This window comes from Pseudomonas sp. WOUb67, from assembly GCF_050058005.1.
Lineage (GTDB): Bacteria > Pseudomonadota > Gammaproteobacteria > Pseudomonadales > Pseudomonadaceae > Aquipseudomonas > Aquipseudomonas putida_R.
In genome coordinates this window covers 5,939,590-6,050,768 of the sequence record NZ_CP170112.1, presented here as the reverse complement: position 1 = coordinate 6,050,768, position 111,179 = coordinate 5,939,590, and the positions used below count along the sequence as shown (strand labels likewise).

The window sequence follows — 111,179 nt, the reverse complement described above, 5'->3', positions numbered from 1 at the left end:
GAAGCGGGCCACGTAGAGTTTGCCCTGGTCCAGGTACTTGGCGCCGGTGGCCAGGCGGTCGGCCGGGTTGGCATCGGCGGCATCCCACACGGCGGTGGACACCCACTTGTACAGGTACTCGTTGTTCGAATCGTCACCCATGTACCACACCAGCGGCTTGCCGGCGACCGGCAGGCCTGGGGCGCAGCCCTCGTGGCGGAAGCGGCCCAGCGCGGTGCGCTTGGTGGCCAGGGTGCTGCTGTTGTACGGGTCGATCTCGACGATGTAGCCGTAGGTGCTGGCTTCGTTGCGGTAGTCGTCGGTGGCGCTGGCGCCCTTGATGGTCACGTCGAAACGGGCGAATTCGTCGGCCACTTCGGTGCTGTCACCGGCAGCGGTTTCCCACTTGTACTGGCCGCTGGAGGTGCCCACGCCAATGCGGCGCTGGTCTTCGGGGCGGGTGCCCTTGTTGACGAAAATGCCCGGCCAGTTCTCTTCACAGGTCAGGTAGGTGCCCCATGGGGTGTAACCGTTACCGCAGTTGTTGTTGGTGCCGCGGCAGTGGGTACCGGTGCTGGAGTACTTGGTCTTGACGTGGTCGGTGCCGCGCAGCGGGCCGGTGATTTCCATGCGCGAGGCAGTGGTGAAGCGGCGGTTCAGCGGGTCGTTGTCGACCACCTGCCAGCGGCCGCTGACCTTCTTCAGGCGCACCACGCCAGCCCCGTGGGCGTTGATTTCCTTGCGCACTTCCTCGACCGGGCGCTTGCCGTTGACATCGGTGGTCGGGCCGGCCGGGTGCAGGGCGGCGGTGTCGATGTATTCGAAGTTGATCGCCAGCAGGCCGTCTTCCGAGCTGCCGTTGATAGGGAAGAAGTGCATGCCGTCATGGTGCATGCCCATGGCGTTGGCCTGGTCGGTCGAGGTGTTGCTGCCGTCGGACTTCCACGGGTTGCCGTTGCTGTTCAGCGGCGTGCCCCACGGCGCCAGCACGTAGGCGCTGTAACCGGCGGCCACCACACAGGCGTCGGTGCGCGAGCCCGGGATGGACTGGAAGCCCAGTGCCAGTTTCGGCACCTCCGGCTCGGTCACAGGCGGCTCGGTCACCGGTGGCTCGGTGACCGGATCATCGTGATCGGAACCACCACCGTCGAAGCAGCCTGTCAGGCCGGTACCGGCAATCATGGCGATGGCGGCGCCCAGGCTGCCGCGCATCACGCTGCGGCGGCTCAGGTAGGCGTCCATGACGTTGGCCATCGGCATGTTGGCGCTGTGGTTCCGGTCCAGGTTGTCGCCGGTATCTCGACTCATCAGGGTGTCCTTGTAGTGGCTGAGTTAGAGGAACCCGCGACTTTAGTGGGGAAATATGATGATTGATTGGCAGAAATGTTAAGGGGTTTTTAAAACGACTCGCTCTTAGAAGGCTTTCTGACAGATCAATTTGGAATGTCTGTCGGATTTCTGCCATCAAACTGTAATGCCAACGCCGCAACATCCGGGGCCCTGAATGAATGCATAAAAGGACGACGGGTGCGATGGCGAGCAGTGTGCACAGGCGCGAAGTGATCGGCTGGATGGGTGTCGGGGCGTTGGCACCGCTGCTCGGCGCCTGTTCCGCCTTCCCTGGGCAGCAGGGCGGTAACGCCCGGCTCGACCTGCTGTACGTGGCCGATACCCTCGATGCCCGCCAACCCGGCCAGGCCGTGGTGCCAGCCACCCGTCTGGGGCCGGTCAGCCACCTGGGCCGTGCGCCGTGGATGACCGGCAGCAGCGCCAGCCTTGCCTACCCGCAACTGGCACCGCTGCTCGATGCCAGCCAGGCAGCCGCCGCGCAGCTGGGCGGCTATGCGGTGCTGGCGGCGCTGCTGGAGCAACTGCGCGGCGAGGCCGGCGCAGGCAACAGCCTGACCCTGGAGAATGGCCAGGGCTGGAATGGCAGTGGCCTGGCTTACCTGACCCAGGGCGAAAGCGGGGTGCAGGGCAGCCACCTGCTGGGCACTGAAGCGCGAGTCAGCAGTGACGAGCGTGTGCTGTGGCCACAACGCAGCACAGGGCTTTATCGCCAGGCTGGCGCAGTTACCCTCGGCGCTGGATTGGCGGACGGGCAGCGCCAAGCCCTGGGCCTTGAAGCCTTGCACGTCTTCGAGCGCGGTGGCGCACGGATTGCCGTGGTCGGCGTCACCGACCCCTACGCCCAGGACCAGAAGGCCTCGCTCAAACAGTGGTACCAGTCGCTGCAGCCCGTGTTCGAGCAGGCCCGGCGCGAGGCCGACCTGGTGGTGGCCATGGCCGATGTCGGCACCGGCCCCGGCCTGTGGCTGGCCGAGCGGGTGCCGCAAATCGATGTGCTGTTGTGCGCCCGTGGCCAGGACCTGTGGCCGGCGCCCGTCGAGGTAACCCAGGCCAGTGGTCGGCGTGTACCGGTGCTGTTCGCCGGTTGCCGGGGCAGCGGTGCCTTCCGCCTGCGCTGCCAGCGTGTGGCCGGGCTGTGGCAGTTCGACGGGCGTTTCTTCCCGGCCTTTGAACAACAACTGGCGCCTGCCGCGCAGCTGCGTGTCGGGCCCTTGCAGGCACAGCTGCGCCAGCAACGTGCCGGCCATGCGGCGTGGCTTGACCAACCGCTGGCCCGCGCGCCACAGGCCTTGTGGCGCCGCGATACCCGTGGCGGCAGCTGGGACCGCTTGCTGCATCAAGCCTTGGCCGATGACAGCGGCATGCCCGTGCTGTTGCCCGGCCTGCGTTACGACTACCCGCTGCCCGCAGGTGCGTCGATCACACGTGAACACCTGATCAGCCTCACCGGCGGCTACCCGGCGCCGGTGGTGGAAGCGCCTGCCCGGCAGGTGGAGCAAGTGCTGGAAAACGCTGCCGAGCAGCTGTTCGGCGACCCGCTGCTGCTGGACAACAGCCAGGACCTGCCGCGCTGGCAGGGCCAGGCCTGGGGGGTCAGCTACAGCCCGCAAGGCAAGCGCATCACTGGGCTGGAGCCGGTGCAGGGCCTGTGCCGCACCTTCGGCCTGCAGTTTGAAAGCCAGGCGGGCGAACCGCTGTGGCAACGGGTCGAGGCCTGGCTCGCCCGCCAGCGTGTCGACTGGCAACTGGCGCCGCTGCAACTGCCCGAAGTGCGTTACGTGCAGGGGCACCCGGGCTGGCACCCACGGCAGTTGGCCTCGTGACACTCGCCTCGCGCTTTTTCACCGGCGCTGGCCTGACCCTGGCCGGCTGGATGGCCGCCCAGTGCGTGCTGCAACTGAGCCGCCAGCCGCAACCGGCCATGGCGCCGACGGCAGCCGTAAGCCCGCTGCCCGGGCTGATGGTCGGTCACTGGCAAGCGCCCATCGACGACGGCGCCATCGCCATTACCCGCCTGCCATTGCACTACCTCGGCGGCCTCAGGGCGCAGCCGCTGTCTTCCAGTGTGGTGGTGCTGCGCTACGGCGAGCAGGTGCGCACCCTGGCCCGCGGCCAGCGCCTGGCGCCGGGGATTGTGCTGCAGGACATCGACACCGATGGCCTGATTTTCAACAACCAGGGGCGGCGTGAACGCCTGCCCTGGCCGCCACGCCCCGTCGTGACCGGCTTCAAGCGGCAAGGATGAACGATGCCTGTTAGATACTGCGTGGCCGCCGTGCTGAGCCTGGCCCTGGCCGCAGGCCTACCTGAGGCCCGCGCCGAAGAGCCGGTGTTCGATGAAAATGGTACGCCGATGTACGAGGTGAACTTCGTCGACACCGAACTGGGCGAGTTCATCGACAGCGTGTCGCGCATCACCGGCACCACCTTCATCGTCGACCCCCGGGTCAAGGGCAAGGTCACCGTGCGCACCGTCGACCTGCACGACGCCGATGCCATCTACGACATCTTCCTGGCGCAGTTGCGCGCCCAAGGCTACGCCACCGTCGACCTGCCCAATGGCAGCGTGAAAATCGTCCCCGACCAGGCCGCGCGGCTGGAGCCGGTGCCGGTGGAGGCGGGTGGGCAGCAGGGCGAAGGCAGTGACAGCGTGGCGACCCGGGTATTCAACGTGCGCAACGCCGCCAGTGAGCAGGTGCTGGGCATCCTCAAACCGCTGATCGACCCACGGGTCGGGGTGATCACACCGTACCCGGCGGCGCACCAGTTGGTGGTGACCGACTGGCGCAGCAACCTGGACCGTATCGCCAGCCTGCTGCGCCAGCTCGACCGCCCCCAGGAAGCACCCGGCAACGGCAGTACCCAAGTCATCTACCTGCGGCACGCCAATGCAGGTGAAGTGGTCAAGGTGCTGCGCGGGTTGAGCCAGGAAGGCATGGCGCCTGCTGAAGGCGCGGGCGAAGGCGAGGGCAAGGACAGGCCGGTGATGGCCGCCGCCGGTGGCCCGGGCATTCGCCTGGAGTACGAAGAAGGCACCAACGCCGTGGTCATGGTCGGCCCCGACAGCGAGCTGGCCGCCTACCGCAGCATCGTCGAACAGCTGGACATTCGCCGTGCCCAGGTAGTGGTGGAGGCCATCATCGCCGAGGTGTCCGACAGCAGCGCCCAGGAGCTGGGCGTGCAATGGCTGTTTGCCGACGAAAAATTCGGCGCCGGCATCGTCAACTTCGGCAGCAACGGGGTGAACATCGCCAACATCGCTGGGGCTGCTGCCAGTGGTGACAACGAGGCGCTCGGCGACCTGTTGTCCGCGACCACCGGCGCCACGGCGGGCATCGGCCATTTCGGCGGCGGGTTCAACTTTGCCATGCTGGTCAATGCACTTAAGGGCAAGAGCGGCTTCAACCTGCTGTCCACGCCCACCCTGTTGACCCTGGACAACGCCGAAGCGTCGATCCTGGTCGGCCAGGAAGTGCCCTTCGTGACCGGCTCGGTCACGCAAAACAACGCCAACCCGTACCAGACCATCGAGCGCAAAGAGGTCGGGGTGAAGCTGCGCATCAAGCCGCAGATCAATATCGACAACAGCGTGCGCCTGGACATTGTCCAGGAGGTGTCGTCGATCGCCGAGTCCAGCGCGGCCAGCGACGTGATCACCAACAAGCGCGAGATCAAGACCAAGGTCATGGTCGAAGACAATGGCCTGGTCATTCTCGGCGGCCTGATCAGCGACGAGTTGAGCACCAGCAACCAGCGCGTGCCGCTGCTGGGTGATATCCCTTACCTGGGCCGGCTGTTCCGCTCCGATGCCACCAAGAACACCAAGCAGAACCTGATGGTGTTCATCCGCCCGCGCATCTTGCGGGACGGGCCGAGCCTGGCCGGGCTCAGCGAAGACAAATACCGCACTTTGCAGCAGACCACACCGCTGCAACTGCCGGACCTTGCAGAGGGCACGCCGCTGTTGCAGGTATTCCCCTCCAGCCGCGCGCGCCTCGAAGGCGGTGCCTGGTGATGCTGCCGTACCGCCAGGCACGGCAGAGCGGGGTGGCCATGACCACGACGGAACAGGGCTGGCAGCTGTGGCTGCGGCCCGATGCCGACAGCGCCCAATTGCAGGAACTGCTGCGGGTACATGGCCAGCCCTGCACGCTCGAATACCTGGAACCTGCCGTGTTCGACGAGCGCCTCGGCCAGCTGTACCAGGCTGGCGATGGCGCCAATCAAGCGCTGATCGAAGGCATCGGCGACCAGGTCGACCTGGACAGCCTGATGAGCGAGATGCCGCAGATCGAAGACCTGCTGGAAAGCGATGACGAAGCCCCGGTAATCCGCCTGATCAACGGTCTGTTCGGCCAGGCCTTGCGCCTGCGCGCTTCGGACATCCATATCGAAACCTTCGAGCAAAGCCTGGTGGTGCGCCTGCGGGTCGATGGCCACCTGCGCGAAGTGCTGCGCCCGCCGCGTGCGCTGTCGGCCATGCTGGTGTCACGGATCAAGGTCATGGCACGGTTGGATATTGCCGAGAAGCGCCAGCCCCAGGACGGCCGTATTACCCTGCGCGCGGCAGGGCGTGAGGTGGATGTGCGGGTCTCGACCTTGCCCGGCATCCATGGCGAACGCGTGGTCATGCGTGTGCTCGACAAGCAGGCCAGCCTGCTGGCGCTGGGCAACCTGGGCATGCCGCCTGCGGTGTTGCAGGGCCTGCGCAGTTGCCTGGCGCGGCCCAACGGTATCGTGCTGTCCACCGGCCCGACCGGTTCGGGCAAAACCACTACCCTGTACGCCAGCCTCAACAGCCTCAACGATGGCAGCCGCAACATTCTCACCGTCGAGGACCCGGTGGAGTACGCCATCGCCGGCATCGGCCAGACCGCCATCAACCCGCGAGCGGGGCTGACCTTCGCCAGTGGCCTGCGCGCCATCCTGCGCCAGGACCCGGACGTGATCATGCTCGGCGAAATCCGTGACCAGGAAACCGCGCAGATCGCCGTGCAGGCCAGCCTGACCGGCCACCTGGTGCTGTCCACCTTGCACACCAACAGCGCCGTGGGTGCGGTGACCCGCCTGCGCGACATGGGCATCGAGCCGTTCCTGATCGCCTCATGCCTGCGCGGTGTGCTGGCCCAGCGCCTGGTGCGGCGCTTGTGCAGTTGCGCCGTGGCGCACCCGCTGCAAGCTGCCGAGCGTGACCTGTGGCCAGAACTGGCGGCCCTCGGCAGCAGCTACCACGCGGTGGGCTGCGAGCAGTGCCAGGGCAGCGGCTATGTCGGGCGTCTGGGCCTGTACGAATTCATCGAACTGGATGCCGGGCTGATCGGCCTGCTGTATGACGGCGCCAGTGAACTGGCCATGCAGGATTACCTGGCCGGGCGCCGGCAGAGCCTGGTCGCGATGGCCAGCGACTGCCTGGCCCGTGGCGAGACCAGCCTGGCCGAAGTGCTGCGTGTGGTGCAGGGCTAAACCATGCCGACCTATCGCTACGTGGCCGTCGACCTCGCCGGCAAGACCCGCAAGGCCAGCCTGCAGGCTGACAGCGAACGCCATGCGCGCCAGTTGCTGCGCGATCAGGGCTTGTTTGCCCGCCAGCTGCAGCGCCAGGACTGCGGTAACCGGCAACCCCGGCGCCAGCGCTTGAACCGTGCCCAGCTGTGTGAACTGACCCGTCAGCTGGCCACATTGACCGGTGCCGGCATCCCCTTGGTCGATGCCTTGGGCACCCTTGAACGCCAGTTGCGTCAACCTGCCCTGCACAGTGTGCTGGTGGCCCTGCGCGGCTCCCTCGCCGAAGGCCTGGGCCTGGCCCGCAGCCTGGCGCGCCAGGGGGCGCCGTTCACTGGCTTGTACTGCGCGCTGGTCGAGGCCGGCGAACGCTCCGGGCGCCTGGCCCAGGTGCTGACCCGGCTGGCCGACCACCTCGAACAGGTGCAACGGCAACAGCACAAGGCGCGTACTGCGCTGATCTATCCCACCGTATTGATGGGCGTATCGCTCGCTGTGGTCGTCGGCCTGATGACCTTTGTCGTGCCCAAGCTCACCGAGCAGTTTGCCCACGCCGGGCAAAGCCTGCCGCTGATCACCGCGTTGCTGATCGGCCTGAGCCAGGGGCTGGTGCAGGCCGGGCCCTGGTTGCTGGGGCTGGCGCTACTGATGGGCGGGCTCGGCGCCTTGCTGCTGCGCAAGCCGCACTGGTGCCTGCGCCGCGACCAGATGCTGCTGCGCCTGCCACGTATCGGCAGCCTGTTGCAGGTGCTGGAAAGCGCACGCCTCGCGCGCAGCCTGGCGATTCTCAGCGGCAGTGGCGTGGCGCTGCTCGAAGCCTTGCAAGTGGCTACCGAAACCGTCGGTAACCGGCGCATCCGTTTGGCCATGGAGCAGGTGCGCCAGCAAGTGCAGGGCGGCACCAGCCTGCACCGTGCGCTGGATGCCAGCCAGCAATTCCCGCCGCTGCTGGTGAACATGGTCGGCAGCGGCGAGGCCAGCGGCACCCTGGCCGACATGCTCGAGCGCGTGGCCGACGACCAGGAACGCGGCTTTGCCCGCCAGGTGGATACCGCCATGGCGCTGTTCGAACCCCTGATGATCCTGGTGATGGGCGCCGTGGTGCTGTTCATCGTGCTGGCGGTGCTGCTGCCGATCATGCAACTCAACCAGGGCCTGCAACTGTGAATACAAGGAGTACTGCCATGCAGCATCAACGTCGCCACCAGCGCGGTTTCACCCTCATGGAAATCATGGTGGTGATCTTCATCATCGGCCTGCTCATCGCCGTGGTCGCGCCCAGCGTGCTGGGCAACCAGGACAAGGCCATGAAGCAGAAGGTGATGGCCGACCTGGCCACCCTGGAGCAGGCGCTGGACATGTACCGCCTGGACAATCTGCGCTTTCCCAGCACTGAACAGGGCCTGGCCGCGCTGGTGAAAAAGCCGAGCCAGGAACCGCTGCCACGGGCCTGGCGCAGTGACGGCTATGTGCGCCGCCTGCCGGAAGACCCGTGGGGCACCCCGTACCAGTACCGCATGCCCGGTGAGCATGGCCGCGTCGATGTCTACTCGCTGGGTGCCGATGGCCAGCCGGGCGGCGAAGGCCAGGATGCCGACCTGGGTAACTGGGCGCTGTAAGGGTGCGCCGTCAGCGGGGCTTCAGCCTGATCGAGTTGCTGGTGGTGCTGGCCATCGCCGGCTTGATGACGGGGCTGGCAGTGGCCGGGCTCGGCAGCGGCCAGGCCCGTGTCGACCAGGCCCTGCAACGCCTGGCCAGCGAAACCCGGGCACAGGCGGCGCTTGCCCGGCATGCCGGGCAACTGCGTGGGCTGCGCTGGAATGGCCAACGCCCGGAGTTCGTCCGGCGTGAGGGGAATGGCTGGGTGGTTGAAGCGGTCGCGCTCGGCGAATGGCCCAAGGGCCTGCACCCGGACTGGCGCGCCAGCCCGCAGCCCCATTTGCTGTTCACCCCGCATGGCTGGGCACAGCCGGGCAGCGTACGCTGGCGCTGGACCGATGGCAGCCAGCAATGGGCCTGGGGCCGCGATGGCCGCTTGCAGGTGGCGGTTGCGCCATGAAGCGACGTCAGCGTGGCTTCACCTTGCTGGAGGTCACGGTGGCCTTGGCGATTGCCGCCGTGCTGGCGGTGATCACCAGCCAGGTCCTGCGCCAGCGCCTGGCCGTGCAGCACAACCTGCAACAACACCGCCTTGGCTTGCTGTGCGCGCGCGAACTGCAAACCCGCTTCGCCGTCGAGCAGTTCTGGCCTTCTGCCAATCAGGTCAAGGGTGAATTGAGCCAGGGTGGCCAGCCGTGTCATTGGCAACTGCAACTGCGCCGCACCGGCGTGCGCGACCTGCGCCGTGGCGAACTGCAACTGTACGCCGACCGCGACCAGCGTTTGCCGCTGGGCCAGTACACCGTGTTTCTGGAGCGCCCATGAAAAGCTCGCCACTCCGCGCACCCTGTAGGAGCAGCCTTGTGCTGCGAAGAGGCCAGTGTGGCCACAGCAAATCTGCCAGTCATTCCGGCCTCTTCGCAGCACAAGGCTGCTCCTACAAAGGTTCTGTGCAGGCATTGAGCCCGAGCATCAATCCATGAAGCGCCGCCAGGCAGGCCTGACCTTGATCGAACTGATGGTGGCTCTGGCCCTGACCGTGTTGCTCGGCATCATGCTCGCCGCCTTGGTCAATGGCTGGCTGAAGGTCCGTGAACGCCTGCAAGTGACCACCCAGGAAACCTCGGTGCTGGAGTTCTGCCTGGCCCTTGAGCGGCGTTTCGACAGCCCGGTGCTGCGCCGTGTCTACGACCAGCGCCTGCCCCTGGCCAGCCGCTGGCTGGACTGGCAACCGGCAAGCAACCAATTGCTGTGGGTTGCCACCACCGGCCTGCCGGAGGCCGAAGGCGGCTCGCGCCTGCAACGCCAGCGCCTGCGTTTCGAGGCCGGTGAACAGCGCCTGCTGCTGGAAAGCTCGGCCGACCTGTACGCCGCCGCTGCGCCGCGCTGGGTCCAGCGTGAGCGGCTCGACCGGGTAGGCGCCATGAACGTCCTTTATTACCAGGGCGGCCAGTGGCTGGCCTGGCCTTCTGACCAACCTGCGCACCCCGGCCGTGGCGTGCGCCTGGAACTGCAGCGTGATGGAGCACCCTATGTCTGCACCTTCGCCCTCCCGTGGGGGCGCTCATGAAATTTGAATGGCGACAGCGTGCACCTGCCCAACCGTGGTTGTTGCTGCGCCCGGGTGTTGTCTGGCACTGGGCGCTGGCCGAGGGCGGCATCGTGCAACGCCAGGGGCAGGGTGAGCCACCGGCAAACCTGCAAGCCCGGGTTGCCCTTGTTCTGCCTGCCGGGGCCTGTAGCGTCTTCCACGTGCCTGCCCCACCCGGGCTCAAGCGGGAGGAGTGGCCGTTGCTGCTCGAAGACCGCTTGCTGCAACCGCCGGACGAGGTGATCTGCGCCTGCCTGGCCCGTCATTCCGGGCATCTTCGCTTGCTGGTGGTGGCGCGTCAGCAACTGGACGACTGGCGTGGGCAATGTGCCGCATGGGGCTGGCAGGTAGAGCGTTGCTGGGCGGAGTTGCAGTTGCTGCCGAAGCCTGAGGCAGGCACTGCCTGGCATTGGCAGCGCACCCCCGGCGTGTCCTTGTACAAAGGGCTGGCCGAGGACGAGCAGGAGCATTGGCTGGCATGGCCGCAAGCACTGGGTGAGGCGCCACAGCACCCCTGGGCACACCTGCAAAGCCTGCCGCTGAGTGGCGACTGGCCAAGCACGCTGGCGCCGCTCGACGCGCTGCCCGGCCTGTTCGAGCGCGCACGCAAGGCACCTTCGTTGCCCGTCGTTTCACGCCCGCAGCAACGCCTGTTGGCAGCCTGCCTGGTACTGGCGGCAGTCTGGGGTGGGCTGTGGTTGAGCCAGCAATGGCGCCAGGCACAACTCTGGCGCGCCCAGGTGTTTGCCGTGACGGGCGAGCAGGCCAGCCCACGGCACGCCGCGCAGGCCCTCAAACGCCTGCGCGAAAGCGAGCTTCAACAGCAAGTCCGCACCCGCCAGCTCGAAGACCTGCAGGCAGCCTTGCAGGCCTGGTTGCGTGACCACCCCGGCTGGCGTTTGCAAGTGGTGCGCTTCGATGGCCAGCGCTGGCACTTGCGGCTGGAGGGCGACGGCGCCACACCCCCCTGGCAAGACATGGCCAACGCTGCCGGTGCTGCCGTACAGGTACAAGGTGGCGAAGTGGTGTTCGATTTGGGAGTAGCCGCATGAACCGGGACTGGATGCAGCGTCATCGGCTGAAGTTCGCCTGGTTGCTGATTGCGTTGTTGCTGACCGTTCTGGCCCTGCGCGAGGGCTTGGCGCAATGGCGCGAGCTCAGCCAGTGGCGCGGGCTGGCAGAACAAGCCGCAAGCCTGCATGGCCGCCCGGGCTTGAGCCTGGAGCGCCTGAAGCAGTCGGCCGAGGCGCGGCGGGTGGTATTGGCCGAGGTCGATGTGCAAGGCAAGGCCTGGCAACTGCGTGGCCAGGTGGCCGATGAGCGGGTGCTGCAAGGCTGGCTGCAGTCCCTGCATGAAGAGGGCGCAACGCCGCTGCAATGGGGGCTGGAGCAGGATGGCAAGGCGTTGCGCTTCGACCTGGTGGTGCAGCCATGAGCCGTAAAGGTGTGGCATGGGTGCTGCTGGTGTTCGGCCTGACCTTGCTCGTTGAGTTCCCCGCCGCCTGGGTGGCGCGCGGGGCAGGTCTGCCGGTGCGGGATGCCACTGGCAGCCTGTGGCAAGGCCAGGCGCAACAGTTGGGGCCGGTGGGGCCTCTGCGCTGGTCGGTACAGCCTTGGCGCTTGCAGGCGAGTGCGCAGCTGGGGTTTCAGGGGCAGGGCTGGCAGTTGCGCGCCGAAGGCTGGCCGTGGCGTTGGCGGCTGGAGGCAACGGCGATGGGCGCCCAGGCGACGGTGGCCACGGATTACCGCCTGGCCGGGCTGTGGCAGGGCGCAGTCCGCCTGCAGGGGGCAGGGCGCCAATGCCTGGGCAGCGAAGGCCGTGTAACGGTGAGCGACCTGGCGCTCAGCGAACCGTGGTCGCTGGGCCTGGGGCAGGGCTGGCTGGAAATGGACTGCCGCAGTGGCTGGCGCCTGCGTGGTCAGCTGGCGCAGCAGGGGCAGCACCAGTTGGCCGTGGAGGCTGACCTGCCTGGGCGGCGGGCCCAGGTGGTGTTCGAGCTGCAACCGGAGGCGGCGTTGGTGCCCTTGTTACGAGGCGCACAGTGGCTGGGGCCACAGGCGCTGTCAGGGCAACGCGACCTGCGTTGGTAAGCTGTGGGAGCAACGGTCTTTCACCATCACTCAGGCTGCCGCCTCACCTTGTAGGAGCAGCCTTGTGCTGCGAAGAGGCCGGTAAGGCTAAAGATTATCTTAGGCTGCAATGGCCTCTTCGCAGCACAAGGCTGCTCCTACAAGAGACCATGTTTCTTTTCAGGGCCGGATTTCGATCAGCGTGCCATCGCGCACCAGTTCCCACACTTCCTGCATGTCACGGTTGCGCATGGCAATGCAGCCATCGGTCCAGTCCAGGGTATGGAAGTACCACTCCGGGTACTCGTCGTTGATCGGTGTGCCATGGATCATGATCATGCTGCCAGCACTCACCCCTTCACGGGTGGCGCGGGCGGCGTCGCTGATGTTCGGGTAGTTGATGTGCATGGCCAGGTTGAAGCGGTCGCTTTGCTTGCGCCAGTCCAGCCAGTACAAACCCTCAGGGGTTTTCTTGTCGCCTTCGCGTTCCTTGGCGCCCTTTGGTTGCTTGCCCAGGGAAATGCGGTAGGTTTTCAGCGGCTCGCCGCGGCTGATCAGCTGCAGGCGACGCTCGGACTTGATCACCAGCACCTTGTCGATCAGCGGCTGCATCGCCTGCTGCGAAGGCGATGGCGTTTGCGCTGCCGGCACGGGCTTGCGGATGATGGTCTCGGTGAAAGCCGCCTGGGACACCGAGGTAACGCAAAGGCAGAAAAGGGCGAGCAACCAGCGCATGTAACGGTATCCCTGAAGGCTTCTTCTAAGTAGAGGTCGAGGTCGAGACGGTCATCGGCGGCAGGTACTCATGGCCTATGGGGTAGTGCTGCCCGATGCGGTCGCGATAGTAGCATTCTAGTGTGCGTGTGACGGTGCGGAAAGCCAGCTCGCCCCACGGTATCTCATGTTGTTCGAACAACCGCACTTCCAGGCTTTCGACACCCACATCAAACGCCAGGTCCGCCAGCTCTGCGCGGAAGAACACATGCACCTGGTCGATGTGCGGCAAATCGAACAGCTGGTACAGGCTCATCGTCCCGACCCGGGCGCAGGCTTCCTCGACGGTTTCGCGACGGGCGGCCTGGTCGAGGGTTTCGCCGTTCTCCATGAAGCCGGCGGGCAGGGTCCAGAAGCCGCGGCGTGGCTCGATGGCACGCCGGCACAGCAGCACCTGGCTGCCCCAGGTCGGTAGCACGCCGGCGACGATGTTGGGGTTCTGGTAATGGATGGTCTGGCAAGACTCGCAGACATACCGCAGGCGGCTATCGCCCTCGGGAATCCGCTGAGTGACCGGCTGGCCGCACGCGCTGCAGAATTTCATGTGGGGTTCGTTCCTTTTGTTCAAGGCTATCTTGGCGCGCCGGCAGGGCCGCCGCAAGCGCAGGGGCTTGGGTGCTTCGCGGCTTTGGTGCATCATGCAAGGCAGGCCTTGGATACGAGCGTGCGCAATGCTGGACGAGCTACTTCGCCGAATGAGCAATCACCAACCCGCATCACTGGAAACCGACCGGCGGTTCCCCGAAGCGGCGGTCCTTTTGCCCATTACCCGCAGCGAAGCGCCCGAACTGGTCCTGACCCTGCGCGCCAAGGGCCTGTCCACCCACGGTGGCGAAGTGGCCTTTCCCGGTGGCCGACGCGACCCGGAAGACCCGGACCTGGTGTTTACCGCCCTGCGTGAAGCCGAAGAAGAAATCGGCCTGCCCCCTGGGCTGGTGGAAGTGATAGGCCCGCTCAGCCCGCTGATTTCGCTGCACGGCCTTAAAGTGACGCCATTCGTCGGGCTTATTCCCGACTTCGTCGAATACCGCGCCAACGATGCCGAAATCGCGGCAGTATTCACCGTGCCGCTGGAATTCTTCCGCCAGGACCCGCGTGATCATACCCACCGTATCGATTATCAGGGGCGCAGCTGGTACGTGCCCAGCTACCGCTATGGCGAATACAAGATCTGGGGGTTGTCGGCGATCATGATCGTCGAACTGGTCAACGTGCTGTTCGATGCCGGCATCAGCCTGCACCAGCCCCCTGAGCGTTACATCGAAAACTGAGCGGGGCCTACCCCGCCGTCTGCGTTCCAGCCTGAGGAGCATGCATGAAATACCGCCTGGGCGACCTGCGGGTCGAAAGCCACCCCACCAGTTGGGCCGCACCCAACGCCACGCTGATCGGCAACGTGCGCCTGCAGGCCAATGCCAGTGTGTGGTTTGGCGCGGTGCTGCGCGGCGATAACGAGCTGATCGATATCGGCGAGGGCAGCAACGTGCAGGATGGCACGGTGATGCACACCGACATGGGCTCGCCGCTTACCCTGGGCAAGGGCGTCACCGTTGGCCACAACGCCATGCTGCATGGCTGCACGGTGGGGGACTACAGCCTGGTCGGTATCAATGCCGTGATCCTCAACGGCGCGCGCATTGGCAAGCACTGCATCATCGGCGCCAATGCACTGATCGCCGAGGGCAAGGAAATCCCCGACGGTTCGCTGGTGGTCGGCTCGCCCGGCAAGGTCGTACGTGAATTGACCGAGCAGCAGAAACGCATGCTTGAAGCCAGTGCCGCGCATTACGTGCACAATGCCCGGCGTTATGCCCAGGAGCTGGTGGTTGATGATGAGTAATGTGGTAGAGCGGCCGGTGGCCTCGCCGTGCGTGAGCATCTGCGCGCTGGACGAGCAGGATATCTGCACCGGCTGCCAGCGTACCGTGGCGGAAATTGGCCGCTGGGGGCGGATGGACAACGATGAGCGCCGGGCGGTGCTCAAGCTTTGCCATGAAAGGGCAGTAGAGGCCGGCCTCATGCTTTGATGCAACGCGGTGAATGGCACCGGCTTTGCCGGTGTTCGCGGGTAAACCCGCTCCCACAGGTACAGCATCAGTTTTAAAGGCAACGCTATCCCTGTGGGAGCGGGTTTACCCGCGAAGAAGCCGGCGGTAATCTGTACGGCTTGCCCACAGACGACCCGCCATGTTCTATCTGATTGCCTACATCAGCAGCGTAGTGCTGATCAACTACGCCTTTTCCAGCGCCCCGCACCTGGACATCATCTGGTCCGCCTGGGGCGGCCTGGTGTTCATCCTGCGCGACATGGTGCAGACCCGCTTCGGCCATGGCGCCCTGGTTGCCATGCTGGTGGCCCTTGTGCTGTCCTATGTCACCTCGGAACCGGCCATCGCCCTGGCCAGCGCTACCGCGTTCTTCATTTCCGAGCTGATCGACTGGCTGGTGTTCAGCATCACCCGCCGGCCGCTGCGCGACCGCCTGTGGCTGAGCTCGGCGCTGAGCATCCCGGTGGATACCTTCATCTTTTTCGGCATGATCGGCGCCCTGACCCCGGCGGTGATCGGTACCGCCATGGCGTCGAAGTTCGCCGGTGTCACGGCCGTGTGGCTGGCCATGGCATTTCGCGCCCGACGGGCTGCCGTGGCCGGTTGATGGTGTAGAATAGCGGTCCTTTTTCAGCGGGCGGCGCACAGCCTGGCGCGGCCCCGGACGCCTTCGAGGACCTGAAATGACCCGTATCGGAACCCCTTTGTCGCCCACCGCGACCCGTGTATTGCTGTGCGGCTGTGGCGAGCTGGGCAAGGAAGTGGTGATCGAGCTGCAGCGCCTGGGCGTCGAAGTGATCGCCGTCGACCGCTACGCCAATGCCCCGGCCATGCAGGTGGCGCACCGCAGCCACGTGGTCAACATGCTCGATGGCGTTGCCCTGCGCGCGGTGATCGAGGCCGAGAAGCCGCACTATATCGTCCCTGAAATCGAAGCCATCGCCACCGCCACCCTGGTCGAGCTGGAAAACGAAGGTTTCAACGTGGTGCCGACTGCGCGCGCCACCCAGCTGACCATGAACCGCGAAGGCATCCGCCGTCTGGCCGCCGAAGAGCTGGACCTGCCGACCTCGCCATACCACTTCGCTGACACCTACGAAGACTACGCCAAGGCCGTGGCCGATGTCGGTTACCCGTGCGTGGTCAAGCCGGTGATGAGTTCGTCGGGCAAAGGCCAGAGCCTGCTGCGCAGCGATGCCGACCTGCAGAAGTCGTGGGACTACGCCCAGGAAGGCGGCCGCGCCGGCAAGGGCCGGGTGATTGTCGAAGGCTTCATCGATTTCGAATACGAAATCACCCTGCTGACCGTGCGCCACGTCGGCGGTACCACCTTCCTGGAGCCGGTTGGCCACCGCCAGGAGAAGGGCGACTATCAGGAGTCGTGGCAGCCGCAGGCCATGAGCCCGAAAGCGCTGGCCGAGTCGCAGCGCGTGGCCAAGGCCGTCACCGATGCCCTGGGCGGTCGCGGCCTGTTTGGCGTGGAACTGTTCGTGAAGGGCGACCAGGTGTGGTTCAGCGAAGTGTCGCCGCGCCCGCATGACACGGGCCTGGTTACCCTGATTTCCCAGGACCTGTCGCAGTTCGCCCTGCATGCCCGTGCCATTCTCGGCCTGCCGATTCCGGTGGTGCGTCAGTTTGGCCCGTCGGCGTCGGCGGTGATCCTGCCGGAAGGGCAGTCGCAGCAGACCAGCTTCGCCAACCTGGGCGCAGCGCTGAGCGAACCGGATACCGCCATTCGCCTGTTCGGCAAGCCGGAAATCAACGGCACCCGCCGCATGGGCGTGTGCCTGGCGCGTGACGAGTCGGTGGAGTTGGCACGTGCCAAGGCGACCCGCGCTTCGCAGGCGGTCAAGGTCGAGTTCTGATCTGAAACCGCAGGGGCCGCGTTGCGGCCCATTCGCAGCACAAGGCTGCTCCTACAAGGGCAACGCACGCCCCTGTAGGAGCAGCCTTGTGCTGCGAATGGGGCGCAACGCGCCCCCATTGCTTACAGCTCGGTATTACGGGTCTCTTTCAGGCACAGCACCGCAATCAGGCTGATCACCGCCGCCACCGACACATAGCCCCCCACCCAGCTCAACCCGCCCATGCTCACCAGCTTCTGGGCAAAGAACGGTGCCGCCGAGGCCCCGACAATCCCGCCCAGGTTATACGCCGCCGAAGCCCCGGTATAACGCACGTGAGTCGGGAACAGCTCGGGCAGCAGTGCCCCCATCGGCGCAAATGTCACGCCCATCAGGAACAGCTCGATGGCCAGGAACAGCGCCACACCCGCCGTCGATCCCGAGGTCAGCAGCGGCTCCATGGCAAAGCCCGACGCTACCGCCAGCAGGCCGCCGACGATCAGCACCGGCTTGCGCCCGTAACGGTCGCTGAGCCAGGCCGACAGCGGCGTGGCCAGGGCCATGAACACCACCGCGAAGCACAGCAGGCCCAGGAATGTTTCGCGGCTGTAGCCCAGCGTGGTCACGCCGTAGCTCAGCGAGAACACCGTGGAGATATAGAACAGCGCGTAGCACACCACCATGGCCGCAGCGCCCAGCAGGGTGGGCACCCAGTAGTTGGAAAACAGCTCGACCACTGGCATTTTCACCCGCTCGTGGCGGGCGACAGCCTTGGCGAACACCGGGCTTTCTTCGAGCTTCAGGCGCACATACAGGCCCACCAGCACCAGCGCGGCACTGAGCAGGAACGGAATACGCCAGCCCCATTCACGGAACTGCTCGTCGCTGAGCGTCAGGGCCAGGGTCAGGAACAAGCCGTTGGCGGCCAAAAAGCCGATCGAAGGGCCCAACTGGGGGAACATGCCGAACCAGGCGCGCTTGCCCTCCGGGGCGTTCTCCGTGGCCAGCAGCGCCGCGCCACCCCATTCACCGCCCAGGCCCAAGCCTTGGCCAAAGCGCAGCAGGCACAGGATGATCGGCGCCCACACGCCAATGCTGTCATAGCCCGGCAACACGCCGATGGCCGTGGTGGAGACACCCATCAGCAGCAGCGAGGCAACCAGGGTCGACTTGCGGCCGATGCGGTCGCCAAAGTGGCCGAACAACGCCGAACCCAGCGGGCGGGCGAGAAAGGCGATGCCGAAGGTGAGAAAGGCTGCCAGCATTTGCGCGGTGCCCGACCCGGACGGGAAGAACACCGGGCCGATCACCAAGGCAGCAGCAGTGGCGTACACGTAGAAGTCGTAGAACTCGATGGCGGTGCCGATGAAGCTGGCAGTGGCTACCCGCGCGGGCGAGTTGACCGGTGCGGCAGGCGCTTCGGCGTAGGTGCTGCTTGTCATTAAGTAGGTCCCTAACAGTCTGGTCCGGCTCCATGGGCATGGCCCGCGCGGTGTGCTGAGCAAAAGGGCAGGCACGGTTGCGCGGGCGCCGGAGCGTTTTGTTGTTGTGTGCGCCCGACTGACGATAGCCCAAGGGGGGTAGGGGCGGGGCGGGCACTGTTCGGGGTGTTGAAGCAGGACCGCGGGGCGTGTCAGTGGAGCGGACTGGCCGTGGAACGCCGGGTGCGGGTAGCAGGCGTGACGGCGGGGCTGGGTAAGCGTGACCCGAGTATAGCTATCGGGTCACGGTCCACACCAGTACCTTGCTGGCACAATTGTCCTCTGTTTCGAGGATTTCCAGGCGATAGCGGCCGATCTTCAGGCAAACGGCGCTTTCCGGGATGCTTTCCAGCGCTTCGGTCACCAGCCCGTTGAGGGTTTTCGGCCCGCCGTCGCAGGGCAGGTGCCAGCCCAGGGTGCGGTTGATTTCGCGCAGCGAGGCGTTGCCGTCGATGACGAAGGTGCCATCGGGCTGTGGGTGTACGTGGGGGTTTTCCAGGCTCTGTTCGTCCTCGAACTCACCAACGATCTCTTCGAGGATGTCTTCCAGGGTGACGATACCCTGCACCTCGCCGTACTCGTCCACCACCACACCCAGCCGGCGCTGTTGCTTGTGGAAATTCAGCAACTGCATTTGCAGGGGCGTGCTTTCTGGCACGAAATAAGGTTCGTAGCAGGCGCTGTGCAGCGCCTCCAGGGTCAGGTCGGCCTTGGGCAGCAGGTGGCTGATCAGCTTGGTGTTGAGGATGGCTTCAACCTGGTTGATGTCGTTGTGGTAGACCGGCAGGCGGGTGTGGCGGCTGATGATCAACTGCTCGATGATGCGCCCGATCGGCTCGTCGAGGTTGATGCCGTCCACTTCGTTGCGCGGTACCAGGATGTCGTTGACGGTGACCTTGTCCAGCGACTGCAGGCCGTCGAGCAGGCCGTGGCGGGGTGTTTCGTGCTCCTCGTCTTCGTCAAAGTCGTCGGCTTCCTGCGGGTGCAGGGCCACGGCCGTGGGTTGCGCGCGGAACGGGCGCAGCAGCAGCTTGGCGAAACCGTCCAGCAGGCAGGCCAGCGGCTGCAGCAGGGCGAGGGGTACTTTCAGCAGGCTGGTGCCAAGGCTGACGCAGGCCTGCGGGTTACGCCGGGCCAGGCGCCGTGGCACGTATTCGGCAAACACCAGCAAGGTGACGGTGGCAGCCAGCCCTGCCAGCCAGAAGCCGTGCTCGCCGCTATGGCGCTGGCCTACCAGGCAGGCCAGGCCCAGCACCAGCAGTTTGCCCAGGCTGGCGCACAGCACCAGGGCCTGGGCCGGCAGCACGGGCTGGCCGTCATCAGCGGTGCGCAGCGAGCCATTGAGCAGCAGGCGGGCGGCATCCACCGTGGTGAACAACGCCGACCACAGCAGCGCCAGTGCCAGGGTGCCGAGTAGCGGTGCGTACGGCAGTGTGTCCATGAGCGGCCGTCAGATATGCAGGATGAATTCGCGAACCAGCTTGCTGCCGAAATAGGCCAGCATCAGCAGGCAGAAACCGGCCAGCGTCCAGCGGATGGCCTTGTGACCACGCCAGCCCAGGCGGGTGCGGCCCCACAGCAGTACGCTGAACACCACCCAGGCGACACAGGCCAGCAAGGTCTTGTGCACCAGGTGCTGGGCGAACAGGTTGTCGAGGAACAGCCAGCCGGAGATCAGCGACAGCGACAGCAGGCACCAGCCGGCCCAGAGGAAGCCGAACAGCAGGCTTTCCATGGTTTGCAGGGGCGGGAAGTTGCGGATCAGCCCGGAGGGGTGCTTGTTCTTCAGCTGGCGGTCCTGCAGCAGCAACAGCAGCGACTGGAACACCGCAATGGTGAACAGCCCGTACGCCAGGATCGACAGCAGGATATGCGCGAGGATGCCTGGCTCTTCGTTGATCAGCGGTACGGTGCCAGGCGGCGCGAACTGCGCCAGCAGCGCCGTCACCGCGCCCAGCGGGAACAGCAGCACCAGCAGGTTTTCGACCGGTATGCGCAGGCAGGCCAGCAGGGTCAGGCCGATGACGGCCACGGCGATCAGGCTGGCGGCGCTGAAGAAGTCCAGGCTCAGGCCCAGCGGGGTGATCAGCTGGAAGTACAGGGCACCGGCCTGGGCGAGCACCGCGAAGGTACCCAGCAGGGCAAGCAGGCGCTTGTCGGACTTGCGGCCCTGGGCCAGGTGCGAGCCCTGGTAGATGGCCGCCGCTATATAAAGGCCGGCAGCGATCAGGTTGGGGATGAGGCTGGGAGAGGAGACCATAAGTCCTGGTTGACGAGCCTTAAAGAGACGGAGTTTGGCATAGATTCCGCTGATCAAGGAAGACTGGTAGACCGCGTTACGGCATTCGCGGGTAAACCCGCTCCCACAGGTACGGCGCAAGCCTTGAGGGCAGTGGGAAACTCTGTGGGAGCGGGTTCACCCGCGAAGAGGCCAGCACAGCCACCGAATATCTCCCAAGCTGCCACCAAGGTGTGCGCCGCCGCCGCACTTCGCTATAATCGCCGCCTTGCTGTGCCCGGCGGGTGTGTATTTCCCCCAGGGTGCCTGACAAACCTCGGCTTTTACTGGGCCTGAAAGGATCACCATGTTCGAAAACCTGACCGACCGCCTGTCACAGACGCTGCGCCATGTCACCGGCAAGGCCAAGCTGACCGAAGACAACATCAAGGACACGCTGCGCGAAGTGCGCATGGCCCTGCTCGAGGCCGACGTTGCCCTGCCGGTGGTCAAGGATTTCGTCAATAGCGTCAAGGAACGTGCGGTCGGCACCGAAGTGTCGCGCAGCCTGACCCCGGGCCAGGCGTTCGTGAAGATCGTCCAGGCCGAGCTGGAAAGCCTGATGGGCGCGGCCAACGAAGACCTCGCGCTGAATGCCGCCCCGCCTGCCGTGGTACTGATGGCCGGCCTGCAGGGCGCGGGTAAGACCACCACCGCCGGCAAGCTGGCGCGCTTCCTTAAAGAGCGCAAGAAAAAGACCGTGATGGTGGTATCCGCCGACGTCTATCGCCCGGCGGCGATCAAACAGCTGGAAACCCTGGCCAACGACATCGGCGTCACCTTCTTCCCGTCCGACATCAGCCAGAAGCCGGTGGCCATTGCCGAAGCGGCCATCCGCGAAGCCAAGCTGAAGTTCATCGATGTGGTCATCGTCGACACCGCCGGCCGTCTGCACATCGACGCTGACATGATGGACGAGATCAAGGCGCTGCACGCTGCGGTCAAGCCGATCGAGACCCTGTTCGTGGTCGACGCCATGACCGGCCAGGACGCCGCCAACACGGCCAAGGCCTTTGGCGAGGCCCTGCCGCTGACCGGCGTGGTGCTGACCAAGGTTGACGGTGACGCCCGTGGCGGTGCTGCGCTGTCGGTGCGTGCCATCACCGGCAAGCCGATCAAGTTCATCGGTATGGGTGAGAAGACCGAGGCCCTCGAGCCGTTCCACCCCGACCGCGTCGCCTCGCGCATCCTCGGCATGGGTGACGTGCTCAGCCTGATCGAGCAGGCCGAGCAGACCATCGACAAGGCCAAGGCCGACAAGCTGGCCAAGAAGCTGAAGAAGGGCAAGGGCTTCGACCTCGAAGACTTCCGCGACCAGTTGCAACAGATGAAGAACATGGGCGGCCTGGGCGGCCTGATGGACAAGCTGCCGAGCATCGGCGGGGTCAACCTGTCACAGATGGGCAATGCCCAGGGCGCGGCCGAGAAGCAGTTCAAGCAGATGGAGGCGATCATCAACTCCATGACCCCGGCCGAGCGCCGCGACCCTGACCTGATCAGCGGTTCGCGCAAGCGCCGTATCGCCCTTGGCTCCGGCACCCAGGTGCAGGACATCGGCCGGTTGATCAAGCAGCACAAGCAGATGCAGAAGATGATGAAGAAATTTTCTGCCAAAGGCGGCATGGCCAAGATGATGCGCGGCCTGGGCGGCATGATGCCCGGCGGCGGCATGCCCAAGCTGTAAACAGATTCAGGCCAGTGGCGGCAACCCCGCCGCTGGCCGGAACCCGCTTCGGCGGGAACACCGCCGCCTCTATGGAGGCGGCTTAATAGCAGATCAGCAGGCTGGCCTTTTTATTTGAAGTAAAAAGGCATTTGCAAATGTCCGTATATTCCTTGAGAATGTGCGGCCTTTCGGGCACCCGTGTGCCCGCTGTGCATCATGATTTGCAGCACCGACTACAGGAACGATGTTCAATGCTTACCATTCGTCTTGCCCGTGGCGGCTCCAAAAAGCGCCCGTTTTACCAACTGACCGTAACCGACTCGCGTAACCCGCGTGACGGCTCCCACATCGAACAGGTTGGCTTCTTCAACCCGATCGCTCGTGGTCAGGAAGTTCGTCTGTCCGTTAAACAAGACCGCGTTGCTCACTGGCTGAGCATCGGCGCACAGCCGTCTGAGCGCGTTGCTCAGCTGCTGAAGGAAGCGGCCAAGGCTGCAGCCTGAACTGTATGAACGCGACGCCAGAAAAGGCTGACGACCTCATCGTCGTTGGCAAGATTTTTTCGGTTCACGGCGTTCGCGGCGAGGTGAAGGTGTATTCCTTTACCGATCCGATTGAAAACCTGTTGGATTACCGTAACTGGACGCTTCGGCGCGAAGGGTCGGTCAAGCAGGTCGAGCTGGTCAGTGGCCGTTCCAATAAAAAGGAGCTGGTCGCCAAGCTCAAAGGGCTCGACGATCGTGACGAAGCGCGTCTTCTGAGCGGTTACGAGATTTGCATCTCGCGCAGCCTTTTGCCCAACCTGACGGACGACGAGTACTACTGGTACCAGTTGGTCGGTCTGAAAGTCATCAACCAGGACGAACAGCTGTTCGGCACGGTTGATCACCTGTTGGAGACCGGCGCGAACGATGTAATGGTGGTCAAGCCTTGCGCAGGCAGCCTGGATGACCGTGAGCGCTTGTTGCCCTATACGGCGCAATGTGTGCTGGCAGTCGACCTTGAAGCTGGTGTGATGCGGGTCGAATGGGACGCGGATTTCTAACTGATGGGTAACCTTCGTGTAGAAGTCATCACGCTGTTCCCCGAGATGTTCTCGGCCATTACGGAGTACGGCATTACCAGCCGCGCGGTGAAGCAGGGCTTGTTGCAAGTCACTTGCTGGAATCCGCGGGACTACACCAGTGATCGCCACCACACGGTGGATGATCGGCCTTTTGGCGGTGGTCCGGGGATGGTGATGAAGATCAAGCCTCTGGAAGATGCACTGGCCAGTGCCAGGCAAGCGACCGGAGCAACGGCAAAGGTAATCTACCTTTCGCCACAAGGCCGCAAGCTGGATCAGCAAGCGGTCAAAGGCTTGGCCGAACAGGAATCTTTGATCCTGATCGCCGGCCGTTATGAAGGCATTGACGAGCGTTTTATTGATGCTCATGTCGATGAAGAGTGGTCGATTGGTGACTATGTGCTTTCCGGTGGTGAGCTACCGGCCATGGTACTGATCGATGCGGTTACGCGGCTGCTGCCCGGAGCTTTAGGGCATGTAGGCTCGGCGGAGGAAGATTCCTTCACCGATGGCTTGCTGGATTGCCCGCACTACACCCGACCTGAGGTGTATGCGGATCAGCGTGTTCCCGACGTGTTGCTAAGTGGCAACCATGCACATATCCGGCGATGGCGGATGAAGCAGTCCCTTGGTAGGACCTTCGAACGACGCGCCGATCTTCTGGAAAGTCGCTCACTTTCTGGAGAAGAGAAAAAGCTGCTCGAGGAATACCTCCGCGAGCGGAACGATAGTTAACGTATCGATGGTGGATCACGTTTGTCCACCTTAGGAGCACAGCATGACTAACAAAATCATCCAGCAGCTCGAAGCAGAGCAGATGAGCAAGGAAATCCCTACCTTCGCACCAGGCGACACCGTTGTCGTTCAGGTTAAAGTGAAGGAAGGTGAGCGTTCCCGTCTGCAGGCGTTCGAAGGCGTTGTTATCGCCAAGCGTAACCGTGGTCTGAACAGCGCCTTCACCGTGCGCAAGATCTCGAGCGGCGTTGGTGTTGAGCGTACCTTCCAGACCTACAGCCCGCAAATCGACAGCCTGGCCGTGAAACGTCGTGGTGACGTGCGTAAAGCCAAGCTGTACTACCTGCGCGACCTGTCCGGCAAAGCCGCTCGCATCAAGGAAAAACTGTCCTGAGGACAGTTTGCCCGGTGGCCAAGGCCGCCTAGCGAGAAAAAAGCAGCCTTCGGGCTGCTTTTTTGCGTTTTGAACCCCCGAAGATGTGATTGCCATGACTACCCGAGACCAGGAAATCCAGCGCCGCACCGAGTTGTCGGTGACCCGCGTGACCAAGGCGGTGTTCCCCAACACCACCAACCACCACAACACCCTGTTCGGCGGCACCGCCCTGGCCTGGATGGACGAAGTGTCGTTCATTGCCGCCACGCGCTTCTGCCGCCTGCCGCTGGTGACCGTGTCCACCGACCGCATCGACTTCAAGCACCCGATCCCGGCGGGCTCGATCGTCGAATTGGTGGGCTCGGTGATCAAGGTCGGCAATACCAGCCTGCAGGTGCAGGTGGACGTGTTTGTCGAGAACATGTACCTGGACGGCCGCGAGCGGGCGATTCACGGTGTCTTCAGCTTCGTCGCCATTGATGAAGACAAACGCCCGGTGCCGGTGCTGCCAGGCGCCTGAGTATCATGCTTGCGGCGCTGGTTCGATCAGTGCCACCAAGGTCCACCCCGGTTGCGGCTGCAACGGGTTGTCGGGGCTGGCTACATGCACCCAGCCATGCCCATCGCGAGCGAACAGCAAGTGTGCGCGCTCGCCATGCAGGGCCTGGTAGGCGTCCCAGTCAAAGCCTTCGGTCAGGTTGGTGCTGTACAGCTCGGCGCCCTGATGCAAGCGGTTGGCCAGTTGCAGATACGTCATCGAGTTGGCCCCCAGCAAGTGCCCGCGGTGCTCCTCGGCTGCCCGGTGCTTGTCGCTGCGTTGTTTCTCCAGGCCGCTGGCCAGCACGAACAGCCGGCCGTGGCCGAAATCATGGCGGAACCTGGCGCAGGCCAAAGCATTGATTTCGCCGGCGGGCGACAGGCCAAGCAAGTGCCCGAGCCCGACCAGGTCCAGGTGGGCGTCGGCATGCTGCGAGGCGGGGTTGCCAAAGTAAGTCGGCAGCCCGTCCATGCGCGCGGCGCGAATGTTTTCCCAGCTGGAATCTGTCAGTAAAACCCGGCAGCCCAATTGTTGCAGGGCTTTGGCGATGGCCCGGGCAGGCCCGTTGGCACCGACGATGAGAAACCCGCTGGGTGCCGGTTCGGCGACCTTCAGCAGGCGCGCCAGCGGCCTGGCCGTGGCGCTTTGCAGTACCACCGTGCCGATGATTACGGCGAAGGTCAGCGGTACCAGCAGCAAGGCGTCCTGGTGGCCGGCCTGGTGCAGGCGGATGGCGAATATCGCCGAAACGGCCGCGGCAACGATACCGCGTGGCGCGATCCAGGCCAGCAGCGCGCGCTCGCGCCAGCTGAGTGTCGAACCCAGTGTGGCCAGCCATACGTTGAGCGGGCGTGCCAGCAACTGGATTACCAGCAGCAATGCCAGTACAGCCGGGCCGAGCCCCAGCAGGGCATGCAGGTCAAGGCGCGCAGCCAGCAGGATGAACAGGCCGGAAATCAGCAGCACGCTGAGGTTTTCCTTGAAGTGCAGGATTTGCCGCACATCGACCCCGCGCATGTTGGCCAGCCACATCCCCATCACGGTCACCGCCAGCAGCCCGGATTCGTGCATGATCTGGTTGGCGGCGATGAAGATGCCCAGCACAGCCGCCAGTGAGGCCAGGTTGTGCAGATACTCCGGTAGCCACTGCTCGCGCATGATCTGCCCCAGCAGCCAGCCACCGGCTGCCCCCAGGGCAGTCCCGCAAAAAATCACCCCGGCAAAGGTGGTCAGGCTCTGGCTCAGGCCGTTGCCGTCGGCACTGGCGATGATGAAGCTGTACACCACCACGGCGAGCAGCGCGCCGATGGGGTCGATCATGATCCCTTCCCAGCGCAGGATATTGGCGATGGTCGACTTTGGCCGCACCACGCGCAGCATGGGCACGATTACCGTGGGGCCGGTCACCAGGGTCAAGGTGCCGAACAGGATCGACAGCGGCCAGTCGAACCCGAGCAGCCAGTGGGTCGCCAGGGCGATCACCAGCCAGGTGACCAATGCGCCCACGGTGACCAGGCGATGCACCACGCTGCCGATCTCGCGCCACTGCGACAGGTGCAGGGTCAGGCTGCCCTCGAACAGGATCAGCGCCACGGCCAGCGACACCAGCGGCATCAGCAACGGGCCGAACAGCGCCTCGGGGTCGAGCCAGCCCAGTGCCGGTCCCGCGATGATCCCGGCCAGCAGCAGAAACAGGATCGCCGGTAGTTTCAGGCGCCAGGCCAGCCATTGGCAGGCAAGCGCAGCGGCACCGATACCACCGACGCTGAGAAGAATCTGCTGTTCGTTCATACGGGCTCCCTATGCCTGCAGTGTTATGAAAGACTAAGCGCCAATTTGCCGTTTGCCACCGAGTCTTCATGCCCGCCCTCGACCACCCCCTGATCGACCAGTTTCTCGATGCCCTGTGGCTTGAAAAAGGCCTGTCCGACAACACCCGCGTGTCCTACCGCAGCGATCTGGCACTGTTCAACGGCTGGCTGCAGGAGCATTCGGTTTCCCTGCCCGACGCCGGCCGTGACCTGATCCTCGACCACCTGGCCTGGCGCCTCGACCAGGGCTACAAGCCACGTTCCACGGCGCGTTTCCTGTCGGGCCTGCGCGGTTTCTTCCGCTATCTGTTGCGGGAAAAGCTTGTGGCAATCGACCCGACCCTGCAGGTCGATATGCCGCAACTGGGCAAGCCGCTGCCCAAGTCGTTGTCCGAAGCCGACGTTGAAGCTTTGCTGCAGGCCCCGGACCTGGGCGAAGCCATCGGCCAGCGCGACCGCGCCATGCTCGAAGTGCTTTATGCCTGCGGCCTGCGCGTCACCGAGCTGGTCAGCCTGACCCTTGACCAGGTCAACCTGCGCCAGGGTGTGCTGCGGGTGATGGGCAAGGGCAGCAAGGAGCGCCTGGTGCCCATGGGCGAGGAGGCAGTGGTGTGGCTGGAACGCTACCAGCGCGATGGCCGTGCCGAGTTGCTCAATGGCCGCCCCAGCGATGTGCTGTTCCCCAGCCAGCGCGGCGAACAGATGACCCGCCAGACCTTCTGGCACCGCATCAAGCACCATGCCCGGGTGGCGGGTATCGACAAATCGCTGTCGCCGCACACGCTGCGCCACGCGTTCGCCACGCACCTGCTCAACCATGGCGCCGACCTGCGCGTGGTGCAGATGCTGCTTGGCCACAGCGACCTGTCGACCACCCAGATCTACACCCACGTTGCCAAGGCCCGCCTGCAGCAGTTGCACGCGCAGCACCACCCACGTGGATGAATGTTTTTCATGTTCCGCCGACTGGTCCTCGCAAGCCCCTTCACCGGGGGTGTGATGTGGTAGGCTTGGGCGGTTTGCACCAAGGGCCGCACGGCCACCGCGTCTTTTCCGCAGGTGGCGCCCTCCGGTCCCTGTCCGCCTTCAGGAGTTCCCATGCGCGTGACCCAGTTTTTCGCCGCCGCCGTGTTGGCGCTGGCCAGTACCTTTGCCGTTGCTGCGGCAACCGATAGCAATGCCGTAGCCGAGCAGGCCATCCGCAAATCGCTGCAGAACCTCGAGCTGGAAGTGCCCGTCGAAAGCGTGGCCAGCAGCCCGCTGAACGGCCTGTATGAAGTCAAGCTGCAGGGCGGGCGCGTGCTGTACGCCAGCGCCGACGGCCAGTTCGTGATGCAGGGCTACCTGTTCCAGATCCAGGACGGCAAGCCGGTCAACCTCACCGAGAAAACCGAGCGCTTGGGCGTTGCCAAGCTCATCAACGGCATTCCAGCGGCCGAGATGGTGGTTTATCCTGCCAAGGGCGAGACCAAGTCGCACATCACCGTGTTCACCGACACCACCTGCCCGTATTGCCACAAGCTGCACGCCGAAGTGCCCGAGCTGAACCGTCGCGGTATCGAAGTGCGCTATGTCGCCTTCCCGCGCCAGGGGCTGGGCTCGCCGGGTGACCAGCAGCTGCAGGCTGTGTGGTGCTCCAGCGATCGCCGTGGGGCGATGGACAAGATGGTCGAAGGTGAAGAGATCAAGGCCGCCAAGTGCGCCAACCCGGTCGGCAAGCAGTTCCAGCTGGGCCAGTCGATCGGCGTCAACGGTACGCCGGCCATCGTCCTTGAAAGCGGCCAGGTCATTCCGGGCTACCAGCCGGCACCGCAAGTCGCCAAGCTGGCACTTGCCAAGTAATCCAATTCAGTACGCCGTCGTCATGGGGTGACGGCATGTTTCACGGTCGGCGAAAGTGTCGGCCGTTCAATGGGGAGTTCACAGTGAAACCGGTCAAAGTAGGCATCTGTGGGTTGGGGACCGTCGGTGGCGGAACCTTCAATGTACTTCAGCGCAACGCCGAGGAGATTGCCCGCCGTGCCGGGCGCGGTATTGAAGTGGCACAGATCGCCATGCGCTCGCAGAACCCGAACTGCCAGATTACCGGTACCCCCATTACCGCTGACGTGTTCGAAGTTGCGAGCAACCCGGAGATCGACATTGTCATCGAGCTGATCGGTGGCTACACCATCGCCCGCGACCTGGTGCTCAAGGCCATTGAAAACGGCAAGCACGTGGTTACCGCCAACAAGGCGCTGATTGCCGTGCACGGTAACGAAATCTTTGCCAAGGCCCGCGAGAAGGGTGTAATCGTCGCCTTCGAAGCGGCCGTGGCGGGCGGCATCCCGGTGATCAAGGCCATCCGCGAAGGCCTGTCGGCCAACCGCATCAACTGGCTGGCCGGCATCATCAACGGCACCGGCAACTTCATCCTCACCGAAATGCGTGAGAAGGGCCGTGCCTTCCCGGACGTGCTGGCCGAAGCCCAGGCGCTGGGTTACGCCGAAGCCGACCCGACCTTCGACGTCGAGGGCATCGACGCTGCGCACAAACTGACCATCCTGGCGTCGATCGCTTTCGGCATTCCGCTGCAGTTCGACAAGGCCTACACCGAAGGCATCACCCAGCTGACCACTGCTGACGTGAACTATGCCGAGGCCCTGGGCTACCGCATCAAGCATCTGGGCGTGGCGCGTCGCACCGCCGAAGGCATCGAGCTGCGCGTGCACCCGACGCTGATCCCGGCCGACCGCCTGATCGCCAACGTCAACGGCGTGATGAACGCCGTGATGGTCAACGGTGACGCCGCCGGTTCCACCCTGTACTACGGTGCGGGCGCCGGCATGGAGCCTACTGCTTCGTCGGTGGTCGGCGACCTGGTCGATGTGGTCCGTGCCATGACCTCCGACCCGGAAAACCGCGTACCGCACCTGGCCTTCCAGCCAGACTCGCTGTCGGCCCACCCGATCCTGCCGATCGAAGCCTGCGAAAGCGCCTACTACCTGCGCATCCAGGCCAAGGATCACCCGGGCGTACTGGCCCAGGTGGCCAGCATCCTGTCGGAGCGTGGCATCAACATCGAGTCGATCATGCAGAAGGAAGCCGAGGAGCAGGACGGCCTGGTGCCGATGATCCTCCTGACCCACGGTGTGGTCGAACAGAGCATCAACGACGCCATCGTCGCCCTGGAAGCCCTGCAGGACGTGATCGGCAAGGTCGTGCGCATCCGCGTCGAACAGCTCAACTAACAAAATCAGTGCCGTCGGGCCGCCAGTGCGGCCCCGGCCCCAGCCTCGAAGGTTTGCACCCATGCGCTATATCAGTACCCGCGGCCAGGCACCGGCCCTGAATTTCGAAGACGTGCTGCTGGCTGGCCTGGCCAGCGACGGCGGCCTGTACGTGCCAGAAAACCTGCCACGCTTCACCCAGGAAGAAATCGCCTCCTGGGCTGGCCTGCCATACCACGAGCTGGCCTTCCGCGTGATGCGCCCGTTCGTTGAAGGCAGCATCGCCGATGCCGACTTCAAGAAGATCCTCGAAGAAACCTACGGCGAATTCGCCCACGCTGCGGTCGCCCCGCTGCGTCAGCTGAACAGCAACGAGTGGGTGCTGGAGCTGTTCCACGGCCCGACCCTGGCGTTCAAGGACTTCGCCCTGCAGCTGCTCGGCCGCCTGCTCGACCACGTGCTGGCCAAGCGCAACGAGCGCGTGGTGATCATCGGTGCCACCAGCGGTGACACCGGTTCCGCCGCCATCGAAGGCTGCCGCCGTTGCGACAACGTCGACATCTTCATCCTGCACCCGCACCAGCGCGTGTCGGAAGTGCAGCGCCGCCAGATGACCACCATCTTCGGCGACAACATCCACAACATCGCCATCGAAGGCAACTTCGACGACTGCCAGGAAATGGTCAAGGCCAGCTTCGCCGACCAGTCGTTCCTCAAGGGCACCCGCCTGGTGGCAGTCAACTCGATCAACTGGGCGCGCATCATGGCCCAGATCGTCTACTACTTCCACGCAGCCCTGCAGTTGGGCGGCCCGGCACGTTCGGTGGCGTTCTCGGTACCCACCGGCAACTTCGGCGACATCTTCGCCGGCTACCTGGCGCGCAACATGGGCCTGCCGATCAGCCAGCTGGTCGTCGCCACCAACCGCAACGACATCCTGCACCGCTTCATGAGCGGCAACCAGTACGTCAAGGACACCCTGCACGCGACCCTGTCGCCGTCGATGGACATCATGGTCTCGTCCAACTTCGAGCGCCTCCTGTTCGACCTGCACGGCCGCAACGGCGCCTCCATTGCCGAGCTGATGGCCAACTTCAAGCAAGGTGGCGGCTTCAGCGTCGAGCAAGGCCGCTGGACCGAAGCCCGCAAGCTGTTCGACTCGCTGGCCGTCAGCGACGAGCAGACCTGCGAGACCATTGCCGAAGTCTTCGCCGCCACCGGTGAAGTGCTCGACCCGCACACCGCGATCGGCGTCAAGGCTGCCCGCGAGTGCCGCCGTAGCCTGGACACACCGATGGTGGTGCTGGGTACTGCGCACCCGGTCAAGTTCCCGGAAGCGGTTGAGAAGGCGGGTGTAGGCAAGGCGCTGGAGCTGCCGGCGCACCTCAGCGACCTGTTCAGCCGTGAAGAGCGTTGCACGGTGCTGGCCAATGACCTGAAAGCTGTTCAGGGCTTTGTCAGCCAGCACGGTAACCGCGGCAAGCCCCTGTAACAGCCGGGGCCGCGTTGCGGCCCATCGCCGGCAAGCCAGCGCCCACCTCGATCGCGTAGATCCAAGGCCATGTGAAATACATGTGGGAGCTGGCTTGCCGGCGATGGGCTGCAAAGCAGCCCCAAAATCTCGGATTTTTCTTGGGCTGCGCAGGAAAAATCTCATTCTTCCACGCCAAGCGCAAAGCTAACTTAGCCGGTCCTCCCACCAGGAGCGGCATATGCACCAGCCCTACGTGTTGATCCACCAGGCTCGCCCATCCCACCAGATCCTCCTGCACCAGGCCCTCAACGCCCAAGGCATGTTCAACGTGCGCATCAGCGCAAACGCCACCGACCTGGACGCTTGCCTGGCCGCTGAACGTCGCCCCGACCTGCTGATTCTCGACCATGCCATGCCAACCCGGGCCGGCCTTTCCTTGCTCGCGCGGCAGCATCGGTCGCGTGCGTTGCTGTTCGTCGGCCAGGCTACCCCCAAGCACCAGAACCTTGCCCAGGAGGCAAGAAAGCGGGGCCTCTGGGTGCTCGCCGAACTCCCCTGGCCGCTTTCGACGACACGCCTGCAGCATGCCCTGCAAGCGCTGCAGGTGCGCCCGTGGCGGCGTATTCAAACTGTCATGTCTGCCCCGCATGCTCGATGAAACAGCCGCGGCAAGACGAACTTTGCGCTGCGTCTGTTGGTCAGTTCCTTTATATCCCACCACGCAGCGAGTGAACCGGATGGAAAGAATCTGCAAACTGCTCAATGAAGCCCTGACCCCCTATCAGGCCCAGCTTGGCATCGCCGATGCCAGCGGCAATCGCCAGTTGACCGTTCACGACCGCGTTGCCGGCATTACCCTGCGACGCATGGTCAGCGAGCGTCAGTTGCAGGAGCAACGCCTGTTGATCGATCTGGTAGATGGCCTGCACCGTGACTTGCAGATTGCCGAAGGGCGTTTGCAGCCTTGTGTGATCGCGGCGCTGCAGCAGCGTCAGCAACCCCAGGGAACCTTTGCCTGAGTGGTGTATCAGACAGTGTAAGGGTAGCCAGCCAGTGCTTTGCTCCGGTGCTGGCAAGGCTGCCTCGGGAAGTCCCCAAGGACTTTCGCTTGGCCCCGGGCGTCCTCCCCAGCGTCCGGGGTTTCTTTTTTCTGGCCATGCACAAATCCCTGTAGGAGCAGCCTTGTGCTGCGAAAGGGCCAGTGCAGCTTGAGAATGTCGTTTGTCATGCGGGCCTCTTCGCAGCACAAGGCTGCTCCTACAGGGGCTGTGTATGTCGGTTGGCTTATGGGCCTTCAAAGAAGCGCTTGCTGTCTTCCAGATAGTCTTCCTGCAACGCCGGATCCAGCCAGCGTGCATACATCGGCGGCAACACATCGCGGCGCAGCGCCGGCAACAGCTGATCGATATGCGCAATCGCTTCCCGCCCCAACGGGCTGTCCGAACAACCCACATGCAGAAACTGGTAGTGGTTCACCCCTTGCACAGGATGGAACTGGTAATCCGCCAGTGAGCCCCCTTGTTGCTGAATCAGGTAACGCACTTCCGGCCAGTAGCCGAGCACCATGCGCAGGCGCCCCAGCTGTTGCATCTGTAGCAGGTTGGCGGTGGCATCGTTGCCGTAGTGGCGGCTGAGCACGCTGTCGGGCAACTGGCGCAGGATGGCGTCGATCTGGGTGCCGTAGCTGCGTTCAGCCACAATCCCCAGCTTGAGCGAGTCGTTGCTCAGCAGGCCATGCAGGTCTATCTGCTGGCCGTCGAGGTACGGCCCCACCAGCGCCTGGTTTTCCTTGCGCAGCACCAGGCCACCGCTGAGCACGCCCAGCGATGGCATGGAAAAACGCACATACTCGGCGCGTTCCGGGGTCCATAGCAGGGTAGGGTCGCAGGTAAAGCTGTTGCGGTCTTGCAGCATCTGGATGCCGCGGGCGCGGTTGACCCGCACGATGCTGTGGTCGTACTCGGGCATCTGCCCGATCAGCAGCGGCAGCAACTGGTCGATCACCCCTTGGCCTTTTTCCGGGCCTTCAAAAATGGTGAACGGCGGCAAGTCGCGCACCAGCCAGAAGATGCGTTCCTTGGCACTGACAGGCTGTAGCAGCAATGCGGGCAGTAGCCCGCACAGCACGATCAGGTGGCGTAACCAGCGGGCAGCGCGCATGGGCGAGGGCGGCGCCAGGCGTCAGACCGCGCCGGCTTCGCGCAGGCCGGCAATGGCCGCTGCGTCGTAGCCCAGGCGGGTGAGCAGTGCTTCGGTGTGCTCGCCCAGCGCCGGGCCGACCCATTCGGTGGAGCCAGGCGTATCCGACAGCTTCGGCACGATGCCCGGCATGCGGAACGGCTTGCCGTCCGGCAGCTTTGCCTGCAGGAACATTTCCCGGGCCAGGTACTGCGGGTCATTGAACATGTCCTCGGCCGAATAGATACGGCTGGCCGGTACTTCGGCCGTGGTCAGTACCTGCATCAGCTGCTCCAGGGGCAGGCTGTTGGCCCAGCGGTCGATCACCCCGTACAGCTCGTCACGGCGCAGGTCGCGGCCATCGTTGCTGGCCAGGGTCGGGTCGTCTGCCAGGTCGACACGGCCGATGGCCTGCATGAAGCGCCTGAAGATCGCATCGCCGTTGGCGCCGATCTGCACGTGCTTGCCGTCGGCGCTGGTATGGATGGAGGAGGGGGTGATACCCGGCATGATGTTGCCGGTGCGCTCGCGGATAAAGCCGAACACATCGAACTCCGGGACCATGCTTTCCATCATGGCGAAGATCGCCTCGTACAGCGCAACGTCCACCACCTGGCCCTGGCCGCCATTGACTTCGAGGTGGCGCAGCGCCATCAACGCGCCGATCACCCCCCACAGCGCGGCAATCGAGTCACCGATGGAAATGCCCGTGCGCACCGGCGGGCGGTCGTCGAAGCCGGTGATGTAGCGCAAACCGCCCATCGACTCGCCCACAGCGCCAAAGCCCGGCTGGTCTTTCATCGGCCCGGTCTGGCCAAAGCCCGAGAGGCGCACCATCACCAGGCGCGGGTTGAGCGCATGCAGCACATCCCAGCCCAGGCCGAGTTTTTCCAGCACACCCGGACGGAAGTTCTCGATCAGGATGTCGGCGTCGGCCAGCAGGCGCTTGAGAATCTCGAGGCCCTCGGGGTGCTTGAGGTTGAGGGTGAGCGATTGCTTGTTGCGCGCCTGCACGAACCACCACAGCGAAGTGCCCTCGTACAGCTTGCGCCACTTGCGCAACGGGTCGCCGCCATCGGGGGATTCGACCTTGATCACCTCGGCGCCGAATTCGGCACAGATGCGCGACGCGAACGGCCCGGCAATCAGGGTGCCAAGTTCGACAACTTTGAGGCCGGCGAGGGGTTTGCTGGGCGTCGACATGGGGCATCCGTGGCAGCTGGGCAGAGCCGTGGTTTTATCACACGTCGGTTTCGCCGGGTACTGCTGCGGCGCATGGAAGGTGCGGATGGGTTAGACTGTGCCACTTTTCTTTTGCACGAAGCCCGTCGACCATGGCCCAGCCGTCCACCACCTACAAGTTCGAATTGAATCTGACCGACCTTGATCGCAATGTCTACGAAAGCGTCAAGCAGACCATTGCTCGCCACCCTTCGGAAACCGAAGAGCGTATGGCGGTTCGTCTGTTGGCGTATGCGCTCTGGTACAACGAGAACTTGTCGTTTGGCCGCGGTCTGTCGGATGTCGATGAGCCGGCGCTGTGGGAAAAGAGCCTGGACGATCGTGTGTTGCACTGGATCGAAGTGGGCCAGCCAGACGCCGACCGCCTGACCTGGTGCTCGCGCCGTACCGAACGCACCAGCCTGCTGGCCTATGGCAGCCTGCGTGTGTGGGAAGGCAAGGTGGTGGGTGCCGTGAAGAACCTGAAAAACCTGAACATCGCTGCCGTGCCTCAGGAGGTGCTGGAGACGCTGGCTACCGACATGCCGCGCAGCATCAAGTGGGACGTGATGATCAGTGAAGGCACGGTGTTCGTCACGGATGATCGAGGCCAGCACGAAGTGCAACTGCAGTGGCTGCTTGGTGAGCGTGGCTGAAGCGACCCATGCGCATCGAACCTCGCCCCCTGCCGCCGACCCTGCCATTTCTGGGTAACTTGCCACCCTTGCTGACCCGCCTGTACGCCGCGCGCGGCGTGCAGTCCGAGGCCGAACTGGACAAAAGCCTGGCGCGCCTGCTGCCGTACCAGCAGCTCAAGGGCATCGAGGCCGGTATCGACCTGCTGGTCGAGGCGCTGGACCAGCGCCAGCACATTCTTATCGTTGGCGACTTCGATGCCGATGGCGCCACCGCCAGCACGGTCGGGGTGCTGGGCCTGCGCCTGATGGGGGCAGCCCACGTCGATTACCTGGTACCCAACCGCTTCGAATACGGCTATGGCCTGACCCCGGAAATCGTCGAGGTGGCGCTGCAGCGTCAGCCGCAACTGCTGATCACCGTGGACAACGGCATTTCCAGCGTCGAGGGTGTGGCGGCAGCCAAGGCCGCCGGGCTCAAGGTGCTGGTCACCGACCACCACCTGCCGGGCCAGCAATTGCCCGATGCCGACGCCATCATCAACCCCAACCAGCCGGGCTGTACGTTCCCGAGCAAGGCGCTGGCCGGGGTAGGGGTGATCTTCTATGTGCTGATGGCCCTGCGCGCGCGCCTGCGCAGCCTGGGGCGCTACGAGACGCAGCCGCAGCCGAATATCGGTGAACTGCTCGACCTGGTCGCGCTAGGCAGCGTCGCCGACGTGGTGCCGCTGGATGCCAACAACCGCATCCTGGTGCACCAGGGCCTCGAGCGCATCCGCGCCGGTCGCGCCCGGCCAGGCCTGAAGGCGATTCTCGAAGTGGCCCGCCGCGATCACCGGCGCATCACCTCGACTGACCTGGGTTTCATCCTCGGCCCACGGCTGAACGCCGCCGGTCGCCTGGACGACATGAGCCTGGGCATCGAATGCCTGCTGTGCGAAGACGCGGCATTGGCCCAGGACATGGCCCAGCAGCTGGACGACCTGAACCAGGACCGCAAGTCCATCGAGCAGGGCATGCAGCGCGAGGCCCTGGCCCAGCTCAAGGACCTGCCGGTCGAGTCCATGCCCTATGGCCTTTGCCTGTTCGATGCCGACTGGCACCAGGGTGTGATCGGTATTCTGGCTTCGCGTCTTAAAGAGCGTTATCACCGGCCAACCATCGCGTTCGCTGATGCGGGTGAGGGCATGCTCAAAGGTTCGGCGCGCTCGGTACCAGGTTTTCACATTCGCGATGCACTGGATGCCGTGGCGGCGCGTCACCCGCAGCTGATCAGCAAGTTCGGCGGCCATGCCATGGCTGCGGGCTTGTCGTTGCCTGAGGGTAATTTCCCGGCCTTTGCCGAGGCGTTCGACGAAGAAGTCCGGCGCCAGCTGCGCGAGGAAGACCTGACAGGCCGGCTGTTGTCCGATGGCAGCCTGGCCGTGGAGGAATTCCACCTCGACCTGGCCAAGGCCCTGCGCCATGCCGGGCCTTGGGGCCAGCACTTCCCCGAGCCGCTGTTCCACGGCGTGTTCCAGCTGGTGGAGCAGCGCGTGGTGGGCGAGCGGCACCTGAAGGTGGTGCTCAAGAGCGAGTGTGGTTCGGTGCGACTGGATGGCATCGCCTTCGGCGTCGACCGCGAAGTGTGGCCGAACCCGACCGTGCGCTGGGTCGAACTGGCGTACAAGCTGGATGTGAACGAGTTTCGTGGCAATGAAAGTGTGCAGTTGATGATTGCCCACATGGAGCCGCGCTGAGGGGCTCGCGGGGTTCACCTTGATTTTTGTGGTGTGGCGGAAATCGTGCGCCGCCCGCGCGGCGCATCGCGAGCTGCGCTCGCTCCTACGTTTGTTTCGGGCCAATTATTCCTGTGAAAAACGCGCGCGAACGCTTTGGCGCATGGCTCGATATCGTGTCGTACCAACAAGGCGGTCGCGCGCGTTTTTCACAGGCATGACTGGCCCGAAACAAACGTAGGAGCGAGCGCAGCTCGCGATGCGCCGCGCGGGCGGCGCTCGATCTCACAGGCGACATCACTTTCGAGCCAACCACCCAGCATCCCACCCAAAATCCCATGGAACCTCCCCCCCACCCATTCTGGTCTAGTCTGAAGTTATGACCGGACCTGGGCCAGGGACGTGCAATTGAGTGTCCGGGCCGGATCACCATTGGAGTCCTTGGGAGGTGCCCTCATGAGCCTGCTGCTCGAGCCTTACACCCTGCGTCAGTTGACCCTGCCCAACCGCATCGCGGTTTCGCCGATGTGCCAGTATTCTGCCATCGATGGCCTGGCCAACGACTGGCACCTTGTCCATTTAGGCAGCCGCGCTGTGGGGGGCGCCGGCCTGGTAATCACAGAAGCCGTGGCGGTGACCGCCGATGGCCGTATCACCGCCGAAGACCTCGGCCTGTGGGACGACGCCCAGATTGTGCCGCTGCAACGCATCACCCGCTTCATCACCGCCCAAGGGGCCGTGCCGGGCATCCAGCTGGCACACGCCGGGCGCAAGGCCAGCACCTATCGCCCATGGCTGGGCAAGCAAGGCAGCGTCAAACTGGAAGAGGGCGGCTGGCAGCCAGTAGGCCCGTCGAAGATCGCGTTCGATCCGCAACACACACCGCCACATGAGCTGACCCAGGACGAGATCCAGGATGTGATCACAGCCTTCGTCGCCTCGACCGAGCGCGCCTTGAAGGCCGGTTTCAAGGTGGTGGAAATCCATGCTGCCCATGGCTATCTGTTGCACCAGTTCCTGTCACCGTTAAGCAACCAGCGCCGCGACGAGTACGGCAGTTGCTTCGAAAACCGCATCCGCCTGACCTTGCAGGTGGTCGAGGCGGTGCGCAAGGTATGGCCGAACGAATTGCCGCTGTTGGTTCGGGTATCGGCAACCGATTGGGTGGAGGACGGCTGGAACCCGGATGAAACCGTCGAACTGGCCCGCCGCCTGCGAGGGTTGGGTGTGGACCTGATCGACGTGTCCTCTGGCGGCACCTCGGTAAACGCCGAGATCCCCACCGGCCCCGGCTACCAGACCCGCTTCGCCGAACGCGTGCGCAAGGAGTCGGAAATTGCCACCGGCACCGTGGGCATGATTACCGAACCGGCCCAGGCCGAGCACATCCTGCGCACCGGCCAGGCCGACATCATCTTCCTCGCCCGCGAACTGCTGCGCGACCCGTACTGGCCACTGCACGCCGACGACGACCTGGGCGGCAACAAGGCGACCTGGCCTGCGCAGTACCAGCGCGCGACCAGCCGCGCCAACCCGATTCACGAGTCCGACCTGCGCGATTAGGTTCTACCTGTGCCGGCCTCTTCGCGGGCTCGCCCGCTCCCACAGGTACCTCACAGCCTTTGAGGATTGTGATGTACCTGTGGGAGCGGGCGAGCCCGCGAAGAGGCCAGTGGCTAGAGCCTCGGGCTAGTGCTTGATCATCACATGCCGCACGCAGGTGTAGTCCTCCAGCCCATACATCGACATATCCTTCCCATACCCCGAATGCTTCTGCCCGCCATGGGGCATTTCGCTGACCAGCATGAAGTGGGTATTCACCCAGGTGCAGCCATACTGCAAGCGCGCCGCCAGGCGGTGGGCGCGCCCGGTGTCGCGGGTCCACACCGATGAGGCCAGGCCGTAGTTGGAGTCGTTGGCCCATTCCAGCGCCTGTGCTTCGTCTTTGAAGCGGGTGACGGATACCACCGGGCCGAACACTTCGTTGCGCACGATCTCGTCGTCCTGCAGGGCATCGGCCAGCACGGTCGGTTCGAAGAAGAAACCCTCGCCATCAATCGCCTTGCCACCGGTTACCAGGCGAATGTGCGGTTGGGCGATGGCCCGCTGCACAAGGCCTGCGACCTTGTCGCGGTGCTGGGCACTGATCAACGGCCCCAGCTCGGTGTCCTCGGCTTCTTGCAGGCCAGGCTTGAGGCTGGCGACGGCTTCACCCAGGCGCTCGACGAAGCGCTCGTAGACCCCGTCCTGCACGTACAGGCGACAGGCTGCGGTGCAGTCCTGGCCGGCGTTGTAGAAGCCGAAGGTGCGGATGCCGTCGATGGCGGCGTCGATGTCGGCATCGTCGAACACCAGCACCGGGGCTTTGCCGCCCAGCTCCATGTGCATGCGTTTCACGCTGTCGGCGGTGGCGCTGATGATGTGCGCGCCCGTGGGGATCGAGCCGGTCAGCGACACCATGCGCACCTTGGGATGGTTGACCAGCGGGTTGCCGACGGTCTGGCCGCGGCCAAAAAGAATGTTCAGGACGCCCGGTGGCAGCAGGTCCTGGGCCAGCTCGCCCAGGCGCAAGGCGGTCAGCGGGGTCAGTTCGGAGGGTTTGATCACCACTGTATTGCCGGCTGCCAGGGCCGGGGCGATCTTCCAGGCCAGCATCATCAACGGGTAGTTCCACGGTGCAATGGAGGCAACCACACCCAACGGGTCGCGGCGGATCATCGAAGTGTGGCCCGGCAGGTATTCGCCGGCCGCCAAGCCGCCCAGGCAACGCGCCGCACCGGCGAAGTAGCGGAATACGTCGGCAATCGCCGGGATTTCGTCGTTCAGCGCGGCGCTCAGGGGCTTGCCGCAGTTCTGCGACTCCAGCCGGGCCAGCTCATCGCCATGGGCTTCGATGGCATCCGCCAGCGCCAGCAAGGTTTGCGAGCGGTCCTTGGGGCTGGTTTGCGACCAGCTGTCGAAGGCCTGGTCGGCGGCGCGCACGGCGCTGTCCACCTGGGCCTCGGTGGCTTCGTTGATCTGCGCCAGGGCGGTTCCCAGCGCCGGGTTGAGCACGGTCCAGGCTGGGCCTTGGCCGGCGACCAGTTGGCCATTGATCAGCATCTGCGTTTGCATCGGGGACTCCTCCAGGGTCATTTGCCACTGCCCGCGACGCTTTCGCCGCCACGGGTCAGGTAGTAGGCGCCAAGGATTGGCAGCATGGTCATCAGCATCACCAGCATGGCGACCACGTTGGTTACCGGCACGTCGCGCGGGCGGCTGAGCTGGTTGAGCAGCCAGATCGGCAGGGTGCGTTCGTGGCCGGCGGTGAAGGTGGTGACGATGATTTCATCGAACGACAGGGCAAACGCCAGCATGCCACCGGCCAGCAGTGCCGAGCCGAGGTTGGGCAGGATGATGTAGCGGAAGGTCTGCCAGCCATCGGCGCCCAGGTCCATCGACGCTTCGATCAGGCTTTGCGAGGTGCGCCGCAGGCGGGCGATCACGTTGTTGTAGACGATTACCACGCAGAAGGTGGCGTGGCCGACCACGATGGTGAACACCCCGGGCTCTATGCCCAAGGTCTTGAACGCCGAGAGCAGGGCGATGCCGGTGATGATGCCGGGCAGGGCGATGGGCAGGATCAGCATCAGCGAAATGCTCTCTTTGCCGAAGAAGCTGCGCCGATACAGCGCGACCGACGCCAGTGTGCCGAGCACCAGGGCAATCAGCGTGGCCAGGCAAGCCACCTGGAGCGACAGCTTGATCGCCTCCAGCACATCGGGCCGGGCGAAGGCCACGCCGATCCACTTCAGGGTAAAGCCCTTGGGTGGGAAGCTGAATGCCGCGTCTTCGGTGTTGAAGGCGTACAGGAAGATGATCAGGATCGGGAAGTGCAGGAACAGCAGCCCGCCCCAGGCCGCCAGGCGCAGCCCTGTTGACGCTTTTTCAGAGTGCATCGAAGGCCCCCAGGCGCTTGACGATGGACAGGTACACGGCAATCAGCACGATGGGCACCAGGGTGAACGCGGCGGCCATCGGCATGTTGCCGATCGCCCCTTGCTGGGCATAGACCATGCTGCCGATGAAGTAACCGGGCGGGCCGACCAGCTGCGGCACGATGAAGTCGCCCAGGGTAAGCGAGAAGGTGAAGATCGAGCCGGCAGCGATGCCCGGGATCGACAGCGGCAATATCACCTGCACGAAGGTTTGCCCAGGCCGGGCGCCAAGGTCTGCCGAGGCTTGCAGGAGCGAAGGCGGCAGGCGCTCCAGCGAGGCCTGGATCGGCAGGATCATGAACGGCAGCCAGATGTACACGAACACCATGAAGCGCCCCAGGTGGGAAGTCGACAGCGTGCTGCCGCCCACGCCCGGCACGGCCAGCACCGCTTGCAGCAGGCCATCCAGGTGCAACTGCTGGACGAACCACTGGGCTACCCCGCCCTTGGCCAGCAGCAGGGTCCAGGCGTAGGTCTTGACGATGTAGCTGGCCCACATCGGCATCATCACCGCGATGTAGAAAAACGCCTTGGTCTTGCCGCTGGTGAAGCGCGCCATGTAGTAGGCGATGGGGAAGGCCAGTACCGCGCTGGCCAGCGACACGGCCACCGCCATGCCCAGGGTGCGCAGGATGATGTCGAAATTCGACGGGTTGAACAGCGCGGCGAAGTTGCCCAGGGTCAGGTCCGGGGTCACCGCCATGGTGAAGTCGTCGAAGGTGTAGAAACCCTGCCACAGCAGGTTCAGCAACGAGCCCAGGTAGATGGCGCCGAACCAGGTCAGCGGGGGGACCAGCAGCAGTGCCAGGTACAGGTTGGGGCGCCGGTACAGCAGGTTGGACAGGCTGCGCAGTGTGCTCATGTCAGCGGGCCTCGGTTTCCTGCAGCACCGTCATGGCCTCGCGAGGCCAGTGTGCCAGCACCCGTTGCCCAGGCTGCCAGGCCTGGGCCTGCGCTTGCCATCGGTCGTTGGCCTGGCTTACCGCCAATAGCTGGCCGCTGTCCAGTTGCAGCTCGAAGCGGGTGGCGCTGCCCTGGTACTGGACATCGCGCAACAAGCCGCTGACCTGCACTTCATGGCTGGTCACCACGGGCTCGCCCAGGCGGATGTGCTCGGGGCGGATGGAGAAGGGCGCCGGGGTGCCGTTGAGCTGTATGGCCAGCTCGCCACGCACCACGTTGGAGGTGCCGACGAATTCGGCGACGAAGGTGGTAGCGGGCTTCATGTACAGGTTGCGCGGCGTGTCGACCTGTTCGATACGGCCGCGGTTGAACACCGCGACCCGGTCGGACATCGACAGGGCCTCGGTCTGGTCGTGGGTGACGAAGATGAAGGTGATGCCCAACTGGCGCTGCAGCTTTTTCAGCTCACCCTGCATCTGTTCGCGCAACTTCAGGTCCAGCGCCCCCAGGGGTTCATCCAGCAGCAATACCCGTGGCCGGTTGACCAAGGCACGGGCCAGGGCCACGCGCTGGCGCTGGCCGCCGGACAACTGCGCCGGCTTGCGCGCGCCGTAGCCGGCCAAGGCCACCATGGCCAGGGCCTCTTCGGCGCGGCTGTGGCGCTCGGCCTTGGCCACACCTTTCACTTTCAGGCCATAGGCGATGTTGTCCAGCACGTTCATGTGCGGGAACAGCGCGTAGTCCTGGAACACGGTGTTGACGTCGCGCTGGTAGGGCGGCACGCCAGCGGCCTCGACGCCGTGAATGCGGATCGAACCACTGGTGGGTTGTTCGAAGCCGGCGATCAGGCGCAGGCAGGTGGTCTTGCCCGAGCCGGAAGGGCCGAGCATGGAGAAGAACTCGCCATCGATGATGTCGATGCTGACCTGGTCGACAGCCTTGACCTCGCCGAAGGTGCGGGAAACCTGGGTGAACTGGACGGCTAGGGGCATGCGGGGGCTCCGGACATCAATGTTTCTCCTGTGCCGGCCTCTTCGCGGGTGAACCCGCTCCCACAGGTAGAGCGCAAACCTGTGGGAGCGGGTTCATCGAGACGTCGAACCGCCGCGAAGAGGCCGGCACAGGCATTCAGGCAACCTCAGCGCCCACCCATGATCGCAATGTAGTCCTGGGTCCAGCGGCTATACGGCACGAACTTGCCCCCCTGGGCCTGCGGGGTTTTCCAGAAGGCGATCTTGTCGAAGTTGTCGAACCCGTTGGTCTTGCAACCCTCGGCGCCCAGCAGCTCGCTGCCGGTGCACGCCGCCGGCACCGCTGGCAACGAGCCGAACCAGGCCGCCACGTCACCCTGCACCTTCGGCTGCAATGACCAGTCCATCCACTTGTAGGCGCAGTTGGGGTGCTTGGCCTCGCTGTGCAGCATGGTGGTGTCGGCCCAGCCGGTCGCGCCTTCCTTGGGAATGGTCGAGGCCACCGGCTGGTTCTCGGCCTTCAGGCCATTGACCATGTAGCCCCAGGAACTGGAGGCAACCACGCCTTCGTTCTTCACATCGCTCATCTGCACCGTGGCGTCATGCCAGTAACGGTGGATCAGCGGTTGCTGCTGGCGCAGCAGTTCCAGCACGGCCTTGTACTGTTCCTCGTTCAGCTCGTAGGGGTCCTTGATGCCCAGTTCAGGCTTGGCCGACTTCAGGTACAGCGCCGCGTCGGCGATGTAGATCGGCCCGTCGTAGGCCTGCACGCGGCCTTTGTTCGGCTTGCCGTCGGGCAGGTTCTGCGGCTCGAACACCACCCCCCAGCTGGTAGGGGCCTGCTTGAAAGTGTTGGTGTTGTACAGCAGCACGTTCGGCCCCCACTGGTACGGGGTGCCGTATACCTGCTTGTCGACCACGTACCAGCCACCGTTTTGCAGGCGCGGGTCGATGTTCTTCCAGTTGGGGATCAGGGCGGTGTTGATCGGCTGCACGCGTTTGCCCACGATCAGCCGCAGCGAGGCATCGCCCGAGGCGGTGACCAGGTCATAACCGCCCTTGGTCATCAGGCTGACCATCTCGTCCGAGGTGGCGGCTGTCTTCACACTGACCTTGCAGCCGGTTTCTTTCTCGAAGCCGGTCACCCAGTCGTAGGCCTTGTCGCTTTCACCGCGCTCGATGTAGCCGGGCCAGGCGACGATATCCAGGCGCCCCTCGCCAGGCCCCAGGGCCTTGGGCGGTTCGGCAGCCTGCAGGCTGGCGCTGGCCAGCACGGCGCCCGTCATGGCGCCGAGCAATGCGGTCTTGTGCACTGACATGGTGTTCCCTCTTTTTGGCGATCTTGTTCGGGGCAGTCATCAAGCAAGCCGTGAAGCGATTGTTATAAGCGTAGTGCGGTCGCGCGAGGTATTGGCGATATCGAGTCTAGTTGGCTTTTTGCCAGCCAATGCAACATCCGGAAGCAAATCCACGATGGCGTGCGTTCTGCCAAGCCTTACTCTGGCGGTTGAATTCTCTTGCGTGGAGACACACGAATGAACACCCGCGGCTTGCTTGACCAACTGCTCAAATCCGGCCAGCAGATGCTTGAAAAACAAGGCGGCGCCAAAAAGTCCGGCAGCGCTGCCGGTGGGCTTGGCGGGCTGTTGTCCGGTGCCGGTGGCGGCCTGTTGGGTGGCGGCGCGCTAGGCCTGCTGCTCGGTAGCAAGAAAGCCCGCAAGTACGGCGGCAAAGCCCTGACCTACGGCGGCCTGGCCGCGCTGGGTGTGCTGGCCTATAAAGCCTACGGCAACTGGCAGGCCAACCAGCAGGGGGCTGCAGCCGAACCACAAACCGTCGACCGCCTGCCGCCCGCCCAGGCTGAGCAGCACAGCCAGGCAGTGCTGCGGGCGCTGGTGGCGGCGGCCAAGTCCGATGGCCATATCGACGAGCGCGAGCGGGCGCTGATCGAGGGCGAGTTCACCCGCCAGGACAGCGACCGTGAACTGCAGCACTGGCTGCATGCCGAACTGAACAAACCGCTGGACCCGGCCGAAGTGGCCCGTGCCGCGCAAACGCCAGAAATGGCCGCCGAGATGTACCTGGCCAGCGTGATGATGGTCGACCAGGAAAACTTCATGGAGCGTGCCTACCTGGACGAACTGGCCCGCCAACTGCGCCTGGACCCGGGCTTGCGCCGGGAGCTGGAGGTACAGGTTGGAGAAGCGGTAGCGCGGTAGCAGCGTTCGCCACAACATTTTCTGTGCCTGCCAGACCGCGCGCCGCCCGCGCGGCGCATCGCGAGCTGCGCTCGCTCCTACGTTTGTTTCGGGCCAGTCAAGCCTGTGACAGGCGCGCGCGACCGCCTTGTTGGTACGACTCGATGTCGAGCGCTGCGCCAAAGCGTTCGCGCACAAATCCCACAGGAAAAATTGGCCCGAAACAAACGTAGGAGCGAGCGCAGCTCGCGATGCGCCGCGCGGGCGGCGCTCGGTCTGGCAGGCGCACAAGATGTCATGGCAAGCACATGAGTGCATTTCCCCCATCGCCGTATTTCGCCCGCAAATCTGTAAGGCCTCTGGGCTATACTTCAGCGATTTTTCCCGCTCGTTGTGAATTCCTGAGGGCTGAATGTGAAAAACTGGACCTTGCGCCAACGGATCCTGGCAAGTTTCGCCGTGATCATCGCCATCATGCTGCTGATGATCGTGGCCGCCTACTCGCGGTTGGTGACCATCGAAACCGCCGAAGAGGCGGTAGGGACAGACAGCATTCCCGGGGTCTACTACAGCTCGATGATCCGCAGCGCCTGGGTTGACAGCTATGTCACCAGCCAGCAACTGGTGGGCCTGTCCAACCGCCGCGAAATCACCTCGGCCGACATGGAGCTGTTCAAAAGCTTCGAAGACAGGCTGAGGCAGCACATGGCCAGTTACCAGGCCACCATCCAGGACAAAGACGACCAGACCCGCTTCGACAACTTCGTGCAGCAGGAACAGGCCTACATGAAGATCGTCGGCCAGGTGCTGGACACTTACCGTCAGCATGACTACGCCGAAGCCGAACGGCTGATCATCGAGGTACTGACCCCGGCATGGGTTGACGGGCGCAAGCACCTGAACGAAGTCATCGAGAATAATCGGGCGTCGGCCGAGGCGGCCACCAGCGAAATTGTCAGCGCCGTGAGCACGGCCAAGGGCAGCATGGTGGTTTCACTGCTGCTGGCCATCGTCGCCGCCGGCATTTGCGGCCTGTTGCTGATGCGTGCCATCACCGCCCCCATGCAGCGCATCGTGCATGCCCTCGACAGGCTACGCTCCGGCGACCTGAGCATGCGCCTGAGCCTGGACCGCAAGGACGAGTTCGGCGCCATCGAAAGCGGCTTCAACGAAATGGCCGAGGCGCTGGCCAACCTGGTGGCCCAGGCCCAGCGTTCGTCGGTGCAGGTCACCACGTCGGTGACCGAAATCGCCGCCACGTCCAAGCAGCAGCAGGCCACCGCCACCGAAACCGCCGCCACCACCACGGAAATCGGCGCCACTTCGCGGGAAATTGCCGCCACCTCGCGCGACCTGGTGCGCACCATGACCGAAGTCACTTCCGCCGCTGATCAGGCTTCCAGCCTCGCCGGCTCTGGCCAGCAGGGGCTGGCGCGCATGGAAGAGACCATGCACCAGGTGATGGGCGCTGCCGACCTGGTCAACGCCAAGCTCGGCATCCTCAACGAAAAGGCCAGCAACATCACCCAGATGGTGGTGACCATCGTCAAGGTTGCCGACCAGACCAACCTGCTGTCGCTCAACGCCGCCATCGAAGCGGAAAAGGCCGGCGAGTACGGGCGTGGCTTTGCCGTGGTGGCCACCGAAGTGCGTCGCCTGGCCGACCAGACCGCCGTGGCCACCTACGACATCGAGCAGATGGTGCGCGAGATCCAGTCGGCGGTGTCGGCCGGGGTCATGGGCATGGACAAGTTTTCCGAAGAAGTGCGCCGTGGCATGTTCGAGGTGCAGCAGGTGGGCGAGCAGCTCAGCCAGATCATTCACCAGGTGCAGGCCTTGGCGCCGCGTGTGCTGATGGTCAACGAAGGCATGCAGGCCCAGGCCACCGGCGCCGAGCAGATCAACCAGGCGCTGGCCCAGCTCAGCGATGCCAGTACCCAGACCGTCGAGTCGCTGCGCCAGGCCAGTTTTGCCATCGATGAACTGAGCCAGGTGGCCGCCGGCCTGCGTGGCGGCGTGTCGCGCTTCAAAGTCTGACCGCGATGAACGACTTGCCACCGCGCGCAGCACCCGCGCACAACACCAAGGGCGCGTTGTACCTGCAGTTTCGCCTCAGGGAGCAGCGCTTTGCCCTGAGCGTGCACGAGGTGATCGAGGTGCTGCCGCGCCAGCCGCTCAAGCCGATTGCCCAGGCACCTGCCTGGGTTGCGGGCATCCTCGCCCACCGTGGCCAGCTGGTTCCGGTGATCGACCTTGCCGCGCTGAGTTTTGGCCAGCCGGCGGCGCACCGCACCAGTACCCGCCTGGTACTGGTGCATTACCGTGGCGGCTTGCAGCTTGGCCTGATCCTGGAGCAGGCCACCGAGACCCTGCGTTGCCACCCGGACGAGTTCCAGCCTTATGGCGTGGACAGCGGCGAAGCCCCGTACCTGGGCCCGGTGCGCCAGGATGAGCAGGGCCTGCTGCAGCGCATCGAAGTCAACGATCTGCTGCCTGATGCCGTGCACCACCTGCTGTACACGGACGAGCCGACAGGGATGCCGACATGAACGAACAGCGTTTCTTCCGCTTCTTGCGCGAGCGCATCGGCCTGGACGTGGAGTCGGTAGGTACGCCCATGGTCGAACGCGCGCTGCGTCAGCGTTGTGGGGCCGTGGGCGCCACCGACCTGGACGATTACTGGCTGCGCCTGCAGCAGTCGGCGGATGAGCAACAGGCGTTGATCGAGGCGGTGATCGTCCCGGAAACCTGGTTCTTCCGTTACCCGGAGTCTTTTACCGCCTTGGCCAGCCTGGCCCACAAGCGCCTGGCCGAACTGGCCGGGGCACGCCCACTGCGCCTGCTCAGCCTGCCATGCTCGACCGGCGAGGAACCCTATTCGCTGGCCATGGCCTTGCTCGACGCGGGCATTGCGCCTGGGGCGTTTCTGATCGATGGCATGGACATCAGCCCCAGTTCGGTAACCAAGGCCGGGCAGGCCGTGTATGGGCGCAATGCGTTTCGCGGCAGCGACCTGGGCTTTCGCGAGCGCTACTTCGATGCCCTCGAGGAAGGCCACCGCCTGCACGGTCGGGTGCAGCAGCAAGTCAGCCTGCAGGTGGGCAACGTGCTCGACCCCGCGCTGGCCAGCCGCGACGGCCTGTACGACTTCGTGTTCTGTCGCAACCTGTTGATCTATTTTGACGTGCCGACCCAGCAGCGTGTATTCGAGGTGCTCAAGCGCCTGCTGCATCCGCAGGGTGTGCTGTTCATCGGCCCGGCCGAAGGCAGCTTGCTGGCGCGGCTGGGCATGCGCCCGCTGGGGATCGCCCAGTCGTTCGCCTATGTGCGCCAGGAGGGTGGCAATGCCCCGCTGGCAGTGGCCCCTGTGCAACCCGCACGGCGCACCGTGCCGCCTCTGGCAACGGCGGGTTATCCGCCCCCCGCCGCGCCGCTGCCGCGCCCGCTGCGTGTACTGCCGATGGCGCCCAAGCCAGCGCCGGCCCGCGAGCATGCGCGCGAGGGTGCGAGCGAGCTGCTGGCCAGCATCGCCCGGCTTGCCAATGCCGGCGCCAGCGAGCAGGCGCGTGGCGAATGCCAGCGCTACCTGGGCCAGTTCGCGCCGTCGGCGCAGGTGTACTACTGGCTGGGGCTGCTCAGTGATACCGAAGGCGATGCGCAGCAGGCGCTGACCCATTATCGCAAAGCCCTGTACCTGGAGCCGCAGCACCCCGAGGCGCTGGTACACCTGGCGGCCCTGCTGGCGTCCCAGGGTGACCTGGCCGGCGCCCGGCGCTTGCAGGACCGCGCTGCCCGGGTTGGCAGGGAGCCTGAACGATGAAGGGTGAAACGGCGATGCAACTGCTGGCCGAGAATGACGCGCACATCGACGACTGCTGGAACCGCATTGGCGTGCACGGCGACAAGCAGTGCCCGCTGCTGGAGCGGCATGTCCACTGCCGAAACTGCGACGTGTATGCGGCTGCGGCCACCCGGCTGCTTGACCGCTACGCGCTGATGCAGGACCACCAGGCTGCGCCGGCGCAGCCGGTGGAGGAAAACACCGGCCGTTCCATGCTGCTGTTCCGCCTGGGCGAAGAGTGGCTGGCGCTGGCCACCGCCAGCCTGGCCGAGATCGCCCCGTTGCAGGCGGTGCATTCGCTGCCGCATCAGCGCTCGCGGCTGCTGCAGGGGGTTGCCAATGTGCGCGGTGCGTTGGTGCCGTGCCTGTCACTGGCTGACTTGCTGGGTGTGCAGGCCGACACCGCCGAGCAACGCAGCGGTCGGGCCATGCCACGCATGCTGATTCTGGCGGCAGAAGGTGGTCCGGTAGTGATGGCCGTTGAGGAAATCGACGGTATCCACCGGCTAGACCCGGCGCTGCTGGGCAGCGGCCAGGACGCCACACGCTTCACCGCCGCAGTCCTGCAGTGGCGCGGACGCAGCGTGCGCGTGCTGGACGATCAACACTTACTGTCTGCCGTGCAGCGGAGCCTGTCATGACCCCAGAGCAAATGCGCGACGCATCGTTGCTCGAACTGTTCAGCCTGGAGGCCGAGGCGCAGACCCAGGTTCTCAGCGCCGGCCTGATGGCGCTGGAGCGCAACCCTACCCAGGCTGACCAGCTCGAGGCCTGCATGCGCGCCGCCCACTCGCTGAAGGGCGCGGCGCGCATCGTTGGGGTGGATGCCGGCGTCAGCGTCGCCCACGTCATGGAAGACTGCCTGGTAGCGGCACAGGAGGGCCGCTTGCGCCTGAGTGCCGAGCACATCGACGCGCTGTTGCAAGGCACCGACCTGCTGATGCGTATCGCCACACCCGGCGACGTCGAGGCGCAGGCGATCCTGCCGGTATTTTTGGCGCAGATGGCCAGCCTGCTCGACCCAGGGGCTGTGGCCATGCCAGCCGTGCCGCCGCCAGTGCCCGTGCTGCCAGACCTGCCGCTGGCAAACTTGCCAGCCGAGCCTACGGCGTTGCCACTGGAAGCCTTGGAACCCGACCCCGAGCCGACCCCGCGCCGCAAGGCGGGCAAACGCGGCGGCGAAGGTGCCGAGCGGGTACTGCGGGTCACCGCCGACCGCCTCAACAGCCTGCTCGACCTGTCCAGCAAGTCGCTGGTGGAAACCCAGCGGCTCAAACCTTACCTGGCCACCTTGCAGCGCCTCAAGCGCATGCATGGCCAGGGCATGCAGGCGCTCGACGGCCTGCGCATGCAGTTGGAGGACAGTGGCCAGGGCAGCGAGGTGCTCGAAGCCCTGGCACAAACCCAGCGCCTGCTGGCCGAAACCCAGCAGATCTTGCAGCAGCAGGCCGCCGATCTGGACGAATTCGGCTGGCAGGCCAGCCAGCGTGCACAGTTGTTGTACGACACCGCCCTGGCCTGCCGGATGCGGCCGTTCGCCGATGTGCTGACCGGCCAGAGCCGTATGGTCCGAGACCTTGGCCGCTCGCTGGGCAAACCGGTACAGCTGTCGGTAGACGGGGAAAAGACCCAGGTCGACCGCGATGTGCTGGAAAAGCTCGAAGCACCGCTGACCCACCTGCTGCGCAACGCGGTCGACCACGGCATCGAGTTGCCGGAGCGTCGCCTGCTGGCGGGCAAGCCAGAGGAGGGCGTGATTCGCCTGCGCGCCTCGCACCAGGCCGGCATGCTCAGCCTGGAGCTGATCGACGATGGTGCCGGCATCGACCTGGAGCGCTTGCGCAGCAGCATCGTCGAGCGCGCCCTGTCGCCTGCCGACACGGTGGCGCGAATGAGTGATGCGGAACTGCTGACGTTCCTGTTCCTGCCTGGTTTCAGCCTCCGCGACAAGGTCACCGAGGTGTCCGGGCGCGGCGTGGGGCTGGATGCGGTGCAACACATGATCCGCGAGCTGCGCGGCTCCATCGAGCTGACCCAGGTGGCGGGGCAGGGATGTCGCTTCCACTTGCAGGTGCCATTGACCCTGTCGGTGGTGCGCAGCCTGGTGATCGAGGTGGGTGGCGAGGCCTATGCCTTCCCGCTTGCCCACATCGAACGCACGCTGGAGGTGACCACCGAGCAGATCGTGCAGATCGAAGGGCGTCAGCATTTCTGGCACGAAGGCCGGCTTATCGGCCTGGTGGCGGCCAGCCAGTTGTTGAACCGGCCGGCCGGCCAGGCGCAGGACGGCAGCCTGCGGGTGGTGGTGATCCGTGAACGCGAGCAACTGTACGGCGTGGCCGTGGAGCGGCTGATAGGTGAGCGGGTGCTGGTGGTGATGCCGCTCGACCCACGGCTGGGCAAGGTGCAGGACATTTCTTCCGGCGCCTTGCTCGATGACGGCTCGGTGGTGCTGATCGTCGATGTCGAAGACCTGCTGCGCTCGGTGGAGAAACTGCTCAGCACCGGCAGCCTGGAGCGCGTCGAGCGCGGCAGCAGCGGCGCCCGTGGCGTGGTGCGCAAGCGCATCCTGGTGGTCGACGATTCGCTGACCGTGCGCGAACTGCAACGCAAGCTGCTGGGCAACCGTGGCTACGACGTGGCGGTGGCGGTAGATGGCATGGACGGCTGGAACGCCCTGCGCAGCGAGGACTTCGACCTGCTGATCACGGACATCGACATGCCACGCATGGACGGCATCGAACTGGTCACCCTGGTGCGTCGCGACCAGCGCCTGCAATCGCTGCCGGTGATGGTGGTGTCCTACAAGGACCGTGAGGAAGACCGACGGCGTGGCCTGGATGCTGGCGCCGACTACTATTTGGCGAAAGCCAGTTTCCATGACGATGCGTTGCTGGAGGCTGTAGTCGAGCTGATCGGAGGTGCTCAAGGATGAAGATCGCCATCGTCAATGACATGCCCATGGCCGTCGAGGCGCTGCGTCGGGCGGTTGCCTTCGAGCCTGCACACCAGGTGGTCTGGGTGGCCAGCAATGGCGCCGAGGCAGTGCAGCGTTGCGCCGAGCAACTGCCGGACCTGATCCTGATGGACCTGATCATGCCGGTGATGGACGGCGTGGAGGCCACCCGGCGGATCATGGCCGAAACCCCGTGCGCCATCGTCATCGTCACGGTCGACCGCAAACAGAACGTGCACCGGGTGTTCGAAGCCATGGGCCATGGCGCCCTCGACGTGGTCGATACCCCGGCGCTGGGCGCTGGCGATGCCCGCGAAGCGGCGGCGCCACTGCTGCGCAAGATCCTCAATATCGGCTGGCTGGTCGGCCAGCACCGCACGCCAGCCGCAAGGCCGGTGGCCGCACCGTTGCGTGAGGCCTCGCAGCGTCGCGGGCTGGTGGCGATCGGCTCGTCGGCGGGTGGCCCGGCAGCCCTCGAAGTGCTGCTCAAGGGTTTGCCGGCAGCGTTTCCGGCGGCCATCGTGCTGGTCCAGCATGTGGACCAGGTGTTTGCCGCAGGCATGGCCGAGTGGCTCAGCAGCGCAGCCGGCCTGCCGGTGCGCCTGGCCCGTGAAGGCGAGCCACCGCAGCCGGGCCAGGTATTGCTGGCCGGCACCAACCACCACATTCGGCTGCTACAGAATGGCCAACTGGCCTACACTGCCGAACCTGTCAATGAAATCTACCGGCCCTCGATCGATGTGTTCTTCGAGAGCGTGGCACGTTACTGGAATGGCGATGCGGTGGGCGTGCTGCTCACCGGCATGGGGCGCGACGGCGCCCAGGGCCTGAAGCTGATGCGTCAGCAGGGCTTTCTGACCATTGCCCAGGACCAGGCCAGCAGCGCAGTGTACGGCATGCCCAAGGCCGCCGCGGCAATCGATGCCGCAGTGGAAATTCGCCCGCTGGAACGCATCGCCGGGCGCTTGATGGACTTTTTCGCAAAATGACGAAATGTATTGAATCACGCCGCCAGACCGGCAGTGTTCGGGTGAACAGGTATGAATGATTTACCGATCGAAGGTTTTGCCACCACCAACGAAAACTCGGCGATGGTGCTGCTGGTCGACGACCAGGCCATGATCGGCGAGGCGGTGCGGCGTGGTCTGGCCAATGAAGACAACATCGACTTCCACTTCTGTGCCGACCCGCACCAGGCGGTGGTCCAGGCCATGCGCATCAAGCCCACGGTCATCCTCCAGGACCTGATCATGCCCGGCCTGGACGGCTTGACCCTGGTGCGCGAATACCGCAACAACCCGGCCACCCAGGACATCCCGATCATTGTCCTGTCGACCAAGGAAGACCCACTGGTGAAGAGCGCGGCGTTTGCCGCCGGGGCCAACGACTACCTGGTCAAGCTGCCGGACACCATCGAGCTGGTAGCGCGCATTCGCTACCATTCGCGCTCCTACCTTACCCTGCTGCAACGCGATGAGGCCTACCGTGCCCTGCGCGTCAGCCAACAGCAGTTGCTCGACTCCAACCTGATGCTGCAGCGGCTGATGAACTCCGATGGCCTGACCGGGCTGTCCAACCGCCGCCACTTCGACGAGTACCTGGAGCTGGAATGGCGCCGCGCCATGCGTGAACAGCAGCAGTTGTCGTTGCTGATGATCGATGTGGACTATTTCAAGGCCTACAACGACAGCTTCGGCCACCTGGCCGGCGACGAGGCCTTGCGCCAGGTGGCCGAGGCGATCCGTGGCTCGTGCTCGCGGCCGACCGACCTGCCGGCCCGCTATGGCGGCGAAGAATTTGCCCTGGTGCTGCCCAATACCTCGCCAGGCGGGGCACGCCTGGTGGCTGAAAAGCTGCGCCAGACCGTTTTCGGCCTTGGCATCCCGCACAGCGCCCCGGTGGCCGACTCGCACCTGACCGTGAGCATCGGCCTGGCCACTCAGACCCCGGCCGTCGGCAGCCACTGCCGGCAGTTGATCTCGGCGGCGGACAAGGGTTTGTACCAGGCCAAGAACAGCGGGCGTAACCAGGTCGGCATCGCCTGATTTAGCGAGAACAGCGCGCATTCCGTGTGGGAGCGGGTTTACCCGCGAAGAATGCGACGCGGTGGATGGCACCGGCTTTGCCGGTGTTCGCGGGTGAACCCGCTCCCACAGGGTGTGTGCAGCATTCTGAATAAGCTACCGCCCGGCGGGTCTGCCGCCTGGCTACGGACTCGGTTATACTCGCGGGCTTTTCACCGAATTCGCACGAGTAGCCAGCCCATGGAAATCCAACCGATCCTGAACACCATCAAGGACCTCACCGAGCGTTCCCAGTCCATTCGGGGGTATCTTTGACTACGATCACAAGCATGACCGCCTGATCGAAGTCAACCGCGAGCTGGAAGACCCCAACGTCTGGAACAAGCCCGAGTACGCCCAGGCCCTGGGCCGTGAGCGTGCCATGCTGGCACAGGTCGTCGAGACCCTGGACAAGCTGTCCAACGGCCTGTCCGACTGCAAGGACCTGCTCGACATGGCCGTCGAGGAAGATGACGAAAGCGCTGTCGGCGACGTCGAGACCGAGCTGCAGGGCCTGGAAGAATCCCTGGCCCAGCTTGAGTTCCGTCGCATGTTCAGCGGCGAGATGGACATGAACAACGCCTACCTGGACATCCAGGCCGGCTCCGGCGGTACCGAGGCGCAGGACTGGGCCAACATCCTGCTGCGCATGTACCTGCGCTGGGCCGACAAGCGCGGTTTCGACGCCACCATCATCGAGCTTTCCGAGGGTGAAGTCGCCGGCATCAAGGGCGCCACCGTGCACATCAAGGGCGAATACGCCTTTGGCTGGCTGCGGACCGAAATCGGTGTACACCGCCTGGTGCGCAAGAGCCCGTTCGACTCCGGTGCTCGTCGCCACACCTCGTTCTCGGCGGTATTCGTGTCGCCTGAAATCGACGACAAGGTCGAGATCGACATCAACCCGTCCGACCTGCGCATCGACACCTACCGCTCCTCCGGTGCCGGTGGTCAGCACGTGAACACCACCGACTCGGCCGTACGTATCACCCACGTACCGACCAACACTGTGGTGGCCTGCCAGAACGAACGCTCCCAGCACGCCAACAAAGACACCGCCATGAAAATGCTGCGGGCCAAGTTGTACGAGCTGGAAATGCAGAAGCGCAACGCTGCTTCGCAGGCGTTGGAAGACAGCAAGTCGGACATCGGCTGGGGCCATCAGATCCGTTCCTACGTACTGGATGACTCGCGCATCAAAGACCTGCGCACAGGCGTAGAGCGCAGCGACTGCCAGAAAGTGCTGGACGGCGACCTCGACCAGTACCTGGAAGCAAGCCTCAAGCAAGGGCTGTAAGCCGCACTCCACTGCCGCGATACCTGGCTACCCGCCGGTATCGCGTGCCCTGCCCGAAAAGGGCAACGAATACCTGATGGAAAGAATGACGACATGAGCGACCTCAAGACCGAATCGCAAGACCTGCAACAGGAAGAAAATGCCCTGATCGCCCTGCGCAAGGAAAAACTTGCCGCCGAGCGCGCCAAAGGCAACGCCTTCCCCAACGACTTCCGTCGCGACAGCTACTGCAACGACCTGCAGAAACAGTACGCGGACAAGACCAAGGAAGAGCTGGAAGCAGCCGCGATTCCGGTCAAGGTTGCCGGCCGTATCATGCTCAACCGTGGCTCGTTCATGGTTATCCAGGACATGACCGGTCGCATCCAGGTCTACGTCAACCGCAAGACCCTGTCGGAAGAAACCCTGGCCGCAGTCAAGACCTGGGACCTGGGCGACATCATCAGCGCCGAAGGCACTCTGGCCCGCTCGGGCAAGGGCGACCTGTACGTCGAAATGACCAACGTGCGCCTGCTGACCAAGTCGCTGCGCCCGCTGCCGGACAAGCACCACGGCCTGACCGACACCGAACAGCGCTACCGCCAGCGTTACGTCGACCTGATGGTCAACGAAGAAACCCGCCACACCTTCCGTGTGCGCTCGCAGGTGATTTCGCACATTCGCAAGTTCCTCATCGAGCGTGACTTCCTCGAAGTCGAGACGCCGATGCTGCAGACCATCCCGGGCGGCGCGGCGGCCAAGCCGTTCGAAACCCACCACAACGCCCTGGACATGGCCATGTTCCTGCGTATCGCGCCGGAGCTGTACCTCAAGCGCCTGGTTGTGGGTGGTTTTGAAAAGGTGTTCGAGATCAACCGCAACTTCCGTAACGAAGGTGTCTCGACCCGTCACAACCCTGAATTCACCATGCTCGAGTTCTACCAGGCCTACGCCGACTACAACGACAACATGGACCTCACCGAAGAGCTGTTCCGCGAGCTGGCGCAGCTGGTGCTGGGCAGCACCGACGTGCCGTACGGCGACAAGGTGTTCCACTTCGGCGAGCCGTTCGTGCGCCTGTCGGTGTTCGACTCGATCCTCAAGTACAACCCGGAATTGACCGCTGCCGACCTGCAGGACGTCGACCGCGCCCGCGACATCGCCAAGAAGGCCGGTGCCAAGGTGCTGGGCCACGAAGGCCTGGGCAAGCTGCAGGTGATGATTTTTGAAGAGCTGGTCGAGCACAAGCTGGAGCAGCCGCACTTCATCACCGAGTACCCGTTCGAAGTGTCGCCGCTGGCCCGTCGCAACGACGACAACCCGGCCGTTACCGACCGCTTCGAGCTGTTCATCGGTGGCCGCGAAATCGCCAACGCCTACTCCGAGCTCAACGATGCCGAAGACCAGGCCGAGCGCTTCCTGGCCCAGGTGGCCGAGAAGGACGCCGGTGACGACGAAGCCATGCACTACGACGCCGACTTCGTGCGTGCGCTGGAGTACGGCATGCCGCCGACCGCCGGTGAAGGCATCGGCATCGACCGCCTGGTGATGTTGCTGACCAACTCGCCGTCGATCCGCGACGTGATCCTGTTCCCGCACATGCGTCCACAGGCCTGAGTGAATTGAACAAGCCGCCTTTCGAGGCGGCTTTTTCTTGCCTGAAGCTTTATGTTGTCTGTACTGGCCTCTTCGCGGGCTCGCCCGCTCCCACAGGTCTTGCACAGGTCCTGAATGTTGTGGGGGCCCTGTGGGAGCGGGCGTGCCCGCGAAGAGGCCGGCACTGATGAAACACTGCCCATGAGGTATCCCCGTGACACCTGTCATGCCTGACCAAGGCGCCGCCGGCATCGCTACCGCCGTCGCCGAAAACGTGCAATACCAAGGCCGCAAGACTGCCCGCCAAGGCAGCGAACAGCGCCGCCAGTTGATCCTCGACGCCGCCATGCGCATCGTCGTGCGCGATGGCGTGCGCGGTGTGCGCCACCGGGCAGTGGCCGCCGAGGCCGCTGTGCCGCTGTCGGCCACCACCTACTACTTCAAGGACATCGAGGACCTGCTCACCGACACCTTCGCCCAGTATGTCGAGCGCAGTGCCGCCTACATGGCCAAGCTGTGGGCCAACACCGAAGTGGTACTGCGCCAGTTGCTGGCCCAGGGTGACGGCAGCCCGGCGGCACGGGCGCGGCTGGCTGACGAAGTGGCGCGCATGACTGCCGACTATGTTCAGCGGCAACTGCTGAACCGCCGTGACTTCCTGATGGCCGAACAGGCCTTCCGCCAGGAGGCGCTGCTGTGCCCACGCCTGGCTGAGCTGGTGCGTGCCCACGAGCAGATCCTGCTGCACGGCACCCGGCAATTGCTGCAGGTGGTGGGGTCGCGACAACCCGAACAGGACGCCCAGATGTTGACGGCGATTATCGAGCAGATGGAATATCAGGGCCTGCTCAAGGATGCGAACGCGCAAGCCGATGGGCAGATGCTCGCTATGCTTACCCGATACCTGCAGCTGGTGCTGGCATCGGCCTGAGCCGAGACCGATTTTTCAAGGAGAACCTGATGAAAGCCTGGCGTGTGGTGTTGTTGACTCTGTCATTCCTGCTGCTGGGCGGTTGTCTGGTGACCTTCCATGAGCCCTTGCCCAGCAACCAGGCGGCGCCCAAGGCGCTGCTCGGCAAGTGGAGCAGCAAGGACGCCTGGGGCGAACCGTTGAAGCTGACCATCAGCCGCAGCGGCGGCGGTGCCTACAAGGCGGTGGCCACGGCCAAGGGCAAGGCCCCGGAGGAATACGTGTTCACCGTGTCGCGCCACGGCAACCGCTGGTACCTGTCGGCCGGCGTGCCCAAGCGCCTGGGGGGCAACTTCCTGATTGGCGGTTTCGACATCGTCGATGGCAAGGAACTGGTGGTCTACAACCTGGACGTCGAACAGGTGCAGCAGGCGGTGGACAAGAAGGAACTGATGGGGCGCAGCACCGAGGTGCCGGAAGACAATGGTGAAGGCGTGCTGATCGACAGCCCGTCGGCGCGGGTGCTGGCGTACCTGGACGACCCGGCCAACTCCGACCTGTTCGTCGAGGTGGCGCGGTTCCAGCGTTCGGGCAAATGACCGTGTTGGCTTCTTCGCGGCTAAAGCCGCTCCCACAGGTACTGCATCAGGCTTGAGACCAGTGCGGTCCCTGTGGGAGCGGCTTTAGCCGCGAAGAGGCCGGCACAGGCAACACAAGGCTTGGCCCTTTGTTTCAATAAGGAGTCCCCGGTGGACGAATACCAGCAAACCATCCGCGCCCTGTCCGACCGCATCGTCGCGGCACAGACCCCGATCCGGGTGCTGGACGCGGTGAAATGGGACGACAACATCCGTCAGGGCTTCCTCAAGGCCAAGGGCAAGGAGCCGCCGGCCGTCGACCGTGCCTATTACCAGTCGCGCCCGCTGTCGTTCGACTCCGGCGCGGTGAAGGCCGAGTTCCAGGGCATCGAACGTGACATCATCCGCCAGCTGGGCCAGTTCAACCCGGTCGGGCAGATCATGAAGCGCATGTGCCGCGAATACCGCATGGTGGTGCGCATGCTCGAAGCGCGCGGTACCGAGGACTTCGGCCTGATTTCCCAGGAGCTGTATGGCGCTGCCTCCGATGCCTTCCATGCCGGTGACCCGACCCTGGCCGACCTCGGCCTGATGCTGTCGGATTACCTGAACAACATCGATGGCCGTGGCGACCTGAAGGACGAGCCGAAGAACCTCACCGCCAAGGAAGCCGTGGAGATCCTCCAGCGCCGGCTGAACAAGGTGTTTGGCGAAGCCGAGGAAACCATCCGCGTGTTCGAGTCCGACGGTATCGTCGCCGATGCCGCGGCCGGTGCCGACTACATCAAGGTGCGCGCCGATGCCATGTTCAACGCCCGCGACGTGCGCGCCCTGGAAGTGCACGAAGGGCTGGTGCACGTGGGCACCACGCTCAATGGCCTGAACCAGCCGATCTGTACCTTTCTGGCCAAGGGCCCGCCCTCGTCGACGGTGACCCAGGAAGGCCTGGCCATCCTCATGGAGGTGATTGCCTTCGCGTCCTACCCCAGCCGCCTGCGCAAGCTCACCAACCGCACCCGGGCCATCCACATGGTCGAGGAGGGCGCCGATTTCCTTCAGGTGTTCAACTTCTTCCGCGAGCAAGGCTTCGAGATGGCGCAGAGCTACAGCAACGCCAGCCGGGTGTTCCGCGGTTCGGTGCCCAATGGCCTGCCATTCACCAAGGACTTGTCCTACCTCAAGGGCTTCATCATGGTTTACAACTACATTCAGTTGGCCGTGAAGAAGGGCAAGCTCGAACAGATCCCGTTGCTGTTCTGTGGCAAGACCACCCTGGAAGACATGCGTACCTTGCGCCAGCTGGTGGAGGAGGGCCTGGTCGCGCCGCCCAAGTACCTGCCCGAGCAGTTCCGTGACCTTAACGCGCTGTCGGCCTGGATGTGCTTCTCCAACTTCCTCAACCACCTGAGCCTGGACCGTATTGAAGCCGACTACGCGAACATTCTCTGAGTGCTGCCGCCTGCTGGCCCTGGGCTTGGTCCTGCTGGGCCTTGGCGGCTGCAGCAGCCTGCTGTTCTACCCCGAGCGTGGTCAGGCCTTTACGCCTGAGCGGGCCAAGCTCGACTACCGCGATGTCACCCTTGTCACGTCGGACGGGCTGCGCCTGCACGGCTGGTGGTTGCCGGCCAAGGCCGGGGTCGAGGTCAAAGGTACGGTACTGCACTTGCACGGCAACGGCGGCAACCTGCCGGGGCACCTGGGTGGCAGCTACTGGCTGCCGGAGCAGGGTTACCAAGTGCTGATGATCGATTACCGCGGTTATGGCCTGTCCCAGGGGACGCCAAGCCTGCCGGAAGTGTACGAAGATATCGCCGCCGCCATGGCCTGGCTGGACCAGGCGCCGGAGGTCAAGGGCAAGCCCTTGGTGCTGCTGGGGCAAAGCCTTGGCGGTGCCATGGCCATCCACTACCTGGCGGCCCACCCCGAGCAGCGTCAGCGCTTCAGTGCCCTGGTGTTCGATGGCGTGCCAGCCAGTTACCGTTCCGTCGGGCGCTTTGCCCTTAGCACGTCGTGGATGACCTGGCCGTTGCAGGTACCGCTGTCGTGGCTGGTGCCGGACGGCGACAGCGCAATCCGTTCGATCGAGCAGCTGAGCAGCCCGCCCAAGCTGTTCTTCCACAGCATCGACGACAACCTGGTGCCGATGGACAACGGCATCCGCCTGTACCAGCACGCGCCACCGCCGCGGGTGCTGCAACTGACCCGCGGTGGCCACGTGCAGACCTTCGCCGACCCCACGTGGCGCCAGGTGATGCTGCGTTTCCTTGATGACCCCAGCCATTTCAACGGCCTGCGGCGGCTTGCCGAAGTGCCCAATTTCCCTGACGAGAAGAACAAGCAATGAGTGAAGAACGCAACGCCATCCCGCTGATCCTGACCGGCGTCGGCAGCATCATCGTGACGGTGGGGGCCTTGTGGTACTACGGTTACCTGCATTTCGCCAAACCCGAGGATGCCCTGTTGCTGCAGGATTTCACCATGCTCAAGACCATCCCGGGCGAGGACTACAAGGTGTCGCTGGACCCGGCGCCGCAAGTGGCCCAGTGCGTCGATGGCGTGCTGGTGTTGTTCGACACCGAGCAGAAAGGCCTGACCGGCGTGCTGGTGGATAACCGCAAGCGTGCGGTGCGCTGCATGGGCGAGGAAACCCCGCAGCAGGTGAAGTGAGCCAATCTTTTCAGCGCCTGTTCCGGCCCTTTCGCGGCTAAAGCCGCTCCCACAGGTACTGCGTAAAGCCCGAATTTGACGCGGTCCCTGTGGGAGCGGCTTTAGCCGCGAAGAGGCCCGGGCAGGTCATAAAAGACTGTCAGGTCATTTCAGGCGTGAACGGGCAGAGTCGTAAATATCGCTTCGCTCTCGCTTGCCTACCGCGATGACGATCACCACCACGCGCTGATCGAAAACCCGGTAAACCAACCGATAACCAGCCGACCGCAGCTTGATCTTGTAGCAGTCCGGCATGCCGGAAAGTTTGTCTTTCTCCACCCTGGGCTGAGCCAATCGCTCCTTCAGCTTTCTCGCGAACTGAACCTGCAATACGCCATCGAGCTTTTGAAATTCCTTCCTTGCCCGCACATCGAATTCAAGGTCGTAGCTTTTTGTTTCCTTCGGCTTCGGCGATGAGCTCATCGATATCCACTCTTACGGTAGGCCCACCGCGCCGCTGTCGGACAAGCTCAGCCAGTTGCATGTCGTCGATCAATTCCATCATCGCTTCATAGCGTTCTGGCGGAACCGCATAGAACGCCGGTTCGTTGCGATTGAGGATGACCACGGTTTCACCGGCAGCTTCGCGGATAGTGCCCATAGGGTCTTTCTTGAGGTCTGTGATGGATGCTGCCAGATCGGCAAGAACCGGATAGGTCATAGTTGTATCAACCGATGAGTATGATTGGCGTTGATGAAAGTGTAGTGCCTCAAAGAGTGCTTTTAAAGGTGCTTTTTTGATTGCGGCGCATGAAAAACCCCGCCATGAAGGCGGGGTTCCGGGTTCAGCCAGCCTTACTGCTGTGCTTGGCTCATTGCACGCGGTGCCACCGGCTGGTTGTCGTTGGAGATGGTCACCTCCACACGACGGTTTTGCGCACGGCCCGAGTTGCTGCCGTTGTCCGCTACCGGGTACTCCTTGCCATAGCCTTGGGAAACGATGCGCGCCGGGTCGACGCCGGCACGTACCAGTGCCATGCGTACGCTGTTGGCGCGGCGCTCGGACAGGGTCTGGTTGTAGTTGGCCGAGCCGACGCTGTCGGTGTAGCCCTCTACAATCACCTTGCGCTCCGGGTTTTCCTGAAGGAACTGGGCCAGCTTGGTGACGTTCGGGTAGGCGTTGCTCTTGAGTTCGGCCTTGTTGAAGTCGAACAGCACATCGCCAAAGGTCACCAGCGTACCGCGGTCGGTCTGCTTGGCGTTGAGGCTGTCCTGCAGCTTGGCGATCTGCGCGTCGCGGGCATCCAGCTTGGCCTGTGCGCGCTGGGCCGAGGCATTTTTCAGTTCGCCTTCGGCGGTGCGCAGGGCAATGGTCTGCTTGGCCACTTCAACACGCTGGTTGGTCAGGTAGGCCAGTTGGTCGACCTGCTTCTGGTCTTCACGGTCCATGAAGGCCTTGTCGGCTTTGTTCAGCCAGTCTTGGGCGTCCTTGGTCTCCAGCGCCGCGACCTTGCTCGATTGCGGGTCGCTCTGCAGCGAGGAGAAGTTGGTGCGGGCCGCTTCCAGGTTGGCGTTAGGGTCGTGCGAGCAGGCAGCAAGACCAACGCTGAGGGCCAGCAGGGCGGGAATCATGACGTAATTGCGCATAGTGTTCATCCTTTGATCGAGTGCGAAGGCTAAGGTTGGCGGGGCAGGGCTCACTGAGCGCTGCGCAGGCCTTCCTCACGTACGTCCTGGACGCCCTGACGGGCATCCTGCACGGCCTTCTGAGCCTTGGCTGCCTGGGCCTTGCGTTCGGCGAGGCGTGCGTCCCACTCGGCCTGCTGGGCCAGACGCTTGGCTTCGTCGTACTTCTTGTCATGCATGGCAATCTCGGCCTGCTTGAACTTGTCCTGTGCCGCTTTCATCTCAACGGCGGCAAACTCGGTACCGCCAGCGCTGACGGCAGAGTTCACGGCGGACTGGGTAACGGCATACTGCTCGGTAGGCGGGTTGCCCGCACAGCCGGCCAGGACCAGGCTACTGCCCAGGGCCAGCGCGGCCAGCTTGAACCCGCGCACATGAGTAGATGACAGTTTGCTAGTGCGGGTCTTCATGGTGGTCAGCTCCATTGGATCACTCCTGATTACGATGTCCGTAGCAGTCCATCGCTTATTCCCTGACAAAACCGCGCGCTTCAGCTGGACGGTGCACGAGGGCAGTGTGCAGGGTTTTAGCGTGATGGCTATTGGCTCCGACTCGACCGTTTTTGGAATGGTTCAGAAAAAAGTGCACTGAACGAGGAATTATTTCTGACTGATCGGTCAGCGCGATTTGCCTGGAACTTTCGCAGGCTGAGGTGGTATTCCGGGCCTGGGCGAGGCCCGGAACGGTGGGGCGGGTGGTTATCTTTCGCTGTCGTCGCCGGTGGTGCTCAAGCTGTGCAGGTGCTGTCGCGAGAGGGACAGAAAGCGCGGAGTAGAGCCGACATCCTCGTACAACGGGTCGCCTTCTTCATCGGTGGCGATGACCTGATGACCCTGCACATAGGGGAAGCTGGCTTCCAGTTCTTCGAGGGCGGCCGCCACCAGCTCGCCGAGCAGTTCCTCGGCGGTGCGTTTGGGGTACATGTCGATCAGCGCGGCCAGGCGCGCCTCGGACTCCAGGTCCAGATGCAAGACATGGCCCGTGCGGCTGAGGGTGCCGGCGGCATTCTGTTCCCAGTGCTGGGCGAGTTCACGGATTTTCATGATGACCTCTGTTAACGCCTGCTAAGGCTGCATTGCATGGGAGTGCTGTGCTTTCACTTTAGTTTGCTTTGGCTGATCACGGCTTGCCATTGGCGCTCGGCTGCGGGCACTCTTGAGCCATGTACCGCACGCCTCTGTGGGAGCGGGTTCACCCGCGAAGAAGCCAACGCGGTGTCGGGCACCGGCTGCGCCGGTGTTCGCGGGTAAACCCGCTCCTACAGGGGGAGTGTGAAGGCTGAAAGGGATGCAGTGCGCCAGAGCCGCGCCAAAGAGAGGGCCAATGACCGATATCGATGTGCGTTTGCGTGAAGATGTCCATGTGTTGGGTGAGCTGCTCGGCGAAACCATTCGCCAGCAGCATGGCGATGCGTTCTTGCAGAAAATCGAAGACATCCGCCACAGCGCCAAGGCCGACCGCCGTGGCCCCGGCGAGCAACTGACCTCGACCCTGGCCGACCTTGGCGAAGAAGACCTGCTGCCCGTGGCCAGGGCCTTCAACCAGTTCCTCAACCTGGCCAACATGGCCGAGCAGTACCAGTTGATCCGCCGCCGCGACGCCGGCCAGCCCGAACCCTTCGAGGCCCGTGTGCTGCCCGAGCTGCTGGCGCGCCTGAAGCAGGCCGGGCACAGCAACGATGCCCTGGCCCGGCAGCTGGCCAAGCTCGACATCCAGTTGGTGCTCACCGCGCACCCCACCGAGGTGGCCCGGCGCACCTTGATCCAGAAGTACGACGCCATCGCCGGCCAGTTGGCTGCCCAGGACCACCGCGACCTGACCCCGGACGAACGCCAGCAGGTGCGTGAACGCCTGCGCCGGCTGATTGCCGAGGCCTGGCACACCGAAGAAATCCGCCGCACCCGGCCGACCCCGGTAGACGAAGCCAAGTGGGGCTTCGCGGTGATCGAGCACTCGCTGTGGCACGCCATCCCCAGCCACCTGCGCAAGGTCGACAAGGCCCTGCTGGAAGCCACCGGCCTGCGCCTGCCGCTGGAAGCCGCGCCAATCCGCTTTGCCTCGTGGATGGGTGGTGACCGTGACGGCAACCCCAATGTGACTGCCGCCGTTACCCGGGAAGTGTTGTTGCTGGCGCGCTGGATGGCCGCCGACCTGTTCCTGCGCGACATCGACGCACTCGCGGCGGAACTGTCCATGCAGCAGGCCAGCGATGCCTTGCGCGAGCGGGTCGGCGACAGTGCCGAACCCTACCGCGCCGTGCTCAAGCAACTGCGCGACCGCCTGCGGGCAACGCGTGCCTGGGCCCATACGGCCTTGACCGGCAGCCAGCCGGCCAGCGCCGAAGTGTTGGTGGACAACCGCGACCTGATCGCGCCGCTGGAGCTGTGCTACCAGTCGCTGCACGAATGCGGCATGGGCGTGATCGCCGAAGGCCCGTTGCTCGACTGCCTGCGCCGCGCCGTCACCTTCGGCCTTTTCCTCGGCCGTCTGGACGTTCGCCAGGACGCTGCCCGCCACCGTGACGCGCTGACCGAAATCACCGATTACCTGGGCCTGGGCCGCTATGCCGACTGGGATGAAGATCGCCGCATCGAATTCCTTCAGGCCGAGCTGAAAAACCGCCGGCCGCTGTTGCCCGCGCACTTCAGGCCGCAGGCCGATACCGCCGAAGTGCTGGCCACCTGCCGGGAAGTGGCCGCCGCGCCGGCTGCCTCGCTGGGGTCCTATGTCATTTCCATGGCCGGTGCCGCTTCGGATGTGCTGGCGGTGCAATTGCTGCTCAAGGAAGCCGGGCTAACCCGCCCCATGCGCGTAGTGCCACTGTTCGAAACCCTCGCCGACCTGGACAACGCCGGCCCGGTGATGCAGCGCCTGCTCGGCCTGCCGGGCTACCGTGCCGGGCTGCGCGGCCCGCAGGAAGTGATGATTGGCTACTCCGACTCGGCCAAGGACGCCGGCACCACGGCAGCGGCCTGGGCGCAGTACCGGGCCCAGGAAAACCTGGTGCGCATCTGTGCCGAGCACCAGGTCGAACTGCTGCTGTTCCACGGCCGGGGCGGTACCGTAGGCCGCGGCGGTGGCCCGGCCCACGCGGCGATCCTGTCGCAGCCACCGGGTTCGGTGGCGGGGCGTTTCCGCACCACCGAACAAGGCGAGATGATCCGGTTCAAGTTCGGTTTGCCGGGCATCGCCGAGCAAAACCTGAACCTGTACCTGGCCGCTGTGCTCGAAGCGACGCTGTTGCCACCACCGCCCCCGCAACCGGCCTGGCGCGAGGTGATGGACCAGTTGGCTGCCGATGGCGTCAAGGCTTACCGCAGCGTAGTGCGCGACAACCCCGACTTTGTCGAGTACTTCCGCCAGTCGACGCCAGAACAGGAGCTGGGGCGCCTGCCGCTGGGCAGCCGCCCGGCCAAGCGCCGCGCAGGGGGGATCGAAAGCCTGCGGGCCATCCCGTGGATCTTCGGCTGGACCCAGACCCGGCTGATGCTGCCGGCCTGGCTGGGCTGGGAAACCGCGCTGAGCAACGCCTTGGCCCGTGGCCAGGGTGAGTTGCTGGCGCAGATGCGCGAGCAGTGGCCGTTCTTCCGCACCCGCATCGACATGCTGGAAATGGTGCTGGCCAAGGCCGATGCGCAAATTGCCGAGGCCTACGACGAACGTCTGGTGCAACCGGACTTGCTTCCTTTAGGTGCACACCTGCGCGACCTATTGTCGCAGTCTTGCCAGGTGGTGCTGGGCTTGACCGGGCAGCCGGTGCTACTGGCACACAGCCCCGAGACGCTGGAATTCATCAGCCTGCGCAACACCTACCTGGACCCGCTGCACCGCCTGCAGGCCGAGTTGCTGGCCCGCTCGCGCAGCCGCGAAGCCGCTCTGGACAGCCCGTTGGAGCAGGCCTTGCTGGTGACCGTGGCGGGTATTGCCGCCGGGTTGCGCAATACCGGCTGAGGGTAGGGCCAGGTTGGCCCGCGTGAATGCCGTGCAGGCCATGCACGGCTAAGGGTAGGGTGGTTGCGCCGGGCGCAACCACCTGCCCGGTCGGCCACAAGTGGCGCATTCCTGCAACTTTGGGACGCTTGTATGGCTGCCGGGCGCTGTGTATCTTGAGCAGCCTTCTGACCGTTTTATGGTCATACCCGATTTTCCGGACTTGGCCCTGGTTGCCGAATCCATTGAATTTCATAAAAAAATTTGAGGAGCACAAGATGCGCGTAATTCTGCTGGGAGCTCCCGGGGCCGGTAAAGGTACTCAGGCAAAGTTCATCACCGAAAAGTTCGGTATTCCACAGATCTCCACCGGTGACATGCTGCGTGCCGCCGTCAAGGCCGGTACCCCACTGGGCCTGGAACTGAAGAAAGTCATGGATGCCGGTCAGCTGGTCTCCGACGAGCTGATCATCAGCCTGGTCAAGGAGCGCATCGCCCAGCCTGATTGCGCCAACGGCTGCCTGTTCGACGGCTTCCCACGCACCATCCCGCAAGCCGAAGCCATGGTTGCTGCCGGTGTCGACATCGACGCCGTGGTCGAAATCGCCGTGGACGACGAAGAAATCGTCGGCCGCATGGCTGGCCGCCGCGTGCACCTGGCCTCGGGCCGCACCTACCACATTCAGTACAACCCGCCGAAAGTGGAAGGCAAGGACGACGTCACTGGCGAAGACCTGATCCAGCGCGACGACGACAAGGAAGAAACCGTTCGTCATCGCCTGTCGGTCTACCACACCCAGACCAAACCGCTGGTGGACTTCTACCAGAAGCTGTCGGCCGCCAATGCCGGCAAGCCGAAGTACAGCCACATCGAAGGTGTCGGTTCGGTCGACGCCATCACTGCCAAGGTCCTGGCAGCCCTGAGCTGATCAGCGCCTGACGCATATCGACAACGGCCCGCTTGCGGGCCGTTGTCGTTTATACTGGCGCTCTTTTCCCTGCACCTGGATACCCGTTCGATGACCACCCTGCTGGCCCTGGATACCGCCACCGAAGCCTGTTCCGTCGCGCTGCTGCATGACGGCAAGGTAACCAGCCATTACGAGGTGATCCCACGTCAGCACGCGCAGAAGCTGCTGCCGATGATCAAGCAGTTGCTGGCCGAATCCGGCGTTTCGCTGAATGCACTGGATGCCATCGCATTCGGCCGTGGCCCGGGCGCCTTCACTGGCGTGCGCATTGCCATTGGTGTGGTCCAGGGCCTGGCCTTCGCGCTGGAGCGCCCGGTGCTGCCGGTGTCCAACCTGGCCGCGCTGGCCCAGGGCGCCTTGCGCGAGCAGGGCGTGCAGCAGGTGGCGGCTGCCATCGATGCGCGCATGGATGAAGTGTACTGGGGCTGCTACCAGGCCACGGCGGGCGAAATGCGCCTGGTCGGCCGCGAAGCGGTGTTGCCGCCCGAGCAGGTAGCGCTGCCGGCAGACAGCCATGGCGAGTGGTTCGGTGCCGGTACCGGATGGGGCTATGCCGAGCGCCTGGCGGTGCAGGTGGCGGCCAGCAACCCTGGCGCCTTGCCCAATGCGCTGGACGTTCTCAGCCTGGCCAGTTTCGCCTGGGCGCGTGGCGAGGCAATCGTCGCCGAGCAGGCGCAACCGGTCTACCTGCGCGATAATGTAGCTACGCCCAAGAAGCACTGAGTGCTGTTCGTCGGTTATCGCCGATCACTCTAAAACCTTTTGCGCGATCTGTGGTCCAGTTATCACTCAAGCATTAGCGACGGAACCCTGATGCTGTTAAATTGCTATCATTGGTCCTGAGTGCTCATGCCATGCGTATCGACGGTTTCTCATCGCAGTCCTATCCGGTCAAGCGCACCCCGCGCAAGGCAGCGGCGCGTGACGAGGCCATCGATGATGCCGAGCTGATCGAAGACAGCCAGCCAGCACCCATGGAAGCCACCGCCCGCCGTCGCAGCGGTGGCCTGCCAGCCCGCCAGCAAGACATGATCTTCCCCCGCGCCCGTGACCGGCGCACCGCCACCGCACTGGCCAGCTACCTGAGCACCGCCGGTTTCACCGACTGGGACATGGAAGTACTGGGGCTCGACCTGTACATTTAGTGGATGAGTTCATCACCACTGCCTTATTTTCTCGGTTGCCCGTCCTGGAGCGAAAACGCCTGGCGCGACTACCTCTATCCCGCCGACGCAAACAGCAATCAAATGCTTGGCCTCTACAGCCAGGTGTTCAACGCCGTCGAGGGTAACACCACTTTCTACGCACGCCCCGCCCCCGGCACCATTGCCCGTTGGGCACAGGTGATGCCCGAGCACTTTCGCTTTACCGCCAAGTTTCCCCGGGACATCAGCCACGAGGGGGACCTGCGTGATCAGCTTGAGCCTGCCTTCGATTTCACCCGCCTGATGGCCCCGTTGGGCCAGCGCGTTTCGCCGTACTGGCTGCAGTTGCCGGCCCAGTTCGGCCCGGCACGCCTGGGCGAGCTTTGCCACTTCCTCGACGAGATCGGCCTGCCGGTGGCCGTGGAAGTGCGCAACCAGGCCTTCTTCGCCAAGGGCGAGGAAGAACGCCTGCTCAACCGCCTGCTGCACGAACGCGGTGTGGAGCGCATCTGCCTCGACCCGCGTGCGCTGTTCAGTTGCACCTCGCGCGACCCTGCCGTGCTGCATGCGCAGTCAAAGAAGCCCAAGGTGCCGCCACGCCCCGCGGCCTTCAGCCAGCACCCACAGGTGCGTTTTATCGGCCACCCGGAACTGGAAGCCAACGAAACCTTCCTGGCCCCCTGGGTAGACAAGGTCGCTGGCTGGATCGAGGAGGGCCGCAGCCCCTACATCTTCCTGCACACCTCGGACAACCGGCTGGCAGCGGCGTTGGCTCAACGCTTTCACCAGCGCCTGATGGCACGCCTGCCGGGCCTTGCATCTTTGCCTGAATTGCCGCGCGCGCCCGAGGTCGAACAACTGGGGCTACTCTGACCCTTTTCCTGACTGCCGGAGGTTGATCCATGGATGTGCAAACCCTGCGAGCCGAAGCCTTCAAGGCGTTACACGAGCGCGACAGCGCGTTCGTCATCCCCAACCCGTGGGATGCCGGCTCCGCCAAGCTGCTGGCCAGCCTGGGCTTCGAAGCGTTGGCGACCACCAGCGCCGGCCTGGCCTTCAGCCTGGGCCGCCCGGATGCCGAAGGCGCCTTGAGCCTGGACGATACCCTTGATAACGCTGGCGAGATCGTCGATGCCACGGCCTTGCCCGTGGCTGCGGACCTTGAGAACGGCTTTGGCGACCTGCCAGAGGACTGCGCCAGGACCATTTTGCGTGCCGCCGAGGCTGGCCTGGTCGGCGGCTCCATCGAAGATGCCAGTGGCCGAATTGATGCGCCCATCTATGACTTCGGGTTGGCGGTGGAACGTGTTCGGGCCGCCGTGCAGGCTGCCCGTAGCCTGCCATTCCCGTTCACCCTGTGCGCCAGGGCAGAAAACCTGCTGCACGGGCGCATGGACCTGGATGACACCATCCTGCGCCTGCAAGCCTTTGCCGAGGCCGGCGCCGATGTGCTTTACGCACCCGGCCTGCGCACCGTGGAGGAAGTCCGTGCGGTGGTACAGGCGGTCGCCCCGCGGCCGGTGAATGTACTGATGGGCATGGCGGGGGTGTCGTTGAGCGTGAACCAGTTGCAGGACCTGGGCGTACGCCGTATCAGCGTCGGCTCGTCGCTGGCCCGTGCCGCGCTGGGGGCCTTCCACCGCGCTGCGCTGGAAATACGCGATGAGGGCACGTTCAGCTACGGTGAGCAGGCACTGCCGTTCGCCCAGCTCAACGACCTGTTCCGCCGCTGATGCGGGCAGTGCTGGCGCTGCTGGCCGGCCTGCTGGTACTGGCCGGGCTGGCGTGGCAGTTCGGTTGGCGGCTGCCTGCCGTGTGGAACCCCTGGGCGCCGCTGGACGTACGCCAGCCGCCCAACCTGCTGACGCCGTACAAGCTTTCACGTCTGCGCGATGACCCGGCCTTGTGCCGGCAGGCGCTGGAAGCCAGTCAGTTGCGCTACCGGGCGCAAGCCGACAGCCCGGCTTCGGCCAACTGCCCGCTGCAAAACGTATGGCGCATCGAGGGCGGGCAGGCGCGGCTCAGCAGCAGCTTCCTGGCCAGTTGCCCGCTGGCGGTGGCCTACGCGCTGTTCGAGAACCACGGCTTGCAGCCGCTCGCGCAGCGTGTGCTGGGTCAAGCGGTGACCCAGGTCGATCACCTGGGCAGCTTTGCCTGCCGCAATGTCTACCACCGCAAGCAAGGTCGCCTGAGCCAGCACGCTACGGCCAATGCGCTGGATATCAGCGGTTTTCGCCTGCAGGACGGCCAGCGCATCGTGCTGGCGCGTGACTGGCAGGCGGGGGGGCAGAAGGCAGAATTCTTGCGCCAGGTGCAGCAAGCGGCTTGCGAGAGCTTCAGCACGGTACTGGGGCCGGACTACAATGCCGCGCACCACAATCACTTCCACCTGGACATGGGGCGTTGGCAGATCTGCCGTTAGCCTCAGGCGTGAACGCGCACGTTGTTCAGCACCACCGGGCGGGCCCAGTGGATGTCGAATTCCAGGTCGTTTTGCTGTTTGGCCAGGGTGGCGTCGTCGAACGGTTCCGGTGCCGGGTCCAGCAGGTTGGTCTCGAACTCGGCAATGGGCAGGAACAACGACCGCGGGGCAGGGCCCGGGCCGGGCTCGGCAATCGGATGGCCCTGGCTCATCACCACCGGGCGCATCCAGCTGTTGCTGGTGTCGAGCTGGCGCTGTTGCTCGATCAGCTCCATGGCACTGAACGGCTCGGGCGCAGGCGGCAGCAGGTTGGCTTCAAGCTCTGCCTTGGGCAGGAACAGCGGCTCGGGCGGTGCTACCTCGGTGTCCTGCACCGGGCAGGCGCGCTGGGCGTCGATCAGGGCCAGCGCACGGGCGCCGCCGATGGGTTCGCCGCTGTCCTGGTCGTACTGCACGAACGACTGGCTGACGCTGTCTACGGGCTCTTCCTGCTGCTCGGCCATGGCCCGGGCAAAGAAATCCTGCCACAGGTGGCTGACGCCCCCGAGTGCCTGGGTGTTGTGCTGACTGTAGTTGCCGACAGGCGACAAATAGGTCAAGCCGATAGGAAGAGTATCTGACATGGCAGTCGCGCGCGTTGTGCTCTGGCAGAATAGCGGGATATTGCCTGTATCGGCCGTGGCTGCTGATTCATTAAGGCTTGGTTTGATTTTTTAGGTGTGGACGATGGAAGAGCAAGGCACGGGTATCAGGGTCGAGGCGATGTCGGCTGAGTATGCGGAGCAGGCCAAGGTGTGGGCTGAACGCCTAGGCCTGCCGCTACAGGACGAGAGCGCCGGGTTCGCCGTGCAGGTGGGCGCCGAGGGTTTGCAGATCCAGCAGTTGGGGCCGCAGGCACCGGGGCCGGTGCGGGTGGACTTCGTCGACGGCCAGGCCGCGCACCGGCGCCAGTTTGGTGGTGGCAACGGGCAGATGATCGCCAAGGCCGTGGGCATTGCCCAAGGCGTGCGACCTCAAGTGCTGGATGCTACGGCAGGCCTTGGCAAAGACGCATTCGTGTTGGCCAGCCTGGGTTGCCAGATGACCCTGATCGAACGCCAGCCGCTGATTGCCGCGTTGCTGGAGGATGGCCTGGCGCGGGCGCGGTCGGATGACGAGGTGGGCCCGATCGTCGGGCGCATGCGACTGCTGACCGGCAACGCCATCGAGCGCATGCGCGCCTGGGAAGGCGAGGCACCACAGGTGATCTACCTCGACCCGATGTTCCCGCACCGCGACAAGAGCGCCCTGGTGAAAAAGGAAATGCGCGTGTTCCGGCCCTTGGTGGGTGACGACCTGGATGCCCCGGCCCTGCTCGAAGCTGCCCTGGCGCTGGCCAGCCATCGGGTGGTGGTGAAGCGCCCGCGCAAGGCGCCGATCATCGACGGACCGAAGCCGGGCCATAGCCTGGAAGGCAAGTCGAGCCGGTATGACATTTACCCGAAGAAGGCGTTGAAGGCCTAACCCTGACGCAGGCGTCTCAGACGTTCTAGCAGCTCTTGGTGTACCAAATCTTCCGGAATGGAAGGGTCAAGGGTTGAAGGGCTGTTAAGTATTTGTTCAGCGCGTTTACTGGTAGGACCAGCATGGACTGGAATGTGTCCATGCAGTTCTCGCGTAAGGTGGGTAGTGTCAAAATTAAAACGCCTGTTTTTGTCCACGGACAAAAGACCCAGTATTGTGTGTTGCTGATTAATCTTGTTTATTTCTTGGAATGCATTTTCTGTTGTATGGAGAAGGTCATTTGTAAGTCCGCGGTCTAGCTTGCTCTCAGCTCGGCGTTGGCGTTTATTGATAGAATTTGACAGCGCATTGTATTCATTTCTAGATAGGCTAGGGCTCGATTCATCCAGGCGTGGAGCCAGTTTTTTGTACGAATAGCCCTGATTAAACCGTTTAAACAGCTTTGCGAAAAATCTGCCGCTGGGGTCCACTCTGTTGATGGGATCGTTGCCGCAATATGTATAGGTGTTAAGGCCACCGCTTCCGAATGGCGAAAAACTGTCCGCGCTGTGAAAGCGCATCAGTCCTGGATTGAACAGGCGGTGGCCATTACCCAGCAAGTAGCCGATGGCGGCGGGTAACCAACTCTGGCCTGTGAATCGAGATAACAAGGGATTGTCAGGCGGGCTACTGTCATTGCCGTAGGGGCCGTAGTTAATGGTCGTCTGGCTTTCTGAGACAATATTGACGGTTGACGATTGTGCGTCTGTAGCCAAGAGGCTCGCTTGCGAAGGTAGGCTTGTCGTTTCGCATAAGTTCTGGTTATTGGCGCTGAGCACTGTCTGGTGAGCAGTGCCTGTATACAAAGTCGAAAGCTTATTGCCTTTGTAAAAAATCTTTAGGGTTCGCGCTTTCATGGGGTGTGTGCTCATAGGCGTAGACGATACGAGCTTGCTGAAGAATTGCAGGGTTGACTACTGGCACTAATGCTAGGTAGTCATGGGCGTGTTGGTTAAACAGGCTCTGGCTGATTGGCGAGCGTGGTCCGCGCAGGAGCGGCCTTGTGTCGCGAAAGGGCTGCAAGGCAGCCCCGTGATTCCCGCGTTGTCGCGCGTATTGCTGGGGCCGGTCTACGGCCCTTTCGCGACACAAGGCCGCTCCCACAAAGGCCCGTTTACGCCTCAGGGTTTGAATGCCCGCAAGAACACCCCCACCACCTCCCGTACATGCGCCTCGGCCTCATCCCCCTCCAGCGGCGCTGCGCACCCCAGCAATAACCGGTAATCCGGTGCCCCCTTGACCAGGCAGAAGAAGTGCTCCGCCGCCCGCAGCGGGTTGTCGATGTGCAGCAGCCCGCGCTCATGGGCCCCACGCAGCAGCGCTTCCATTCCGGCCAGCACGCGCTTGGGCCCGGCTTCGTAGAAGTATTCGCCAAAGCTTGGGTCCAGGCTGCCCTGGGCCATGATCAGGCGGCTGAGCTTGACCGCTTCGTCGCTGCTGATCAGTGCCTGGAAGCCACGGGCAATGGTCAGCAGCACCTCGTCCACCGGTGCCCCTTCCGGGTACTCGAACAGTAGGTCGGGCAGCTGGACCTGGCAGGTGGCCATGACTGCCGAACAGAACAGGGTCTGCTTGTCGGTGAAGTGGCTGTACACGGTGAGTTTTGAAACACCTGCCGCCGCAGCGACCGCATCCATGCTGGTGTTGGCGTAACCAAGGCTGAGGAACAGGGCCTTGGCCGCTTCGAGAATCGCCTCGCGCTTGACCAGGTCCTTTGGCCGGCCTGGGCCGATGGGTGCGTCGTTGGGCATTGTGGTCTGCATCTGGTTTAAGAATCACCATCTTAACGGGTCGGGCGCGATCCGGCTAAAACCCGGTCACATTGCCTGCTGTCTGCCAGTGGACAGTTGATCGACAGTGATGTCGTCGCTCAGGCATCAGTGCTGTTTTTTAATCTATATAAACTGCTGATTTATAACGATTATCTTGTTGGCATGAATCGTGTTGATAAAGCTTCAAGGGCACCTGAAAAGGGTGCCGAGCCTATCGAACAGGAATTCCCCATGCCACGTGAAATTCGTTTGAACGCCTTCGAGATGAACTGTGTCGGCCACCAGTCACCCGGCCTGTGGCGGCACCCCAAGGACCGCGGCTGGCAGTACAAGGATTTGGACTACTGGACCGACCTGGCCAAGCTGCTGGAGCGCGGCAAGTTCGACGGCATCTTCATTGCCGACGTGATCGGCATCTACGATGTGCTGGGTGGCAATGGCGATGCAGCCATCCGCCAGGCGGCCCAGGTGCCGGTGAACGACCCACTGGCAGTGATCACACCCATGGCGCTGGTCACCGAGCACCTCGGTTTCGGCCTGACTGCTTCGCTGACATTCGAGCACCCGTACCCGTTCGCTCGCCGCCTGTCGACCCTGGACCACCTGACCAAGGGCCGCATCGGCTGGAACATCGTCACCTCCTACCTCGACAGCGGTGCGCGCAACCTGGGGCAGAAGGCGCTGAGCGACCATGACGCCCGTTACGACTATGCCGACGAGTACCTGGAGGTGCTGTACAAGCTGTTCGAGGGCAGCTGGGAAGACGGCGCGGTGGTGCGCGACCGCGAAACCGGGCTGTTCACCGACCCACGCAAAGTCCACGAGATCCGCCATCACGGCAAACACTTCCAGGTCCCGGGTATTCACCTGTGCGAACCTTCGCCGCAACGCACCCCCGTGCTTTACCAGGCAGGGGCGTCCAGCCGCGGCAAGAACTTTGCCGCCGGCCATGCCGAATGCGTGTTCGTCGCGGCGCCGTCCAAGGTCATCCTGAAAAAGACCGTGGCCGACATTCGCCGCCGCGCCGCCGAGGCCGGGCGCGACCCGCGCAAGGTGCTGATCTTCAACATGCAGACGGTGATCGTCGACGAAACCGACGCCAAGGCCCAGGCCAAATGGCAGGAGTTGAAAAGCTACGCCAGCTACGAAGGCGCCCTGGCGCTGATTTCTGGCTGGACCGGCATCGATTTCAGCGAGTACCAGCCCGACCAGGTGCTGGAGCATATCCACACCAACGCCATCCAGTCGGCCGTGGAAGCGTTTTCCACCGCCGACCCGAACAAGCGCTGGACCGTGCAGGAACTGGCCGACTGGGTCGGCATCGGCGGCTTCGGCCCGCTGATCGTCGGCAGTGCGCAAACCGTGGCGGACGAACTGCAGGCCTGGGTTGAAGAAACCGATGTCGACGGCTTCAACCTGACCTATGCCCTGGCCCACGAAACCTTCCGCGACGTGGTCGAGCTGCTGGTACCCGAGTTACAGCAACGCGGCGCCTACAAGACCGAATACCGCCCCGGCACCCTGCGCGAGAAGCTGTTCGGCGACGGCCCACGGCTGCCGGCCAGCCACCCGGCAGCGGGTTATCGCGACCTCAGCCGCCACGCCAACCAGGCGGGCTAGCGCGGTCCCTGTAGGAGCAGCCTTGTGCTGCGAAGAGGCCATTGCAGCCGAAGATGATCTTTAGCCCTACCGGCCTCTTCGCAGCACAAGGCTGCTCCTACAGGGTGATGCGGTAGCTTGAGTGATGGTGCAAGACAGTTGGTCCCATAGAGGAGAGCCGTCTCTTAGGGTTGCTTGGCACCCCCACCAATCTGCCACACGTACGGCGGCTCGGCCCCGTTCACATGCCAGTCGCCGACAATACGCTCCTTGTAGATGACCGGGTTGTGCGAGGCCGCCGTGCGGGCATTGCGCCAGTGGCGGTCGAGCTGGCGGCTGGTGCTGGTGGTAGAGGCACCCAGGGCATTGAACAGGTCGCTGGTGGCGCGCAGCACCAGGTCTATGGCCGCCACCTGGGCCTGGGCCGACTCCAGTTCGGCAAGCACATTGGCCTGCTGTTCAGCGGCCGGGTCATTGGCAAAGCGTGCCAGGTAAGCCTGTTGGCTGGCCTCGGCGGCGCGCAGTGTCGCCGCTTCTGCGGCATACACCTGGCCCGAGGCCTTGCCGATCACTTGCAGCACCTGTGGGTCCTGGCTGACGGCGGCGCCGTTGCCATGGCTGAACACCCGGGTGCGCGTGCGGGTCTCGTGGCTGAAGTCGCGCACGGCGGCACGCCCGGAGCCAGTGATCACCGCCAACAGCACCAGTTGGTAGAACGCGGTCTGGTATTTGAAACGGGTGCCAAAGTCGATGATGTTCTCTTCCTCGACCACGGCGTTTTCGAACACCGAGGTACCGCTGCCGGTGGTGCGCTGCCCGAAGCCGTCCCAATCGTCGCTCTGGCGGACGCCGGGCTGGCGGGTGCGAATGGCCGCGATCACGTCGGCGCCGGTGTCGTCGCGGCGGGCGAACAGGTCGATCCAGTCGGAGAACAGGCTGCCGGTGCTGTAGTACTTGGTGCCGTTGACCACCCACTGCTCGCCTTGGCGCGACACGCGCGTGATGACATCGCCAATCTTCACCGCGCCGATTTCGGTCCAGGCGCAGCCCACCAGGTCACCGGCGGCAAAACGCTGGAACCACACATCCTGTGGCGCACTGGCGTGGGCGTTGAGGCGGTCTTCGACGAAGGCGAAATGGCCGCGCAGGGCCTGGGGCACATTGGAGTCGGCTGCGGCCAGCTCGATCAGCAGCTGGAACAACTGCGGCAACGACGCGCCGCCGCCACCATGCTCGACCGGTACCCGCACGGCGCCAAAGCCGGCCTCTTTCAGCCACTGGATGGGTTCATGGGGCAGGGTGCGGTTGCGCTCGCGTTCCACGCTGCTTTCGGCAATGCGGCTGAAGATGGGCCTGAAACGTGCGGCGAGCGTGGCGTAATCGGTGCCGTTGGCGGGGGCGGGCAGGTGCTGTTCGAGGGCAGTCATCGGAATACTCCAGGTACATGAAGGAGGGGGATCTACCGGTGATTGCACAGGTCGTGCCGGGCGCTGGAAGGCCCACGGAGCGGGGTTTGCGCCATTTATTGCGGTGTTCGGGCTGTGGCGATACGGAGCAAGTTGTTGATTGGCTGTGGGCTGGGCAACAGCGGCTGACCGTTGTAAAACCGCCAGGATTTCTTTGTAACGCTGGCTTCCCGGCACCGGTGGCCTGATTTAATATACTTGCCAGTATAAATATTCGAAGCGCCCTCCGCGAAAGGATTCATCATGTTGCGCCATGCCTTGTCCATCGCTCTGTCCGCCGTTGCCGCGTTGTTACTGACGGCATGCGGTCAGGAAGCCACCCCGCCTGCCGCACCGCGCCCGGCGCTGGTGGTGCAGCCGCAGCCGGCCGAAGCCGCTGCCGACAGTTACCCCGGCGAAGTGCGTGCGCGCTTCGAGCCGGACCTTGCCTTCCGCATTGGCGGCAAGGTCACCAAGCGCTTGGTTGAGGAAGGGCAGCGGGTGAAGGCCGACCAGCCGCTGGCCGAGCTGGATCCGCAGGATGTGCGCCTGCAACTGGAAGCCAACCGCGCCCAGATGGCGGCTGCAGAGGCCAACCTGGCGCTGGTGCGCGCCGAGCGTGACCGCTACCAGAAGCTGCTGGACCGGCAGATGGTGAGCCATTCCCAGTTCGACAATGCCGAAAACCTCTACCGCGCCGGCCTTGCCCGCCTGAAACAGGCCAAGGCCGAGTTCGATGTGGCGGGCAACCAGGCCGAATATGCCGTGCTGCGCGCGCCGCAGGCGGGGGTGGTTGCCAAGCGCCAGGTCGAAGTGGGCCAGGTGGTTGCCGCCGGGCAAACCGTGTTCACCCTGGCCGCCGATGGCGAGCGCGAAGTGATGATCGGCCTGCCGGAGCAGCAGTTCGCCCGTTTTGCCGTGGGCCAACCGGTGAGCGTGGAGCTTTGGTCGCACCCGCAAGAGCGCTTCCAGGGGCGCATCCGCGAATTGTCGCCAGCCGCCGACCCACGCTCACGTACCTACGCTGCGCGTATCGCCTTTACCTCGACCGCCACGCCGGCGGAGCTGGGCCAGAGTGCCCGGGTGTTCATCGCTCACGAGGGGCTGATCCCGTTGGCAGTGCCGCTGTCAGCGGTTACGGCGGAAAACGGCCAGGCCTATGTGTGGCGGGTCAACAAGGACAGCCGCCTGGAGCGGGCCGTGGTGCGCCTGGGGGCGTACGGCAGCGACAGTGTGCCAGTGCTCGAGGGCCTTGCCCCCGGCGACTGGGTGGTTGCCGCCGGTGGCCATGTACTGCGTGAGGGCCAGGAGGTACGCCCTGTGGACCGCAGCAACCGTGTAGTGAAGCTGACGGCCAAGGAGTAAGTCCCGATGGGTTTCAACCTTTCTGCCTGGGCGCTGCGCAACCGCCAGATCGTCCTGTTCCTGATGATCCTGCTGGCGGCCATTGGCGCCATGTCCTACACCAAGCTCGGCCAGAGCGAGGACCCGCCCTTCACCTTCAAGGCCATGGTCATTCGTACCCTGTGGCCGGGCGCCAGCGCCGAGGAAGTGTCGCGCCAGGTCACCGAGCGTATCGAGAAGAAACTGATGGAAACCGGCGAGTATGAGAAGATTGTCTCGTTCTCGCGCCCCGGTGAATCGCAGGTCACCTTCATGGCCCGCGACTCGCTGCATTCCAAGGACATCCCCGAGCTGTGGTACCAGATCCGCAAGAAGGTCGCGGACATTCGCCACACCCTTCCACCGGAGATCCAGGGCCCGTTCTTCAACGACGAGTTCGGCACCACCTTCGGCAATATTTATGCGCTGACCGGTAAGGGCTTCGACTACGCGGTGCTCAAGGACTACGCCGACCGCATCCAGATCCAGCTGCAGCGGGTCAAGGATGTGGGCAAGGTCGAGCTGGTCGGCTTGCAGGACGAAAAAATCTGGATCGAGCTGTCCAACCTCAAGCTGGCCACCCTCGGCGTACCCCTGGAGGCTGTGCAGAAGGCCCTGCAGGAGCAGAACGCGGTGAGCACCGCCGGCTTCTTCGAAACACCCAGCGAACGCCTGCAATTGCGGGTGAGCGGGCGCTTCGACAGTGTTGAGCAGATTCGCCAGTTCCCCATCCGTGTAGGTGACCGCACCTTCCGCATCGGCGATGTGGCCGAAGTGCACCGTGGCTTCAACGACCCACCCGCGCCGCGCATGCGCTTCATGGGCGAGGATGCCATTGGCCTGGCCGTGTCGATGAAGGACGGCGGCGACATCCTGGTACTGGGCAAGGCCCTGGAAGGCGAGTTCGAGCGTGTGGCGCGCAACCTGCCGGCCGGCATGGAGCTGCGCAAGGTCTCGGACCAGCCGGCAGCGGTCAAGGCGGGGGTTGGCGAGTTTGTCCAGGTGCTGGTCGAGGCACTGGTCATCGTGCTGCTGGTGAGCTTCTTCTCGTTGGGCCTGCGCACCGGCCTGGTGGTGGCGCTGGCCATCCCGCTGGTACTGGCCATGACCTTCGCCGCCATGCACTACTTCGGCATCGGCCTGCACAAGATTTCCCTAGGCGCCCTGGTGCTGGCGCTGGGGCTGCTGGTGGACGACGCGATCATTGCCGTGGAAATGATGGCGATCAAGATGGAGCAGGGCTACGACCGGCTCAAGGCGGCCAGCTATGCCTGGAGCAGCACGGCCTTCCCGATGCTTACCGGTACCCTGATCACCGCGGCGGGCTTCTTGCCCATCGCCACCGCGGCTTCCAGCACCGGCGAATACACCCGCTCGATCTTCCAGGTGGTGACCATCGCCCTGTTGACCTCATGGGTGGCGGCCGTGGTGTTCGTGCCCTACCTGGGCGAGCGCCTGCTGCCAGACCTGGCCAAGCTGCACGCTGCCCGCCATGGCAAGGACGGCCACGCGCCAGACCCTTACGCCACGCCGTTCTACCAGCGTGTGCGACGTGTGGTGGAGTGGTGCGTGCGGCGGCGCAAGACGGTGATCCTGCTGACCATTGCGGCCTTTGTCGGCAGCATCCTGCTGTTCCGCTTCGTGCCCCAGCAGTTCTTCCCGGCTTCCGGGCGCCCAGAGCTGATGGTTGACCTGAAGCTGGCCGAAGGTGCTTCGCTGGCCAATACCGCCGAACGGGTCAAGCAGTTGGAGGCATTGCTCAAGCAGCAGGACGGCATCGAAAACTACGTGGCCTATGTGGGCACCGGTTCGCCTCGCTTCTATCTGCCGCTGGACCAGCAACTGCCGGCCGCCAGCTTTGCCCAGTTCGTGGTGCTGGCCAAGTCGATGGAGGACCGCGAGCGCCTGCGCAGCTGGCTGATCAGCACCGTGGACCAGCAATTCCCCGACCTGCGAGCCCGGGTCACACGCCTGGAAAACGGCCCACCCGTGGGCTACCCGGTGCAGTTCCGGGTCACCGGCGAGCATATCGAGAAGGCGCGTGCGCTGGCCCGGGAAGTGGCCGACAAGGTGCGCGAGAACCCGCATGTGGTGAACGTACACCTGGACTGGGAAGAACCCAGCAAGGCAGTGTTCCTCGAAATCGACCAGGACCGCGCCCGCGCCCTGGGCGTGAGCACCGCGCACTTGTCCAGCTTCCTGCAAAGCTCGTTGACCGGTACCACGGTCAGCCAGTACCGCGAGGACAACGAGCTGATCGAGATCCTGCTGCGTGGCACTCAAAAGGAACGCGGCGAACTGGGCAACCTCGGTAGCCTGGCATTGCCCACCGACAACGGCCAGAGCGTGGCGCTGTCGCAGGTAGCGACCCTGGAGTACGGCTTCGAGGAAGGCATCATCTGGCACCGCAACCGCCTGCCGACGGTGACCGTACGCGCCGATATCTACGACAAGGAGCAACCTGCCACGCTGGTGAAGCAGATCGAGCCGACCCTGCAGGCGATACGCGCCAAGCTGCCAGATGGCTACCTGCTGGAAGTGGGCGGTACGGTTGAAGACTCCGAGCGTGGGCAGAAGTCGGTGAACGCCGGCATGCCGCTGTTCGTGGTGGTGGTGCTGAGCCTGCTGATGATCCAGCTGCGCAGCTTCTCGCGCACGGTAATGGTGTTCCTCACCGCACCGCTGGGGCTGATTGGCGTGACCCTGTTCCTGCTGGTGTTCCGCCAGCCGTTCGGCTTTGTCGCCATGCTGGGCACCATTGCCCTGGCGGGGATGATCATGCGCAACTCGGTGATCCTGGTGGACCAGATCGAGCAGGACATTGCGGCGGGGATGGAGCGTTGGCAGGCGATCATCGAAGCCACGGTGCGGCGCTTCCGGCCGATCGTGCTGACCGCGCTGGCGGCGGTACTGGCGATGATCCCGTTGTCACGCAGTGTGTTCTACGGGCCGATGGCGGTGGCGATCATGGGTGGGTTGATCGTGGCCACGGCGTTGACCCTGTTGTTCCTGCCGGCGTTGTATGCGGCGTGGTTCAGGGTGAAGAAAACCTGACGGAGGTCACCGTCCTGTAGGAGCAGCCTTGTGCTGCGAAGAGGCCGGGACAGCAAGATGAATTTTCATTTGCTGCACCGGCCTCTTCGCAGCACAAGGCTGCTCCTACAAGCAGTTGTGGATCAGAGGGCGCCGAACACCTTCTTGGCCAGGCTGGTAGCGGCCTGGGCCGGGTTCTGGCGAATGCTCTGCTCCTGCTTGCCAATCATCTCGAACAGGCCGTCCAGCGCCTTCTCGGTCACGTAGTTCTCGATGCTGGCGCTCTTGGCGTCGACCACGCCCAGTGCCACGGCCTGCCCGGCAAAGTTGTTGTACTGCTGGGCCAGGCCAACCTTGTCGGTAGCCTGCTTGACGATCGGCAGGAACTTGGCGCGGATCTGCTCGCGGCTGCTCTTGTTCAGGTACTGGGTGGCCGAGTCGTCACCGCCGCTGAGGATGCCCTTGGCATCGGTCACGCTCATGTTCTTCACGGCATCCACCAGAATCGCCTGGGCCTGCGGCACGGCGGCTTCGGCGGCCTTGTTCATGCTGGCTTCCAGGGCATCGACCTGCGCACCTTTGCCGAACATCTTCATGGCCTTGGCTGCCTTGCCCAGGTTGCCCGGCAATTCGATGCGCACGTCGGGGTTGTTGCTGAAGCCACCCGGGGTGCTCAACTGCTTGACGGCCAGCTGCGCGCCTTGGGTCAGGGTATCTTTCAGGCCGCCAGTGGCGTCTTTCTGGCTCAGGTCGCCCAGCGACAGGGCCAGGGCGCTGGCCGACAGCAGCAGGCCGGCGCACAGGGTAGTGAAGCGCAGGGAAGTGCGGATCATGAAGCTTTCCTTGTAGACGGATAAATACGGGTGTCAGCGAACCGGGTCGACCTTGATGCGTACCGATTTCGGGTCGCTACCGTCGAGCAACACACCATGGTGTTCGGTATTGATGAACAGCAGCTTGCCCTCCAGCTCGATGCGCGCACTCACTGCATAGCGGTGGCCGGGTTTGACCTGGGCAGGGTCGTAGCTGAGGTGGAACGGCAGCGGCACGTTGCCTTTGACCGGGCCGGCCTGGCGGGCGAGGGTCACGGCAGGGGCGTCCATCAGCGAAACATCTTGCAGCTCCACGCTCAAGGTAGCCGCAGGCGGCAGGGCGATACGCTGCAGGTAGAAGACTTCACCGTCCAGGCTGGCCTGGGTGTGGGTGGATGGGGTTTGGCTGGAACAGGCTGCGAGCAGGGATGCGCAACACAGCATAAAGAGCTTTTTCATGGAATCTCCATTGGTCCTTGGAGCTGGCTTGTGGCCAACCCCAGGGACTTTAGCGGATTTTCCCGGTAGATGAACCGTTAGAGGGTCGAAGTTTCCAGGCCATCGTCACGGTGCAGGGCCACCTGGCGGATCGACAGCCGCAGCTCGGCCGACAGCACACGCTTGGCCACGCCCTCGGCCAGCTCGCCGAGCTTGTCGTGATAACCCAGCTTGCCTTGCCCGTCGGCATGCACCACGCCTTGCTGGAGCAGGGTCTGGATGAAGTGGCGGAACAGCGTCTTGTCGAAGAACTCCGGGGCATTCAGGCCATGCAGGATCGACAGGCGCTGGGCCATCATCACGCACAGGTCTTCCAACGCTTCGGCGCTGAGGGTGTTCTGCCCGCTGTTGAGCAGCAGCGAGGTGGCCATGTAGAAGCGCTGCAGGGTCTGGGTGATGGTGCGGGCGAGCAGGGTCAGCAACACGAACTGCCGCGAGCTGGGCGCCGGGCGTACGTACACGTCGTTCTCCTGGCGCAGCAGGCCTTGTTCGACCAGCGCGGCCAGCCATTGATCGATCACCTCGTCCAGCTGCGCTGGCGTCCAGCGCAGGAACAGTTCGGCCTGCAGGTACGGGTACAACGCGTGCACATACTGGCCCAGCAGTTCGCGGCTCATGCGCGAGCTGCTGAGGAAGAAGCTGGCCAGCAGCGCCGGCAGGGCGAAGATGTGCAGCACGTTGTTGCGGTAATAGGTCATCAGTACCGCATTGCCTTCATCCAGGTAGAGGATGCGGCCCAGGGCGTCCTTCTGTTCGGCCACCAGGTTCATGCTGCGCACGTGTTCGATCAGTGCCTGGCCGTCGCCGTCGGGCAGGGTGGTGTGCGGCGAGTAGGGTACCTGGCGCAACAAGGCCAGGTACAGGTCGAGCACGCGGGTCAGGGCGCGTTCGTCCAGGGCCAGGCGGCTGGTGGAGAGCAGCGCCAGGGCCACCAGGTTGACCGGGTTGATGGCGGCCGCCTCGTTGAGGTGACGGGCCACGGTTTCGCCCAGGCGGGTGGTGGCGGCGTTGAGCCAGGCCGGGCGGTACTGCGGGCCGTGATCCTGTTCACGCCAGCCGGGCTGCTGCTCGTCGAGGAAACCGGCGAGGCGGATGGGTTCGCCAAAGTTGACGTAGACTTGGCCAAAGCGCTGCTTGAGCGCGCCAAACACCTTGAAGATGTCGAACACCGACTCCTTCTTTTTGCTGGCGCCGCGCAACTCGCCCAGGTAGGTGCGGCCTTCGAGCACGCGCTCGTAGCCGATGTACACCGGCACGAACACGACCGGTGTGCGCGACGAGCGCAGGAAGCTGCGCAGGGTAATGGCCAGCATCCCGGTACGCGGCTGCAGCATGCGCCCGGTACGCGAGCGGCCCCCTTCGACGAAGTACTCGACCGGGAAGCCTTTGGTGTACAGGGTATGCAGGTACTCGTTGAACACGGCGGTGTACAGCGGGTTGCCCTTGAACGTGCGGCGCATGAAGAAGGCGCCGCCACGGCGCAGCAGGTTACCCACCACCGGCATGTTGAGGTTGATGCCGGCGGCCACGTGCGGTGGGGTGAGGCCGTTGCGGAACAGCAGGTACGACAGCAGCAGGTAATCGATGTGGCTGCGGTGGCACGGCACGTAGATCACTTCGTGGCCGGGGGCGATGCCCTGGACCTGTTCGATATGGTTGACCTTGATGCCGTCGTAGATCTTGTTCCAGAACCAGCTGAGCACCACTTCGAGAAAGCGGATGACCGTGTAGGTGTAGTCCGAGGCGATCTCGTTGCCATAACGCAATGCCTGGGCTTCGGCCTTGGCCAGCGGCAGGTTCTCGCGCTGGGCCTCGTCGACGATGGCCTGGCGCACCTGCGGGGCATGGATCAGGCCTTTGACCAGGTTACGCCGGTGCGAGATATCCGGGCCGATGACGGCGGTCTTTAGGTTGCGAAAATGCACGCGCATCAGGCGCTGGGCCATGCGCACGGTGCGTTCGTGGCCTTTGTTGTGCTGTACCAGTTCGCGCAGGTGGATGGGGGCGGAGAACTGCACCCGGGTCTTGCGCCCCAGGATCAGCACGGTCAGCAGCCGGCGCAGGCGCCCGGTCACCGCCCAGCTGTCGGCGAACAGCAGCTTCCACGGGCTGGACTCACTGGCCGGGGTCTGGCCCCAGAACACGCTGACCGGAATGATCTGCGCATCTTCTTCGGCATGCTGGCTGACGGCAGCCACCAGGCGCTCAAGCGTGGGCGGGGCGCCGCTTTTATCCTGCCGGCCAAGCCAGTCCGGGTCGGGGGTGAGGTAGAAGAACCCGGCCGGTTCCTGCAGCGGGCCGACTGCCACCGGCAGCACCGGGCGCGGCAGCCCCGCCTTGGTGCACTCGTGGTCGAGCACCGCCAGGTCGGTGAGCGCGGGCGAGGGCAGTGCATAGAACACTGGCCGGCTGCGGTCGAGGTTGAGGGACATGGAAGACTGGTTGATGGTCTCGGAGCGCACCCACAGGTACAACAGGCGACGCAGGGCGCCGAAGATCAGGCGGCGCAGGGGGGAACGGGTCATGGGGTGAGTGCCCTGGGTGTGATGTTCAGGTGAGTATCCAGCTATTTAGTCTGCCGTATCGGCGTAAGTTCAGCAAAAAACGGCCAACGGCGGGACCGTCATCAATTTTTTTTGTTCTGTGTCATATACTCGGCCTGCCACTTGCAGGATATTTCAGCAAGCGGCGTTGGCACGGGGCCGTGAGCTCATGCCTACAAGGCGATCTTCACAATAAAAATCCGGAGTAGTTCAGATGTCGTCTCGTGAGACTGGGAATGTAAAGTGGTTCAACGATGCCAAGGGTTATGGCTTCATTCAGCGCGAAGGTGGTGCGGATGTGTTCGTCCACTATCGGGCGATCCGCGGTGAGGGGCATCGTACCCTGGTCGAAGGGCAGCGGGTGGAATACGCCTGCGTGCAGGGCCAGAAAGGCCTGCAAGCCGAAGACGTAGTAGGGCTCTGAGCCTCAAGCTGTAAGCCTCAAGCTGCAAGTGACCGTGTACTTGCAGCCTGATGCGATCCCTCTTGAAGCTCGCAGCTTAAAGCTTGCCGCTCAAGAAGTACGCCAGGTGATTTCCTCTTCACCGTCGGCGCTGATGCGGACCCAGCGGTCGGCATCTTCTTCCCCGTCTTCCTCTACCCAGCCACCCGGCGCGCAGCGCACTTCCACACCCAGTGCAGCGAATGCAGCGCGGGCGCAGGCGATATCATCGGCCCATGGCGTCTGATCGCTTTCCAGGTACAGGCTGTTCCATTTCCCTACAGCCTTGGGTAACCAGGTGACCGGAATGTTACCGGCCTTGCATTTGAACGTCTGGCCTTTCTGCTGCCATTCGCTGCAGGGGCCAATCTCCTGGGCGAGCCACTCGGCAATCTGCTTGTGGTCGACGTCGGCGTCCTTCAGGTAAATCTCGATATCGGGTTGGCGCATAAGGGCTCCGGGTGTGCTCAGTCTTGGCGCACGAAATAGTCATAACGCATGGAAACCGTGACCTCGAACGGCTCGGGCTGGTCGATCACCAAGGCGCGTTTTTCGGCGCTGGCGCGCCAGCCGTGCGGGGTCATGGCCAGCAGGTCGGCGCGCGCCTTGGGCACGGCCAGGCTCAGGCGGAACTCCAGCGTTTCGCTGTGGGCGTGGGCCATGCCTTCGGGGACGAGGGCCAAGTGCTTGTCGTCGGCATAAGGGCGTACTTCATCGTAGAGCACCTCGCGCAACTCCATCAGGTGGCCGCTGGTCGGGCCGACCCGCATCAGGCCGCCGCCGGGGCTGAGCAGGCGCTTGGCCTCGGCCCAGTCCAGCGGGCTGAACACGCTGGCGATGAACTGGCAGCTGGCGTCGGCCAGCGGCACGCGGGCCATGCTGGCGACCATCCAGGTGACCTCGGGCGCACGGCGGCAGGCACGCTTGACCGCCTCGCGGGAGATATCCAGGGCGTAACCGTCGGCAGCCGGCAGGGCCTGGGCGAGCAGCGCGGTGTAGTAACCTTCGCCGCAGCCGATGTCCAGCCAGGCACCGGGCTGGCGCTCGGCGGCCAGTTCGGCCAGGCGGCGGGCCACCGGGGCGTAGTGGCCAGCGTCGAGGAAGTCGCGACGGGCCTCGACCATGGCCTGGTTGTCACCCGGGTCGCGGCTGTTCTTGTGCTGCACCGGCAGCAGGTTCAGGTAACCCTGGCGGGCGCGGTCGAAGCGGTGGCCGGCGGGGCACACCACACTGTTGTCGAGCCGGCTCAGCGGCGCCTGGCAAAGGGGGCAGGCGAGCATCAGGCGAGCAACCGAACCAGGGTCTGGTAGTAGATTTCGGTCAGCAGGTCGAGGTCGCTGGCCAGGATCCGCTCGTCCACCTGGTGAATGGTGGCGTTGACCGGGCCAAGCTCGACCACCTGGGTACCCATGGTGGCGATGAAGCGGCCATCGGAGGTGCCGCCGCTGGTAGATGGCTGGGTGTCGCGGCCGGTGACGCCCTTGATGCTGTGCGCCACGGCGTCGAGCAGTTCACCAGGTTCGGTGAGGAACGGCAGGCCCGACAGCGCCCAGTCGATCGACCAATCCAGTTCATGCTTGTCGAGAATCGCCGACACCCGTGCCTGCAGGCCTTCGACGGTGGACTCGGTGGAAAAGCGGAAGTTGAACAGCGCGGTCAGGTCGCCTGGTACCACGTTTGTGGCGCCGGTGCCGGAATTGAGGTTGGAGATCTGGAAGCTGGTCGGCGGGAAGAACGCATTGCCTTCGTCCCAGTGCTCGGCTGCCAGTTCCGCCAGGGCCGGAGCGGCCAGGTGGATCGGGTTGCGGGCCAGGTGCGGGTAGGCCACGTGGCCTTGCTTGCCGCGCACGGTCAGCTTGGCACCCAGCGAGCCGCGGCGGCCGTTCTTGACCACGTCACCCAGCAGGGTGGTGCTGGAGGGCTCGCCGACGATGCACCAGTCCAGGCGTTCGTTGCGTGCTTTCAGGCGCTCGACCACTGCCTTGGTGCCATGGTGGGCCGGGCCTTCCTCGTCGCTGGTGATCAGGAAGGCGACCTTGCCGCGGTGGTTCGGGTAGTCGTGCACGAAGCGCTCGCTGGCGATCACCATGGAGGCCAGGCTGCCTTTCATGTCGGCGGCGCCACGGCCGCAGAGCATGCCGTCAGCGTCGATCAGCGCTTCGAACGGTTCGTGCTGCCATTGCTGCACCGGGCCGGTGGGCACCACGTCGGTGTGGCCGGCAAAGCACAGCACCGGGCCGTCCTGGCTGCCGTGGGTGGCCCAGAAGTTGTCTACGTCTTCAATGCGCATCGGCTCGAGCTCGAAGCCCACGGCGCCCAGGCGCGTCATCATCTGCGCCTGGCAGTCGGCGTCGACAGGGGTGACCGAGGGGCGACGGATCAGGTCGCAGGCCAGTTGAAGGGTAGGCGAGAGCTCGGCAGGGGCCGTCATGGGGAACTCCGGGGCAAGGCAAGGCGGGGAAATCTGAGGGGCGTTATCTTATATCAAACCGAAGGGCCAATGGGGTAATGCCAGCCAGTTAAGCGACTTGGGCCGCTTTGCGGCCCTTCGCGGGCTTGCCCGCTCCCACAGGAATTGCGCATGCCCGCACTCAACGCGAAACCTGTGGGAGCGGGCAAGCCCGCGAAGGGCTGCAAAGCAGCCCCCCGGCAATCTCAAGCCTGTTGCGGCTCAGCGGCCTTTTCTACCGGTTTGGGCAGGGATGACAGCAACGCCATCACCAGCGCCGCCACGTACGGCAACGACTGCACCAGCAACATCGCCACCCAGAAGCGCATGTCCGAACTCGGCAGCCCCTGCACCAGGTAGATACCCAGCGCCGCACCCCACAGCAGCAACATGATGAACAGCTCTTCCCGCGCTTCGGAAAGTGCCACCAGCAGCCCATGGCTGTCGGCATTCTTTGGCGTGCGGAAGAACGGCATGCTGCTGGTGAAGAAGCCGTACAGCACCGCCTTGGCAATGGTATGCGACAGCGCCAGGCCAGCCAGCGCTGCGGCGAAGGCGTCCTTGAGGTTGACCCCCACCGCGCGGCGGTAAAGGAAGATGATCTTGCCGACCTTGAAGAAGAACAGCGCCAGCGGCGGGATGGCGAAGATCATCAGTGGCGGGTCGACCCGGTGCGGCACGATGATCATCGCCGCCGACCACAGCAGCGCGCCGATGGTGAAGAAGATGTTCATGCCGTCAGCGACCCATGGCAGCCAGCCGGCCAGGAAGTGGTAGCGCTGGCCACGGGTCAGCTCGCTGCCCTTGCCGCGCAGCAGCGCGCTGGCGTGGTGCTTGATGATCTGGATGGCACCGTAGGCCCAGCGGAAACGCTGCTTCTTGAAGTCGATGAAGGTGTCGGGCATCAGGCCCTTGCCGTAGCTGTTGTGGGCGTAGGCGGCCGACAGGCCCTTCTCGAACACGCGCAGGCCCAGCTCGGCGTCCTCGCAGATGCACCATTCGGCCCAGCCCAGCTCTTCCAGGACCGTGCGCCGGGTCATGGTCATGGTGCCGTGCTGGATGATGGCGTCACGGTCGTTGCGGGTGACCATGCCGATGTGGAAGAAGCCCTTGTACTCGCTGTAGCACAGCTTCTTGAAGGCGCTTTCGTGCTGGTCGCGATAGTCCTGCGGCGATTGCACCACGGCAATTTTCGGGTCGGCGAAATGCGGCACCATGTGCTTGAGCCAGTTGCGGTCCACACAGTAGTCCGAGTCGATCACCGCGATCACTTCGGCGTCCTTGGCCGTGTGCGGGAGCAGGTAGTTCAGCGCGCCGCCCTTGAAGCCGGCCAGTGGCGCGACGTGGAAGAACTTGAAGCGCTCGCCGAGCTTCTCGCAGTGGGCCTTCAGCGGCTCCCACACGGCCGGGTCCTTGGTGTTGTTGTCGATCACCAGCACTTCGTAGTCGGGGTAGTCCAGCGCGGCCAGGGCGTCGAGGGTCTGCTTCACCATCTCGGGTGGCTCGTTGTAGCACGGCACATGCACCGACACCTTGGGCCGGTAGGCGCTGTCGGCCTGCACCGGCAGGAACTCGCGTCGGCGCTTGTGTATCCAGACCGCCTCGGCCAATTCATGGGCCTCGGTCAGCAGCACGATGAACACGCCCAGCGCGCCAAGGGCGAGCAGCACCCCCACCGTGAGGCTGAACCAGGTGCTGTATTGCTGGCTGTAGTCGTAGGCGATCCACACCAGCACCGACCCGCACAGGAAGGTGATGAACGTGAGGAACGTGCGGCCGCGCTGGCGCAGGGCCGAGCCGTCGATGAACAGCACCATCAGCGCGATCATCGCCAGCACCACCGAGGCCACCGCCAGGGCACGCCACTGCGGGATCGCCACCACCGGGCCGTCGAAGTTGAATTTTTGCTGGCGCTCGGCGTTGTACACACCCCAGTAGGCGCCTACCGAACCTTCGTCGCTGGCCTTCCACGGCTGGTCATAGGCTTCGATGACGAAGTAGTTGTAGCCACGGCGGTTGAGGGTGTTGACCAGGGTGCGCAGGTAGATGGCCTGGTCGGCCTGGCTGGCATCGGCACCCCCGCGCATGCGACCGTTGCTCGGCCAGCCGACTTCCGACAGCAGCAGGGGTTTGCGCGGGAACTGGTGCTTCAGCTCACGGGCGCGGTCGAGCACGAATTCGACCGAATCCTTCATCGGCACGAATTCCCAGTAGGGCAGGATGTGCGCGGCAATCAGGTCGACGTGCTTGGCAATCTCGGGGTTTTCCTTCCAGATGTGCCATTGCTCACTGGTGGTGACCGGTACCTTGACGGCTGCGCGTACCCGGTCCAGGTATTTGATCAGGTTTTCCGGGGTGACTTCTTCACGGAACAGCGCTTCGTTGCCGACCACAACCCGCACCACGCTGCGCGAGGTGTTGGCCAGCTGGATGGCGGTGGCGATTTCGCGTTCGTTGCGCTCCAGGTCCGGGCTGATCCAGATCCCCAGCGTCACCCGCAGGCCGAACTCTTCGGCCAGGCGCGGGATGTCGGCCTGGGTGCCCTCCACGGTATAGATACGGATGCTGTCGGTCAGTTTGCTCAACTGCTCCAGGTCCTGGCGCATCTCGTCGTCAGTGGGGTACTGGCCCTTCTGCGGGCTTTCACCCAGGCGGAAAGGCGAATACGAAAAGCCAGAGATCTGCTCTGGCCAGGCGGGGGCGGAGACCGGGCGGTTGATCAGTGCCCAGAACCCGGTGAACAGCGCGGCGATGGCCAGCACCACAACCAGGTTCAGGCCGAATTTACGTGAAGACATTGTCGTCCATTTGTGTCGGAGTGATAGGACATTAAAGCAGGGTTGGTAGCCTCTTTCCTAACGATGCAGGCCATGGGCCCGCTGGCATATAATGCGCGCCGGTTTTTTGGGGTATGAACATGAGCACAGAAGATCCACGCTTCGCCGGCGTTGCCCGGCTGTATGGCGACCAGGGGCTGCAACGCCTGGGCCAGGCCCATGTGGGCGTGGTCGGTATTGGCGGGGTTGGCTCGTGGGTGGCCGAAGCGCTGGCCCGCAGCGGCGTGGGTGAAATTTCCCTGTTTGATCTGGACGACGTCTGCGTCAGCAACACCAACCGCCAGGCCCATGCCCTGGAAGGGCAGGTGGGGCGGCCCAAGGTGGAGGTCATGGCCGAGCGCCTGCGGGCGATCAACCCGGCATGCACGGTGCATGCGGTGGCCGACTTCGTCACCCGTGAAACCATGGCCGAACACATCCACGAGCAGCTGGACTGTGTGATCGACTGCATCGACAGCGTCATGGCCAAGGCGGCGTTGATTGCCTGGTGCCGGCGGCGCAAGATCGCCATCGTGACCACGGGGGGCGCTGGTGGGCAGATCGACCCGACACAGATCCAGATCGCCGACCTGAACAAGACCTTCAACGACCCGCTGGCCTCGCGGGTGCGTTCCACCCTGCGCCGCGATTACAACTTTTCGCGCAATGTCAGCCGCAACTATGGCGTGCCGTGCGTGTTCTCCAGCGAACAGCTGCGTTACCCCAAGGGCGATGGCAGCGTTTGCCTGCAGAAAAGCTTCGTGGGTGAGGGTGTAAGGCTGGACTGCTCGGGTGGCTTTGGCGCGGTGATGATGGTGACCGCGACCTTTGGCATGGTGGCAGCTAGCAAAGCAGTTGAGAAACTGGTAGCCGGTGCGCGGCGGCCCTCGGAACGGCTCAAGCCAGAATAACTTGCGTGGGCCTCTTCGCGGGCTCGCCCGCTCCCACAGGGGTCTCATCTTTCTTGAGAGAGATGCAGTCCCTGTGGGAGCGGGCAAGCCCGCGAAGAAGCCAGCACCGTTTCAACGGGTGGACGCCAACTCCGCCATCCGCTGCAACACTGCATGCAGCCCATTGCTACGCGACGGCGATAGCTGGCGCTCTAGCCCCAGTTGGGTGAACCACTCGCGCAGATCAAGCCCGGCCAGCTCTTCACGGGTCAAACCCTGCACCCGCACCAGCAACAACGCCAGCAGCCCACGCAACAGGCGTGCATCGCTGCTGGCCTTGAACTGCCACAAGTCCTCGGCCTGCTCGGCCACCAGCCACACCAGGCTTTCGCAGCCATGCACCCGGTTGGCTTCGGTCTTGTCAGCCTCGGTCAGCGGCTCCAGGCGGTCGCCCCATTGCATCAGCAGTCGCGCGCGCTGTTCCCAGCCCTTGCCCTGTTCAAACGCTTCCAGCGCCTCACGTGCTTGTTTCGGCAGACTCATCGCAACAACTCCAGGCCCTGATCAAGCGCAGCGAAGAAGCGCTGCAAGTCATCGCTGTCGTTGTACAAGCCCAACGATACGCGGATTGCGCCTTCCAGCCCCAACCCTTGCAAGAGCGGTATGGCGCAGTGGTGCCCGGCACGCACGGCTATCCCTTGCTCGGTCAGCAAGTGGGCGATATCGGCGTTGTGCACGCCCTCGATGACGAAGCTGGCCAGCGCCGTCTGTGGCGCCCCCAATACCCGCACGCCCTCACGGTCGGCCAGGCCACGCAGTAGGTGCTGGTGCAGGCTGGTTTCGTGGGCTTCGACAGCCTGGGCGTCGAGGCTGGCCAGGTAATCCAGGGTTGCGCCCAGGCCGATCACCCCGGCGATGGGCGGCGTACCTGCCTCGAACCCCAGCGGTGCCGGGCGGAAGCTGGCGCTCTGGTACTCGGCCAGTTGCACCATCTCGCCACCGAACTGCCAATGGCGCAGCAGCTCCAGCGCCCGCGTGTGGCCGTACAGCACGCCAACCCCATCCGGGCCGTACAGCTTGTGGCTGGAGAATACATAGAAGTCGCAGCCCAGTTGCTGCACATCGTGGCGACCATGCACCACGCCCTGGGCACCGTCGACCACGGTCAGCGCGCCTTGGGCGCGGGCATGGGAAAGCAGGGCCGGCAGCGGCTGCCAGGTACCCAGTACGTTGGACAGCTGGCTGATGGCGAGCACCCGGGTGCGTGGGCCTATCAGTTGCAGTGCCTGGTTCAGGTCGATGCGGCCATGGGCATCCAGCGGCAGTATCACCAGGCGCAGGTTGCGCCGGCGTGCCAGCTGCTGCCAGGGCAGCAGGTTGGCATGGTGCTCCAGCGCGCTGATGGCAATTTCGTCACCGGCTTCGAAGCGGTGCTCCAGGCCATAGGCCAGCAGGTTCAGCGCCGAGGTGGCACCGTGGGTGAACACGATCTGCCGTGAGTCCGCGGCATTCAGCCAGGCAGCGACCTTGTCGCGGCTGGTTTCGAAGGCCTGGGTCGCAAGCGCGCCGGGCAAATGCTGGGCACGGTGCACATTGGCCGCGCCATGGCCGTAGTAATGGCTCAAGGCATCGATCAGGGCTTGCGGCTTCTGGGTGGTGGCGGCGCTGTCCAGGTAGGTCTGGTGCTGCCGTTGCAGGGCGGCGATGGCGGGGAAGTCGGCACGCCAGGGGGAGGGCTGGAACATGTTCACGGGGCCTGGAATGAAAATCGGGTCTGGCGTGGTGCCAGACCCGATCTTAACATTTCAAACGCTGAGAATGCGCTGTTCGCGAGCAAGCTCGCTCCTACAGGGGCTGAAGGATTCTCAGTTGTGGGCGTGCAACGCCTCGTTCAGCTCGATGGCCGACTTGTGGGTCTTGCACTCTACCGCGCCGTTCAGCGAGTTGCGGCGGAACAGCAGGTCGGTCTGGCCGGCCAGGTCGCGGGCCTTGACCACTTTGACCAGCTCGTTGTTTTCGTCCAGCAGGTTCACTTTGGTGCCAGCGGTGATGTACAGGCCGGCTTCAACGGTGTTGCGGTCGCCCAGTGGGATGCCGATACCGGCGTTGGCGCCGATCAGGCAGCCTTCGCCGACCTTGATGACGATGTTGCCGCCACCGGACAGGGTGCCCATGGTCGAGCAACCGCCGCCCAGGTCGGAACCTTTGCCAACGAACACGCCGGCGGACACACGGCCTTCGATCATGCCCGGGCCTTCGGTGCCAGCGTTAAAGTTGACGAAGCCTTCGTGCATGATGGTGGTGCCTTCGCCGATGTAGGCGCCCAGGCGCACACGGGCGGTATCGGCGATGCGCACGCCGGCCGGGACCACGTAGTCGGTCATTTTCGGGAACTTGTCCACCGAGAACACTTCCAGCAGCTCGCCCTTCAGGCGCGCTTCCAGTTGCAGCTCGGCCAGTTCGGCCAGGTCGACGGCGCCCTGGTTGGTCCAGGCTACGTTTGGCAGCAGCGGGAAGATGCCAGCCAGGCTCAGGCCGTGTGGCTTGACCAGGCGGTGCGACAGCAGGTGCAGCTTGAGGTAGGCCTCTGGGGTGGAGGTCAGGGCTGCGTCTTCGGCCAGCAGGGTGGCGACCAGCGGCTTGTGGCTTTCGGCCAGACGGGTCAGCAGGGCAGCCTGGGCGGCATCCACGCCTTTCAAGGCTTCGGCCAGTTTCAAGGCCTGGCCATTGCTGAAGGCGATGGCTTGGTTGCCACCTTCGTAACCGAGAACAGGGGCTACAGCGGCAACCAGCTCGGCGCTCGGGTTGAGCAGCGGTTGTGCGTAGAACACTTCCAGCCAGGCGCCCTGGCGGTTCTGGGAGCCGACACCGAAGGCCAGGCTGAACAGGGTATTGGACATGTGATTACCTCGTGCGAAATAGGGTGGGGGCTCAGGCCAGGGCAGCGGCGTAGAGGTCGGGCTTGAAGCCGACCAGGGTACGCGCGCCAAGGTCCAGCACCGGGCGTTTGATCATCGACGGCTGGGCCAGCATCAGCTCGACGGCCTTGGCCTGGTCGAGGTCTGCCTTGCTGGCGTCGTCCAGCTTGCGGAAGGTGGTGCCGGCACGGTTGAGGATGACTTCCCAGCCGTGTTCGTCGCACCAGCGGTTCAGGCTGTCGCGGTCGATGCCTTGGGTTTTGTAATCGTGGAATTCGTAGGCGATGGCTTTGTCTTCGAGCCAGGTACGCGCCTTTTTCATGGTGTCACAGGCTTTGATGCCGTAGAGCGTGTAGGTCATTGTGTACATTGGGGTTACAAGTTGCCCCAATCTCTCCGTTTTCCGATGTCAGTCGCAGGATTATGCGGGAACGAAACAGTGAGCGCCACGGGTGTGCTTGCCTTGAGCCTTGCAGTGTGTCGGAGATCGAGCGCCGCCCGCGCGGCGCATCGCGAGCTGCGCTCGCTCCTACGTTTGTTTAGGGCCAGTAACGTCTATGGCAGGCGCGCGCGACCGCCTTGGTTGTCCGGCGCTATATCGAGACATGCGCCAAAGCGTTCGCGCGAAAACACCACAGGATTGATTGGCCAGAAACAAACGTAGGAGCGAGCGCAGCTCGCGATGCGCCGCGCGGGCGGCGCTCGATCTCCAACCTACTGAAGTATCATCATGTTACATATTCTTCCGTCACCTGCGACTATCGTGCAGCGGCCCCGGACCGCCGGTCGCCGCTAACATATTGTTCCAATGGCGATGTTTCGCCTTGCTATCGTTTCTGGTTCACAAAGGAAGCTTTCCCGGATGCAGTCCGCCTACACCGTCCTCATCCTGCTGACGCTGGTCAGCCTGTCGAAGCTGGTCGGCCGCATGATTCCGCTGCCCCTGCCGCTGGTGCAGATCGCTGCCGGTGCCTTGCTGGCGCTGCCGACACTGGGCCTGCATGTGGCCCTGGACCCCGAATTGTTCCTGTTCCTGTTCTTGCCGCCGCTGCTGTTTGCCGACGGCTGGCGCATCCCCAAGCGTGAGTTGTGGCGCATCCGCGGGCCCGTGGTGGCGCTGGCCGTTGGTCTGGTGCTGTTCACCGTGGTCGGGGCCGGCTACTTCATTCACTGGCTGCTGCCGAGCATCCCGCTGCCAGTGGCCTTTGCCCTGGCGGCGGTGCTGTCGCCGACTGACGCCGTGGCGGTTTCGGCCATCGCCCAGGACCGCCTGCCCACCCCGCTGATGCACATGCTGCAGGGGGAGGCCCTGATGAACGACGCATCGGGCCTGGTGACCTTCAAGTTTGCCCTGGCGGCGGCGATCACCGGGGTGTTCTCGCTGACCGATGCAAGCTTCAGTTTCGTCCTGGTGGCGCTTGGCGGCCTGGCGGTGGGTGTGGGCCTGAGCTGGCTGGTGGGCCGCCTGCGCGCCTGGATGATCGCCCGTGGCTGGGACGACCCGGCCACCCACGTGGTGTTCATGTTGCTGCTGCCGTTCGCCGCCTACGTGCTGGCCGAGCGCCTGGGCGTGTCGGGCATCCTGTCGGCGGTGGCGGCCGGCATGATGCAAAGCTGGCTCGACCTGCTGCCGCGGCAGACCAGCACCCGGCTGCTCAACCGCAGCGTCTGGTCGCTGCTGGAGTTCGCCTTCAATGGCCTGATCTTCCTGCTTTTGGGCCTGCAATTGCCGGACATCATCAAGGCAGTGGTCAGCCACGAAGCCACCGTGTGGCCGACCCTGGCCTACCGTTGCCTGGACGTGGTGGCGATCTTTGCTGCGCTGATCCTGCTGCGGTTCATCTGGGTGCAGAGCATCTGGCGCTCGATCGGCGTGGTGCGCCGCTGGCGCGGCAAACCGGCGCTGGTGCTGATGCCTACGGCGCGCTCCTGCTGGCTGCTGACCCTGGGCGGTGTGCGTGGTGCAGTGACCCTGGCGGGTGTGATGTCGGTGCCGTTGCTGATGGGCGCGGGCAACGCCTTCCCTGAACGTGACTTGCTGATCTTCATTGCCGCCGGGGTGATCCTGCTGTCGTTGATCAGCGCCTGCATCGCCCTGCCGATATTGCTGCGCGGGGTGACCAAGAGCCCGGACGAGCGTTTGCACCAGGAAGTGCAGGAAGCCTGGCGGCGCACGGCCGAGGCGGCGATTCATGCCCTGGAAGCAGAAGACGTGATCGACGCCAATGCCCCGCAGGATGCTGCGCAGGCGACCTTGGCGACCGAGCTGAAGGCGCGCTTGATGGCTGAGTACCGGGATGAGCTGGACAGCTACAACGACAGTGCCGAGGCCAAGGCCCTGGCCGAACAGATGGACTTGCTGGAGCGGCGCTTGCGCTTGCGTGCGCTGAGGGCGCAGCGGCTGGAGCTGTATAACCTGCATCGCCAGCACGAAGTAGGTGATGAAGTGGTGCGGCAGGTGCTGGGGGAACTGGATATGAGCGAGGCGAACCTGGGGCAGGTCAGGTAGCCGCAGGGGCCGCTTTGCGGCCCTGTGGGAGCGAGTTCACTCGCGAATCAGGCGACACGGTGTATGGCACCGGCTGCGCCGGTGTTCGCGGGTGAACCCGCTCCCACAGGTTCTGCACAGAATTAAAGCATTGCTGAATCAGCGGTTTTGCAGGAAGGTGCGGATTCGCTCCGCCGCCTCGATGCATTCGGCCAACGGTGCAACCAGCGCCATGCGCACGCGCCCCGCGCCCGGGTTCACGCCATCCACTTCACGCGACAGGTACGACCCCGGCACCACGGTCACATGCTGGGCCTCGAACAGGTCGCGGGTAAACTCGGCATCGCCACCCGGCACCTTGGCCCACAGGTAAAAGCTGCCATCCGGGCGCTGTACGTCCAGCACCGGCTGCAGGATGTCCAGCACGGCATCGTACTTGGCGCGGTACTGGTCGCGGTTCGCGCGCACATGCGCCTCGTCTTGCCAGGCGGCGATGCTGGCCAACTGGGTTTGTACCGGCATGGCGCAGCCGTGGTAGGTGCGGTACAGCAGGAACGGCTTGATGATCTCGGCATCACCCGCCACGAAGCCCGAGCGCAGGCCCGGCAGGTTGGAGCGCTTGGACAGGCTGTGGAACACCACGCAGCGCTTGAAGTCACTGCGGCCGAGCTCGGCGCAGGCGGTCAGCAGGCCCGGTGGCGGGGCGTCTTCGTCGAAGTACAGCTCGCTGTAGCACTCGTCGGCGGCGATCACGAAGTCGTGCTCGTCGGCCAGGGCGATCAGCTTCTTCAGGGTGTCCATCGGCACCAGTGCACCGGTAGGGTTGCCCGGCGAGCACAGGAACAGGATCTGGCAGCGCTTCCAGACCTCGGCCGGCACGGCGTCGAAGTCAGGGTTGAAACCATTGTCTTCAAGGCACGGCAGGTAGTGCGGGGTAGCCCCGGCCAGCAGCGCTGCGCCTTCGTAGATCTGGTAGAACGGGTTGGGGCTGATCACCAGGCCGTCATCGGCCCGGTTGACCACCGCCTGGGTGAAGGCGAACAGCGCTTCACGGGTGCCATTGACCGGCAGGATGTGACGGTCGGCATCCAGCCAGCCGGCTGGCACGGCAAAGCGACGTTCGCACCACTGGCCGATGGCCTGGCGCAGGGCCGGCAGGCCGAGGGTGCTGGGGTATACCGCCAGTTTGTCGAGGTTGTCGGCCATGGCCTGGGCTACGAACGCCGGGGATTCGTGCTTCGGCTCACCGATTGACAGGGCGATGGCGCGTTTGTCTGCCGCAGGCTTCACGCTGCCCAGCAGGGCACGGAGTTTCTCGAACGGGTAGGGCTGAAGCTGGGTCAAGGCATGGTTCATCGGCGCAAGGTCTCGTCAATCGTCTAGTCGTTAAAAGGTCACGCGGGTAGGGCTGGCATCGCTGGCCTGGCCGGCCTGCAACTGCTGGACGATGGCCTCCTGCAGGCGGCTGCACAGCTGCGGGTCGGACAGCGGCTGGTTGTCGGCATCGGTGATGAAGAACACGTCTTCCACCCGTTCGCCGAGGGTGGCGATCTTGGCGTTCTGCAGCGACAGGTCGAACTCCAGGAAGATCCGTCCCAGCCGGGCCAGCAGGCCTGGGCGGTCGGGTGCGGTGATTTCGAGGATGGTCACCGGCCGCTGGGCATCGTTGAGGATGGTCACCTGCGGCGGGAAGTTGAAGTGCTTGAGCTGGCGCGGCACCCGGCGCTGGATGATGGTCGGGTAGTCCTCGGGGTTGCGCAGCGCTTCGGTCAGGCCGTCGCGAATCTGCTTGACCCGCTGCGGGTTGTCGCCGATAGAGCCGCCGTCGTTGTCCAGCACGATGTAGGTGTCGAGGGTGAACTGGCTGCTGGACGTGATGATGCGCGCATCGTGGATGTTCAGGTTCAGCTGCGACATGGCCGCCACCGTCACGGCGAAGAAATCGTGCTGGTCGGGGGCGTAGATGAAGATCTGCGTGCCGCCCTCGAACTCGCGCTGGGTGGTTTCCTTGATCAGTACCAGCGGCCCGCCATCGGCAGGCTGCTGCAGGATCGCATCCGTGTGCCAGGCCACGTCGGCGGCATTGTGCTTGAGAAAATAGTCATCGCCCAACTGCGACCACAGCTGCTCGACGTCGTCCGGGTCGGTGCCCTCGCGTACAAGGATGTCCAGGGCTGCAGACTGGGTCTGGCGAATCTGCTCTTCGCGGTCCAGCGGGTTTTCCAGGCCACGGCGCAGGGCGCGCTTGGTCTCGCTGTAAAGCTGGCGCAGCAGGCTGGCCCGCCACGAGTTCCACAGGCTGGGGTTGGTGGCATTGATGTCGGCCACGGTCAGCACGTACAGGTAGTCCAGGCGCGTCTCGTCGCCCACGTGCAGGGCAAAGTCGTTGATCACCTGCGGGTCGGACAAGTCCTTGCGCTGGGCGGTGGTCGACATCACCAGGTGGTTCTGCACCAGCCAGACGATCAGGCGACTGTCCCAGGCCGGCAACTGGTGGCGTTCGCAGAATTTCTTCGCATCCACCGCACCGATTTCCGAGTGGTCGCCCTGGCGGCCCTTGCCGATGTCATGGTACAGGCCGGCCAGGTAGATCAGCTCGGGCTTGGGCAGGCGCCCCATGAGCTTGCTGGCCAGCGGGAACTTCTCGGACACCGGCGTGTACTGCAGTTTGCGCAGGTGCTTGATGAGGTTGAGCGTGTGCGCATCGACCGTATAGATGTGGAACAGGTCGTGCTGCATCTGCCCGACGATCAGGCCGAATTCCGGCAGGTAGCGGCCAAGGATGCCGTAGCGGTTCATCCGGCGCAGGTTGCGGTGGATGCCGATTTCGCACTTGAACAGCTCGATGAACAGGCTGGTGTTGCGGATATCGGTGCGGAAGGTGTCGTCGATCAGGTGGCGATGCTCACGCAGCAGGCGCACCGTATCGGCACGCACGCCCTTGATTTCGGGGTGCTGGGCCATCAGCACGAAGATTTCCAGCATGGCGAACGGTGTGCGCTTGAACACGTTCGGGTTGGCGGCCTCCAGGTAGCCGTCATGCAGCCGGAAGCGCGCATTCAGCGGCTGGGTGCTGCCACTTTCTTCGTCGGCGAGGATAACCTCTTCGAAGTGCTGGATGATCAGGTCGCACAACTGGCTGATGCTCATTACCACCCGGTAGTACTGCTGCATGAACTGCTCGATTGCCCGCTTGGGGTTCTCGTCGCTGTAGCCCAGCAGTGCGGCGAGGCTGCGCTGGTGGTCGAACAGCAGGCGGTCCTCGGCGCGACCGGCCAGCATGTGCAGGGCGTAGCGCACTTTCCACAGAAAATCCTGGGACGAAGCCAGCAGTTCGTTCTCGCTTTCCAGCAAGAAGCCTTCGCCCGCCAGTGCGTGCAGGTTCAGGGTACCGTACTGACGGCGGGCCACCCAGAGCACCGTCTGGATGTCGCGCAGGCCACCGGGCGAGCCCTTGACGTTGGGCTCGAGGTTGTACTCGGTGTCGTTGTACTTGTGGTGACGGGCCTTGAGTTCGGCGCGCTTGGCCAGGAAGAAGTCCTTGCTCGGCCACATGTGCGCCGTGCTGGTCACCTCCAGCATGCGCTGGCGCAGGGCTTCGGGCCCGGCAATGGTGCGGCTTTCCATCAGGTTGGTGATCACCGTCAGGTCGGCGCGGGCCTGTTCGGCGCACTCGTCGACGGTACGCACGCTCTGGCCCACTTCCAGGCCGATGTCCCACAGCAGGGTGAGAAAACGCTCAATGGCGTTGCGGTACTGCTCGTGCTCGGCGGCGCCCAGTAAAATGAGCAGGTCGATGTCTGAATGCGGGTGCAGCTCACCACGCCCGTAGCCACCCACTGCGACCAGGGCGATACCGCTGTGGTCGCCCCAGTCGAACTGGTTCCAGGCCTGTTGCAGGATATTGTCGACGAGCCAGGCGCGGGCTTCGATCAGCGGGCGGATTTCGCCGCCGCTGCGGAAACGTTTGTCGAGCACCTCGCCGGCCTGGCGGATGGCTTTCTTGAAGGCGGCGATGGGGCTCGCCTTGAGGGCCAGTTCCGCCTGGAACTGGCCGCGATCGAACAGCTCGGGGTCCACCTGGGGCATCGCGTCACGTTCCTGTCGTCGGGTGGCCTGTCTGGGTGCGGTCAGGCCGAGGTGCGCGGGATGGTGTCGTCCTTGCGCAGGGTGAAGATCTCGTAGCCGGTCGCAGTCACCACCAGGGTGTGTTCCCACTGGGCCGAGAGCTTGCGGTCCTTGGTGATGGCGGTCCAGCCGTCGCCCAGCACCTTGGTGTCGGCCTTGCCCTGGTTGATCATCGGTTCGATGGTGAAGGTCATGCCTTCTTTCAGTTCCATACCGGTGCCGGCGCGGCCGTAGTGCAGGATCTGCGGCTCTTCGTGGAACACCTTGCCGATGCCGTGGCCGCAGAACTCGCGCACCACCGAGAAGCCGTTCTTTTCCGCGTGCTTCTGGATCACTTCGCCGATATCGCCCAGGCGGCAGCCCGGCTTCACCAGCTCGATGGCCTTGTACATGCACTCCTGGGTAACCTTGGACAGGCGCTCGGCCCATACCGGCACGGTACCGACGTGGAACATGCGGCTGGTATCGCCGTGGTAGCCGTCCTTGATCACGGTGACGTCGATGTTCAGCGTGTCACCATCCTTGAGCGGCTTGTCGTTGGGGATGCCGTGGCAGACCACATGGTTGATCGAGGTGCAGATCGACTTCGGGTAGCCCTTGTAGTTGAGGGGCGCCGGGATGGCCTGCTGGACGTTGACGATATAGTCGTGGCACAGGCGGTCGAGCGCTTCGGTGGTAACACCGGGCTTGACGTGTTCTTCGATCATTTCCAGCACGTCAGCGGCCAGGCGGCCGGCGATGCGCATCTTCTCGATGTCTTCTGCGGTCTTGATGTTGACGGTCATTACAGGCTCTCTACGGCGCCGCACGCGGCGCGAACAAACGGGAAAGGCCGGATTCTAGCAGAGCAGGGCGGCATTCTGTCGGGATAAAGGCGGCCATGCTGCTGTCTACAGGAGGCATTCTGGCCTGTTTGGCGGGGCGCTGCAAAAACCGCTGACGGACGCGACCTCATTCGGGTTTCGTTCGTTCGCGGTCTGTGGTATAACATGCGCCGCTTTCGGGGACGACCCCGTGAGCTTAAACCCACACACGTGTCGACACGATGACCTGGGTGCCCCGGATTCTCGAATTTGCGGGTTGGTCATTGGGACGCGTGGAGGCCCAACCCGACTTATCAAGGAACTATCATGTCCCAAGTCAACATGCGCGATATGCTGAAGGCCGGTGTGCACTTCGGCCACCAGACCCGTTACTGGAACCCGAAAATGGGCAAGTACATTTTCGGCGCGCGTAACAAGATCCACATCATCAACCTGGAAAAAACCCTGCCAATGTTCAACGAAGCTCTGGCTTTCGTAGAGCGTCTGGCTCAGGGCAAGAACAAGATCATGTTCGTCGGCACCAAGCGTTCCGCCGGCAAGATCGTCGCCGAGCAAGCTGCTCGTGCCGGTTCGCCATACGTTGACCACCGCTGGTTGGGCGGCATGCTGACCAACTACAAAACCATCCGTGCTTCGATCAAGCGTCTGCGCGACCTGGAAACCCAGGCCGAAGATGGCACCTTCGCCAAGCTGACCAAGAAAGAAGCCCTGATGCGTTCGCGCGATCTGGAAAAGCTGGACCGCAGCCTGGGTGGTATCAAGGACATGGGCGGTCTGCCTGATGCCCTGTTCGTGATCGACGTTGACCACGAGCGCATTGCTATCACCGAAGCTAACAAGCTGGGCATCCCGGTTATCGGCGTTGTCGATACCAACAGCAGCCCGGAAGGTGTTGACTACATCATCCCAGGCAACGACGACGCCATCCGCGCCATCGAGCTGTACATGACTTCGATGGCCGACGCCATCATCCGCGGCCGCAACAACGTTGCTGGCGGCACCGAAGTCTATGTTGAAGAAGCGGCTGCACCTGCTGCTGAGTAATAGGCGCTAGCGTCTACTTGGCACGCAAAAAGGGGGCTTTGCCCCCTTTTTGCCACCTTGAAATCCTGCTGTCAGCAAGGGCCCCGCATTATGGGTTGGCTGAGATAACAACAGCGGATTCGCAGAATTGAACGCCCGTGACGAGCGGGTGGAATGGTTGAAAAACTTTCCAAGAGGATTTTGAAATGGCAGCAATTACTGCAGCGCTGGTCAAAGAACTGCGCGAGCGTACTGGCGAAGGCATGATGGATTGCAAAAAGGCCCTGGAAAAGGCCGGCGGCGACATCGAAAAAGCCATTGACGACATGCGTGCCTCCGGCGCCATCAAGGCCGCTAAAAAGGCTGGCAACGTCGCTGCTGAAGGCGCTATCGCCGTCAAGACCGACGGCAAAGCCGCCGTTCTGCTGGAAGTCAACTCGCAGACCGACTTCCTGGCCCTGCAAGACGACTTCAAGAACTTCGTGTCCGAAAGCCTCGAAGAAGCCTTCGCCCAGAAGCTGACCGACGCTGCACCGCTGATCGCTTCGCGCGAAGCAGCCCGTGAAGCTCTGGTCGCCAAGTGCGGCGAAAACGTCAACATCCGCCGCCTGGTGCGCGTTGAGGGTGACGTTGTTGGTGCTTACCTGCACGGCAACAAGATCGGTGCCGTTGTTGTCCTGAAAGGCGGCGACGTCGAGCTGGCCAAGAACATCGCCATGCACGTTGCAGCTTCGAACCCAGAGTTCCTGGATTCGTCGGAAATCTCCGCTGATGCCATCGAGCGCGAGAAGAATGTCTTCCTGCAGCTGAACGCCGACAAGATCGCTGGCAAGCCGGAAAACATCGTTGAGAACATGATCAACGGTCGTATCACCAAGTTCAAGGCCGAAGCCTCGCTGAAAGAGCAAGCCTTCGTCATGAACCCGGAAGTCAAAGTCGGCGAGCTGGCCAAGAAGGCCGGTGCTGAAATCGTTTCGTTCACCTACTTCAAAGTAGGCGAAGGCATCGAGAAGCCGGTCGACAACTTCGCTGAAGAAGTTGCTGCCCAGCTGGCTGCTGCCAAGCAGTAAGACAGCCCCGTCTGTCGCCCCAAAGAGGCTGCCCGCTCACGCGCGCAGCCTCTTTGTCAAAGCGGGAGCGGTTTACGAGACCGTTGCTCGCTGACGCAGTCGCTGCGTCACGTTAGAGTTACATGCAGGCTCAAGCAGCCCGCCAGAATTTTTTACAAACGCCGCAGGAGAGATTCGCAATGGCTCAGCAGGGCAGTGGTCATCAGGCTCGCTATAAACGCATTCTACTCAAACTTAGCGGCGAGGCCCTGATGGGCTCGGAAGAGTTCGGGATCGACCCAAAAGTCCTGGATCGCATGGCGCTGGAAGTTGGCCAACTGGTCGGCATCGGTGTTCAGGTAGGTCTGGTGATCGGCGGTGGCAACCTGTTCCGTGGCGCGGCGCTCAGTGCAGCCGGCATGGACCGCGTCACCGGCGACCACATGGGCATGCTGGCGACCGTAATGAACGCCCTGGCCATGCGCGACGCGCTGGAGCGGGCAAACATTACCGCCATTGTCATGTCGGCTATTTCCATGGTTGGTGTGACTGATCACTATGATCGTCGCAAGGCCATGCGCCACCTGAACGCCAAAGAAGTCGTAATCTTCGCTGCCGGTACCGGCAACCCGTTCTTCACCACCGACTCTGCTGCCTGCCTGCGCGCCATCGAAATCGATGCCGACGTGGTATTGAAGGCAACCAAGGTCGATGGTGTATACACTGCTGATCCATTCAAGGACCCGCATGCCGAGAAGTTCGATCATCTGACCTACGATGAAGTGCTGGATCGCAAGCTGGGTGTGATGGATCTGACGGCAATCTGTCTTTGCCGCGACCACAAGATGCCGCTGCGCGTCTTCAATATGAACAAGCCCGGCGCCCTGCTGAACATCGTGCACGGCGGCGCGGAAGGAACCCTGATCGAGGAAGTTCAAAAATGATCAACGAAATCAAGAAAGACGCCCAGGCACGCATGCAAAAGTCGCTGGAGTCGCTGGTCCACGCATTTGGCCAGATCCGCACCGGCAAGGCGCATCCGAGCGTCCTGGGCAGCGTGATGGTGCCTTATTATGGCTCCGACACCCCGCTGACCAGCGTAGCCAACGTGACCGTCAAGGACAATCAGACCCTGCAGGTCGTGCCCTTCGAGCGCAACATGCTGGGCGCCATCGACAAGGCCATCGGCAGCGCCGGCTTGAACCTCAATCCGACCAACCTGGGCGAGTTGCTGCTGGTCAATATGCCCCCGCTGACCGAAGAAACCCGCAAGGGCTTCACCAAGCAGGCTCGCGCCGCGGCCGAAGATGCGCGCGTTGCCGTGCGCAACATTCGTCGCGACGCCCTGGGTGACCTGAAGAAGCTGTCCAAGGACAAGGAAATCAGTGAAGACGAAGAGCGTCGTGCCAGTGCTGACATCGACAAGCTGATCAAGGATGTCGAGGCGCAGATCGCCAAGGCTACCGAAGCAAAAGAAAAGGACCTGATGGCCATCTAAGGGTCAGGACGCCTTCATGGAAAAGACCAAGCAGACTGTGCCCTCCGTGGTGCCGCGTCACGTGGCAATCATCATGGATGGGAATAATCGCTGGGCGAAGAAGCGCTTCATGCCCGGGGTTGCCGGGCATAAAGCGGGTGTCGATGCGGTGCGCGCCGTGATCGAAGTGTGCGCCGACGCGAAGGTCGAGGTGCTCACGCTTTTTGCGTTCTCCAGTGAGAACTGGCAGCGACCGGCGGACGAAGTCAGTGCTCTCATGGACCTGTTCTTCAAGGCGCTGCGCCGCGAGGCCAAGCGCCTCAACGAGAACAACATCAGCCTGCGCATCATCGGTGACCGTTCGCGTTTCCACCCAGAGCTGCAGGCTGCCATGCGCGAGGCCGAGGCGCTGACCGCAGGCAACAACCGCTTCATCCTGCAGATCGCAGCCAACTACGGTGGCCAGTGGGACATCGCCCAGGCCGCGCAGCGGCTGGCGCGGGAAGTGCAAGCCGGGCACCTGCGCCCGGAAGACATCACCCCGGGCCTGCTGCAGACCTGCCTGGCAACCGGCGAGCTACCGCTGCCGGACCTGTGCATTCGCACCGGTGGCGAGCACCGCATCAGCAATTTCCTGTTGTGGCAGCTGGCTTACGCCGAGCTGTACTTCTCCGACCTGTACTGGCCGGACTTCAAACACGAGGCCATGCGCAACGCCCTGGCCGATTTCGCTTCGCGCCAGCGCCGCTTTGGTAAGACCAGCGAGCAGGTCGAGGCTGGAGCTCGTGCTTAATGCTTAAACAACGCATCATTACTGCGCTGATCCTGCTGCCGATCGCGCTGGGTGGCTTCTTCCTGCTCAACGGCGGGGATTTCGCCCTGTTCATCGGCTTCGTGGTAACCCTTGGCGCCTGGGAGTGGGCGCGCCTGGCCGGGTTGATGACCCAGCCGCTGCGCATCGCCTATGCCGCGGTGGTCGCCGGTGCGCTGATGTTGCTGTACATCCTTCCGGAGCTGGCGCCCTGGGTGCTGGGTGCCGCGGTGATCTGGTGGGGGCTGGCCACCTGGCTGGTGCTTACCTACCCGCGCAGCAGCGAGCTGTGGGCCAGTGCGGCCTGCCGGTTGCTGATCGGCCTGCTGGTATTGCTGCCGGCCTGGCAGGGGCTGGTGCTGCTCAAGCACTGGCCGCTGGGCAACTGGCTGATCCTGTCGGTCATGGTGCTGGTGTGGGCCGCCGATATTGGCGCCTACTTCTCCGGCAGGGCGTTCGGCAAGCGCAAGCTGGCCCCGCAGGTCAGCCCGGGCAAGAGCTGGGAAGGCGTGTATGGCGGCCTGGCGGTCAGCCTGGTCATTACCTTGGCAGTCGGCATCAGCCGCGACTGGGGTTTCGGCCAGATCCTGCTAGGCCTGCTGGGTGCCGCGCTGCTGGTCATGTCCTCGGTGGTCGGTGACCTCACAGAGAGCATGTTCAAGCGCCGTTCCGGCATCAAGGACAGCAGCAACCTGCTGCCCGGCCATGGCGGCGTGCTCGACCGCATTGACAGCCTTACCGCGGCGATCCCGATTTTCGCCGTGCTGTTGTGGGCTGCCGAATGGGGTGTGATGTGAGTCGCCCGCAACGTATTACCGTACTCGGGGCCACCGGCTCCATCGGCCTGAGCACGCTGGATGTGATTGCGCGCCACCCTGATCGCTATCAGGTGTTCGCCCTCAGCGGGTATTCGCGAATCGACGAGTTGCTGGCCCTGTGTGTGCGCCATCGCCCGGCGTTCGCGGTAGTGCCGAGCGCCGAGGCGGCCGTGCGACTGCGCGAGAACCTGGCAGCGGCCGGCTGCGCCACCGAGGTGCTGGAAGGCGAGGCCGGGCTTTGCCAGGTGGCGTCGGCGACCGAAGTGGATGCGGTGATGGCCGCGATTGTCGGCGCCGCCGGCCTGCGCCCTACCTTGGCGGCCGTCGAGGCGGGCAAGAAGGTGTTGCTGGCCAACAAGGAAGCCCTGGTGATGTCCGGCGCGCTGTTCATCGAGGCAGTGCGGCGCAGCGGCGCCGTGCTGTTGCCGATCGACAGCGAGCACAACGCGATCTTCCAGTGCATGCCCGGCGACTACGCTCGCGGCCTGAGTGCGGTCGGCGTACGCCGGATACTGCTTACGGCTTCCGGTGGCCCGTTCCGTGAGACGCCGGTCGAGGCGTTGCTGGACGTGACGCCGGAGCAAGCCTGTGCACACCCCAACTGGTCGATGGGGCGCAAGATTTCCGTGGATTCGGCCAGCATGATGAACAAGGGGCTCGAGCTGATCGAGGCTTGCTGGTTGTTCGATGCCGCGCCGGCCAAGGTCGAGGTGGTGGTGCACCCACAAAGTGTCATTCACTCCCTGGTCGACTACGTGGACGGCTCGGTACTGGCGCAGTTGGGTAACCCGGACATGCGCACGCCGATCGCCAATGCCCTGGCGTGGCCTGAGCGCATCGATTCCGGGGTGGCTCCGCTGGACCTGTTTGCCATCGCCCGTCTGGATTTCCAGGCGCCCGACGAACAGCGCTTCCCTTGCCTGCGCCTGGCGCGGCAGGCTGCCGAGGCCGGCAACAGCGCACCCGCCGTACTCAATGCGGCCAACGAAGTGGCGGTCGAGGCATTTCTTGAGCGGCGTATCCGCTTCCCGGAGATCGCGGGTATGATCGAACAGGTGCTCGATCAGGAGCCCGTCGTGCCGCTGCCGTCGCTGGACGCGGTGTTCGCCGCCGACCAGCGTGCCCGGGAGCTTTCCCGTGAGTGGCTGAGGCGTCACGGTCGCTGATGCAAGCCCGCCCAGGTTCGTGAGGGGGTTGGCATGATGCCGGCCCGCTGAACATCATTCGGAGATGGACATGACAGCGCTCTACATGATTATCGGCACCCTTGTGGCTTTGGGTGTGCTGGTCACCTTCCACGAATTCGGCCACTTCTGGGTGGCACGCCGCTGCGGCGTCAAGGTGCTGCGCTTCTCGGTGGGCTTCGGCACGCCGCTGCTGCGCTGGCATGACCGCCACGGCACCGAGTTTGTAGTCGCAGCGATCCCGCTGGGTGGCTACGTGAAGATGCTCGACGAGCGCGAGGGCGATGTACCGCCAGCGCTGGCCGATCAGTCGTTCAACCGCAAGTCCGTGGGCCAGCGCATCGCGATTGTCGCGGCGGGCCCGATTGCCAACTTCCTGCTGGCCATCCTGTTCTTCTGGGTGCTGGCGATGCTGGGTACCCAGCAGGTCCGCCCCGTGATCGGTACGGTAGACGCTGGCAGCCTGGCAGCATCGGCCGGGCTGACCGCAGGTCAGGAAATCGTTTCCATCGACGGCAAGCCGACCAACGGTTGGTCGGCGGTGAACTTGCAGCTGGTGCGTCGCCTGGGCGAGAGCGGAACGTTGCAGGTTGGCGTGCGCGACGAAGGCGCCACGGCCGAGCGCCAGCTGCAGGTCAAGCTGGACAGCTGGCTCAAGGGCGCTGACGAGCCGGACCCCATCCAGTCCCTGGGGCTGCACCCTTGGCGCCCGGCGATGGTGCCGGTGCTGGCCGAGATTGATCCGAAGGGGCCGGCTGCCGCTGCGGGCCTCAAGACAGGCGACAAGCTGCTGAGCGTCGATGGTGTGCCGGTGACGGAATGGCAGCAGGTGGTCGACAGCGTGCGTGCCCGCCCGGATGCCAATGTGGTCGTGCGTGTGGAGCGCGACGGCGCTGCCCTTGATGTGCCGGTGACCCTGGCACGCAAGGGTGAGGGCAAGGCTGCCGGTGGCTACCTTGGCGCTGGAGTGAAAGGTGGCGAATGGCCTGCCAGCATGCTCCGTGAAATCAGCTACGGCCCGCTCGAGGCGTTGGGTGAGGGCTTGTCCCGCACCTGGAACATGAGCGTGCTGACCCTTGAATCGCTGAAGAAAATGCTGTTCGGGGAGCTCTCGGTAAAAAACTTGAGTGGACCGATAACCATTGCTAAAGTGGCGGGCGCTTCAGCCCAGTCCGGCGTGGGGGATTTCCTGAATTTCCTGGCCTACCTGAGCATAAGCCTGGGGGTTCTTAACTTGCTGCCCATCCCGGTACTGGATGGGGGGCATTTGCTGTTTTACCTGGTCGAGTTGGCGCGCGGTCGTCCGCTGTCAGATCGGGTGCAAGGTTGGGGGGTCCAGATCGGTATCAGTTTGGTCATAGGGGTGATGTTGCTCGCCCTGATCAACGATCTGGGTCGACTATAAAGCTTCGCTCAATTGCGAACCTGCCGCGTTGTCGCGGCAGGTTGTTTATTGCCAGTTGGAATAAAAGGACTTCATGAAACGTCTGCTGCTAACTGCGGTCATGTCCGCACTGATGATCGCTGAAGTTCACGCCGAGTCCTTCACCATCTCCGATATTCGCGTCAACGGCCTGCAGCGGGTTTCCGCCGGCAGTGTCTTCGGTGCCTTGCCGCTGAACGTCGGCGATCAGGCCGATGACCGCCGCCTGGTGGACTCGACCCGTTCGCTGTTCAAGACCGGGTTCTTCCAGGACATCCAGCTGAACCGCGATGGCAATGTGCTGATCATCAACGTGGTCGAGCGCCCGTCGGTGTCGAGCATCGAGATCGAAGGCAACAAGGCGATCAGCACCGAAGACCTGATGAAGGGCCTGAAACAATCGGGCCTGGCCGAAGGCGAGATCTTCCAGCGTGCCACCCTTGAAGGTGTGCGTAACGAGCTGCAGCGCCAGTACGTGGCCCAGGGCCGCTATTCGGCCGAGGTCGACGCCGAAGTGGTGCCGCAGCCGCGCAACCGTGTGGCCTTGAAGATCAAGATCAACGAAGGCACCGTCGCTGCCATCCAGCACATCAACATCGT

Annotated in this window: 107 protein-coding genes (2 of these 107 only partly in view); 70 read left to right on the top strand and 37 right to left on the bottom strand. The window is 64.1% G+C overall.

Features of this window, described 5'->3' with window-relative positions; all coding sequences use genetic code 11:
* Nucleotides 1-1,287, bottom strand: partial view of a PhoX family protein gene (locus tag ABOC32_RS26785; protein WP_426809492.1) — the 5' portion only. Its footprint begins 789 nt before the window's first position; the window shows 1,287 of its 2,076 coding nt (coding positions 1-1,287); it begins with the start codon at nt 1,285-1,287; its stop codon lies off the left edge, out of view.
* 224 nt (nt 1,288-1,511) lie between these two features.
* Between ABOC32_RS26785 and ABOC32_RS26780 the strand changes: the two genes are divergently transcribed.
* From ABOC32_RS26780 to gspN, 12 genes are all read left to right on the top strand, one after another.
* Nucleotides 1,512-3,152: a lipoprotein UxpA gene (locus ABOC32_RS26780; RefSeq protein ID WP_426809491.1), complete on the top strand. Its 1,641-nt coding sequence runs from the start codon at nt 1,512-1,514 to the stop codon at nt 3,150-3,152.
* Nucleotides 3,149-3,574, top strand: coding sequence for a pilus assembly protein PilZ (locus ABOC32_RS26775; RefSeq protein WP_426809490.1), 426 nt, complete (start codon nt 3,149-3,151; stop codon nt 3,572-3,574). The genes ABOC32_RS26780 and ABOC32_RS26775 overlap by 4 nt, the downstream gene beginning before the upstream one ends.
* A 3-nt stretch (nt 3,575-3,577) precedes the next feature.
* A complete protein-coding gene (gene gspD / locus ABOC32_RS26770) occupies nt 3,578-5,344 on the top strand; it encodes a type II secretion system secretin GspD (RefSeq protein ID WP_426809489.1) in 1,767 nt (588 codons plus the stop codon).
* Nucleotides 5,344-6,792 (top strand): GspE/PulE family protein, encoded by a 1,449-nt coding sequence (locus ABOC32_RS26765; RefSeq protein WP_426811664.1) that lies wholly within the window; start codon nt 5,344-5,346, stop codon nt 6,790-6,792. Before gspD ends, ABOC32_RS26765 begins: the two co-directional genes overlap by 1 nt.
* A gap of 3 nt (nt 6,793-6,795) precedes the next feature.
* Nucleotides 6,796-7,998, top strand: coding sequence for a type II secretion system inner membrane protein GspF (gspF, locus tag ABOC32_RS26760; RefSeq protein WP_426809488.1), 1,203 nt, complete (start codon nt 6,796-6,798; stop codon nt 7,996-7,998).
* 17 nt (nt 7,999-8,015) lie between these two features.
* The gene (gspG, locus tag ABOC32_RS26755) at nt 8,016-8,450 is read left to right on the top strand and encodes a type II secretion system major pseudopilin GspG (protein WP_086978879.1); all 435 of its coding nucleotides are present in this window, start codon (nt 8,016-8,018) and stop codon (nt 8,448-8,450) included.
* A gap of 2 nt (nt 8,451-8,452) precedes the next feature.
* The gene (gene gspH, locus ABOC32_RS26750; protein WP_426809487.1) at nt 8,453-8,890 is read left to right on the top strand and encodes a type II secretion system minor pseudopilin GspH; all 438 of its coding nucleotides are present in this window, start codon (nt 8,453-8,455) and stop codon (nt 8,888-8,890) included.
* Nucleotides 8,887-9,255, top strand: a complete 369-nt coding sequence (locus ABOC32_RS26745) for a type II secretion system protein GspI (protein ID WP_426809486.1) — start codon at nt 8,887-8,889, stop codon at nt 9,253-9,255. Before gspH ends, ABOC32_RS26745 begins: the two co-directional genes overlap by 4 nt.
* 154 nt (nt 9,256-9,409) lie before the next feature.
* A complete protein-coding gene (locus tag ABOC32_RS26740) occupies nt 9,410-10,000 on the top strand; it encodes a prepilin-type N-terminal cleavage/methylation domain-containing protein (RefSeq protein ID WP_426809485.1) in 591 nt (196 codons plus the stop codon).
* Nucleotides 9,997-11,073, top strand: a complete 1,077-nt coding sequence (gene gspL, locus ABOC32_RS26735; RefSeq protein ID WP_426809484.1) for a type II secretion system protein GspL — start codon at nt 9,997-9,999, stop codon at nt 11,071-11,073. The genes ABOC32_RS26740 and gspL overlap by 4 nt, the downstream gene beginning before the upstream one ends.
* Nucleotides 11,070-11,456: a type II secretion system protein GspM gene (gspM, locus tag ABOC32_RS26730; RefSeq protein ID WP_426809483.1), complete on the top strand. Its 387-nt coding sequence runs from the start codon at nt 11,070-11,072 to the stop codon at nt 11,454-11,456. Before gspL ends, gspM begins: the two co-directional genes overlap by 4 nt.
* Nucleotides 11,453-12,112 (top strand): type II secretion system protein N, encoded by a 660-nt coding sequence (gene gspN / locus ABOC32_RS26725; RefSeq protein ID WP_426809482.1) that lies wholly within the window; start codon nt 11,453-11,455, stop codon nt 12,110-12,112. Before gspM ends, gspN begins: the two co-directional genes overlap by 4 nt.
* Before the next feature lie 159 nt (nt 12,113-12,271).
* On the opposite strand, the gene ABOC32_RS26720 is transcribed toward gspN, so the two are convergent.
* Together ABOC32_RS26720 and ABOC32_RS26715 are read right to left on the bottom strand one after the other, a co-directional pair.
* Complete coding sequence (locus ABOC32_RS26720) at nt 12,272-12,826, bottom strand: L,D-transpeptidase family protein (protein WP_012270748.1); 555 nt, start codon at nt 12,824-12,826, stop codon at nt 12,272-12,274.
* A 25-nt stretch (nt 12,827-12,851) separates the two neighbouring features.
* On the bottom strand, nt 12,852-13,409 hold the full coding sequence (locus tag ABOC32_RS26715; protein ID WP_426809481.1) for an NUDIX hydrolase: 558 nt from the start codon (nt 13,407-13,409) through the stop codon (nt 12,852-12,854).
* 127 nt (nt 13,410-13,536) lie between these two features.
* Between ABOC32_RS26715 and ABOC32_RS26710 the strand changes: the two genes are divergently transcribed.
* The 5 genes from ABOC32_RS26710 to purT all read left to right on the top strand — a co-directional run bounded on the left by ABOC32_RS26710 (nt 13,537) and on the right by purT (nt 16,778).
* Nucleotides 13,537-14,136, top strand: a complete 600-nt coding sequence (locus ABOC32_RS26710) for a CoA pyrophosphatase (RefSeq protein WP_016501240.1) — start codon at nt 13,537-13,539, stop codon at nt 14,134-14,136.
* Nucleotides 14,137-14,180: 44 nt separating this feature from the next.
* Nucleotides 14,181-14,705, top strand: a complete 525-nt coding sequence (locus ABOC32_RS26705; RefSeq protein ID WP_426809480.1) for a gamma carbonic anhydrase family protein — start codon at nt 14,181-14,183, stop codon at nt 14,703-14,705.
* Nucleotides 14,695-14,892, top strand: coding sequence for a DUF1289 domain-containing protein (locus ABOC32_RS26700; protein WP_426809479.1), 198 nt, complete (start codon nt 14,695-14,697; stop codon nt 14,890-14,892). Before ABOC32_RS26705 ends, ABOC32_RS26700 begins: the two co-directional genes overlap by 11 nt.
* A 160-nt stretch (nt 14,893-15,052) precedes the next feature.
* Nucleotides 15,053-15,520: a VUT family protein gene (locus ABOC32_RS26695; RefSeq protein ID WP_010952556.1), complete on the top strand. Its 468-nt coding sequence runs from the start codon at nt 15,053-15,055 to the stop codon at nt 15,518-15,520.
* 76 nt (nt 15,521-15,596) lie between these two features.
* Entirely contained in the window at nt 15,597-16,778 is a 1,182-nt protein-coding gene (gene purT, locus ABOC32_RS26690; protein WP_016501237.1) for a formate-dependent phosphoribosylglycinamide formyltransferase, read from the top strand.
* Between the two features lie 122 nt (nt 16,779-16,900).
* On the opposite strand, the gene ABOC32_RS26685 is transcribed toward purT, so the two are convergent.
* From ABOC32_RS26685 to ABOC32_RS26675, 3 genes are all read right to left on the bottom strand, one after another.
* The gene (locus tag ABOC32_RS26685) at nt 16,901-18,199 is read right to left on the bottom strand and encodes an MFS transporter (protein WP_426809478.1); all 1,299 of its coding nucleotides are present in this window, start codon (nt 18,197-18,199) and stop codon (nt 16,901-16,903) included.
* A gap of 274 nt (nt 18,200-18,473) precedes the next feature.
* Complete coding sequence (locus ABOC32_RS26680; protein WP_426809477.1) at nt 18,474-19,679, bottom strand: transporter associated domain-containing protein; 1,206 nt, start codon at nt 19,677-19,679, stop codon at nt 18,474-18,476.
* Between the two features lie 9 nt (nt 19,680-19,688).
* Nucleotides 19,689-20,498: a cytochrome C assembly family protein gene (locus tag ABOC32_RS26675; protein WP_016501234.1), complete on the bottom strand. Its 810-nt coding sequence runs from the start codon at nt 20,496-20,498 to the stop codon at nt 19,689-19,691.
* Between the two features lie 325 nt (nt 20,499-20,823).
* On the opposite strand from ABOC32_RS26675, the gene ffh reads away from it, so the two are divergent.
* From ffh to ABOC32_RS26645, 6 genes are all read left to right on the top strand, one after another.
* A complete protein-coding gene (gene ffh / locus ABOC32_RS26670; RefSeq protein ID WP_016501233.1) occupies nt 20,824-22,200 on the top strand; it encodes a signal recognition particle protein in 1,377 nt (458 codons plus the stop codon).
* Between the two features lie 233 nt (nt 22,201-22,433).
* Complete coding sequence (gene rpsP, locus ABOC32_RS26665) at nt 22,434-22,685, top strand: 30S ribosomal protein S16 (RefSeq protein ID WP_016501232.1); 252 nt, start codon at nt 22,434-22,436, stop codon at nt 22,683-22,685.
* Nucleotides 22,686-22,690: 5 nt separating this feature from the next.
* Entirely contained in the window at nt 22,691-23,227 is a 537-nt protein-coding gene (rimM, locus tag ABOC32_RS26660) for a ribosome maturation factor RimM (RefSeq protein ID WP_016501231.1), read from the top strand.
* Between the two features lie 3 nt (nt 23,228-23,230).
* A complete protein-coding gene (gene trmD, locus ABOC32_RS26655) occupies nt 23,231-23,983 on the top strand; it encodes a tRNA (guanosine(37)-N1)-methyltransferase TrmD (RefSeq protein WP_043204015.1) in 753 nt (250 codons plus the stop codon).
* A gap of 43 nt (nt 23,984-24,026) precedes the next feature.
* Nucleotides 24,027-24,377, top strand: coding sequence for a 50S ribosomal protein L19 (gene rplS, locus ABOC32_RS26650; RefSeq protein WP_003252148.1), 351 nt, complete (start codon nt 24,027-24,029; stop codon nt 24,375-24,377).
* 94 nt (nt 24,378-24,471) lie between these two features.
* Nucleotides 24,472-24,879 carry an acyl-CoA thioesterase gene (locus tag ABOC32_RS26645; protein WP_016501229.1) on the top strand — a complete coding sequence of 136 codons (408 nt, stop codon included), beginning with the start codon at nt 24,472-24,474 and terminating at the stop codon, nt 24,877-24,879.
* 3 nt (nt 24,880-24,882) lie between these two features.
* On the opposite strand, the gene ABOC32_RS26640 is transcribed toward ABOC32_RS26645, so the two are convergent.
* Nucleotides 24,883-26,688 (bottom strand): cation:proton antiporter, encoded by a 1,806-nt coding sequence (locus tag ABOC32_RS26640; protein ID WP_426809476.1) that lies wholly within the window; start codon nt 26,686-26,688, stop codon nt 24,883-24,885.
* Between the two features lie 68 nt (nt 26,689-26,756).
* Here ABOC32_RS26640 and xerD point away from each other — a divergent pair, with 68 nt between their 5' ends.
* From xerD to ABOC32_RS26610, 6 genes are all read left to right on the top strand, one after another.
* Nucleotides 26,757-27,653, top strand: a complete 897-nt coding sequence (gene xerD, locus ABOC32_RS26635; protein WP_234227357.1) for a site-specific tyrosine recombinase XerD — start codon at nt 26,757-26,759, stop codon at nt 27,651-27,653.
* Between the two features lie 153 nt (nt 27,654-27,806).
* Nucleotides 27,807-28,550 carry a thioredoxin fold domain-containing protein gene (locus ABOC32_RS26630; RefSeq protein ID WP_426809475.1) on the top strand — a complete coding sequence of 248 codons (744 nt, stop codon included), beginning with the start codon at nt 27,807-27,809 and terminating at the stop codon, nt 28,548-28,550.
* An 83-nt stretch (nt 28,551-28,633) separates the two neighbouring features.
* Complete coding sequence (locus tag ABOC32_RS26625; RefSeq protein WP_016501225.1) at nt 28,634-29,938, top strand: homoserine dehydrogenase; 1,305 nt, start codon at nt 28,634-28,636, stop codon at nt 29,936-29,938.
* A gap of 61 nt (nt 29,939-29,999) precedes the next feature.
* On the top strand, nt 30,000-31,409 hold the full coding sequence (gene thrC, locus ABOC32_RS26620; protein WP_426809474.1) for a threonine synthase: 1,410 nt from the start codon (nt 30,000-30,002) through the stop codon (nt 31,407-31,409).
* Nucleotides 31,410-31,629: 220 nt separating this feature from the next.
* Entirely contained in the window at nt 31,630-32,049 is a 420-nt protein-coding gene (locus tag ABOC32_RS26615) for a histidine kinase (RefSeq protein ID WP_426809473.1), read from the top strand.
* A gap of 79 nt (nt 32,050-32,128) precedes the next feature.
* Nucleotides 32,129-32,410, top strand: a complete 282-nt coding sequence (locus tag ABOC32_RS26610; protein WP_016501222.1) for a DUF3509 domain-containing protein — start codon at nt 32,129-32,131, stop codon at nt 32,408-32,410.
* Nucleotides 32,411-32,675: 265 nt separating this feature from the next.
* Here ABOC32_RS26610 and ABOC32_RS26605 read toward each other — a convergent pair whose 3' ends face one another.
* Nucleotides 32,676-33,551, bottom strand: coding sequence for a TIGR02285 family protein (locus tag ABOC32_RS26605; RefSeq protein WP_426809472.1), 876 nt, complete (start codon nt 33,549-33,551; stop codon nt 32,676-32,678).
* Between the two features lie 21 nt (nt 33,552-33,572).
* The gene (locus ABOC32_RS26600; RefSeq protein ID WP_426809471.1) at nt 33,573-34,772 is read right to left on the bottom strand and encodes a CaiB/BaiF CoA transferase family protein; all 1,200 of its coding nucleotides are present in this window, start codon (nt 34,770-34,772) and stop codon (nt 33,573-33,575) included.
* 131 nt (nt 34,773-34,903) lie between these two features.
* Between ABOC32_RS26600 and ABOC32_RS26595 the strand changes: the two genes are divergently transcribed.
* The 3 genes from ABOC32_RS26595 to ABOC32_RS26585 all read left to right on the top strand — a co-directional run bounded on the left by ABOC32_RS26595 (nt 34,904) and on the right by ABOC32_RS26585 (nt 38,706).
* Nucleotides 34,904-35,446, top strand: coding sequence for a YaeQ family protein (locus tag ABOC32_RS26595; RefSeq protein ID WP_016485154.1), 543 nt, complete (start codon nt 34,904-34,906; stop codon nt 35,444-35,446).
* 8 nt (nt 35,447-35,454) lie between these two features.
* Nucleotides 35,455-37,164 carry a single-stranded-DNA-specific exonuclease RecJ gene (gene recJ, locus ABOC32_RS26590; protein WP_426809470.1) on the top strand — a complete coding sequence of 570 codons (1,710 nt, stop codon included), beginning with the start codon at nt 35,455-35,457 and terminating at the stop codon, nt 37,162-37,164.
* A 435-nt stretch (nt 37,165-37,599) separates the two neighbouring features.
* On the top strand, nt 37,600-38,706 hold the full coding sequence (locus tag ABOC32_RS26585) for an NADH:flavin oxidoreductase/NADH oxidase (protein ID WP_426809469.1): 1,107 nt from the start codon (nt 37,600-37,602) through the stop codon (nt 38,704-38,706).
* A 126-nt stretch (nt 38,707-38,832) separates the two neighbouring features.
* Here ABOC32_RS26585 and ABOC32_RS26580 read toward each other — a convergent pair whose 3' ends face one another.
* The 5 genes from ABOC32_RS26580 to ydcS form a co-directional block, all read right to left on the bottom strand.
* A complete protein-coding gene (locus ABOC32_RS26580; RefSeq protein ID WP_426809468.1) occupies nt 38,833-40,257 on the bottom strand; it encodes a gamma-aminobutyraldehyde dehydrogenase in 1,425 nt (474 codons plus the stop codon).
* A 17-nt stretch (nt 40,258-40,274) separates the two neighbouring features.
* Nucleotides 40,275-41,081, bottom strand: a complete 807-nt coding sequence (locus ABOC32_RS26575) for an ABC transporter permease (RefSeq protein WP_426809467.1) — start codon at nt 41,079-41,081, stop codon at nt 40,275-40,277.
* Nucleotides 41,071-41,982 (bottom strand): ABC transporter permease, encoded by a 912-nt coding sequence (locus tag ABOC32_RS26570; RefSeq protein WP_086978830.1) that lies wholly within the window; start codon nt 41,980-41,982, stop codon nt 41,071-41,073. Before ABOC32_RS26570 ends, ABOC32_RS26575 begins: the two co-directional genes overlap by 11 nt.
* Before the next feature lies 1 nt (nt 41,983).
* Complete coding sequence (locus tag ABOC32_RS26565) at nt 41,984-43,015, bottom strand: ABC transporter ATP-binding protein (protein ID WP_426809466.1); 1,032 nt, start codon at nt 43,013-43,015, stop codon at nt 41,984-41,986.
* Nucleotides 43,016-43,161: 146 nt separating this feature from the next.
* The gene (ydcS, locus tag ABOC32_RS26560) at nt 43,162-44,313 is read right to left on the bottom strand and encodes a putative ABC transporter substrate-binding protein YdcS (RefSeq protein WP_426809465.1); all 1,152 of its coding nucleotides are present in this window, start codon (nt 44,311-44,313) and stop codon (nt 43,162-43,164) included.
* A gap of 216 nt (nt 44,314-44,529) precedes the next feature.
* Between ydcS and ABOC32_RS26555 the strand changes: the two genes are divergently transcribed.
* The 15 genes from ABOC32_RS26555 (at nt 44,530) to ABOC32_RS26485 (ending at nt 61,079) form a co-directional block, all read left to right on the top strand.
* Nucleotides 44,530-45,213, top strand: a complete 684-nt coding sequence (locus tag ABOC32_RS26555; protein ID WP_426809464.1) for a tellurite resistance TerB family protein — start codon at nt 44,530-44,532, stop codon at nt 45,211-45,213.
* A gap of 393 nt (nt 45,214-45,606) precedes the next feature.
* The gene (locus ABOC32_RS26550) at nt 45,607-47,229 is read left to right on the top strand and encodes a methyl-accepting chemotaxis protein (RefSeq protein ID WP_426809463.1); all 1,623 of its coding nucleotides are present in this window, start codon (nt 45,607-45,609) and stop codon (nt 47,227-47,229) included.
* A 5-nt stretch (nt 47,230-47,234) separates the two neighbouring features.
* The gene (locus tag ABOC32_RS26545) at nt 47,235-47,741 is read left to right on the top strand and encodes a chemotaxis protein CheW (RefSeq protein WP_426809462.1); all 507 of its coding nucleotides are present in this window, start codon (nt 47,235-47,237) and stop codon (nt 47,739-47,741) included.
* Nucleotides 47,738-49,012, top strand: a complete 1,275-nt coding sequence (locus ABOC32_RS26540; RefSeq protein ID WP_426809461.1) for a CheR family methyltransferase — start codon at nt 47,738-47,740, stop codon at nt 49,010-49,012. Before ABOC32_RS26545 ends, ABOC32_RS26540 begins: the two co-directional genes overlap by 4 nt.
* A complete protein-coding gene (locus ABOC32_RS26535; protein WP_426809460.1) occupies nt 49,009-49,674 on the top strand; it encodes a chemotaxis protein CheW in 666 nt (221 codons plus the stop codon). Before ABOC32_RS26540 ends, ABOC32_RS26535 begins: the two co-directional genes overlap by 4 nt.
* The gene (locus tag ABOC32_RS26530; RefSeq protein WP_426809459.1) at nt 49,671-51,968 is read left to right on the top strand and encodes a hybrid sensor histidine kinase/response regulator; all 2,298 of its coding nucleotides are present in this window, start codon (nt 49,671-49,673) and stop codon (nt 51,966-51,968) included. Before ABOC32_RS26535 ends, ABOC32_RS26530 begins: the two co-directional genes overlap by 4 nt.
* Entirely contained in the window at nt 51,965-52,978 is a 1,014-nt protein-coding gene (gene wspF, locus ABOC32_RS26525; RefSeq protein ID WP_426809458.1) for a Wsp signal transduction system protein-glutamate methylesterase WspF, read from the top strand. The genes ABOC32_RS26530 and wspF overlap by 4 nt, the downstream gene beginning before the upstream one ends.
* A 51-nt stretch (nt 52,979-53,029) precedes the next feature.
* A complete protein-coding gene (gene wspR / locus ABOC32_RS26520; RefSeq protein ID WP_049274413.1) occupies nt 53,030-54,034 on the top strand; it encodes a Wsp signal transduction system regulator diguanylate cyclase WspR in 1,005 nt (334 codons plus the stop codon).
* 219 nt (nt 54,035-54,253) lie between these two features.
* Nucleotides 54,254-55,349, top strand: a protein-coding gene (gene prfB / locus ABOC32_RS26515) for a peptide chain release factor 2 (RefSeq protein WP_426809457.1) whose coding sequence is annotated in 2 segments (ribosomal slippage) — nt 54,254-54,325 and nt 54,327-55,349 — 1,095 coding nt in all. Because the reading frame shifts where the segments join, the coding sequence is not laid out codon by codon here.
* Nucleotides 55,350-55,442: 93 nt separating this feature from the next.
* Nucleotides 55,443-56,945 (top strand): lysine--tRNA ligase, encoded by a 1,503-nt coding sequence (gene lysS / locus ABOC32_RS26510; protein WP_043203421.1) that lies wholly within the window; start codon nt 55,443-55,445, stop codon nt 56,943-56,945.
* 205 nt (nt 56,946-57,150) lie between these two features.
* Nucleotides 57,151-57,855 carry a TetR/AcrR family transcriptional regulator gene (locus ABOC32_RS26505; RefSeq protein ID WP_041167855.1) on the top strand — a complete coding sequence of 235 codons (705 nt, stop codon included), beginning with the start codon at nt 57,151-57,153 and terminating at the stop codon, nt 57,853-57,855.
* A 29-nt stretch (nt 57,856-57,884) separates the two neighbouring features.
* Complete coding sequence (locus ABOC32_RS26500) at nt 57,885-58,433, top strand: hypothetical protein (protein WP_426809456.1); 549 nt, start codon at nt 57,885-57,887, stop codon at nt 58,431-58,433.
* Between the two features lie 150 nt (nt 58,434-58,583).
* A complete protein-coding gene (locus ABOC32_RS26495) occupies nt 58,584-59,861 on the top strand; it encodes a flavohemoglobin expression-modulating QEGLA motif protein (protein ID WP_043203424.1) in 1,278 nt (425 codons plus the stop codon).
* Entirely contained in the window at nt 59,833-60,756 is a 924-nt protein-coding gene (locus tag ABOC32_RS26490) for an alpha/beta hydrolase (protein ID WP_426809455.1), read from the top strand. The genes ABOC32_RS26495 and ABOC32_RS26490 overlap by 29 nt, the downstream gene beginning before the upstream one ends.
* A complete protein-coding gene (locus ABOC32_RS26485) occupies nt 60,753-61,079 on the top strand; it encodes a hypothetical protein (protein ID WP_016501197.1) in 327 nt (108 codons plus the stop codon). Before ABOC32_RS26490 ends, ABOC32_RS26485 begins: the two co-directional genes overlap by 4 nt.
* Before the next feature lie 144 nt (nt 61,080-61,223).
* Here the strand turns inward: ABOC32_RS26485 and ABOC32_RS26480 are convergent, their stop codons facing one another.
* The 5 genes from ABOC32_RS26480 to ABOC32_RS26460 all read right to left on the bottom strand — a co-directional run bounded on the left by ABOC32_RS26480 (nt 61,224) and on the right by ABOC32_RS26460 (nt 63,787).
* A complete protein-coding gene (locus ABOC32_RS26480; RefSeq protein WP_426809454.1) occupies nt 61,224-61,541 on the bottom strand; it encodes a type II toxin-antitoxin system RelE family toxin in 318 nt (105 codons plus the stop codon).
* Entirely contained in the window at nt 61,495-61,779 is a 285-nt protein-coding gene (locus ABOC32_RS26475; protein WP_258655496.1) for a type II toxin-antitoxin system Phd/YefM family antitoxin, read from the bottom strand. The genes ABOC32_RS26480 and ABOC32_RS26475 overlap by 47 nt, the downstream gene beginning before the upstream one ends.
* Before the next feature lie 134 nt (nt 61,780-61,913).
* Nucleotides 61,914-62,705 carry an OmpA family protein gene (locus ABOC32_RS26470; protein ID WP_426809453.1) on the bottom strand — a complete coding sequence of 264 codons (792 nt, stop codon included), beginning with the start codon at nt 62,703-62,705 and terminating at the stop codon, nt 61,914-61,916.
* Nucleotides 62,706-62,755: 50 nt separating this feature from the next.
* Nucleotides 62,756-63,169 carry a DUF4398 domain-containing protein gene (locus ABOC32_RS26465; RefSeq protein WP_014592166.1) on the bottom strand — a complete coding sequence of 138 codons (414 nt, stop codon included), beginning with the start codon at nt 63,167-63,169 and terminating at the stop codon, nt 62,756-62,758.
* Between the two features lie 273 nt (nt 63,170-63,442).
* Nucleotides 63,443-63,787, bottom strand: a complete 345-nt coding sequence (locus ABOC32_RS26460) for a pilin assembly protein (protein ID WP_086978801.1) — start codon at nt 63,785-63,787, stop codon at nt 63,443-63,445.
* A 280-nt stretch (nt 63,788-64,067) separates the two neighbouring features.
* Between ABOC32_RS26460 and ppc the strand changes: the two genes are divergently transcribed.
* The 7 genes from ppc to ABOC32_RS26425 all read left to right on the top strand — a co-directional run bounded on the left by ppc (nt 64,068) and on the right by ABOC32_RS26425 (nt 71,212).
* Complete coding sequence (gene ppc, locus ABOC32_RS26455; protein WP_426809452.1) at nt 64,068-66,695, top strand: phosphoenolpyruvate carboxylase; 2,628 nt, start codon at nt 64,068-64,070, stop codon at nt 66,693-66,695.
* A 257-nt stretch (nt 66,696-66,952) separates the two neighbouring features.
* A complete protein-coding gene (gene adk, locus ABOC32_RS26450) occupies nt 66,953-67,603 on the top strand; it encodes an adenylate kinase (RefSeq protein WP_012270800.1) in 651 nt (216 codons plus the stop codon).
* Between the two features lie 90 nt (nt 67,604-67,693).
* On the top strand, nt 67,694-68,368 hold the full coding sequence (gene tsaB, locus ABOC32_RS26445) for a tRNA (adenosine(37)-N6)-threonylcarbamoyltransferase complex dimerization subunit type 1 TsaB (RefSeq protein WP_426809451.1): 675 nt from the start codon (nt 67,694-67,696) through the stop codon (nt 68,366-68,368).
* A 131-nt stretch (nt 68,369-68,499) separates the two neighbouring features.
* Nucleotides 68,500-68,790 (top strand): hypothetical protein, encoded by a 291-nt coding sequence (locus ABOC32_RS26440; protein WP_426809450.1) that lies wholly within the window; start codon nt 68,500-68,502, stop codon nt 68,788-68,790.
* Between the two features lie 3 nt (nt 68,791-68,793).
* Nucleotides 68,794-69,663, top strand: a complete 870-nt coding sequence (locus ABOC32_RS26435; protein WP_426809449.1) for a DUF72 domain-containing protein — start codon at nt 68,794-68,796, stop codon at nt 69,661-69,663.
* A gap of 29 nt (nt 69,664-69,692) precedes the next feature.
* Nucleotides 69,693-70,523 (top strand): isocitrate lyase/PEP mutase family protein, encoded by an 831-nt coding sequence (locus ABOC32_RS26430; RefSeq protein ID WP_426809448.1) that lies wholly within the window; start codon nt 69,693-69,695, stop codon nt 70,521-70,523.
* Nucleotides 70,523-71,212 (top strand): extensin family protein, encoded by a 690-nt coding sequence (locus ABOC32_RS26425; protein ID WP_426809447.1) that lies wholly within the window; start codon nt 70,523-70,525, stop codon nt 71,210-71,212. The genes ABOC32_RS26430 and ABOC32_RS26425 overlap by 1 nt, the downstream gene beginning before the upstream one ends.
* A gap of 2 nt (nt 71,213-71,214) precedes the next feature.
* On the opposite strand, the gene ABOC32_RS26420 is transcribed toward ABOC32_RS26425, so the two are convergent.
* A complete protein-coding gene (locus ABOC32_RS26420) occupies nt 71,215-71,835 on the bottom strand; it encodes an energy transducer TonB (RefSeq protein WP_426809446.1) in 621 nt (206 codons plus the stop codon).
* Nucleotides 71,836-71,938: 103 nt separating this feature from the next.
* On the opposite strand from ABOC32_RS26420, the gene ABOC32_RS26415 reads away from it, so the two are divergent.
* Nucleotides 71,939-72,715, top strand: a complete 777-nt coding sequence (locus ABOC32_RS26415) for a class I SAM-dependent methyltransferase (protein WP_426809445.1) — start codon at nt 71,939-71,941, stop codon at nt 72,713-72,715.
* On the opposite strand, the gene ABOC32_RS26410 is transcribed toward ABOC32_RS26415, so the two are convergent.
* Both ABOC32_RS26410 and ABOC32_RS26405 read right to left on the bottom strand, forming a co-directional pair.
* On the bottom strand, nt 72,712-73,611 hold the full coding sequence (locus ABOC32_RS26410; RefSeq protein WP_426809444.1) for an RHS repeat-associated core domain-containing protein: 900 nt from the start codon (nt 73,609-73,611) through the stop codon (nt 72,712-72,714). The two genes, ABOC32_RS26415 and ABOC32_RS26410, sit on opposite strands and share 4 nt — an antisense overlap.
* A gap of 264 nt (nt 73,612-73,875) precedes the next feature.
* On the bottom strand, nt 73,876-74,517 hold the full coding sequence (locus ABOC32_RS26405; protein ID WP_426809443.1) for a TetR/AcrR family transcriptional regulator: 642 nt from the start codon (nt 74,515-74,517) through the stop codon (nt 73,876-73,878).
* 240 nt (nt 74,518-74,757) lie between these two features.
* On the opposite strand from ABOC32_RS26405, the gene ABOC32_RS26400 reads away from it, so the two are divergent.
* Entirely contained in the window at nt 74,758-76,146 is a 1,389-nt protein-coding gene (locus ABOC32_RS26400) for an LLM class flavin-dependent oxidoreductase (protein WP_426809442.1), read from the top strand.
* 164 nt (nt 76,147-76,310) lie between these two features.
* On the opposite strand, the gene ABOC32_RS26395 is transcribed toward ABOC32_RS26400, so the two are convergent.
* Nucleotides 76,311-77,552, bottom strand: coding sequence for an acyl-CoA dehydrogenase family protein (locus tag ABOC32_RS26395; protein ID WP_426809441.1), 1,242 nt, complete (start codon nt 77,550-77,552; stop codon nt 76,311-76,313).
* Nucleotides 77,553-77,834: 282 nt separating this feature from the next.
* On the opposite strand from ABOC32_RS26395, the gene ABOC32_RS26390 reads away from it, so the two are divergent.
* Both ABOC32_RS26390 and ABOC32_RS26385 read left to right on the top strand, forming a co-directional pair.
* Nucleotides 77,835-78,935, top strand: a complete 1,101-nt coding sequence (locus ABOC32_RS26390; protein ID WP_426809440.1) for an efflux RND transporter periplasmic adaptor subunit — start codon at nt 77,835-77,837, stop codon at nt 78,933-78,935.
* Between the two features lie 6 nt (nt 78,936-78,941).
* The gene (locus ABOC32_RS26385) at nt 78,942-82,007 is read left to right on the top strand and encodes an efflux RND transporter permease subunit (RefSeq protein ID WP_426809439.1); all 3,066 of its coding nucleotides are present in this window, start codon (nt 78,942-78,944) and stop codon (nt 82,005-82,007) included.
* A gap of 122 nt (nt 82,008-82,129) precedes the next feature.
* On the opposite strand, the gene ABOC32_RS26380 is transcribed toward ABOC32_RS26385, so the two are convergent.
* The 3 genes from ABOC32_RS26380 to plsB form a co-directional block, all read right to left on the bottom strand.
* Nucleotides 82,130-82,819: a DUF4197 domain-containing protein gene (locus ABOC32_RS26380; RefSeq protein ID WP_234227319.1), complete on the bottom strand. Its 690-nt coding sequence runs from the start codon at nt 82,817-82,819 to the stop codon at nt 82,130-82,132.
* A gap of 33 nt (nt 82,820-82,852) precedes the next feature.
* Nucleotides 82,853-83,257, bottom strand: a complete 405-nt coding sequence (locus ABOC32_RS26375) for a YbaY family lipoprotein (protein WP_426809438.1) — start codon at nt 83,255-83,257, stop codon at nt 82,853-82,855.
* A gap of 77 nt (nt 83,258-83,334) precedes the next feature.
* Nucleotides 83,335-85,821, bottom strand: coding sequence for a glycerol-3-phosphate 1-O-acyltransferase PlsB (gene plsB, locus ABOC32_RS26370; RefSeq protein ID WP_426809437.1), 2,487 nt, complete (start codon nt 85,819-85,821; stop codon nt 83,335-83,337).
* 232 nt (nt 85,822-86,053) lie between these two features.
* On the opposite strand from plsB, the gene ABOC32_RS26365 reads away from it, so the two are divergent.
* Entirely contained in the window at nt 86,054-86,263 is a 210-nt protein-coding gene (locus tag ABOC32_RS26365) for a cold-shock protein (RefSeq protein WP_003252255.1), read from the top strand.
* Between the two features lie 90 nt (nt 86,264-86,353).
* Here ABOC32_RS26365 and ABOC32_RS26360 read toward each other — a convergent pair whose 3' ends face one another.
* From ABOC32_RS26360 to ABOC32_RS26345, 4 genes are all read right to left on the bottom strand, one after another.
* On the bottom strand, nt 86,354-86,731 hold the full coding sequence (locus ABOC32_RS26360) for a hypothetical protein (protein ID WP_426809436.1): 378 nt from the start codon (nt 86,729-86,731) through the stop codon (nt 86,354-86,356).
* 17 nt (nt 86,732-86,748) lie between these two features.
* Nucleotides 86,749-87,561, bottom strand: coding sequence for a putative RNA methyltransferase (locus ABOC32_RS26355; RefSeq protein ID WP_426809435.1), 813 nt, complete (start codon nt 87,559-87,561; stop codon nt 86,749-86,751).
* Entirely contained in the window at nt 87,561-88,712 is a 1,152-nt protein-coding gene (dapE, locus tag ABOC32_RS26350; protein WP_426809434.1) for a succinyl-diaminopimelate desuccinylase, read from the bottom strand. Before dapE ends, ABOC32_RS26355 begins: the two co-directional genes overlap by 1 nt.
* Nucleotides 88,713-88,936: 224 nt before the next feature.
* Entirely contained in the window at nt 88,937-91,528 is a 2,592-nt protein-coding gene (locus tag ABOC32_RS26345) for a glycosyltransferase (protein ID WP_016501175.1), read from the bottom strand.
* A 119-nt stretch (nt 91,529-91,647) separates the two neighbouring features.
* On the opposite strand from ABOC32_RS26345, the gene tcdA reads away from it, so the two are divergent.
* Nucleotides 91,648-92,457, top strand: coding sequence for a tRNA cyclic N6-threonylcarbamoyladenosine(37) synthase TcdA (gene tcdA, locus ABOC32_RS26340; protein ID WP_264362018.1), 810 nt, complete (start codon nt 91,648-91,650; stop codon nt 92,455-92,457).
* A gap of 111 nt (nt 92,458-92,568) precedes the next feature.
* On the opposite strand, the gene ABOC32_RS26335 is transcribed toward tcdA, so the two are convergent.
* The 4 genes from ABOC32_RS26335 to ABOC32_RS26320 all read right to left on the bottom strand — a co-directional run bounded on the left by ABOC32_RS26335 (nt 92,569) and on the right by ABOC32_RS26320 (nt 95,715).
* On the bottom strand, nt 92,569-92,979 hold the full coding sequence (locus tag ABOC32_RS26335) for a SufE family protein (RefSeq protein WP_426809433.1): 411 nt from the start codon (nt 92,977-92,979) through the stop codon (nt 92,569-92,571).
* A complete protein-coding gene (locus tag ABOC32_RS26330) occupies nt 92,976-94,181 on the bottom strand; it encodes a cysteine desulfurase (protein WP_426809432.1) in 1,206 nt (401 codons plus the stop codon). The genes ABOC32_RS26335 and ABOC32_RS26330 overlap by 4 nt, the downstream gene beginning before the upstream one ends.
* Before the next feature lie 120 nt (nt 94,182-94,301).
* Complete coding sequence (dapD, locus tag ABOC32_RS26325) at nt 94,302-95,336, bottom strand: 2,3,4,5-tetrahydropyridine-2,6-dicarboxylate N-succinyltransferase (protein ID WP_016485200.1); 1,035 nt, start codon at nt 95,334-95,336, stop codon at nt 94,302-94,304.
* A gap of 31 nt (nt 95,337-95,367) precedes the next feature.
* Nucleotides 95,368-95,715, bottom strand: a complete 348-nt coding sequence (locus ABOC32_RS26320) for an ArsC family reductase (protein WP_003252272.1) — start codon at nt 95,713-95,715, stop codon at nt 95,368-95,370.
* A 501-nt stretch (nt 95,716-96,216) separates the two neighbouring features.
* On the opposite strand from ABOC32_RS26320, the gene ABOC32_RS26315 reads away from it, so the two are divergent.
* Nucleotides 96,217-97,863 (top strand): Na+/H+ antiporter, encoded by a 1,647-nt coding sequence (locus tag ABOC32_RS26315; RefSeq protein ID WP_426809431.1) that lies wholly within the window; start codon nt 96,217-96,219, stop codon nt 97,861-97,863.
* A 138-nt stretch (nt 97,864-98,001) separates the two neighbouring features.
* Here the strand turns inward: ABOC32_RS26315 and dapC are convergent, their stop codons facing one another.
* The 3 genes from dapC to map are packed head-to-tail and all read right to left on the bottom strand — an operon-like array spanning nt 98,002 to nt 102,755.
* Entirely contained in the window at nt 98,002-99,198 is a 1,197-nt protein-coding gene (gene dapC / locus ABOC32_RS26310; RefSeq protein ID WP_426809430.1) for a succinyldiaminopimelate transaminase, read from the bottom strand.
* A gap of 30 nt (nt 99,199-99,228) precedes the next feature.
* Nucleotides 99,229-101,931, bottom strand: a complete 2,703-nt coding sequence (locus ABOC32_RS26305; RefSeq protein ID WP_426809429.1) for a [protein-PII] uridylyltransferase — start codon at nt 101,929-101,931, stop codon at nt 99,229-99,231.
* 41 nt (nt 101,932-101,972) lie between these two features.
* Complete coding sequence (gene map, locus ABOC32_RS26300) at nt 101,973-102,755, bottom strand: type I methionyl aminopeptidase (RefSeq protein ID WP_086978690.1); 783 nt, start codon at nt 102,753-102,755, stop codon at nt 101,973-101,975.
* Nucleotides 102,756-103,100: 345 nt separating this feature from the next.
* Between map and rpsB the strand changes: the two genes are divergently transcribed.
* From rpsB to bamA, 9 genes are all read left to right on the top strand, one after another.
* Nucleotides 103,101-103,838 carry a 30S ribosomal protein S2 gene (gene rpsB / locus ABOC32_RS26295; RefSeq protein WP_016501167.1) on the top strand — a complete coding sequence of 246 codons (738 nt, stop codon included), beginning with the start codon at nt 103,101-103,103 and terminating at the stop codon, nt 103,836-103,838.
* Between the two features lie 185 nt (nt 103,839-104,023).
* On the top strand, nt 104,024-104,887 hold the full coding sequence (tsf, locus tag ABOC32_RS26290; protein WP_426809428.1) for a translation elongation factor Ts: 864 nt from the start codon (nt 104,024-104,026) through the stop codon (nt 104,885-104,887).
* 179 nt (nt 104,888-105,066) lie between these two features.
* The gene (pyrH, locus tag ABOC32_RS26285) at nt 105,067-105,810 is read left to right on the top strand and encodes a UMP kinase (RefSeq protein ID WP_009686950.1); all 744 of its coding nucleotides are present in this window, start codon (nt 105,067-105,069) and stop codon (nt 105,808-105,810) included.
* Nucleotides 105,807-106,364, top strand: a complete 558-nt coding sequence (gene frr / locus ABOC32_RS26280) for a ribosome recycling factor (protein WP_426809427.1) — start codon at nt 105,807-105,809, stop codon at nt 106,362-106,364. The genes pyrH and frr overlap by 4 nt, the downstream gene beginning before the upstream one ends.
* 16 nt (nt 106,365-106,380) lie before the next feature.
* A complete protein-coding gene (gene uppS, locus ABOC32_RS26275; RefSeq protein WP_019472222.1) occupies nt 106,381-107,136 on the top strand; it encodes a polyprenyl diphosphate synthase in 756 nt (251 codons plus the stop codon).
* On the top strand, nt 107,136-107,951 hold the full coding sequence (locus ABOC32_RS26270; protein ID WP_234227309.1) for a phosphatidate cytidylyltransferase: 816 nt from the start codon (nt 107,136-107,138) through the stop codon (nt 107,949-107,951). The genes uppS and ABOC32_RS26270 overlap by 1 nt, the downstream gene beginning before the upstream one ends.
* A complete protein-coding gene (gene ispC, locus ABOC32_RS26265) occupies nt 107,948-109,138 on the top strand; it encodes a 1-deoxy-D-xylulose-5-phosphate reductoisomerase (protein ID WP_426809426.1) in 1,191 nt (396 codons plus the stop codon). Before ABOC32_RS26270 ends, ispC begins: the two co-directional genes overlap by 4 nt.
* A 70-nt stretch (nt 109,139-109,208) precedes the next feature.
* Complete coding sequence (rseP, locus tag ABOC32_RS26260; protein ID WP_426809425.1) at nt 109,209-110,561, top strand: RIP metalloprotease RseP; 1,353 nt, start codon at nt 109,209-109,211, stop codon at nt 110,559-110,561.
* 73 nt (nt 110,562-110,634) lie between these two features.
* Nucleotides 110,635-111,179, top strand: partial view of an outer membrane protein assembly factor BamA gene (gene bamA / locus ABOC32_RS26255; RefSeq protein WP_426809424.1) — the 5' end (the start) only. Its footprint extends 1,819 nt past the window's final position; 545 of the gene's 2,364 nt are visible here — the first part of the coding sequence; its start codon is at nt 110,635-110,637; the stop codon falls past the right edge of the window.

Bases quoted from the DNA above. Each gene is read 5' to 3' on its own strand.
- plsB (WP_426809437.1), bottom strand. From the start codon at position 85,821: ATGACCCGTTCCCCCCTGCGCCGCCTGATCTTCGGCGCCCTGCGTCGC.
- pyrH (WP_009686950.1), top strand. From the start codon at position 105,067: ATGGCTCAGCAGGGCAGTGGTCATCAGGCTCGCTATAAACGCATTCTA.
- frr (WP_426809427.1), top strand. From the start codon at position 105,807: ATGATCAACGAAATCAAGAAAGACGCCCAGGCACGCATGCAAAAGTCG.
- tcdA (WP_264362018.1), top strand. From the start codon at position 91,648: ATGAGCACAGAAGATCCACGCTTCGCCGGCGTTGCCCGGCTGTATGGC.
- gspD (WP_426809489.1), top strand. From the start codon at position 3,578: ATGCCTGTTAGATACTGCGTGGCCGCCGTGCTGAGCCTGGCCCTGGCC.
- ydcS (WP_426809465.1), bottom strand. From the start codon at position 44,313: ATGTCAGTGCACAAGACCGCATTGCTCGGCGCCATGACGGGCGCCGTG.
- ABOC32_RS26315 (WP_426809431.1), top strand. From the start codon at position 96,217: ATGCAGTCCGCCTACACCGTCCTCATCCTGCTGACGCTGGTCAGCCTG.
- ABOC32_RS26570 (WP_086978830.1), bottom strand. From the start codon at position 41,982: ATGAGCACACTGCGCAGCCTGTCCAACCTGCTGTACCGGCGCCCCAAC.
- ABOC32_RS26605 (WP_426809472.1), bottom strand. From the start codon at position 33,551: ATGCGCGCTGCCCGCTGGTTACGCCACCTGATCGTGCTGTGCGGGCTA.
- ABOC32_RS26700 (WP_426809479.1), top strand. From the start codon at position 14,695: ATGATGAGTAATGTGGTAGAGCGGCCGGTGGCCTCGCCGTGCGTGAGC.
- ABOC32_RS26615 (WP_426809473.1), top strand. From the start codon at position 31,630: ATGCACCAGCCCTACGTGTTGATCCACCAGGCTCGCCCATCCCACCAG.
- ABOC32_RS26535 (WP_426809460.1), top strand. From the start codon at position 49,009: ATGAAGGGTGAAACGGCGATGCAACTGCTGGCCGAGAATGACGCGCAC.
- dapE (WP_426809434.1), bottom strand. From the start codon at position 88,712: ATGACGGCCCCTGCCGAGCTCTCGCCTACCCTTCAACTGGCCTGCGAC.
- ABOC32_RS26385 (WP_426809439.1), top strand. From the start codon at position 78,942: ATGGGTTTCAACCTTTCTGCCTGGGCGCTGCGCAACCGCCAGATCGTC.
- ABOC32_RS26500 (WP_426809456.1), top strand. From the start codon at position 57,885: ATGAAAGCCTGGCGTGTGGTGTTGTTGACTCTGTCATTCCTGCTGCTG.
- wspR (WP_049274413.1), top strand. From the start codon at position 53,030: ATGAATGATTTACCGATCGAAGGTTTTGCCACCACCAACGAAAACTCG.
- ABOC32_RS26645 (WP_016501229.1), top strand. From the start codon at position 24,472: ATGACTACCCGAGACCAGGAAATCCAGCGCCGCACCGAGTTGTCGGTG.
- ABOC32_RS26555 (WP_426809464.1), top strand. From the start codon at position 44,530: ATGAACACCCGCGGCTTGCTTGACCAACTGCTCAAATCCGGCCAGCAG.
- adk (WP_012270800.1), top strand. From the start codon at position 66,953: ATGCGCGTAATTCTGCTGGGAGCTCCCGGGGCCGGTAAAGGTACTCAG.
- ABOC32_RS26270 (WP_234227309.1), top strand. From the start codon at position 107,136: ATGCTTAAACAACGCATCATTACTGCGCTGATCCTGCTGCCGATCGCG.
- dapC (WP_426809430.1), bottom strand. From the start codon at position 99,198: ATGAACCATGCCTTGACCCAGCTTCAGCCCTACCCGTTCGAGAAACTC.
- ABOC32_RS26375 (WP_426809438.1), bottom strand. From the start codon at position 83,257: ATGAAAAAGCTCTTTATGCTGTGTTGCGCATCCCTGCTCGCAGCCTGT.
- ABOC32_RS26380 (WP_234227319.1), bottom strand. From the start codon at position 82,819: ATGATCCGCACTTCCCTGCGCTTCACTACCCTGTGCGCCGGCCTGCTG.
- gspM (WP_426809483.1), top strand. From the start codon at position 11,070: ATGAACCGGGACTGGATGCAGCGTCATCGGCTGAAGTTCGCCTGGTTG.
- ABOC32_RS26685 (WP_426809478.1), bottom strand. From the start codon at position 18,199: ATGACAAGCAGCACCTACGCCGAAGCGCCTGCCGCACCGGTCAACTCG.
- ABOC32_RS26595 (WP_016485154.1), top strand. From the start codon at position 34,904: ATGGCCCAGCCGTCCACCACCTACAAGTTCGAATTGAATCTGACCGAC.
- uppS (WP_019472222.1), top strand. From the start codon at position 106,381: ATGGAAAAGACCAAGCAGACTGTGCCCTCCGTGGTGCCGCGTCACGTG.
- ABOC32_RS26740 (WP_426809485.1), top strand. From the start codon at position 9,410: ATGAAGCGCCGCCAGGCAGGCCTGACCTTGATCGAACTGATGGTGGCT.
- trmD (WP_043204015.1), top strand. From the start codon at position 23,231: ATGGGTAACCTTCGTGTAGAAGTCATCACGCTGTTCCCCGAGATGTTC.
- ABOC32_RS26430 (WP_426809448.1), top strand. From the start codon at position 69,693: ATGGATGTGCAAACCCTGCGAGCCGAAGCCTTCAAGGCGTTACACGAG.
- ABOC32_RS26330 (WP_426809432.1), bottom strand. From the start codon at position 94,181: ATGTTCCAGCCCTCCCCCTGGCGTGCCGACTTCCCCGCCATCGCCGCC.
- rpsP (WP_016501232.1), top strand. From the start codon at position 22,434: ATGCTTACCATTCGTCTTGCCCGTGGCGGCTCCAAAAAGCGCCCGTTT.
- thrC (WP_426809474.1), top strand. From the start codon at position 30,000: ATGCGCTATATCAGTACCCGCGGCCAGGCACCGGCCCTGAATTTCGAA.
- ABOC32_RS26355 (WP_426809435.1), bottom strand. From the start codon at position 87,561: ATGCTCGCCTGCCCCCTTTGCCAGGCGCCGCTGAGCCGGCTCGACAAC.
- ABOC32_RS26610 (WP_016501222.1), top strand. From the start codon at position 32,129: ATGGAAAGAATCTGCAAACTGCTCAATGAAGCCCTGACCCCCTATCAG.
- gspF (WP_426809488.1), top strand. From the start codon at position 6,796: ATGCCGACCTATCGCTACGTGGCCGTCGACCTCGCCGGCAAGACCCGC.
- tsaB (WP_426809451.1), top strand. From the start codon at position 67,694: ATGACCACCCTGCTGGCCCTGGATACCGCCACCGAAGCCTGTTCCGTC.
- purT (WP_016501237.1), top strand. From the start codon at position 15,597: ATGACCCGTATCGGAACCCCTTTGTCGCCCACCGCGACCCGTGTATTG.
- ABOC32_RS26415 (WP_426809445.1), top strand. From the start codon at position 71,939: ATGGAAGAGCAAGGCACGGGTATCAGGGTCGAGGCGATGTCGGCTGAG.
- xerD (WP_234227357.1), top strand. From the start codon at position 26,757: ATGCCCGCCCTCGACCACCCCCTGATCGACCAGTTTCTCGATGCCCTG.
- ABOC32_RS26505 (WP_041167855.1), top strand. From the start codon at position 57,151: ATGCCTGACCAAGGCGCCGCCGGCATCGCTACCGCCGTCGCCGAAAAC.
- ABOC32_RS26360 (WP_426809436.1), bottom strand. From the start codon at position 86,731: ATGCGCCAACCCGATATCGAGATTTACCTGAAGGACGCCGACGTCGAC.
- ABOC32_RS26470 (WP_426809453.1), bottom strand. From the start codon at position 62,705: ATGCGCAATTACGTCATGATTCCCGCCCTGCTGGCCCTCAGCGTTGGT.
- ABOC32_RS26460 (WP_086978801.1), bottom strand. From the start codon at position 63,787: ATGAAAATCCGTGAACTCGCCCAGCACTGGGAACAGAATGCCGCCGGC.
- ABOC32_RS26575 (WP_426809467.1), bottom strand. From the start codon at position 41,081: ATGCACTCTGAAAAAGCGTCAACAGGGCTGCGCCTGGCGGCCTGGGGC.
- ABOC32_RS26680 (WP_426809477.1), bottom strand. From the start codon at position 19,679: ATGGACACACTGCCGTACGCACCGCTACTCGGCACCCTGGCACTGGCG.
- ABOC32_RS26545 (WP_426809462.1), top strand. From the start codon at position 47,235: ATGAACGACTTGCCACCGCGCGCAGCACCCGCGCACAACACCAAGGGC.
- ABOC32_RS26695 (WP_010952556.1), top strand. From the start codon at position 15,053: ATGTTCTATCTGATTGCCTACATCAGCAGCGTAGTGCTGATCAACTAC.
- rseP (WP_426809425.1), top strand. From the start codon at position 109,209: ATGACAGCGCTCTACATGATTATCGGCACCCTTGTGGCTTTGGGTGTG.
- ABOC32_RS26780 (WP_426809491.1), top strand. From the start codon at position 1,512: ATGGCGAGCAGTGTGCACAGGCGCGAAGTGATCGGCTGGATGGGTGTC.
- ABOC32_RS26345 (WP_016501175.1), bottom strand. From the start codon at position 91,528: ATGTCTTCACGTAAATTCGGCCTGAACCTGGTTGTGGTGCTGGCCATC.
- dapD (WP_016485200.1), bottom strand. From the start codon at position 95,336: ATGTCCAATACCCTGTTCAGCCTGGCCTTCGGTGTCGGCTCCCAGAAC.
- tsf (WP_426809428.1), top strand. From the start codon at position 104,024: ATGGCAGCAATTACTGCAGCGCTGGTCAAAGAACTGCGCGAGCGTACT.
- ABOC32_RS26435 (WP_426809449.1), top strand. From the start codon at position 68,794: ATGAGTTCATCACCACTGCCTTATTTTCTCGGTTGCCCGTCCTGGAGC.
- ABOC32_RS26540 (WP_426809461.1), top strand. From the start codon at position 47,738: ATGAACGAACAGCGTTTCTTCCGCTTCTTGCGCGAGCGCATCGGCCTG.
- rimM (WP_016501231.1), top strand. From the start codon at position 22,691: ATGAACGCGACGCCAGAAAAGGCTGACGACCTCATCGTCGTTGGCAAG.
- ABOC32_RS26405 (WP_426809443.1), bottom strand. From the start codon at position 74,517: ATGCAGACCACAATGCCCAACGACGCACCCATCGGCCCAGGCCGGCCA.
- ABOC32_RS26710 (WP_016501240.1), top strand. From the start codon at position 13,537: ATGCTGGACGAGCTACTTCGCCGAATGAGCAATCACCAACCCGCATCA.
- ABOC32_RS26480 (WP_426809454.1), bottom strand. From the start codon at position 61,541: ATGAGCTCATCGCCGAAGCCGAAGGAAACAAAAAGCTACGACCTTGAA.
- gspG (WP_086978879.1), top strand. From the start codon at position 8,016: ATGCAGCATCAACGTCGCCACCAGCGCGGTTTCACCCTCATGGAAATC.
- wspF (WP_426809458.1), top strand. From the start codon at position 51,965: ATGAAGATCGCCATCGTCAATGACATGCCCATGGCCGTCGAGGCGCTG.
- rpsB (WP_016501167.1), top strand. From the start codon at position 103,101: ATGTCCCAAGTCAACATGCGCGATATGCTGAAGGCCGGTGTGCACTTC.
- ABOC32_RS26485 (WP_016501197.1), top strand. From the start codon at position 60,753: ATGAGTGAAGAACGCAACGCCATCCCGCTGATCCTGACCGGCGTCGGC.
- ABOC32_RS26720 (WP_012270748.1), bottom strand. From the start codon at position 12,826: ATGCGCTGGTTGCTCGCCCTTTTCTGCCTTTGCGTTACCTCGGTGTCC.
- ffh (WP_016501233.1), top strand. From the start codon at position 20,824: ATGTTCGAAAACCTGACCGACCGCCTGTCACAGACGCTGCGCCATGTC.
- ABOC32_RS26530 (WP_426809459.1), top strand. From the start codon at position 49,671: ATGACCCCAGAGCAAATGCGCGACGCATCGTTGCTCGAACTGTTCAGC.
- ABOC32_RS26465 (WP_014592166.1), bottom strand. From the start codon at position 63,169: ATGGAGCTGACCACCATGAAGACCCGCACTAGCAAACTGTCATCTACT.
- ABOC32_RS26580 (WP_426809468.1), bottom strand. From the start codon at position 40,257: ATGCAAACGCAGATGCTGATCAATGGCCAACTGGTCGCCGGCCAAGGC.
- ABOC32_RS26440 (WP_426809450.1), top strand. From the start codon at position 68,500: ATGCGTATCGACGGTTTCTCATCGCAGTCCTATCCGGTCAAGCGCACC.
- gspN (WP_426809482.1), top strand. From the start codon at position 11,453: ATGAGCCGTAAAGGTGTGGCATGGGTGCTGCTGGTGTTCGGCCTGACC.
- rplS (WP_003252148.1), top strand. From the start codon at position 24,027: ATGACTAACAAAATCATCCAGCAGCTCGAAGCAGAGCAGATGAGCAAG.
- ABOC32_RS26630 (WP_426809475.1), top strand. From the start codon at position 27,807: ATGCGCGTGACCCAGTTTTTCGCCGCCGCCGTGTTGGCGCTGGCCAGT.
- ABOC32_RS26410 (WP_426809444.1), bottom strand. From the start codon at position 73,611: ATGAAAGCGCGAACCCTAAAGATTTTTTACAAAGGCAATAAGCTTTCG.
- ppc (WP_426809452.1), top strand. From the start codon at position 64,068: ATGACCGATATCGATGTGCGTTTGCGTGAAGATGTCCATGTGTTGGGT.
- ABOC32_RS26475 (WP_258655496.1), bottom strand. From the start codon at position 61,779: ATGACCTATCCGGTTCTTGCCGATCTGGCAGCATCCATCACAGACCTC.
- gspL (WP_426809484.1), top strand. From the start codon at position 9,997: ATGAAATTTGAATGGCGACAGCGTGCACCTGCCCAACCGTGGTTGTTG.
- ABOC32_RS26765 (WP_426811664.1), top strand. From the start codon at position 5,344: ATGCTGCCGTACCGCCAGGCACGGCAGAGCGGGGTGGCCATGACCACG.
- ABOC32_RS26420 (WP_426809446.1), bottom strand. From the start codon at position 71,835: ATGTCAGATACTCTTCCTATCGGCTTGACCTATTTGTCGCCTGTCGGC.
- ABOC32_RS26745 (WP_426809486.1), top strand. From the start codon at position 8,887: ATGAAGCGACGTCAGCGTGGCTTCACCTTGCTGGAGGTCACGGTGGCC.
- recJ (WP_426809470.1), top strand. From the start codon at position 35,455: ATGCGCATCGAACCTCGCCCCCTGCCGCCGACCCTGCCATTTCTGGGT.
- ABOC32_RS26675 (WP_016501234.1), bottom strand. From the start codon at position 20,498: ATGGTCTCCTCTCCCAGCCTCATCCCCAACCTGATCGCTGCCGGCCTT.
- ABOC32_RS26365 (WP_003252255.1), top strand. From the start codon at position 86,054: ATGTCGTCTCGTGAGACTGGGAATGTAAAGTGGTTCAACGATGCCAAG.
- lysS (WP_043203421.1), top strand. From the start codon at position 55,443: ATGAGCGACCTCAAGACCGAATCGCAAGACCTGCAACAGGAAGAAAAT.
- ABOC32_RS26600 (WP_426809471.1), bottom strand. From the start codon at position 34,772: ATGTCGACGCCCAGCAAACCCCTCGCCGGCCTCAAAGTTGTCGAACTT.
- ABOC32_RS26400 (WP_426809442.1), top strand. From the start codon at position 74,758: ATGCCACGTGAAATTCGTTTGAACGCCTTCGAGATGAACTGTGTCGGC.
- ABOC32_RS26305 (WP_426809429.1), bottom strand. From the start codon at position 101,931: ATGCCCCAGGTGGACCCCGAGCTGTTCGATCGCGGCCAGTTCCAGGCG.
- ABOC32_RS26395 (WP_426809441.1), bottom strand. From the start codon at position 77,552: ATGACTGCCCTCGAACAGCACCTGCCCGCCCCCGCCAACGGCACCGAT.
- ABOC32_RS26320 (WP_003252272.1), bottom strand. From the start codon at position 95,715: ATGACCTACACGCTCTACGGCATCAAAGCCTGTGACACCATGAAAAAG.
- ABOC32_RS26425 (WP_426809447.1), top strand. From the start codon at position 70,523: ATGCGGGCAGTGCTGGCGCTGCTGGCCGGCCTGCTGGTACTGGCCGGG.
- ABOC32_RS26390 (WP_426809440.1), top strand. From the start codon at position 77,835: ATGTTGCGCCATGCCTTGTCCATCGCTCTGTCCGCCGTTGCCGCGTTG.
- ABOC32_RS26640 (WP_426809476.1), bottom strand. From the start codon at position 26,688: ATGAACGAACAGCAGATTCTTCTCAGCGTCGGTGGTATCGGTGCCGCT.
- ABOC32_RS26565 (WP_426809466.1), bottom strand. From the start codon at position 43,015: ATGCCCCTAGCCGTCCAGTTCACCCAGGTTTCCCGCACCTTCGGCGAG.
- map (WP_086978690.1), bottom strand. From the start codon at position 102,755: ATGACCGTCAACATCAAGACCGCAGAAGACATCGAGAAGATGCGCATC.
- ABOC32_RS26705 (WP_426809480.1), top strand. From the start codon at position 14,181: ATGAAATACCGCCTGGGCGACCTGCGGGTCGAAAGCCACCCCACCAGT.
- ABOC32_RS26335 (WP_426809433.1), bottom strand. From the start codon at position 92,979: ATGAGTCTGCCGAAACAAGCACGTGAGGCGCTGGAAGCGTTTGAACAG.
- ABOC32_RS26715 (WP_426809481.1), bottom strand. From the start codon at position 13,409: ATGAAATTCTGCAGCGCGTGCGGCCAGCCGGTCACTCAGCGGATTCCC.
- ABOC32_RS26585 (WP_426809469.1), top strand. From the start codon at position 37,600: ATGAGCCTGCTGCTCGAGCCTTACACCCTGCGTCAGTTGACCCTGCCC.